This is a genomic window from Microbacterium sp. NPDC056234, from assembly GCF_042267585.1.
In the GTDB taxonomy this organism is placed as follows: Bacteria; Actinomycetota; Actinomycetes; order Actinomycetales; family Microbacteriaceae; genus Microbacterium.
Genome location: NZ_JBHJTE010000002.1, coordinates 57,345 through 168,729, shown reverse-complemented (window position 1 = coordinate 168,729; position 111,385 = coordinate 57,345). Strand labels below are relative to the sequence as shown.

115 protein-coding genes, 1 tRNA gene and 1 riboswitch (2 of these 117 only partly in view) are annotated in these 111,385 nt (G+C 68.4%); of the genes, 49 read left to right on the top strand and 67 right to left on the bottom strand.

Going from position 1 to position 111,385, the window contains the following annotated elements; translation table 11 throughout:
- On the bottom strand, window positions 1-518 hold the 5' portion of the coding sequence (locus tag ACFCYE_RS06625) for a TIGR00730 family Rossman fold protein (RefSeq protein ID WP_376177403.1). It extends 499 nt beyond the left edge of the window; 518 of the gene's 1,017 nt are visible here — the first part of the coding sequence; its start codon is at window positions 516-518; its stop codon lies off the left edge, out of view.
- 124 nt (window positions 519-642) lie between these two features.
- On the opposite strand from ACFCYE_RS06625, the gene ACFCYE_RS06620 reads away from it, so the two are divergent.
- Entirely contained in the window at window positions 643-1,599 is a 957-nt protein-coding gene (locus tag ACFCYE_RS06620; protein ID WP_376177402.1) for a potassium channel family protein, read from the top strand.
- Window positions 1,600-1,605: 6 nt separating this feature from the next.
- Here the strand turns inward: ACFCYE_RS06620 and ACFCYE_RS06615 are convergent, their stop codons facing one another.
- Together ACFCYE_RS06615 and ACFCYE_RS06610 are read right to left on the bottom strand one after the other, a co-directional pair.
- Window positions 1,606-3,360: a proline--tRNA ligase gene (locus tag ACFCYE_RS06615; RefSeq protein ID WP_376177401.1), complete on the bottom strand. Its 1,755-nt coding sequence runs from the start codon at window positions 3,358-3,360 to the stop codon at window positions 1,606-1,608.
- A gap of 39 nt (window positions 3,361-3,399) precedes the next feature.
- The gene (locus ACFCYE_RS06610) at window positions 3,400-4,170 is read right to left on the bottom strand and encodes an isocitrate lyase/phosphoenolpyruvate mutase family protein (protein WP_376177399.1); all 771 of its coding nucleotides are present in this window, start codon (window positions 4,168-4,170) and stop codon (window positions 3,400-3,402) included.
- Window positions 4,171-4,221: 51 nt separating this feature from the next.
- On the opposite strand from ACFCYE_RS06610, the gene ACFCYE_RS06605 reads away from it, so the two are divergent.
- Both ACFCYE_RS06605 and ACFCYE_RS06600 read left to right on the top strand, forming a co-directional pair.
- Complete coding sequence (locus tag ACFCYE_RS06605) at window positions 4,222-5,640, top strand: RNB domain-containing ribonuclease (RefSeq protein ID WP_376177398.1); 1,419 nt, start codon at window positions 4,222-4,224, stop codon at window positions 5,638-5,640.
- Window positions 5,637-6,485 carry a phosphotransferase family protein gene (locus tag ACFCYE_RS06600; protein ID WP_376177397.1) on the top strand — a complete coding sequence of 283 codons (849 nt, stop codon included), beginning with the start codon at window positions 5,637-5,639 and terminating at the stop codon, window positions 6,483-6,485. The genes ACFCYE_RS06605 and ACFCYE_RS06600 overlap by 4 nt, the downstream gene beginning before the upstream one ends.
- 18 nt (window positions 6,486-6,503) lie before the next feature.
- Here ACFCYE_RS06600 and ACFCYE_RS06595 read toward each other — a convergent pair whose 3' ends face one another.
- A complete protein-coding gene (locus tag ACFCYE_RS06595) occupies window positions 6,504-7,517 on the bottom strand; it encodes a hypothetical protein (protein WP_376177396.1) in 1,014 nt (337 codons plus the stop codon).
- Window positions 7,518-7,692: 175 nt separating this feature from the next.
- On the opposite strand from ACFCYE_RS06595, the gene ACFCYE_RS06590 reads away from it, so the two are divergent.
- A complete protein-coding gene (locus tag ACFCYE_RS06590; RefSeq protein ID WP_376177394.1) occupies window positions 7,693-8,655 on the top strand; it encodes an alpha/beta fold hydrolase in 963 nt (320 codons plus the stop codon).
- 44 nt (window positions 8,656-8,699) lie between these two features.
- On the opposite strand, the gene ACFCYE_RS06585 is transcribed toward ACFCYE_RS06590, so the two are convergent.
- A complete protein-coding gene (locus ACFCYE_RS06585) occupies window positions 8,700-9,614 on the bottom strand; it encodes a dihydrodipicolinate synthase family protein (RefSeq protein ID WP_376177392.1) in 915 nt (304 codons plus the stop codon).
- A gap of 28 nt (window positions 9,615-9,642) precedes the next feature.
- Window positions 9,643-10,290 carry an HAD family hydrolase gene (locus ACFCYE_RS06580; RefSeq protein ID WP_376177390.1) on the bottom strand — a complete coding sequence of 216 codons (648 nt, stop codon included), beginning with the start codon at window positions 10,288-10,290 and terminating at the stop codon, window positions 9,643-9,645.
- A 185-nt stretch (window positions 10,291-10,475) separates the two neighbouring features.
- Here ACFCYE_RS06580 and ACFCYE_RS06575 point away from each other — a divergent pair, with 185 nt between their 5' ends.
- The 4 genes from ACFCYE_RS06575 to ACFCYE_RS06560 all read left to right on the top strand — a co-directional run bounded on the left by ACFCYE_RS06575 (window position 10,476) and on the right by ACFCYE_RS06560 (window position 13,315).
- Window positions 10,476-10,787 carry a PASTA domain-containing protein gene (locus tag ACFCYE_RS06575; RefSeq protein ID WP_376177388.1) on the top strand — a complete coding sequence of 104 codons (312 nt, stop codon included), beginning with the start codon at window positions 10,476-10,478 and terminating at the stop codon, window positions 10,785-10,787.
- Between the two features lie 126 nt (window positions 10,788-10,913).
- Window positions 10,914-12,386: an HNH endonuclease signature motif containing protein gene (locus ACFCYE_RS06570; RefSeq protein ID WP_376177387.1), complete on the top strand. Its 1,473-nt coding sequence runs from the start codon at window positions 10,914-10,916 to the stop codon at window positions 12,384-12,386.
- Between the two features lie 161 nt (window positions 12,387-12,547).
- A complete protein-coding gene (locus ACFCYE_RS06565; protein WP_376177386.1) occupies window positions 12,548-12,811 on the top strand; it encodes a hypothetical protein in 264 nt (87 codons plus the stop codon).
- Between the two features lie 54 nt (window positions 12,812-12,865).
- Window positions 12,866-13,315, top strand: a complete 450-nt coding sequence (locus ACFCYE_RS06560) for an NUDIX domain-containing protein (protein WP_376177385.1) — start codon at window positions 12,866-12,868, stop codon at window positions 13,313-13,315.
- Here the strand turns inward: ACFCYE_RS06560 and ACFCYE_RS06555 are convergent.
- Genes ACFCYE_RS06555 through ispG form a run of 4 tightly spaced genes read right to left on the bottom strand, consistent with a single transcriptional unit; the run spans window position 13,312 to window position 16,288 of the window.
- Window positions 13,312-14,178, bottom strand: coding sequence for a hypothetical protein (locus ACFCYE_RS06555; RefSeq protein WP_376177384.1), 867 nt, complete (start codon window positions 14,176-14,178; stop codon window positions 13,312-13,314). The two genes, ACFCYE_RS06560 and ACFCYE_RS06555, sit on opposite strands and share 4 nt — an antisense overlap.
- Window positions 14,178-14,510, bottom strand: a complete 333-nt coding sequence (locus tag ACFCYE_RS06550; RefSeq protein WP_376177382.1) for a nuclear transport factor 2 family protein — start codon at window positions 14,508-14,510, stop codon at window positions 14,178-14,180. Before ACFCYE_RS06550 ends, ACFCYE_RS06555 begins: the two co-directional genes overlap by 1 nt.
- 45 nt (window positions 14,511-14,555) lie before the next feature.
- Window positions 14,556-15,158, bottom strand: coding sequence for an SIMPL domain-containing protein (locus ACFCYE_RS06545; RefSeq protein WP_376177380.1), 603 nt, complete (start codon window positions 15,156-15,158; stop codon window positions 14,556-14,558).
- Window positions 15,158-16,288, bottom strand: coding sequence for a flavodoxin-dependent (E)-4-hydroxy-3-methylbut-2-enyl-diphosphate synthase (ispG, locus tag ACFCYE_RS06540; protein ID WP_376177379.1), 1,131 nt, complete (start codon window positions 16,286-16,288; stop codon window positions 15,158-15,160). The genes ACFCYE_RS06545 and ispG overlap by 1 nt, the downstream gene beginning before the upstream one ends.
- Window positions 16,289-16,500: 212 nt before the next feature.
- Between ispG and ACFCYE_RS06535 the strand changes: the two genes are divergently transcribed.
- The gene (locus ACFCYE_RS06535; protein ID WP_376177377.1) at window positions 16,501-18,366 is read left to right on the top strand and encodes a chorismate-binding protein; all 1,866 of its coding nucleotides are present in this window, start codon (window positions 16,501-16,503) and stop codon (window positions 18,364-18,366) included.
- A gap of 95 nt (window positions 18,367-18,461) precedes the next feature.
- Here ACFCYE_RS06535 and ACFCYE_RS06530 read toward each other — a convergent pair whose 3' ends face one another.
- Complete coding sequence (locus ACFCYE_RS06530; RefSeq protein ID WP_376177376.1) at window positions 18,462-19,778, bottom strand: RIP metalloprotease; 1,317 nt, start codon at window positions 19,776-19,778, stop codon at window positions 18,462-18,464.
- A gap of 59 nt (window positions 19,779-19,837) precedes the next feature.
- On the opposite strand from ACFCYE_RS06530, the gene ACFCYE_RS06525 reads away from it, so the two are divergent.
- From ACFCYE_RS06525 to ACFCYE_RS06515, 3 genes are all read left to right on the top strand, one after another.
- Window positions 19,838-20,407 (top strand): hypothetical protein, encoded by a 570-nt coding sequence (locus ACFCYE_RS06525; protein ID WP_376177374.1) that lies wholly within the window; start codon window positions 19,838-19,840, stop codon window positions 20,405-20,407.
- Between the two features lie 123 nt (window positions 20,408-20,530).
- Window positions 20,531-21,202: a DUF1775 domain-containing protein gene (locus ACFCYE_RS06520; RefSeq protein ID WP_376177373.1), complete on the top strand. Its 672-nt coding sequence runs from the start codon at window positions 20,531-20,533 to the stop codon at window positions 21,200-21,202.
- A 72-nt stretch (window positions 21,203-21,274) separates the two neighbouring features.
- Entirely contained in the window at window positions 21,275-22,861 is a 1,587-nt protein-coding gene (locus ACFCYE_RS06515) for a Mur ligase family protein (RefSeq protein ID WP_376177372.1), read from the top strand.
- A 104-nt stretch (window positions 22,862-22,965) separates the two neighbouring features.
- Here the strand turns inward: ACFCYE_RS06515 and dxr are convergent, their stop codons facing one another.
- The gene (dxr, locus tag ACFCYE_RS06510) at window positions 22,966-24,045 is read right to left on the bottom strand and encodes a 1-deoxy-D-xylulose-5-phosphate reductoisomerase (RefSeq protein WP_376177370.1); all 1,080 of its coding nucleotides are present in this window, start codon (window positions 24,043-24,045) and stop codon (window positions 22,966-22,968) included.
- A gap of 24 nt (window positions 24,046-24,069) precedes the next feature.
- Complete coding sequence (locus ACFCYE_RS06505) at window positions 24,070-25,014, bottom strand: FKBP-type peptidyl-prolyl cis-trans isomerase (RefSeq protein WP_376177368.1); 945 nt, start codon at window positions 25,012-25,014, stop codon at window positions 24,070-24,072.
- A 138-nt stretch (window positions 25,015-25,152) separates the two neighbouring features.
- Between ACFCYE_RS06505 and ACFCYE_RS06500 the strand changes: the two genes are divergently transcribed.
- Window positions 25,153-25,932 (top strand): lysophospholipid acyltransferase family protein, encoded by a 780-nt coding sequence (locus ACFCYE_RS06500; RefSeq protein WP_376177367.1) that lies wholly within the window; start codon window positions 25,153-25,155, stop codon window positions 25,930-25,932.
- Here the strand turns inward: ACFCYE_RS06500 and ACFCYE_RS06495 are convergent, their stop codons facing one another.
- Window positions 25,933-26,415: an OsmC family protein gene (locus ACFCYE_RS06495; protein WP_376177366.1), complete on the bottom strand. Its 483-nt coding sequence runs from the start codon at window positions 26,413-26,415 to the stop codon at window positions 25,933-25,935.
- A gap of 34 nt (window positions 26,416-26,449) precedes the next feature.
- Between ACFCYE_RS06495 and ACFCYE_RS06490 the strand changes: the two genes are divergently transcribed.
- Both ACFCYE_RS06490 and ald read left to right on the top strand, forming a co-directional pair.
- Complete coding sequence (locus tag ACFCYE_RS06490) at window positions 26,450-27,445, top strand: asparaginase (RefSeq protein WP_376177365.1); 996 nt, start codon at window positions 26,450-26,452, stop codon at window positions 27,443-27,445.
- Window positions 27,446-27,500: 55 nt separating this feature from the next.
- Window positions 27,501-28,613 (top strand): alanine dehydrogenase, encoded by a 1,113-nt coding sequence (gene ald / locus ACFCYE_RS06485; protein ID WP_376177364.1) that lies wholly within the window; start codon window positions 27,501-27,503, stop codon window positions 28,611-28,613.
- A 22-nt stretch (window positions 28,614-28,635) separates the two neighbouring features.
- Here ald and ACFCYE_RS06480 read toward each other — a convergent pair whose 3' ends face one another.
- Window positions 28,636-31,359, bottom strand: a complete 2,724-nt coding sequence (locus ACFCYE_RS06480) for an FtsK/SpoIIIE domain-containing protein (protein WP_376177363.1) — start codon at window positions 31,357-31,359, stop codon at window positions 28,636-28,638.
- A 136-nt stretch (window positions 31,360-31,495) separates the two neighbouring features.
- Window positions 31,496-32,272 (bottom strand): PP2C family protein-serine/threonine phosphatase, encoded by a 777-nt coding sequence (locus tag ACFCYE_RS06475; RefSeq protein WP_376177362.1) that lies wholly within the window; start codon window positions 32,270-32,272, stop codon window positions 31,496-31,498.
- A gap of 230 nt (window positions 32,273-32,502) precedes the next feature.
- Here ACFCYE_RS06475 and ACFCYE_RS06470 point away from each other — a divergent pair, with 230 nt between their 5' ends.
- Window positions 32,503-33,126, top strand: coding sequence for a DUF4282 domain-containing protein (locus tag ACFCYE_RS06470; RefSeq protein WP_376177360.1), 624 nt, complete (start codon window positions 32,503-32,505; stop codon window positions 33,124-33,126).
- A 71-nt stretch (window positions 33,127-33,197) separates the two neighbouring features.
- Here the strand turns inward: ACFCYE_RS06470 and ACFCYE_RS06465 are convergent, their stop codons facing one another.
- The 14 genes from ACFCYE_RS06465 to prmC form a co-directional block, all read right to left on the bottom strand.
- Complete coding sequence (locus tag ACFCYE_RS06465; protein WP_376177359.1) at window positions 33,198-33,866, bottom strand: DUF4870 domain-containing protein; 669 nt, start codon at window positions 33,864-33,866, stop codon at window positions 33,198-33,200.
- Between the two features lie 105 nt (window positions 33,867-33,971).
- Window positions 33,972-34,727 (bottom strand): YaaA family protein, encoded by a 756-nt coding sequence (locus ACFCYE_RS06460; protein WP_376177358.1) that lies wholly within the window; start codon window positions 34,725-34,727, stop codon window positions 33,972-33,974.
- Window positions 34,728-34,807: 80 nt separating this feature from the next.
- The gene (locus tag ACFCYE_RS06455; protein ID WP_264157494.1) at window positions 34,808-35,068 is read right to left on the bottom strand and encodes a F0F1 ATP synthase subunit epsilon; all 261 of its coding nucleotides are present in this window, start codon (window positions 35,066-35,068) and stop codon (window positions 34,808-34,810) included.
- 2 nt (window positions 35,069-35,070) lie between these two features.
- Window positions 35,071-36,522, bottom strand: coding sequence for a F0F1 ATP synthase subunit beta (gene atpD / locus ACFCYE_RS06450; RefSeq protein ID WP_376177356.1), 1,452 nt, complete (start codon window positions 36,520-36,522; stop codon window positions 35,071-35,073).
- A gap of 24 nt (window positions 36,523-36,546) precedes the next feature.
- On the bottom strand, window positions 36,547-37,446 hold the full coding sequence (locus tag ACFCYE_RS06445; protein WP_376177354.1) for a F0F1 ATP synthase subunit gamma: 900 nt from the start codon (window positions 37,444-37,446) through the stop codon (window positions 36,547-36,549).
- Window positions 37,447-37,464: 18 nt separating this feature from the next.
- Entirely contained in the window at window positions 37,465-39,105 is a 1,641-nt protein-coding gene (gene atpA, locus ACFCYE_RS06440) for a F0F1 ATP synthase subunit alpha (RefSeq protein ID WP_376177352.1), read from the bottom strand.
- A gap of 48 nt (window positions 39,106-39,153) precedes the next feature.
- On the bottom strand, window positions 39,154-39,942 hold the full coding sequence (locus ACFCYE_RS06435) for a F0F1 ATP synthase subunit delta (protein ID WP_376177350.1): 789 nt from the start codon (window positions 39,940-39,942) through the stop codon (window positions 39,154-39,156).
- Window positions 39,942-40,490: a F0F1 ATP synthase subunit B gene (locus ACFCYE_RS06430; RefSeq protein WP_376177348.1), complete on the bottom strand. Its 549-nt coding sequence runs from the start codon at window positions 40,488-40,490 to the stop codon at window positions 39,942-39,944. Before ACFCYE_RS06430 ends, ACFCYE_RS06435 begins: the two co-directional genes overlap by 1 nt.
- A gap of 27 nt (window positions 40,491-40,517) precedes the next feature.
- Window positions 40,518-40,754: an ATP synthase F0 subunit C gene (gene atpE, locus ACFCYE_RS06425; RefSeq protein ID WP_067198640.1), complete on the bottom strand. Its 237-nt coding sequence runs from the start codon at window positions 40,752-40,754 to the stop codon at window positions 40,518-40,520.
- Window positions 40,755-40,797: 43 nt separating this feature from the next.
- The gene (gene atpB, locus ACFCYE_RS06420; protein ID WP_376177346.1) at window positions 40,798-41,538 is read right to left on the bottom strand and encodes a F0F1 ATP synthase subunit A; all 741 of its coding nucleotides are present in this window, start codon (window positions 41,536-41,538) and stop codon (window positions 40,798-40,800) included.
- 179 nt (window positions 41,539-41,717) lie between these two features.
- Complete coding sequence (locus ACFCYE_RS06415) at window positions 41,718-42,227, bottom strand: hypothetical protein (RefSeq protein ID WP_376177344.1); 510 nt, start codon at window positions 42,225-42,227, stop codon at window positions 41,718-41,720.
- On the bottom strand, window positions 42,224-43,435 hold the full coding sequence (locus ACFCYE_RS06410) for an MraY family glycosyltransferase (protein ID WP_376177342.1): 1,212 nt from the start codon (window positions 43,433-43,435) through the stop codon (window positions 42,224-42,226). The genes ACFCYE_RS06415 and ACFCYE_RS06410 overlap by 4 nt, the downstream gene beginning before the upstream one ends.
- Window positions 43,432-44,157 (bottom strand): L-threonylcarbamoyladenylate synthase, encoded by a 726-nt coding sequence (locus tag ACFCYE_RS06405; protein WP_376177340.1) that lies wholly within the window; start codon window positions 44,155-44,157, stop codon window positions 43,432-43,434. The genes ACFCYE_RS06410 and ACFCYE_RS06405 overlap by 4 nt, the downstream gene beginning before the upstream one ends.
- A gap of 59 nt (window positions 44,158-44,216) precedes the next feature.
- On the bottom strand, window positions 44,217-45,074 hold the full coding sequence (prmC, locus tag ACFCYE_RS06400) for a peptide chain release factor N(5)-glutamine methyltransferase (RefSeq protein ID WP_376177338.1): 858 nt from the start codon (window positions 45,072-45,074) through the stop codon (window positions 44,217-44,219).
- Window positions 45,075-45,171: 97 nt separating this feature from the next.
- Between prmC and cysK the strand changes: the two genes are divergently transcribed.
- On the top strand, window positions 45,172-46,110 hold the full coding sequence (gene cysK / locus ACFCYE_RS06395) for a cysteine synthase A (RefSeq protein ID WP_376177336.1): 939 nt from the start codon (window positions 45,172-45,174) through the stop codon (window positions 46,108-46,110).
- Window positions 46,110-46,694: a serine O-acetyltransferase EpsC gene (gene epsC, locus ACFCYE_RS06390; RefSeq protein WP_376177334.1), complete on the top strand. Its 585-nt coding sequence runs from the start codon at window positions 46,110-46,112 to the stop codon at window positions 46,692-46,694. The genes cysK and epsC overlap by 1 nt, the downstream gene beginning before the upstream one ends.
- A 5-nt stretch (window positions 46,695-46,699) precedes the next feature.
- Here the strand turns inward: epsC and ACFCYE_RS06385 are convergent, their stop codons facing one another.
- From ACFCYE_RS06385 to lysA, 6 genes are all read right to left on the bottom strand, one after another.
- Window positions 46,700-47,104 carry a hypothetical protein gene (locus ACFCYE_RS06385; protein WP_376177332.1) on the bottom strand — a complete coding sequence of 135 codons (405 nt, stop codon included), beginning with the start codon at window positions 47,102-47,104 and terminating at the stop codon, window positions 46,700-46,702.
- A gap of 49 nt (window positions 47,105-47,153) precedes the next feature.
- A complete protein-coding gene (prfA, locus tag ACFCYE_RS06380) occupies window positions 47,154-48,233 on the bottom strand; it encodes a peptide chain release factor 1 (protein WP_376177330.1) in 1,080 nt (359 codons plus the stop codon).
- An 18-nt stretch (window positions 48,234-48,251) separates the two neighbouring features.
- Window positions 48,252-50,225: a transcription termination factor Rho gene (gene rho, locus ACFCYE_RS06375; protein WP_376177328.1), complete on the bottom strand. Its 1,974-nt coding sequence runs from the start codon at window positions 50,223-50,225 to the stop codon at window positions 48,252-48,254.
- 163 nt (window positions 50,226-50,388) lie between these two features.
- Window positions 50,389-51,309, bottom strand: coding sequence for a homoserine kinase (thrB, locus tag ACFCYE_RS06370; protein WP_376177326.1), 921 nt, complete (start codon window positions 51,307-51,309; stop codon window positions 50,389-50,391).
- 1 nt (window position 51,310) lies between these two features.
- Entirely contained in the window at window positions 51,311-52,627 is a 1,317-nt protein-coding gene (locus ACFCYE_RS06365; protein WP_376177324.1) for a homoserine dehydrogenase, read from the bottom strand.
- On the bottom strand, window positions 52,624-54,063 hold the full coding sequence (gene lysA / locus ACFCYE_RS06360) for a diaminopimelate decarboxylase (RefSeq protein WP_376177322.1): 1,440 nt from the start codon (window positions 54,061-54,063) through the stop codon (window positions 52,624-52,626). Before lysA ends, ACFCYE_RS06365 begins: the two co-directional genes overlap by 4 nt.
- A 183-nt stretch (window positions 54,064-54,246) precedes the next feature.
- Here lysA and ACFCYE_RS06355 point away from each other — a divergent pair, with 183 nt between their 5' ends.
- The gene (locus tag ACFCYE_RS06355; protein ID WP_376177320.1) at window positions 54,247-55,323 is read left to right on the top strand and encodes a YihY/virulence factor BrkB family protein; all 1,077 of its coding nucleotides are present in this window, start codon (window positions 54,247-54,249) and stop codon (window positions 55,321-55,323) included.
- A gap of 3 nt (window positions 55,324-55,326) precedes the next feature.
- On the opposite strand, the gene ACFCYE_RS06350 is transcribed toward ACFCYE_RS06355, so the two are convergent.
- Window positions 55,327-56,163, bottom strand: coding sequence for a DUF2993 domain-containing protein (locus ACFCYE_RS06350; protein WP_376177318.1), 837 nt, complete (start codon window positions 56,161-56,163; stop codon window positions 55,327-55,329).
- Window positions 56,164-56,197: 34 nt separating this feature from the next.
- Entirely contained in the window at window positions 56,198-57,862 is a 1,665-nt protein-coding gene (gene argS / locus ACFCYE_RS06345; protein WP_376177316.1) for an arginine--tRNA ligase, read from the bottom strand.
- 70 nt (window positions 57,863-57,932) lie between these two features.
- Here argS and ACFCYE_RS06340 point away from each other — a divergent pair, with 70 nt between their 5' ends.
- The 5 genes from ACFCYE_RS06340 (at window position 57,933) to ACFCYE_RS06320 (ending at window position 60,808) form a co-directional block, all read left to right on the top strand.
- The gene (locus tag ACFCYE_RS06340) at window positions 57,933-58,733 is read left to right on the top strand and encodes an SGNH/GDSL hydrolase family protein (RefSeq protein ID WP_376177314.1); all 801 of its coding nucleotides are present in this window, start codon (window positions 57,933-57,935) and stop codon (window positions 58,731-58,733) included.
- 16 nt (window positions 58,734-58,749) lie between these two features.
- Window positions 58,750-58,822, top strand: a tRNA-Arg gene (locus ACFCYE_RS06335).
- Between the two features lie 121 nt (window positions 58,823-58,943).
- Window positions 58,944-59,387: a MarR family winged helix-turn-helix transcriptional regulator gene (locus ACFCYE_RS06330; protein WP_376177312.1), complete on the top strand. Its 444-nt coding sequence runs from the start codon at window positions 58,944-58,946 to the stop codon at window positions 59,385-59,387.
- Between the two features lie 21 nt (window positions 59,388-59,408).
- Entirely contained in the window at window positions 59,409-59,831 is a 423-nt protein-coding gene (locus ACFCYE_RS06325) for an organic hydroperoxide resistance protein (protein WP_376177310.1), read from the top strand.
- Window positions 59,831-60,808: a zinc-binding dehydrogenase gene (locus ACFCYE_RS06320; RefSeq protein WP_376177308.1), complete on the top strand. Its 978-nt coding sequence runs from the start codon at window positions 59,831-59,833 to the stop codon at window positions 60,806-60,808. The genes ACFCYE_RS06325 and ACFCYE_RS06320 overlap by 1 nt, the downstream gene beginning before the upstream one ends.
- A gap of 23 nt (window positions 60,809-60,831) precedes the next feature.
- Here the strand turns inward: ACFCYE_RS06320 and ACFCYE_RS06315 are convergent, their stop codons facing one another.
- The 3 genes from ACFCYE_RS06315 to ACFCYE_RS06305 all read right to left on the bottom strand — a co-directional run bounded on the left by ACFCYE_RS06315 (window position 60,832) and on the right by ACFCYE_RS06305 (window position 63,003).
- Window positions 60,832-61,320: a nucleoside deaminase gene (locus ACFCYE_RS06315; protein ID WP_376177306.1), complete on the bottom strand. Its 489-nt coding sequence runs from the start codon at window positions 61,318-61,320 to the stop codon at window positions 60,832-60,834.
- Window positions 61,321-61,362: 42 nt separating this feature from the next.
- A complete protein-coding gene (cynS, locus tag ACFCYE_RS06310) occupies window positions 61,363-61,818 on the bottom strand; it encodes a cyanase (protein WP_376177304.1) in 456 nt (151 codons plus the stop codon).
- A 108-nt stretch (window positions 61,819-61,926) separates the two neighbouring features.
- On the bottom strand, window positions 61,927-63,003 hold the full coding sequence (locus tag ACFCYE_RS06305; protein WP_376177302.1) for a DNA polymerase IV: 1,077 nt from the start codon (window positions 63,001-63,003) through the stop codon (window positions 61,927-61,929).
- Between the two features lie 98 nt (window positions 63,004-63,101).
- Here ACFCYE_RS06305 and ACFCYE_RS06300 point away from each other — a divergent pair, with 98 nt between their 5' ends.
- The 5 genes from ACFCYE_RS06300 (at window position 63,102) to ACFCYE_RS06280 (ending at window position 67,405) form a co-directional block, all read left to right on the top strand.
- Window positions 63,102-63,779, top strand: a complete 678-nt coding sequence (locus ACFCYE_RS06300) for a Pr6Pr family membrane protein (protein ID WP_376177301.1) — start codon at window positions 63,102-63,104, stop codon at window positions 63,777-63,779.
- A gap of 146 nt (window positions 63,780-63,925) precedes the next feature.
- Window positions 63,926-64,945, top strand: a complete 1,020-nt coding sequence (locus ACFCYE_RS06295; RefSeq protein ID WP_376177299.1) for a magnesium and cobalt transport protein CorA — start codon at window positions 63,926-63,928, stop codon at window positions 64,943-64,945.
- Window positions 64,936-65,640: a nucleotidyltransferase domain-containing protein gene (locus ACFCYE_RS06290; RefSeq protein ID WP_376177297.1), complete on the top strand. Its 705-nt coding sequence runs from the start codon at window positions 64,936-64,938 to the stop codon at window positions 65,638-65,640. The genes ACFCYE_RS06295 and ACFCYE_RS06290 overlap by 10 nt, the downstream gene beginning before the upstream one ends.
- Before the next feature lie 26 nt (window positions 65,641-65,666).
- A complete protein-coding gene (locus tag ACFCYE_RS06285; protein ID WP_376177295.1) occupies window positions 65,667-66,299 on the top strand; it encodes a GyrI-like domain-containing protein in 633 nt (210 codons plus the stop codon).
- On the top strand, window positions 66,296-67,405 hold the full coding sequence (locus ACFCYE_RS06280) for a serine hydrolase domain-containing protein (RefSeq protein ID WP_376177294.1): 1,110 nt from the start codon (window positions 66,296-66,298) through the stop codon (window positions 67,403-67,405). Before ACFCYE_RS06285 ends, ACFCYE_RS06280 begins: the two co-directional genes overlap by 4 nt.
- Before the next feature lie 6 nt (window positions 67,406-67,411).
- On the opposite strand, the gene ACFCYE_RS06275 is transcribed toward ACFCYE_RS06280, so the two are convergent.
- The 5 genes from ACFCYE_RS06275 to ACFCYE_RS06255 form a co-directional block, all read right to left on the bottom strand.
- Complete coding sequence (locus ACFCYE_RS06275) at window positions 67,412-67,804, bottom strand: DUF1304 domain-containing protein (protein WP_376177292.1); 393 nt, start codon at window positions 67,802-67,804, stop codon at window positions 67,412-67,414.
- Window positions 67,801-69,153, bottom strand: coding sequence for an MFS transporter (locus ACFCYE_RS06270; protein ID WP_376177290.1), 1,353 nt, complete (start codon window positions 69,151-69,153; stop codon window positions 67,801-67,803). The genes ACFCYE_RS06275 and ACFCYE_RS06270 overlap by 4 nt, the downstream gene beginning before the upstream one ends.
- Window positions 69,144-69,237: riboswitch (TPP riboswitch) on the bottom strand. (Overlaps the previous gene by 10 nt.)
- An 11-nt stretch (window positions 69,238-69,248) precedes the next feature.
- Window positions 69,249-70,076 (bottom strand): type II CAAX prenyl endopeptidase Rce1 family protein, encoded by an 828-nt coding sequence (locus tag ACFCYE_RS06265; RefSeq protein ID WP_376177289.1) that lies wholly within the window; start codon window positions 70,074-70,076, stop codon window positions 69,249-69,251.
- Window positions 70,073-70,798 (bottom strand): tRNA (guanosine(46)-N7)-methyltransferase TrmB, encoded by a 726-nt coding sequence (gene trmB / locus ACFCYE_RS06260; RefSeq protein WP_376177287.1) that lies wholly within the window; start codon window positions 70,796-70,798, stop codon window positions 70,073-70,075. Before trmB ends, ACFCYE_RS06265 begins: the two co-directional genes overlap by 4 nt.
- Window positions 70,799-70,830: 32 nt before the next feature.
- Window positions 70,831-71,664 carry a DUF3097 domain-containing protein gene (locus ACFCYE_RS06255; protein WP_376177285.1) on the bottom strand — a complete coding sequence of 278 codons (834 nt, stop codon included), beginning with the start codon at window positions 71,662-71,664 and terminating at the stop codon, window positions 70,831-70,833.
- Window positions 71,665-71,812: 148 nt separating this feature from the next.
- Between ACFCYE_RS06255 and ACFCYE_RS06250 the strand changes: the two genes are divergently transcribed.
- The 4 genes from ACFCYE_RS06250 to ACFCYE_RS06235 all read left to right on the top strand — a co-directional run bounded on the left by ACFCYE_RS06250 (window position 71,813) and on the right by ACFCYE_RS06235 (window position 75,942).
- The gene (locus ACFCYE_RS06250; protein ID WP_376177284.1) at window positions 71,813-73,834 is read left to right on the top strand and encodes a TPM domain-containing protein; all 2,022 of its coding nucleotides are present in this window, start codon (window positions 71,813-71,815) and stop codon (window positions 73,832-73,834) included.
- Between the two features lie 53 nt (window positions 73,835-73,887).
- Window positions 73,888-74,625, top strand: coding sequence for a PspA/IM30 family protein (locus tag ACFCYE_RS06245; protein ID WP_376177282.1), 738 nt, complete (start codon window positions 73,888-73,890; stop codon window positions 74,623-74,625).
- A gap of 64 nt (window positions 74,626-74,689) precedes the next feature.
- Window positions 74,690-75,493: an arginase family protein gene (locus ACFCYE_RS06240; protein ID WP_376177280.1), complete on the top strand. Its 804-nt coding sequence runs from the start codon at window positions 74,690-74,692 to the stop codon at window positions 75,491-75,493.
- Window positions 75,490-75,942, top strand: a complete 453-nt coding sequence (locus ACFCYE_RS06235) for a Fe-S oxidoreductase (protein ID WP_376177279.1) — start codon at window positions 75,490-75,492, stop codon at window positions 75,940-75,942. Before ACFCYE_RS06240 ends, ACFCYE_RS06235 begins: the two co-directional genes overlap by 4 nt.
- 2 nt (window positions 75,943-75,944) lie before the next feature.
- Here ACFCYE_RS06235 and ACFCYE_RS06230 read toward each other — a convergent pair whose 3' ends face one another.
- Genes ACFCYE_RS06230 through ACFCYE_RS06220 form a run of 3 tightly spaced genes read right to left on the bottom strand, consistent with a single transcriptional unit; the run spans window position 75,945 to window position 77,648 of the window.
- Window positions 75,945-76,418, bottom strand: coding sequence for an SIP domain-containing protein (locus tag ACFCYE_RS06230; protein ID WP_376177278.1), 474 nt, complete (start codon window positions 76,416-76,418; stop codon window positions 75,945-75,947).
- 34 nt (window positions 76,419-76,452) lie between these two features.
- Window positions 76,453-77,175 (bottom strand): tyrosine-protein phosphatase, encoded by a 723-nt coding sequence (locus ACFCYE_RS06225; RefSeq protein ID WP_376177276.1) that lies wholly within the window; start codon window positions 77,173-77,175, stop codon window positions 76,453-76,455.
- Window positions 77,172-77,648: a carboxymuconolactone decarboxylase family protein gene (locus ACFCYE_RS06220; protein ID WP_376177274.1), complete on the bottom strand. Its 477-nt coding sequence runs from the start codon at window positions 77,646-77,648 to the stop codon at window positions 77,172-77,174. Before ACFCYE_RS06220 ends, ACFCYE_RS06225 begins: the two co-directional genes overlap by 4 nt.
- 165 nt (window positions 77,649-77,813) lie before the next feature.
- Here ACFCYE_RS06220 and ACFCYE_RS06215 point away from each other — a divergent pair, with 165 nt between their 5' ends.
- The 6 genes from ACFCYE_RS06215 (at window position 77,814) to ACFCYE_RS06190 (ending at window position 83,793) form a co-directional block, all read left to right on the top strand.
- Window positions 77,814-78,731, top strand: a complete 918-nt coding sequence (locus ACFCYE_RS06215) for an alpha/beta fold hydrolase (protein WP_376177273.1) — start codon at window positions 77,814-77,816, stop codon at window positions 78,729-78,731.
- A gap of 93 nt (window positions 78,732-78,824) precedes the next feature.
- Window positions 78,825-80,342, top strand: a complete 1,518-nt coding sequence (locus tag ACFCYE_RS06210) for an ABC transporter substrate-binding protein (RefSeq protein ID WP_376177271.1) — start codon at window positions 78,825-78,827, stop codon at window positions 80,340-80,342.
- Between the two features lie 7 nt (window positions 80,343-80,349).
- Window positions 80,350-81,300 carry an ABC transporter permease gene (locus ACFCYE_RS06205; protein WP_376177269.1) on the top strand — a complete coding sequence of 317 codons (951 nt, stop codon included), beginning with the start codon at window positions 80,350-80,352 and terminating at the stop codon, window positions 81,298-81,300.
- On the top strand, window positions 81,297-82,166 hold the full coding sequence (locus ACFCYE_RS06200; protein WP_376177267.1) for an ABC transporter permease: 870 nt from the start codon (window positions 81,297-81,299) through the stop codon (window positions 82,164-82,166). Before ACFCYE_RS06205 ends, ACFCYE_RS06200 begins: the two co-directional genes overlap by 4 nt.
- Entirely contained in the window at window positions 82,163-82,978 is an 816-nt protein-coding gene (locus tag ACFCYE_RS06195; RefSeq protein ID WP_376177266.1) for an ATP-binding cassette domain-containing protein, read from the top strand. The genes ACFCYE_RS06200 and ACFCYE_RS06195 overlap by 4 nt, the downstream gene beginning before the upstream one ends.
- Window positions 82,975-83,793: an ABC transporter ATP-binding protein gene (locus tag ACFCYE_RS06190; protein ID WP_376177264.1), complete on the top strand. Its 819-nt coding sequence runs from the start codon at window positions 82,975-82,977 to the stop codon at window positions 83,791-83,793. The genes ACFCYE_RS06195 and ACFCYE_RS06190 overlap by 4 nt, the downstream gene beginning before the upstream one ends.
- On the opposite strand, the gene ACFCYE_RS06185 is transcribed toward ACFCYE_RS06190, so the two are convergent.
- Genes ACFCYE_RS06185 through ACFCYE_RS06175 form a run of 3 tightly spaced genes read right to left on the bottom strand, consistent with a single transcriptional unit; the run spans window position 83,794 to window position 85,939 of the window.
- Window positions 83,794-84,408, bottom strand: a complete 615-nt coding sequence (locus tag ACFCYE_RS06185) for a GNAT family N-acetyltransferase (RefSeq protein WP_376177263.1) — start codon at window positions 84,406-84,408, stop codon at window positions 83,794-83,796.
- 9 nt (window positions 84,409-84,417) lie between these two features.
- The gene (locus ACFCYE_RS06180) at window positions 84,418-85,149 is read right to left on the bottom strand and encodes a uracil-DNA glycosylase (protein WP_376177262.1); all 732 of its coding nucleotides are present in this window, start codon (window positions 85,147-85,149) and stop codon (window positions 84,418-84,420) included.
- 7 nt (window positions 85,150-85,156) lie between these two features.
- Window positions 85,157-85,939 carry an SDR family oxidoreductase gene (locus ACFCYE_RS06175; protein WP_376177261.1) on the bottom strand — a complete coding sequence of 261 codons (783 nt, stop codon included), beginning with the start codon at window positions 85,937-85,939 and terminating at the stop codon, window positions 85,157-85,159.
- A gap of 150 nt (window positions 85,940-86,089) precedes the next feature.
- Here ACFCYE_RS06175 and ACFCYE_RS06170 point away from each other — a divergent pair, with 150 nt between their 5' ends.
- A complete protein-coding gene (locus ACFCYE_RS06170; RefSeq protein WP_376177260.1) occupies window positions 86,090-87,412 on the top strand; it encodes a bifunctional o-acetylhomoserine/o-acetylserine sulfhydrylase in 1,323 nt (440 codons plus the stop codon).
- A 291-nt stretch (window positions 87,413-87,703) separates the two neighbouring features.
- Window positions 87,704-88,912 (top strand): homoserine O-acetyltransferase, encoded by a 1,209-nt coding sequence (locus ACFCYE_RS06165; protein ID WP_376177259.1) that lies wholly within the window; start codon window positions 87,704-87,706, stop codon window positions 88,910-88,912.
- 6 nt (window positions 88,913-88,918) lie between these two features.
- On the opposite strand, the gene ACFCYE_RS06160 is transcribed toward ACFCYE_RS06165, so the two are convergent.
- From ACFCYE_RS06160 to ACFCYE_RS06140, 5 genes are read right to left on the bottom strand one after another with little or no spacing between them, the layout of a single operon-like run.
- Entirely contained in the window at window positions 88,919-89,545 is a 627-nt protein-coding gene (locus tag ACFCYE_RS06160; RefSeq protein ID WP_376177257.1) for an NUDIX domain-containing protein, read from the bottom strand.
- 23 nt (window positions 89,546-89,568) lie between these two features.
- Window positions 89,569-90,783, bottom strand: coding sequence for an MFS transporter (locus tag ACFCYE_RS06155; protein WP_376177255.1), 1,215 nt, complete (start codon window positions 90,781-90,783; stop codon window positions 89,569-89,571).
- A gap of 9 nt (window positions 90,784-90,792) precedes the next feature.
- The gene (locus ACFCYE_RS06150) at window positions 90,793-91,107 is read right to left on the bottom strand and encodes an MTH1187 family thiamine-binding protein (RefSeq protein ID WP_376177254.1); all 315 of its coding nucleotides are present in this window, start codon (window positions 91,105-91,107) and stop codon (window positions 90,793-90,795) included.
- Between the two features lie 2 nt (window positions 91,108-91,109).
- Complete coding sequence (locus tag ACFCYE_RS06145; RefSeq protein WP_376177253.1) at window positions 91,110-92,324, bottom strand: hypothetical protein; 1,215 nt, start codon at window positions 92,322-92,324, stop codon at window positions 91,110-91,112.
- Window positions 92,321-93,151, bottom strand: a complete 831-nt coding sequence (locus tag ACFCYE_RS06140) for an NAD(P)H-hydrate dehydratase (RefSeq protein WP_376177251.1) — start codon at window positions 93,149-93,151, stop codon at window positions 92,321-92,323. Before ACFCYE_RS06140 ends, ACFCYE_RS06145 begins: the two co-directional genes overlap by 4 nt.
- Window positions 93,152-93,202: 51 nt before the next feature.
- Here ACFCYE_RS06140 and ACFCYE_RS06135 point away from each other — a divergent pair, with 51 nt between their 5' ends.
- Complete coding sequence (locus ACFCYE_RS06135) at window positions 93,203-94,270, top strand: NADH:flavin oxidoreductase/NADH oxidase (RefSeq protein WP_376177250.1); 1,068 nt, start codon at window positions 93,203-93,205, stop codon at window positions 94,268-94,270.
- 24 nt (window positions 94,271-94,294) lie between these two features.
- Here ACFCYE_RS06135 and ACFCYE_RS06130 read toward each other — a convergent pair whose 3' ends face one another.
- The 3 genes from ACFCYE_RS06130 to ACFCYE_RS06120 form a co-directional block, all read right to left on the bottom strand.
- Window positions 94,295-95,362 (bottom strand): hemolysin family protein, encoded by a 1,068-nt coding sequence (locus ACFCYE_RS06130; RefSeq protein WP_376177248.1) that lies wholly within the window; start codon window positions 95,360-95,362, stop codon window positions 94,295-94,297.
- Window positions 95,359-96,678 carry a hemolysin family protein gene (locus ACFCYE_RS06125; protein ID WP_376177246.1) on the bottom strand — a complete coding sequence of 440 codons (1,320 nt, stop codon included), beginning with the start codon at window positions 96,676-96,678 and terminating at the stop codon, window positions 95,359-95,361. Before ACFCYE_RS06125 ends, ACFCYE_RS06130 begins: the two co-directional genes overlap by 4 nt.
- Window positions 96,679-96,794: 116 nt before the next feature.
- Window positions 96,795-98,249: a GuaB1 family IMP dehydrogenase-related protein gene (locus ACFCYE_RS06120; RefSeq protein WP_376177245.1), complete on the bottom strand. Its 1,455-nt coding sequence runs from the start codon at window positions 98,247-98,249 to the stop codon at window positions 96,795-96,797.
- A gap of 159 nt (window positions 98,250-98,408) precedes the next feature.
- On the opposite strand from ACFCYE_RS06120, the gene ACFCYE_RS06115 reads away from it, so the two are divergent.
- Window positions 98,409-102,074 (top strand): multifunctional oxoglutarate decarboxylase/oxoglutarate dehydrogenase thiamine pyrophosphate-binding subunit/dihydrolipoyllysine-residue succinyltransferase subunit, encoded by a 3,666-nt coding sequence (locus tag ACFCYE_RS06115; protein ID WP_376177243.1) that lies wholly within the window; start codon window positions 98,409-98,411, stop codon window positions 102,072-102,074.
- Window positions 102,075-102,142: 68 nt separating this feature from the next.
- On the opposite strand, the gene ACFCYE_RS06110 is transcribed toward ACFCYE_RS06115, so the two are convergent.
- From ACFCYE_RS06110 to ACFCYE_RS06100, 3 genes are read right to left on the bottom strand one after another with little or no spacing between them, the layout of a single operon-like run.
- Window positions 102,143-103,441 carry a GNAT family N-acetyltransferase gene (locus ACFCYE_RS06110; RefSeq protein ID WP_376177242.1) on the bottom strand — a complete coding sequence of 433 codons (1,299 nt, stop codon included), beginning with the start codon at window positions 103,439-103,441 and terminating at the stop codon, window positions 102,143-102,145.
- A gap of 37 nt (window positions 103,442-103,478) precedes the next feature.
- The gene (locus tag ACFCYE_RS06105; RefSeq protein ID WP_376177240.1) at window positions 103,479-103,724 is read right to left on the bottom strand and encodes a zf-HC2 domain-containing protein; all 246 of its coding nucleotides are present in this window, start codon (window positions 103,722-103,724) and stop codon (window positions 103,479-103,481) included.
- Window positions 103,721-104,383, bottom strand: a complete 663-nt coding sequence (locus tag ACFCYE_RS06100) for a sigma-70 family RNA polymerase sigma factor (RefSeq protein WP_376177239.1) — start codon at window positions 104,381-104,383, stop codon at window positions 103,721-103,723. Before ACFCYE_RS06100 ends, ACFCYE_RS06105 begins: the two co-directional genes overlap by 4 nt.
- Before the next feature lie 49 nt (window positions 104,384-104,432).
- Between ACFCYE_RS06100 and aroA the strand changes: the two genes are divergently transcribed.
- The 3 genes from aroA to bcp are packed head-to-tail and all read left to right on the top strand — an operon-like array spanning window position 104,433 to window position 107,305.
- Complete coding sequence (gene aroA, locus ACFCYE_RS06095; RefSeq protein WP_376177238.1) at window positions 104,433-105,752, top strand: 3-phosphoshikimate 1-carboxyvinyltransferase; 1,320 nt, start codon at window positions 104,433-104,435, stop codon at window positions 105,750-105,752.
- Window positions 105,749-106,819 carry a ribosome small subunit-dependent GTPase A gene (gene rsgA / locus ACFCYE_RS06090; RefSeq protein WP_376177237.1) on the top strand — a complete coding sequence of 357 codons (1,071 nt, stop codon included), beginning with the start codon at window positions 105,749-105,751 and terminating at the stop codon, window positions 106,817-106,819. Before aroA ends, rsgA begins: the two co-directional genes overlap by 4 nt.
- Before the next feature lie 9 nt (window positions 106,820-106,828).
- Window positions 106,829-107,305 carry a thioredoxin-dependent thiol peroxidase gene (gene bcp, locus ACFCYE_RS06085; RefSeq protein WP_376177236.1) on the top strand — a complete coding sequence of 159 codons (477 nt, stop codon included), beginning with the start codon at window positions 106,829-106,831 and terminating at the stop codon, window positions 107,303-107,305.
- A 10-nt stretch (window positions 107,306-107,315) separates the two neighbouring features.
- Here bcp and ACFCYE_RS06080 read toward each other — a convergent pair whose 3' ends face one another.
- Window positions 107,316-107,714 (bottom strand): hypothetical protein, encoded by a 399-nt coding sequence (locus tag ACFCYE_RS06080; protein WP_376177235.1) that lies wholly within the window; start codon window positions 107,712-107,714, stop codon window positions 107,316-107,318.
- Between the two features lie 216 nt (window positions 107,715-107,930).
- On the opposite strand from ACFCYE_RS06080, the gene ACFCYE_RS06075 reads away from it, so the two are divergent.
- Entirely contained in the window at window positions 107,931-108,179 is a 249-nt protein-coding gene (locus ACFCYE_RS06075) for a WhiB family transcriptional regulator (RefSeq protein ID WP_243224897.1), read from the top strand.
- Between the two features lie 51 nt (window positions 108,180-108,230).
- On the opposite strand, the gene ACFCYE_RS06070 is transcribed toward ACFCYE_RS06075, so the two are convergent.
- Together ACFCYE_RS06070 and ACFCYE_RS06065 are read right to left on the bottom strand one after the other, a co-directional pair.
- Window positions 108,231-109,712, bottom strand: a complete 1,482-nt coding sequence (locus ACFCYE_RS06070; protein ID WP_376177233.1) for a sensor histidine kinase — start codon at window positions 109,710-109,712, stop codon at window positions 108,231-108,233.
- Window positions 109,713-109,855: 143 nt separating this feature from the next.
- Entirely contained in the window at window positions 109,856-110,242 is a 387-nt protein-coding gene (locus tag ACFCYE_RS06065) for an Rv3235 family protein (protein ID WP_376177231.1), read from the bottom strand.
- A gap of 124 nt (window positions 110,243-110,366) precedes the next feature.
- On the opposite strand from ACFCYE_RS06065, the gene ACFCYE_RS06060 reads away from it, so the two are divergent.
- Complete coding sequence (locus ACFCYE_RS06060; protein WP_376177229.1) at window positions 110,367-110,948, top strand: hypothetical protein; 582 nt, start codon at window positions 110,367-110,369, stop codon at window positions 110,946-110,948.
- 37 nt (window positions 110,949-110,985) lie between these two features.
- On the opposite strand, the gene ACFCYE_RS06055 is transcribed toward ACFCYE_RS06060, so the two are convergent.
- The gene (locus ACFCYE_RS06055) at window positions 110,986-111,261 is read right to left on the bottom strand and encodes a helix-turn-helix domain-containing protein (RefSeq protein WP_376177228.1); all 276 of its coding nucleotides are present in this window, start codon (window positions 111,259-111,261) and stop codon (window positions 110,986-110,988) included.
- Window positions 111,262-111,359: 98 nt separating this feature from the next.
- Between ACFCYE_RS06055 and ACFCYE_RS06050 the strand changes: the two genes are divergently transcribed.
- Window positions 111,360-111,385, top strand: partial view of an SAF domain-containing protein gene (locus ACFCYE_RS06050; RefSeq protein WP_376177227.1) — the 5' portion only. 586 nt of this gene lie beyond the right edge of the window; the window shows 26 of its 612 coding nt (coding positions 1-26); its start codon is at window positions 111,360-111,362; its stop codon lies beyond the right edge, outside the window.

Below are 111,385 nucleotides of genomic sequence, written 5' to 3'. Positions count from 1 at the left end.
AAGCCGCCGGGGAGGCAGATGAACCCGCTGGATTCCTTCACCAGCATGAGCTTGCGGGTGAAGAAGTACTTCATCTCGACGGAGTGCGCGTCTTCGGCGACGACGGCGTTGGGCTTCTCCTCGAACGGGAGTCGGATCGAGACGCCGAGAGCCATCTGCTTACCCGCCCCCTCGGCTGCGGCCTGCATGATGCCGGGGCCCGCGCCGGTCACGACCATCCAACCGCGTTCCGCCAGCTCGGCGGCGACGTCACGCGCCGAGCGGTACAGCGGGTCCTCCTGCCTCGTACGCGCTGACCCGAAGACGGTCACCTTGGGCACGTCGGAGTACGGCGCGAACAGTCGGAAGGCGTCGCGCATCTCGCTGAGGGCCGATGAGGCGATCTTCAGGTCGAGCCGATCCGTGCGATCCTGCCCGAGCTGGACACCGGCGAGCAGGATGCGGGTGACCAGTGTGCGGTTGCCGGTGATGCCTGCTTCGTCCAGCAGCGCCTCTACCCGGGTGCGGAGCTCATCCATGCCTCTACTCTGGCACGCCCGTGCTGCTCACCCCGGAGGGTGAGTCTGCGCACGTCGCCCTCGGTCGTGCTCCACAATGGATGCCGACCGCGGCGCGGACGCCGCATCGAGGAAGGGGCGCGCTGTGGGCGATGTCATCGACAGGATCCGTGCCAGGCGCAGGGCGCGCACGGAACTGAAGAATCCAGCCTATGAGATCTTCATCGGCATCCTGTCGCTGCTGTCGATTCTGAACCTCGTCTTCGTCTATGCCCTCCACGGCGACACAGCGATGCAGATCGTGCTCGCCGTCATGAACGGGCTGATCAGCGTGATCTTCCTGATCGACTTCGTCTATCGGATGATGACGAGCGACGCGCGCTGGCGATACTTCTTCCGCGGGTTCGGCTGGGCCGATCTGCTGGCGAGCCTGCCGTTCCCCGAGCTGAAGGTGCTGCGGGTCTTCCGACTCCTGCGCGTGTTCAGACTGATGCGCGACCTCGGCCCGAGGCAGATCTGGACGACGCTGGTGAAGGACCGAGCGAACAGCACCCTGATGACGCTGCTGCTGCTGGGCATCCTGGTGCTCCAGTTCGGGAGCCTCTCGGTGCTCGCGATCGAAGAGGATGCCGAGGGCGCGAACATCACGTCCGCCTCGGACGCGCTCTGGTACACGATCGTCACGATCTCGACGGTCGGCTACGGCGACCAGTACCCGGTCACCGAGGCCGGTCGGGTACTCGGGGTGCTCATCATCATCGTCGGCGTCGGCATCTTCGGGACCTTCACCGGCTACCTGGCGAACCTCTTCCTCGGCCCCGCGAGGGAGGAGGCTGCGGAAAAGGTTGAGAACTCGTCGCGCGCCGGCGAAACCGGCGCGGACGAAGCAGATCGCGCCGATGATCGGACGCGGGCCGCCTCGGCGGGAGTCGCCGGCGGCGCCGCATCCGGTGCAGTCACCGCCGGGATGTCCCGCACCGACGGCGAAGACACGGGTTCCGAAGCCGAACGTCTGGCGGCGCTGCTCGCGCAGTCCGAGCTGCTCACCGCCGAGATCAGGCGCCTGATCGACGGCGGTGCGACAGCCTCCGACTCGCGGTGAGACCGCTCAGGCCGTGAGTCGAGCGATCGCCTCGTCCACCGACAGCGCGTCGCGCTCGCCCGTGCGACGGTCCCACAACTCGACCTGCCCGTCGGCTGCGCCGCGGCCGACGACGAGCACGCGCGGCACACCCACCAGCTCGGCATCGCCGAACTTCACGCCGGGTGAGACCTTGGGCCGGTCGTCGTAGAGGACATCGAGGCTGGCGTCCTCGAGGCGCGCGGCGACCTGCTCCGCGACCTCGAACGCGACCTGATCACGGCCGGCCGCGACCACGTGCACGTCGAACGGCGCGACGGATGCCGGCCAGATCAGGCCCTTGTCGTCGTTGTTGAGCTCGGCGATGATCGCGAGGATGCGTGTGACGCCGATGCCGTAGGAACCCATCGTCACGGTCACGAGCTTGCCGTTCTCGTCCAGGACCTTGAGCCCGAGCGTCTCCGCGAAGAATCGACCCAGTTGGAAGATGTGGCCGATCTCCATACCGCGCGCGAGTTCGACGGGTCCGGAACCATCGGGTGCCGGGTCGCCGGCACGCACGTTCGCGATCTCGACGACGCCGTCCGCGAAGAAGTCGCGGCCGGCAATGACCGAGTGGGCGTGCTTCTGGTCCATGTTCGCACCGGTGATCCAGCTCGTGCCCTCGCTGACGCGGGGGTCGACGAGATACCGGATGCCGGTCGCCGACTCCTCGCCGAGCACGGCGCCGGTCGGTGACCACGGTCCGATGTAGCCCTTGACGAGGAGGGGGTTGTTCTCGAAGTCGTCTTCTGTGGCCGTCGACACCTCGGCGGGCGCGAACGCCACCTCGGCGCGCTTCTCGTCGATCTCGCGGTCGCCGGGGAGGCCGACGACGACGAGCTCCCGCGAACCGTCGGCGTGCGTGAGCGCAAGGACGACGTTCTTCAGCGTGTCCGCCGCGGTGTACTCACCATCGAGGTGCGCGTTGCAATGCGCCACGAGCGTCTCGATCGTCGGCGTGTTCGGGGAATCGAAGACGGTGGCCGCCTCAGCGTCCGAGAAGTCGGCCGGCTCGGGCACGGCCGTCGTGAATGCCTCGACGTTCGCGGCGTAGCCTCCGGCCGAACGCACGAAGGTGTCCTCGCCGACGGGCGTCGGGTGCAGGAACTCCTCGCTCCGCGCGCCGCCCATCAGACCGTTGTCGGCGTTGACGATGACGTACTCGAGGCCGAGTCGCTGGAAGATGCGCTCGTAGGCATCCCGTTGGTTCTGGTAGCTGACCTCCAGCCCGGCATCGGAAGAATCGAACGAGTACGCGTCCTTCATCGTGAATTCGCGGCCGCGCAGCAGGCCGGCGCGGGGGCGCGCCTCGTCGCGGTACTTGTCCTGGATCTGAAAGATCGTCAGGGGCAGATCCTTATAGGACGAGTACAGGTCCTTCACGAGCAGGGTGAACATCTCCTCGTGGGTGGGAGCGAGGAGATAGTCGCTTCCCTTGCGGTCCTGCAACCGGAAGATGTTGTCACCGTATGACTCCCATCGGCCGGAAGCCTCGTAGGGGTCTCTCGGAAGAAGCGCGGGGAAATGGACCTCGTGCGCACCGGATGCCGTCATCTCCTCACGGACGATGGCCTCGATCTTCGCCTTGACCTTCAAGCCCAGCGGCAACCAGGTGAAGATGCCAGGCGCGGCACGCCGGATGTAGCCGGCGCGGACCAGCAGCCGGTGGCTGGTGACCTCAGCATCGGAGGGGTCTTCACGGAGCGTGCGGAGGAAGAAGTTCGAGAGACGAGTGACCACGCGACAAGTCTAGGGCGCGCGGCCACTCGTCCGATCCGATCAGTTCAGTGCGCGGGTGCTCGCCGGGATCGCACCATCTGCGTACAGGCTCGACGCGAGGTCCTGCAGTGCCGTCAGGGCGACACGCTGGGTCATGGGGCCGTACGAGATGCGGGCGACGCCCAGCGCCTCGTACTCGGCGGCGAGGAGTGCACCGGGCAGGCCGATGACGCTGACGCGGTTGTCGCCGATGCCGTCGACGAGCTGGCGGGTGACGTCGGCATCCAGGATGCCGGGGACGAACACGGTGGTCGCGCCGGCGTCGAGGTAGGCGCGGCCGCGCTCGATCGCATCGGCGATGCTCTCCTGGATCGGACGGTCACCGCCGCGGACGAGCGCGTCGGTGCGGGCGTTGAGCGCGAACGACACCCCCTCCGCTTCTCCGGCCTTGATGATCGCCGTGACATCCGCGACGGACTCGGCGAGCGGCTTCAGCCGGTCCTCGATGTTCGCGCCGACGGCGCCGGCCGCGATCGCGAGACGGGTGGTCTCCCCCGCGTCGCCGTATCCGTCATCCAGATCCGCGGAGACGGGGACGTCGACGGCGGAGGCGATGCGAGACACCATGTCGAGCATGATCTCGCGCGGGATGGCGCCGTCGGCGTATCCGAAGGTGGCGGCGATCGAGTGCCCCGCGGTGGCGAGGGCCTTGGTCTCAGGGAGTGCGGCGATGGTCTGGGCGGACACGACATCCCAGACGTTCACCACGCGGAGGATCTCCGGGTTGCGATGCAGGGAGACGAGGGTCTGGGCTTTCTCAGCAACGGTCATGATCACACGCTAACGCCCCCTGGTGTCATCGGCTCTGGATAGTCTCGATGCATGCCTCAGCGCCGCGCACATGTCGCTCCGTCCGCCGCTCAGAGCGAGTTGGCCGAAGCACTGGCCGCGCTTCGCGCATCCCTGGACACGACGGTCGAGTTCTCATCCCAGGCCGAGGCGGAAGCGGCATCGGCGTCGCCGTCCGCCCCCGAGCTCGATCTTCGAGACGTGCCTTTCGCGACTCTGGACCCGCCGGGGTCGAAGGATCTCGACCAGGCGTTCCACCTGGCGCGCGCCGGGTCCGGCTTCGACGTGCGGTACGCCATCGCCGACGTCCCGTCGTTCGTCGCGCCGGGCGGCGCGCTGGATGCTGCGGCGCGCGAGCGCGGCCAGACCCTGTACGCGGCTGACGGGTCCATCCCGCTGCACCCGCGCGCGCTCAGTGAGGATCGCGCGTCGCTCCTCCCAGGCGTCGAGCGGCCCGCACTGGTGTGGACCTTCCGGCTCGCTGCGGACGGCGAGGTTGCGGATTTCCGCCTCGAAAGAGCGCTGATCCGCTCGCGCGAGCAACTCGAGTACGCGGCTGTGCAGCGATCCGTGGACGCCGGCGAGGAGACGCCCGCGACGCTGCTGCGCGAGATCGGCGAGCTTCGACTGGAGCAGGAGCGAGCACGCGGCGGCGCGAGCCTCAATCTGCCCGACGAAGAGGTCGTGCGCGCCGACGACGGCAGTTATGCGATCGTACGCCGCAGCCCGTTGCCCGTCGAGGAGTGGAACGCTCAGCTGTCGCTGATGACCGGCATGGCCGCGGCATCCCTCATGCTCGATGCCAAGGTCGGCGTCCTGCGGACGATGCCGGAGCCGGACGAGAAGTCCTTCGAAGCGTTCCGCCGGCAGACCGAGGCTCTCGGACGGCCGTGGACGACAGGAGCCTACGGCGAGTACCTGCGCGGGCTGGATCGCGCGGATCCGATGACGCTGCCCGTTCTCGAGGCGGCCGCCATGCTGTTCCGCGGGGCGGGCTATGCGGTGTTCGACGGGGACGTGCCGCCCGATGTCGACCAGGCCGCGATCGCAGCGCCGTACGCGCACGCAACCGCTCCCCTGCGCCGTCTCGTGGATCGCTGGTCGCTCGCGATCTGCCTCGCCGCCGCCTCGGGACAGGAGCCTCCGGCATGGGCACGCGAGTCGCTTGCGGAGCTGCCGGGACTCATGCAGGCGTCGTCGCAGCGCGCATCGAAGCTGAACTCCGCGACGATCAACTGCGTCGAGGCGGCATTGATGACACCGTACGTCGGCTCGCGAATCGACGCCACGGTGGTCGAACTGCGCGATGGTGGCAGGGCGACGGTTCAGATCGCCGAACCGGCGGTGACCGCGTCCGCACCCGTGCCCGTCGGAGCAGCGCCCGGCGATTCCGTGTCGCCGACCCTCGTACGCGCGGACATCATGAAGGGCGAGCTGGAGTTCGCGTTGTGACCGATTGGCACGTTCGCCTGACGCCGCAGCAGCGGCAGTGGGCGGTGGCCCGGCTGCGGAACGCCGAGCTCGTGCGCGACATGTCCTGGGGCGTCGTCGATTCGACCGTTCTGCACGTGAGCAGTTCGGACGGCGACGTCGTCGTCAAGGCCGGCGGCACGTCGAACCATCACATCGCGCGCGAGCTGTCAGCGCATCCGATGTACACCGCAGCGCTGGTGGCGAGCGGGCACGCGGCCCGCCTGCGCGATGCCGACCGCTCGCTGCGCGTGATGGTGCTCGACCACCTTCCGGGCGAACTCGTCGAAGGGACGGACGCGGAGTGGGACCGTCACACGTATCTCCAGGCCGGTGCGCTGCTTCGGCGGCTGCACGATGTCGAATCTCGCTGGGACGCCGAGATCGCGGCCGCCACGGCAGCGCGCGCTCTCGCGTGGCTCGACCAGCCTCATCGCATCGATGGTGCGCAGGAGCAGGCAGCGCGGCGGGCGCTCGAGAACGCACCGACGAGTCCGCTTCGGGTCGTTCCGACGCACGGCGACTGGCAGCCGCGGAATTGGTTGATCGATCACGGCGTCGTACGCGTCATCGACTTCGGCCGGTTCGCGTTCCGGCCGCCGTCGAGCGATCTGGCGCGGCTCGCAGCCCAGCAGTGGCGGGGAAGAGCGGACCTCGAGCACGCGCTCCTCGATGGCTACGGCGACGACCCTCGCGATGCGGAGCACTGGCGTTGGGACCAGCTCAAAGAGGCGGTCGGAACGGCCTGCTGGGCATTCCAGGTCGGCGACGCGGACTTCGAAGCGCAGGGGCATCGGATGCTCGCCGACGCTCTCACAGCCTTCTGAGGATCGAGATCCCGCACATCAGGCTGTGAGGACCTCGAGGAGCGCCGAGAGCAGATCCGCCTGCGCCGGCGAATCATCAGCGCCGGCCACTCCGACGAAGTTCGTGCCATCGCTGGCGACCAGCCAGTCTGACGCTCCGTCGAGAGGGTAGGGGTCTCGGACCGAGACGAAGACATCGCCGGCGTGCGGCACCTCCACAGAGCCTTCGAGCGCGCGCGCCTCCTGGTAGCCCGCGGCGCCACCTGGTCCGATGTGGATGTGCACGGTCGTGCGGACTGCTGCGATATCCGTCACGACCTCGCATGAGTCTGAGAATCGGATGGCGTCCACGACCTCACTCGGCCACAGTACGTCATCGGTGACGTCCGCGGGTTCTGCGGGCTCGACAGCGATCCCGACATCACCCAGACCAACGATGAGATCGTCGCAGGCCGTGGGGCCCCACCACCCCGTCTTGTCCCTCGCCGGTACAGGTGCCGGGAAGTCCGTCTGGCGCGCGATGACTGCCGTCATCAACTCTCCAGCCGAAGCGTCATCGAGTTCGATCGCGGAGGACGAGACCTGCACAGCGACCCACACGCCGTCATTCACCGCCGATGCCACGCAGACGCGCCACTCGCCGTGGCACGCGTTCAGCGCGGGGTCGGCGATGACGGCAGCGTCGATGAGATCAGCAGGGAGCGCACGTATCTGAACATCCGCGACGCCGTAATCCTGCGAGCTCCAGGCGCAATCGATCCCGCCAAGACGCTCGACCTCTCGCAACGACCAGTGATCCTGGTAGCGGAGCATGGGCGTACCAGTGATCTCCGTCGCGGCGGATTCGCCGAGCAGCGCATCGCAGTTCCCGCCGAAAGCCGGAGTGGGCGTCTCCGGCGCTGCAGGCGTCGGTGCTGTCGGCGTCTGCGGCGCTGAGGCAGTCGGTCTCGCCGTCGGATCGGATGTCATCGAATCCGTCGGCGCACAGGCGACGAGCGAAGCGGCCAGCATCGCCGTGGCCATACCCAGAACGATCCCCCGCAGTCGCGTCATGCGGATGATCGTATCCGCGCGCCGTCCGGTTACGACGTCACCCGAGATCTCGATCGTGCAACGCCCGATGGCGTTCCCGAACGCCCCGGCACAGTCGCGACGAACTCGCGTTCGGACGCGTCGAGTTGTACAAGCACGGTGTTGCGGTCGCCACCACGTGGATAGGGTCGTCCGCATGGACTCGACCCTCGCGATCAATGGGACCAGAATCTTCATCGATGACCGGGGACGGGACTTCGATCGCACGCTGCTGTTCGCTCACGGCGGCCCCGGCAATTCCTGCTGGGACTTCATGGAGGCAGTCGCGGACCGCTTCGTCGCTCGCGGGATCAGAGTGGTGGGAGTCGATCAGCGCGGCGTGCTCCGGTCCGACACGGCGAAAGGCCGGCCGCCGCTGACGATCGAACTCCTCATCGACGACTTCGAGGCGATCCGCCGCGCGCTGGGGATCGACCGGTGGAACGTCATCGGTCATTCGGCGGGTGGGGCCTACGCCCTCGATTACGCCATCGCACATCCCGATTCGGTCGAGAACCTGATACTCGACTGCCCGGCGCTCGACGCCGACAGCACCGACAGGTTCCGGCTGCCCCGAGCCGCCGCGATGCTCGACGAGCACGGCATGTCCGCGGAGGCGGAGCGGTGCCGCCAGCTCGCTTCACTCGACCGTCGGATCACGGCCGACGACCGCACCTGGGAAGCGATGCTGCCACTGGGGAACGACTATCTGGATCTGTTCCTCTTCGATGCGGCGTCACGGGCGCGATACGAGACGATGATGGCGAGAGCGCCGCAGGATGCCGACTGGTCCAGAGGGGCATCGCACCTCGCCCTCCTCACCGACATGTACATCGATCGACGACCGGCGCTGGCGCGCGTGACCGTGCCGTCGATGCTGGTGCACGGCGAGCGCGACCTCGTCGCGTCACCGGACGTGATCGATGCGTACCGCGAATCGACGGGCGGAAAAGTCCGGACGATCGCCGGGGCCGGTCACTTCGCATACGTCGAGCAGCCGGACTCCTACGTCGACGCCGTCGCGTCGTTCATGCAGGGCGCCGCGGTCCGGAGCGAAGTCTTGTCGATGCGGACGACGCGGCATGCGATCGCTGACGAGCTGGACCTCTCGGATGCGTGACGAACGCCATGGCCCACCGGGCGACGGCGCTGAGGCGCGTCGGGTCAGTCCAGCACAGCGCGCGTCGCGCGGAGCTGGTCGAACACCGCGATGGCTCGGAATCGCTGCGACCCACTGAGACTTTGGACAGGCAGCGGCAGCGACCTCTCCGGCACCAGTCCGAGATGTTCGGCGATCGCCACGATGACACGCAGGCTCCCGCCGAACTCGGTGAACAGCTCCCAGAGCGGATCCAGCCGCTCCGACTCCGCCACCGCATCCGTCGGCTGACCGGCCTGCACCGCTCGCGTGATTCGGAGCGCGGTCTCCGGGAGCGTACCGGCGATCGCGGAGTACCAGGCATCGCAGCCGGCGATCAGCCCGGCAGCTCCGAATGCATCACCGGACACTCCGATCGTCACATTCGCCGGCAACGCCGCACGGATCTCGGCCACACGATCACGCACGGTGAGTTCGTCGCCGGGAACACCAGGGATCTTGATCGAGGCGATTCCCGGAAGTTCAGCGATGCGTGCGTACAGCTCGGTCGTGAAGGCGAAGTGCGTCGTGGAGGGATTGTCGTAGACGATGACAGGCAGATCCGTGCTTTCGTTGACCGCGCGGAAAAGGTCGAAGACCTCGTCGTCCGTCAGCGGTTGATAGCTCATCGGAGCGAGCAGGAGCCCGGCCGCGCCTGCTCGCTGGGCGTGCTCGACGTTGCGAAGCACGTCCGTGGTGCGCAACGCCCCCACACCGATGTGCACCGGCGTCGAACCGGCATTCTCGACCGCGATTCGTGCGGCCAGCGCGCGCTCGTCGATGCTCAGGTAGGCGTACGAGCCGGTGGATCCGAGGGCGGTGATCGAGTCGACGCCCGCATCCGCCAGCCGACCGACGAGACGAGCGAAGGCCGGTCCGTCGATCCTGTCGTCGATCAGCGGCGTGAGCGGGAAGGCGCTGAGGCCCGTGAATGCACTCACAAGTTGTCCTTTCAAGAATCTGAGGAGATCATGCGCGGGCGTCGGTCGTGAGAATCCGAGCGACCGCGTCAGGGACGCTCGCCACGATGATCGTCGCGAGCAAGGTCTCGTCGTTGTCGATCCCGTCGCTGATCCACGCCGTGCTCAGCCCTGCGGCGGCGCCGCCGGCGATGTCGGATTCGAGGCCGTCGCCGATCATCCAGCCCTGGAGAGGAACGCCCAGACGTCGCGCCGCGAGCTCGAAGATCGCGCGGTCCGGCTTCCGCGCGCCTGCATCCGCCGAGATCACCCACCCGTCGACAGCCTCCGAGAGTCCGGTCCGGAAGATCTTGCCCTCCTGGTTGTCGACCTCACCGTTCGTGACGATCCCGATCGTCCACCCGGCGGTGCGAAGCATCGACAGCGCTGCCAGCACGCCGTCCGCGCAGATGACCAGCTCCGGCATCCGCAGGCGATAGGCCTCCCAGAGTCGGAGTGGATCCTCACGAAGGCCCAGTTCGTCGACGATCTCGTGGAAGACCGCACCCTTGGAGCGGCGCGCGGCGAGAGCGGTAGCGACGCTGGTGATCTCATCCTGCGACAGCGAGTGCTGCTCGCCGAGCTCAGCCGACCACAGGGCTGCCGCGCGTGCCTGGTCGACGAGGGTCCCGTCCAGGTCGAAGAGGGCAAGGGACATGGCGCCATCGTAGTGAGTGATCGCGTGATCGATCCCCGGCTGTATGTCTGTCGCCCCAACATCCTCATTCGGATAATTGGTAGACCGGCAGGTGGACTTGCCCGCAGGTCAGGCCCCACCTACTCGCGATGCGCACCTTCGCGCGAGACGCGCATTCGCCCTTGAGTCCGACAGGAGATACAGAGATGGTTGAACGCCCAACGGCAATCGTTCCCGACCTGGTCGGGCAACCCGTGGATATCGCCAATGAGCTCGCGGCCGCGGTCGGGTTGGTCCTGTCAGGCGCAGACCCGGACGGCCCGGGTATTCGCGCGCGCACCTGGCCCGGACTCTTCTGGGTGACGGCGCAAGACCCTCCTGCTAGCTCCGTCATCGAGCGAGGAAGCCATGTGCGGGTGACGTTCGTCGAGGACGGTCAGGCCAGGAGCGACGTGCCCGCGCAGACCGGTGGGCCGTCGCCTTCGCTCAAACGGCGTGCAGTCACCGACGACGACTGACGCCGAGGAAACCAGTCGCCCGGCGCTCGGAGCGAACGGGAGCGGGCCCGGCAGGCCGCCATCGTCGCGAGGGACCGCGTGATCGCTCCCCGGTTGAGTGTCGGTGGTCCCGAGGATCATGGTCGCATGAGTTACTTCACCGACATCGACGGGCAGGTTTCGACTCTGCGCGCGTTGCTGGGTGAGGACGCCGAGGCGACCGATCTCGTCGCGAGGCTGAGCGCGCTGTCCGACGACGAACTGGTCGAGGCGATGGGCGCGTCAGCCGCGGTGTCCCGATGCCTCGAGAAGGTCACGGTGCTCGGAGCGGGGATCGCGGCCGCCCGCTCCACACGTTCGTCCGGCCATGGCGGCCTGGCGCAATCGCGTGGCCACCGCAGCCCGGTCAGCCTCCTGCAGGAGGTGACCGGCGGCACACGCTCCGACGCGACGCAGCACATCAGGGTGGGCACGTCTCTGCTGCGAGCGGAGAACACGGGGAACACCGATTCGGACAGTGCCGAGCAGTCGAGCGACGCCCGGCCGAACGTCCCCTGGCACGCTCCGGTCGATGAGGCACTGCTGACCGGGCTGATCTCCGCCGTGCAGCACGACGTGATCCTGCGTGGTCTGGGCGAACCGCTCTGTTCCGAGACCGCCACGATTTCGACGTCGGATGCCGAACGCCGCGACGCGTGGCTCCTGGCCGCCGAGCAGCTCGTCGACGAAGCCGCACACCGTACGGTCGAAGAGCTCGGCTCCGCTGCGCGCACCCTGCGCGACGTCCTCGACCCGGAGGGCGCCGAACGCCGCTACCTCGAGCGACACAACGCCCGATCCTTTCGGACCTGGACGGACCGAGACGGCATCCACCACAGCTCGGCCGTCCACGACGACGAGGGCTTCGCTCTCGTGAAGACCATCGAGGATGCCGCGATGCGACCGCGCCGCGGCGGGCCCAGATTCGTCGACGACTCCGAGAAGGACGACGCGCAGACGCTCATCGAAGACCCGCGCAGCAACGAGCAGTTGGCGTACGACCTGCTGATCGACCTTCTCCACGCCGGCGCCCGCGCAGAGGCCCCTACGGTCTTCGGCGTCAAGCAGGCCGGCGTCCGAATCGTCCAGACGGTCCACTCAGGCGCTGGCGGGGGCACCGCACTGACCGAGGACGGTCTCATCGCGCTCCCCCGTGTCGTGGCCGAACAGCACATCTGCGACACGGGGACAGTCGACATTCACGTGGACGTGCGCGGGAATCCCCTGGCGGTGGGCCGCGAGCATCGACTCTTCACTCCGACGCAGCGCGTCGCCCTCGCCGTCAGGGACGGCGGATGTCGGTGGCGCAACTGCGACCGCCCCTCCTCGTACTGCGAAGCGCACCACATCGATACTTGGTCAGGCGGCGGCCGGACCGACATCGAACGGGGAATCCTGCTCTGCAGATTTCACCATATGCAGCTTCATCACGGCGGATGGAGCATCACCCGCGACGGCGCCGAAGACTTCGTGCTGAACCATTCCAGTGGCACGGCCTTCGCTCTGCCACGCCGACTTTCGCTGCGTTACGTCTTCGCCGACGGCGACCCGCCGCCCAGACGCTTCAGACCGGTGGCCTGACGGTTCGGCGAGACGGCCTGACGGATCTTGTTCATAGGCATCCGGAACGGCCGGCCAGGTTCGGCCCCGTGCCTGCAACGGGCAAGGGCCCCTGCGCGACCGTCGTTGTAGGGTGACTCGCGTACGGACGTGGACGGCGGATGGCCGAGGAAGGCGTGCGGATGACCGCGACACACGAAGCATGGGTGACGGACGGCGTGCTCTTGGTGTTCGATGGCACCGTTCTCGAGATTTTCGGGTACAGCGAAGCCGTCCGGCTCCACATCGCCTACCGCCCGGAACTGGTCTTCGAAGACGGACGGCATCTGCGATTGACGATCCGGTACGACAACCGGCGATATCACGCGATGGACTACGAGCCCTCGCGACGGCATGAGCTCGAGGCGCTGGCCGAGCGCGTTCGCGCCGCCCACCGGCCGCTCTGAACGACGCTCACCTCTGCCCCGTCAGAACCTCCCGATGGGACCTAAGCTCGATCCGTGCCCGAAGCCCGCAGCGTCGTCATCGAAAAAGCCGTCTGCTACGTGATCGCCGATCAGCATCTGCTCGTCTTCACGCACGACGACGTCCCGCTGGATATCACCGGCGTGCAGGTGCCCGCAGGAAGCATCCGACCCGGCGAGGCCGCGGCCGATGCCGCCGTCCGCGAGCTGCAGGAGGAGACCGGTCTGCACGGTCGCGTGCTGCGAGAGGTCGGCATCGTCGACTACGACCTCGCACCGATGCGCGACGAGATCGCCCGCAGGCACTTCTTCGTGCTGGCAGTCGATCACGTCGATATCGAATCCGTCTGGTCGTCCGGCGAAAGCGACCCGTCCACCGGAGGCGCGGCGCAGGCGTGGACCTGCCGCTGGATCCCACTCACGCAGGCGCACGTCCTGGCCGGCGGACTGGGCGCGAAGCTGGGCGAGGCGGCGCGTTCCGTCTAACCCGCGGGGGTCGCGACCGTCCGCATCACGAGAAGCTGAGGATCCGACAGCTCCAAGGACACCGTGATCGATGCGAACTCCGACAGGGCCCTCACGTGCGTCCCGCCGCACGGGATCGACGCTGTTCCCTCGGGGAGTTCGCACTCCCACCGGCGCATGTCGACGATCGTCGGACCATCCGTCGCGATCCTGCTCGGCGCCGCCGACTCGACCCACGCCGCCAACTGCGCGTTGATCCGCTCCTCGCGCTCGAGCAGCGTCGACGAGAAAGCCTCCGTGTCGAAGCCGGCGCGTCTCAGGCTCTTGCCCAACCGGTACTCGTCCACCGCGCCGTCCTCGTGGATCCGGCTCGTCTGATTCGCCCGTCCCTCGAAATCCGCGTTGCCGAGCGCGTCGGTCCCGGGGTCCTTGCGCCACAGATCCGCGACCGCTAGGTCGAGTGCGAGCGATGCCAGATGGCAGGCGGTGTGACCACGGCTGAGCCCCGCACGGCGCTCGGCATCCGCTTCCAGCGTCACGCGAGCCCCCGGGACCAACCACGCCGGCGCATCTCCCGCGAGGCGGTGACCGACGAGCCAGGTCCAGCCGTCGGCACCGCGCTTGACGGGGATCTCGTCCCCGACGTGCAGTGCGCCATCATCGCTCGCGGCGACCATCACGGCGTCGACGATGTCTGCGGACTCATCGCCTGAAGAGATCTTCCCGGCATCCCCCGGCTGATCCGGCCAAGTGTGATCGACCGGGTGGAACGGCGTCGCATCCACGATGACGATCGCCCCCGCGGCGTGCGCCACGACCGTGCGTACGACGCTGTCTCCCTTCGTGTCACCCGAGGCGAACAAGACATCCGTTGACTGCGCCATCAGTGATTCGGCAGGATCGCGAAGCTGGCGAGACGGTCGCCGTCCACCACGAAGACACCGTCCGACTCGCCGGTGAACACACGACTCGACCACGCGAAGCGCACGCGTGTCTCGTCGCCGTCGGTCGACGCGGTCAGCAGCGTCATCTTCGCCCCGGCACCGATCGCGTCGCTGCCGGCCCAGCGATGCACGCCGTCGCGGCCCCGCATCACCCGGCCCCAGTCGTCGATGAAACCGTCCGGCGTGAACGCCGCCACGAACGCCTCGGTATCGGCGGCGTTGATCGCATCGACCATCGCCTGCACAGGCGCGGGCACACTCAGTTCAGACATCCTCGTCCTCCTCCATCGGTCACGACCGTCACGCGGTCACGGACGTCACTCGGTTTCGAAATCGCCCTTCACCGCAACGCGCACGGTGATCTCGGGGATGGTGAGTTCTGCTCCGCCGCCTGCTCCCCGTCCACCCTGAGGCGCATGGCCGTCCTCCTCACGGATGGCGACGACGCGCTGGACCGCCTGCCCGAGCGCGGCCGCGAAATCATCGGCCTTGGCGCGTGCGTCCTTGACAGCGACCGCGCGCAGGTGCCGAGTCACCGCGTCGCGTGTGGCCTCGGTCAGCGCCCACGACGTCGAAACGGTTGCGCCCAGGGCGCTCAGCGCTGCAACGACATCGGCCACCTCGGCCAGGCGAGACAGCTTGATGCGGACCGTCCCGCGGGTGAGGTGGTCGCGGTGCTTCACACCGTCCTTGTCCGTCCACACCCGGGCGCCTGTGCTGAGCACGTCGACGGAATGCCATGTGGCCGAACCGGATGCGCGCAGGCGCACCGCCTCTTCCGCGAGCTGCGCGTGCACACCGGAGCCCTGCCGAATCGAGATGGTGCGATCCGCGTGCGCGACCGCGACCTCCGCGACCAGCGTGGCACGCTCGGCCATGACGTGCTGCTCGCCGAGCCCTCCGACCGTGATCACGCTCATCAGACGGTCGTCACCTGAGCGGTGCCGAGCGGCGCATCCGGCCCCATCTCGGCGGCAATCCGGTTCGCCTCCTCGATGAGAGTCGCCACGATGTCCGCCTCGGGGACGGTCTTGATGACCTCGCCCTTGACGAAGATCTGGCCCTTGCCGTTTCCGGAGGCGACACCGAGATCCGCCTCACGCGCCTCACCGGGTCCGTTGACGACGCAGCCCATGACGGCCACGCGCAGCGGCACCGTCATGTCCTTGAGCCCCTCCGTGACGTCCTCGGCGAGCGTGTAGACGTCGACCTGCGCACGTCCGCAGGACGGGCAGGACACGATCTCGAGCTTGCGCTCGCGCAGGTTCAGCGACTGCAGGATCTGATGGCCGACCTTGACCTCCTCGGCCGGCGGCGCGGAGAGGGACACGCGGATCGTGTCGCCGATTCCTTCGCCGAGCAGGATGCCGAAGGCGGTCGCGCTCTTGATGGTGCCCTGGAAGGCCGGACCGGCCTCGGTCACTCCCAGGTGCAACGGCCAGTCCCCCATCTGTGCGAGCTGCCGATACGCCTGGACCATGATGACGGGGTCGTTGTGCTTGACGGAGATCTTGAAGTCGTGGAAGTCGTGCTCCTCGAACAGCGATGCCTCCCACCGCGCGCTCTCGGCGAGCGCTTCCGGTGTGGCCTTGCCGTACTTCTGCAGCAGACGGGGATCCAGCGAACCGGCGTTCACACCGATGCGCAGCGATACGCCGGCGTCCTTCGCCGCCTTCGCGATCGCGCCGACCTGATCGTCGAACTTGCGGATGTTGCCCGGGTTCACCCGCACGGCCGCGCAACCGGCGTCGATCGCCTGGAAGACGTACTTCGGCTGGAAGTGGATGTCGGCGATGACCGGGATCTGACTCTTCTTCGCGATGATGTGCAGCACATCGGCGTCGTCCTGGGAGGGCACCGCGACGCGCACGATCTCGCAGCCGGAGGCCGTGAGTTCGGCGATCTGCTGGAGCGTGCCGTTGATGTCCGTCGTCTTCGTCGTCGTCATGGACTGCACACTGACGGGAGCATCGCCACCGACCAGCACCTTTCCGACCTTGATCTGACGGGACTTGCGGCGCGGGCTCAGGACTTCGGGGACGCGAGGCATCCCAAGATTGACTGCTGGCACCCCTCCAGATTACGCGCCCGAAACGTGGCCAGGCTGGATGCACGCAGTGTGATAGTTTCGCCCCATGCTCGCGAACCGCACCTGGTGGCCCGTCTCCTAGGCGGTGTGTTCGCGTTCCCACGAATCCAGACCGCCCCCGGGGCGGTCTTTTCGTTGAGTCGCGCCGGATGCCCGATCCTCAGGAGACCCCGATGATTCAGCTGCCCGACCAGAGCGCCTCGTTCGTGCTCATCGCACGCGAGGGCTCCGACAGCGTCGAGCTGCTCACCGGCGACGTCGTCGACGTGGATCTGCTGGCCGATATCCCGCTGACGGCGGGCGGAGCGTCTGACGGCGCCCCGCAGGAGGTGTTCGCCCTCGTCCCGTACCGCCAGGTCCGCGAGCGCGGCTTCGAGGCGCAGGACGACGCGACCCCGCTGCGCTGCATCATCGTGGACCGGCACGAGCATCTGCCCTTCGATGAGCTGGTGGCGTCGCTCCCCCACGCGCCGATCGCGCTGCAGGATGCCGGATTCGACATCTCCGACGAGGACTACGCCGCCGTGGTCGAGCGCGTCATCGCCGAGGAGATCGGCCGCGGAGAGGGCGCGAACTTCGTCATCCGTCGCGACTACACCGCTCGCTTCGACGGCGACGACCGCACTGCGGCCCTCACCTGGTTCCGTGCGCTGCTCGAACACGAGCGGGGCGCCTATTGGACGTTCGCCGTCATCACTCCGGGTCAGATCCTCGTCGGCGCGAGCCCGGAGGCGCACGTGGTGGCACAGGACGGCATCGTCACCATGAATCCGATCTCCGGCACCTTCCGGCATCCCGCGGGTGGAGCGACCAAGGAGTCGCTCGTCGAATTCCTCTCCTCCACCAAAGAGACCGAGGAGCTCTTCATGGTCGTGGATGAGGAGCTCAAGATGATGAGCGCGGTGTGTTCCGATGGCGGCCGCATCACCGGTCCCCATCTCAAGCAGATGTCGCGACTGACCCATACCGAGTACATGCTGCGGGGGTCCAGCCGGCTGGACCCCCGCGACATCCTCCGCGAGACGATGTTCGCGCCGACGGTGACGGGTTCCCCGATGCAGAACGCCTGCACGGTGATCCGCCGCCACGAGACCAAGCCGCGCGGCTACTACTCCGGCGTCGCCGCGCTGTTCACGCCGAATGAGCACGGCGGCCACGATCTCGACGCCCCCATCCTCATCCGCACGGTCTATGCGAACGACGGCGCGCTGCGTGTGCCGGTCGGTGCGACGCTCGTGCGCCACTCCGACCCCCAGGGCGAAGTCAGCGAGACGCACGGCAAGGCCGCCGGCGTCCTCGGCGCGATCGGCGCCATCGACCGCGACGACGCAGTGGACGCCGACGCCCCGGCCGCCCCGGTCGATCTCGCCGCGGATGCCGAGGTGAAAGCCCTTCTGAACGCACGCAACGCCCGCCTCGCCGAGTTCTGGCTGAATCCGCAGGGCGACGACTCGGCCGGGCCCTTCGCCGGTCGTTCGGCGCTCGTCGTGGACGCGGAGGACCGCTTCACCACGATGCTCGCGCACCAGTTGCGCCATCTCGGGCTCGACGTCCGCATCATGCCGTGGAGCGAAGCCACCCAAACGGATGCCGATGCGGCCGACATCGTCGTCGCCGGCCCTGGTCCCGGCGACCCGCGCGATGGATCCAGCCCCCGCATCTCTCGGATGCGAGCCCTCGTCGCGCGCCGACGGGAACAGCAGCGCCCCCTGCTGGCGGTCTGCCTGAGCCATCAGATCCTCGCCGACGGCTTCGGGATCGACCTCGCTCCGCTCGACAGCCCTCATCAGGGACTGCAGAAGGTCGTGCCGGTGTTCGGCGAAGACGCCTCGATCGGCTTCTACAACACTTTCACGGCGCGCGTCGCGCCGGGCACGACCCGTGTCGACGACGTCGAGGTGTCCGCCGATGCCGTGACCGGCGACGTGTACGCACTGCGCGCGCCGCACGCCGCCGGTGTGCAGGGACACCTGGAGTCGATCCTGTCGCGCGACGGCATCCGCACCCTGGAGCGCCTGGTCGCGCACGCCATGGCCTGACGGCCGTCCGGAAGCCGTCAGCGGCCACCCGTCGAGGTTCTCCCCCGTGGAGCGTCGATCGGCGTCACGCGGACGCGCGGGGACGAGCGCGGAAGTCAGCCGCCCAGGAGATCGACGGGATTGAACACGTCGGCGATCAGCAGCAGAGCGCCCATCGCGATCAGCAGCACGGCCACGACGACGGTCAGCGGCACCAGGCGCGTCGCATCCACCGGCGCCGGCAGCGGCCGGCGGAACAGCCTGGCCCAGGCGCGACGTATGCCGTCCCAGAGCGCGACCGCGATGTGCCCGCCGTCCAGCGGCAGCAGCGGGATCATGTTGAACACGAACAGGGCGATGTTCAGCGCACCGAGGAGATTGAGCAGCACTGCGAACCTGTTCAGCGCAGGTGCGTCCGTGGCCGCCACCTCTCCCGCGAGGCGCCCGACGCCCACGACGCTGAGCGGACCGTTCGGATCCCGCTCGCCCCCGGTGAAGGTCGACACGGCGATATCCCACAGCCGCACCGGGAGGGTCGCGATCATGTGCGTCACGCGGCCCGCGGCATCCATCGTCATCGCGAAGCCGGCCGTCAGCGGCTGCTGCACGAAGCCCATCTGCGACCCCATGCCGACATAGCCGACCTCGGCGACGATCGGCTCGCCGTTCTCGTCGAGCAGCGGCTGTCCTGAGGCATCGGTCAGTGTCCGCTCGACCTCGATCGGCGTGACCTCCAGGGCGACCATCTCACCGTCTCGGTCCACGACGACACCGAGTGTCTCCCCCGGGGAGGCCTGCACGATCTCGGTCGCCTCGGCGAAGGTCGCCACGTCGGTGCCGTCGATCGAGACGATCACGTCGCCCGGCTGAACGCCCGCCTCGGCGGCCGGAGTCGCCGGATCTTCCGGAGCGCACTCGGTCTGCGTCGTACCGGCCGGCAGCACGCATTCCGACACCGATGCGATCGTGGTCGTGCCCTGCTGCAGCCCGATGCCGGAGGCCAGCACCGTGAAGATGACGATCGCGAGCAGCAGGTTCATCACCGGACCGCCGAGCATCACGACCACGCGCTTGTAGACGGGCAGCCTGTAGAACACGCGGTCCTCGGCGCCCGCGGCGATCGTCTCGTCGTTGGCCGAGCGGGCATCCTGGATCAGGGTGCGGAACATCCCGCCGGCCGGCTTGTCGCTCGATGAGGCCGGGTACATTCCCGACATCGAGATGAAGCCGCCGAGCGGCAGCGCCTTGAAGCCGTACTCGGTCTCACCGATCCTCTTCGACCAGAGCTTCGGACCGAACCCGATCATGTACTGCCCGACGCGCACGCCGAACAGCTTCGCGGGGACGAGATGGCCGACCTCGTGCAACCCGATCGAGACGCCGAGGCCGACGAGCATGAAGAGGATGCCGACCACGTAGAGCAGGATTTCCACCTCATCACCGTACTGGTCCGTCACGAGGAATCCGCTGAGTCTCCACATAGACTTCACCCGTGACCTCTCGGCAGCTGCGACTCCTGCGCGCGGCTGCGGCGACCTCGACCGCGACGACGCTCGCGGCTGTCTCGCACACGGTCGGTGGGGGGATGCCACCGCATCCTCTCCTTGTCCTGGCGTTGTCGATTCTGCTCGTCCCCCTCGCCGCGACGCTGATCGGGCGACGACCCTCGGCGACGCGCACCGCGCTGACCGTCCTCGTGTCTCAACTCGTCTTCCATGTCCTGTTCCAGGTGCTCGCCGGCAGCCTGACCGATGCGACAGCCCCGCTGGGCTCTCATGCGCACCACGTCGTGACGCTCGGCCCGGTCGTGTCCGCCGTCGCTCCCGACGCGCCGATGCTGATCTCGCACGTCGTGGCGGCGTTCGCGACGACGATCCTGCTCTGGCACGGCGAGCGGATGCTGCGCGGCATCGCCGGATGGGCACGCGCTCGTCTTCTGCCAGTGCTGCCCGCGCTTGCGGTGCAACCACGCCTTCGGCTCATGCCCGCGAGCGTCGGCGTCACGACGACGCTGACCCCGCTGCGCTGCGTCGTCACTCGACGCGGCCCGCCCTCGGTCTGATCCGCACGTCCCGCGTCGCATCCTCCGGGATGCTCGCCTCGACGTGCGCTCCCGCCGACCACTCCGGCGGTTCCTCGGCACCGCGCGACGCGATGCCGCCCATCAGACTCAGGAGAATCACCCATGTCCCGTTCCTTTCTGCACCGCGCCACTCTCGCCGTCGCCGTCGGCGCCGGCCTCGCGATCGCCGCGCCGGCCGTCGCATCCGCACATGTCGGCGTCACGCCAGACACCCTCACCGCGGATGAGGCGACGGTGCTGACCTTCTCGTTCACGCACGGGTGTGAGAGCTCGCCCACCACCGCACTGCGGATCGCGATGCCGGACGGCCTCGCCTCGGTGTCGCCCACGGCCGATGCTGCCTGGGACATCACCGTCGAACGCGGTGACGACGGCCTCGTCGATGTCGTCACGTATGCGGCCGCCGCGCCGGTTCCGACCGACCTGCGGGGAGCCGTGAGCATGCAGGTGCGTCCTGGTGAGGACGCCGCCGGCTCGCTCGCCTTCCCCGTCGAGCAGATCTGCGAGACCGGTTCCACCGCGTGGGTCGAGCTCGCCGAGGCCGGCGAAGACCCGCACGACCTCGACGCGCCGGCCCCGGTGGTGAATCTGAGGGCCGCGGCAGAGGAGACGGCTGCCGGGCACGGTGCGGATGCCGAGCACGCCGAGCCCGCGGCATCCGACGGATCCGCCGCCGGCGACCCTCTGGCACTGGTCCTCGGATCCGGAGGTCTTGTCGCTGGCCTGGCCGCACTGGTGGTGGCGATCCTGGCCTACCGACGCCGCTCCGCCTGACGCAGCGGGTGGGGGCGCCCCGGCGTCCCCGCCCGTCGGCATCCGCACGCCGCGTGAGAAACTGGACACGACATGGTCACTGAACCCGCATCCGCTCCCCTGCCTCCCGTCCTTCGTCCCGAGGACCCGCCCCGGAGATCGCTGGCGGAGCTCGCCGAGCGATTCGGTCTGAGAGTTCGCGGCACGGTCGAAGGCATCTTCGCCCGCGGGATCACGTTGGCGACATCCGATCTGCGCACCGGGGAAGTCTTCGTCGGCATCCACGGAGCGCGCAGGCACGGCGCCGAGTTCGCGCAGACCGCGGCCGACCAGGGCGCAGTGGCGATCCTGACCGACGGCACCGGCGCGGAGCTCGCGGCCGCGAGCGGGCTTCCCGTTCTCATCACCGATGACCCGCGTGCCGCGCTCGGCGACATCAGTGCATGGCTGTACGGCACCGATCAGGACATGCCGACGCTCTTCGCCGTCACAGGAACGAACGGCAAGACCAGCACGTCGCACCTGCTGGAAGGCATCCTGAACCAGCTCCACGTCATCAGCGGTCTGAGCTCGACGGCCGAGCGGCACATCGCCGGGCGCAGCATCGTGTCTCGTCTGACGACACCGGAGTCCTCGGAGATGCACGCTCTGCTCGCTCTCATGCGCGAGCGCGAGGTCGAAGCGGTCGCGGTCGAGGTGAGCGCCCAGGCACTCTCCCGGCATCGCGTTGACGGCATCGTGTTCGATGTGGCGGGCTTCACCAACCTCACACACGATCACCTCGACGACTACGGCGATCTCGCGACGTACTTCGAAGCCAAGCTGGCGCTGTTCCGTGCCGATCGCGCGCGGCGGGGTGTCGTTTGCGTGGACACTCCATCGGGATGGGACGTCGTCCGGCGCTCCGAGATCCCGGTGGTCACCGTCGGGGCACCGCAGCTCGCGACGGATCCGGATGCCGCGGCCGATGCCGACTGGATCGTGCACATCCTCGATGAGGATCAGCGCGGCACGACGTTCACCGTCCGAGCGCCCGACGGCGCCGAAGTGACCACGATGGTTCCGGTGATCGGCGCGCATATGGCCGCCAATGCCGGTATGGCGATCGCCATGCTCGTCGAGGGCGGATACTCATTCGACCGCATCGCCGCCGCCGTCACGCGCGATGGTCGCATCGCCGCCGCGCTGCCAGGGCGCACCGAGCTCGTGTCCGGCGCGCGCGGCCCCGCCGTCTACGTGGATTTCTCGCACACGCCTGATGCGTTCGAGAAGACGCTCGCGGCCGTGAGGAAAGTCACCCCTGGACGCGTCGTGATGATGTTCGGCGCATCGGGGAACCGCGACACGCTCAAACGACCGATCATGGGGAGGGTCGCCGCCGAGGGCGCGGATGTCGTCATCGTGACGGACCACCACCCGCGCTACGAGGAGCCGGCGCCGATCCGCGCCGCGCTCCTCGAGGGGGCACGCAGTGCGCCATCCGGCGCGGAGATCCTCGAGGTCGCAGCTCCCGAGGAGGCGATCCGAACGGCCGTCGGCATGGTCGGCGACGGCGACGCGATCCTCTGGGCCGGTCCTGGGCACCAGGACTACCGCGAGATCGATGGGGTTCGGACGCCGTTCTCCGCCCGCGGTCTCGCTCGCGCGGCCCTGCAGGATGCCGGCTGGCCTGTCCCGTAGCTCGGCGCCGTCCCGCTCAGCCCGACGCGGCCCGCGAGACGTGGTCTGCGGGATGAGGCGTACCTGCACTGGCCAGGTATCACCCCGCGGCGTACGTTTCGCGATCAGGACGCGATGAGTCGATCAGCGCGCTCGCGAGCCCAGCGCTCGGCCTCGTTCAGCGACTCGACAGTGAGCTGATCCGGCGGCTCGTGCGCATCGACGACTGCGGAGATCGTGTCGACGATTCCGAGGAAGGGCAGCCGGCCGTCGTGGAACGCATCCACCGCCTGCTCATTGGCCGCGTTGTAGACCGCCGGGAACGTCGATCCCGCCCGCCCGACCGCCTTCGCCAGCGCGACGGAGGGAAACGCTTCGTCGTCCAGCGGCTCGAACGTCCACTGCGTCGGCCTGGTCCAATCCATCGGGCGACCGACGCCGCCGACCCGGTGCGGCCAGTCCAGCCCGAGCGAGATGGCGAGCCGCATGTCCGGCGGCGATGCCTGGGCGATCGTGGAGCCGTCGACGAACTCGACCATCGAGTGCACGATCGACTGCGGGTGCACGACGACCTCGATGTCGTCGTAGTCGACGTCGAACAACAGGTGCGCCTCGATCACCTCGAGTCCCTTGTTCACGAGGGTGGCCGAGTTCGTCGTCACCACTCGGCCCATGTTCCAGGTCGGGTGGGCGAGAGCCTCAGCCGGTGTGACGTCAGCGAGTTCGGCGCGCGTGCGTCCGCGGAAAGGCCCGCCGGACGCCGTGACGACCAGGCGGCGCACTTCGTCCTTGGCGCCGGAGCGGAGGGCCTGTGCGAGCGCGGAATGCTCGGAGTCGACGGGGACGATCTGGCCGTCGGATGCCACAGCCAGCACGAGTTCCCCACCGACGATCAACGACTCCTTGTTCGCGAGAGCCAGGGTGCGGCCGGCCTTCAGCGCCTCGAGGGTCGAGGAGAGTCCGATCGACCCGGTGATGGCGTTGAGGACGACGTCGGCCTCGACATCGCGCACCAGCGCCTGTGCCTCGTCGGCACCGAGTGCGGTGTCGTCGACACGGAACTCCTGCGCCTGCTGCGCGAGCATCTCGGTGTTCGAGCCTGCCGCGAGTCCGACCAGCTCGAAACGCCGCGGGTTGGCGCGGATCACCTCCAGCGCCTGGGTGCCGATGGAACCGGTGGAGCCGAGGACGATGATGCGACGCATGCCGCCAGCCTATCGGCGCAGTGGCTACTGAATGGCGGCGGTCTGGTTCGCGAGGATGTCGATCACGAAGACCAGGGTCTGTCCGGCCAGCTCGTGCTCGCTCGAGCCTGCTTCGCCGTAGCCGAGCGCCGGCGGGATGACCACGAGCACCTGGGATCCGACCTTCTGGCCTTCGAGTGCCTGGACGAAGCCCTCGACGTAGGTGTTGCCGTCGATCTTGATCGGCGCACCGTTCTTCCACGACGAGTCGAAGACCTCGCCGGTGTCCCAGTTGACGCCGGTGTACTGCAGCAGCGTCGTGTCGCCGGCGCTGACGGGCATGCCGTCACCCTCCTTGAGCACGGACATCTGCAGCTCGGCGGGTGCGTCGGCGTCCGGGATCTCCACACTCGGCTCACCGTCGTCGGCCAGCTCGACGGTCGGCATGCCGTCGACAGGCTTTTGGTCGGCTCCCCAGGCAGCGGTGGGGGTCACACCGAGAACATCGATGATGTAGAACTGGGCAGCGGCCTGCTCGCTGGTCGGGAACGCGACCGAGAGGCGGCTGCCGACGGTGGCGCAGCCCATGACCTGTGCGAGCGACGCGTCTGCGGTGATCTGCGCCGGGAGCAGTTCGCCGTCGGTGTAACCGGCGTCGCCGAGCCGCTCGCCCGTGTCCGCCGCGAATGCGCTCAGCGCGTACTCGACGTAGTCGCCATCCGCGATCTCATCGCCGTCGCCCTCGCTGACGACGGTGCGCTCCAGCTCCTCCACGGTCTGCCCCGTCTCGAAGGTCGCGGTCGAGACCTCACCGAACGTGCCGTCGATCGTCACGCCGTCCGACGCATCGCCGGACGCCGCCGCCACGGAGCAGAGGTCCTTCGAGGCATCGGGGGTCTCCGTGGCCTCTGGTGTGCTCGAGCCGCACCCCGCGAGAAGCAGGGTCGCCGCGGCGACGGTGGAAAGGAGGGCGATCGGACGCGTGCGCACAGTAGGACCTCGAGTCAGGGAAGGGGACGCCAACCATCCTGGCGCATCCGCCTTTGCCCGGGCTGGGAGACACAGCGGATCACGAGTCGCGGCGGTTGCATTCCGGTAACGGAATGGTCCCGGGCGTAGGCTGACCGAATGACCTCTGAGCCTTCCGACGCGCCCGAAACGTCGGTGGAAGAGTCCGACACGCCCCGTCACGCAGGCTTCACGTACGCGCTCGGCCGTGCCGTCATCAGCCCGCTGGCACGCATGGTGTACCGACCGCGTGTGGAAGGCAAGGAGAATGTGCCTCGCACCGGCCCGGTCATCTTCGCGAGCAACCATCTGTCGTTCATCGACTCCATCGCGATCCCGGTCGCGGCCCCTCGACCGGTGCATTTCCTCGCGAAGTCCAGCTACTTCGAGGGCACCGGCCTCAGCGGCGCGCTCAGCCGCACATTCTTCGAGTCCATCGGCGCGATCCCGGTCAGACGAGGCGCAGGGCAGGCGGCGCTGGACGCGCTCGACCAGCAGCGCAGGCTCCTCGAGGAGGGACTCGCGGTCGCGCTGTACCCCGAGGGCACGCGTTCCACCGACGGACGGCTGTACAAGGGCCGCACCGGAGTCGCATTCCTCGCCCTCCAGACCGGCGCACCGGTCGTCCCTGTCGGCCTCATCGGCACCGACCGCGTCATGCCGAAGGGTGCCAAGATGCCGTCGATGCGCGAGCGGATCACCGTGAAGTTCGGGGAGCCGATCGACGTGTCCGCGCACGGGCAGGCTTCCAGCGGCAGGGCGCGACGTCTCGCGACGGACGAAATCATGGCCGCGATCCATGCGCTCTCCGGCCAAGAGCTCGCCGAGGCGTACAACGAGGCGCCCGCCCAGGGAACGATCGAGAAGATCAAGCAGGCGCTGCCGCACGAGCGGCGCTGATCAGGCCTCGGGTGCCGCCGTCACCGTCGCCTCGTGGCGCACGGGGAAGTTCACCGAGTTCGCGATGAAGCACCAGGCGTTGGCCTGTGCGTGCGCCTGCTCGGCCGCCGCGATCATCGAGGCATCCGCCACGACGACCTCGGGATGCAGGACGACCTCGGCGAAGGCACCTCCGCCCTTGCCGTCCTCGCGCATCACGCCGGTCGCACGATCGCGGTAGGAGATCACGACGACTCCGGCCGTGACGCACGCGTGCAGATACGAGAGCAGATGGCACTCCGACAAGGACGCGAGCAGCAGGTCCTCGGGGTTCCAGCGCTCCGGGTCGCCGCGGAACGGCTTATCGGACGACGCGAGCAGCTCCGGCTTCCCGTCGACCGCGATCGTCACGTCGCGGGCGTACTCGCGGTACCCGCTGGTACCCGTGCCACGATTGCCGGTCCAGGTCGAGGTCAGTTCGTAGTGGTGTTCACCCAGGCTCATGTCCCCAGTCTGGCACCCGCGTTAGGCTGGTGAGGTGCTGGAGACTCTCACCGTTGCGGATGCCGTCGAACTCGCTGTCGTCGAACGGAGTGGTTTCGTCGAATCCCGACACGTCGGGGCGGCCGTCGTCCTCTCCCCCGACGGCGACATCGTCGCCCGCCACGGCAACGCGGACGCGCTGATCCTTCCTCGTTCCAGTCTCAAGCCCCTGCAGGCAGTCGCGTGCATCACTGCGGGTGCTCCGCTCGAGGGCGAGCAGTTGGCGCTCTCCACCGCGAGTCATGTCGGAACGGATCGCCATGTCGAGACCGTGCGCGAGATGCTCGTCGCCGGAGGGCTGAACGAAGACGACCTGGCCTGTCCCCCCGCGTGGCCCAGCGACAGCGGCGCGCGCGACGACCTCGTCCGCGACCACGGATCCGCAAGCCGCATCCGGATGAACTGCTCAGGCAAGCATGCCGCGATGCTGCGCGCCTGCGTGGCGACGGGCTGGCCGACCGAGGGCTATCTGAACCCGACCCACCCGTTGCAGGCCCACATCCGCGAGGTCGTCGAGCGCCTGACCGGTGAGAAGGTCGGGCACACAGCGATCGACGGCTGCGGCGCCCCCGTCTACGCGATGACGCTGACCGGTCTCGCTCGGGCGATCCATCGCATCGGCTCGGCATCCGAGCGCTCCCCGTTCGCGCTGCACCGGGTGGCGGGAACACTCGTGCGCGCGGTCCGCGAGAACCCCTGGACCATCGAGGGTCCCGGCCGGCCTGACACGATCGCCATCGAGAAACTCGGCGTCTTCGCGAAGGGCGGCGCGGAGGGCGTGATGGTCATGGTGGCGCCCGATGGCACCACCGTCGCACTGAAGATGCTCGACGGCTCGGCCCGCGCCTCCACGATCGTCGCGGCGACCCTGCTCGCCCGCGCCGGTGCTCTCGCCGACGCGGACGTGTATGCACTGGCCGAAGCACTTCCCCTCGCCATCACCGGCGGCGGGAGCGATGTCGGAGTGATCCGCCCCGGCAACGCCATCTGAGCCCCCACCAGGGGCGGTGAACCCCCTCGACGAGGAGGGGAGGAAAGGAGCCACGATGAGGATCAGCGTCCCCACCGAGGTGAAGAACAACGAGTACCGCGTCGCACTGACGCCGTCCGGCGTGCACGACCTCGTGCTGTCCGGACACGAAGTGATCGTGCAGTCCGGCGCCGGTGCCGGATCGTCCATGCCGGATGCCGAATACGCCGCTGCGGGAGCCGTCCTCGTCGAGGACCCCGCCGAGGTCTGGGTACGCGCGGAGCTGGTGATGAAGGTCAAGGAGCCCGTCGCGAGTGAGTACGCGCACTTCCGGGACGACCTGACGCTCTTCACGTACCTGCACCTCGCCGCGGACCGCCCTCTGACGGACCGGCTCGTCGCGTCGGGCATGACCGCCATCGCGTACGAGACCGTGCAGCTCGCCGGAGGGGGCCTTCCGCTCCTCGCCCCGATGAGCGAGGTCGCCGGACGGCTCGCGCCGCTCGTGGGCGCCCACACCCTGATGCGTTCACAGGGTGGCCTCGGCCTTCTGATGTCCGGTGTCCCCGGCACACGACCTGCCAGGGTGACCGTGATCGGCGGGGGCGTCGCCGGCGCGAACGCGGCAGTGATCGCGAGCGGCATGGGCGCCGATGTCACGATCTTCGACACCAACATCCCGCGGCTGCGGATGCTGGACGATCACTTCGCAGGTCGCGTCAAGACGGCGGCCTCGAACCCCATGGATCTCGGCCGCGCGGTCGTCGAATCCGACCTCGTGATCGGGTCCGTCCTCATCCCCGGCGCGCGAGCTCCCAAACTCGTGACGAACGCGATGGTCGAGCAGATGCGACCAGGAAGCGTGCTCGTGGACATCGCCGTCGATCAGGGCGGATGCTTCGAGAACACGCATCCGACCACCCACGACGACCCCACGTTCGCCGTGCACGACACGGTGTTCTACTGTGTCGCGAACATGCCGGGCGCAGTCCCGAACACCTCCACCTCTGCACTGACGAACGCCACGTTGCCGTACGCGCGTGCGATCGCGGCCGGAGGGTGGCGCACCGCGACGACGAAGGATGCCTCGTTGGCGTCCGGTCTGAACGTCACCGGCGGAGCGGTCGTCAATCCCGGCGTCGCCGCTGCACACGACCTGCCGCTGACGCCGCTGGCCGAGGTGCTCTGACCGGCACCACCCCACGGCCCCTTCAGCCGGCCTCCAGCTCGCGAGGAAGCAGCACGCGAGTCGGCGGCCGGCTGTCCAGCACACGCCACGCACGAGCTCGGTGCGGTCGCGCGTAAGGGGGCAGCTCGCGCATGCCGACCATGGTGCGCAGCTGTGCCGCGCATTCCGCGAGCACGAGAACCTCGCCCTCCGCACGGACGCTCTGCCAGCGCGACCAGTCGCGTTGCCAGGCCTCGCCGTCTCCGACGATGATGCGGGCGGGCGAGAGCGCACCGGGCGCGTCGACGGCGAGAGCACGTCCGACCGGCTCGGGTCCCGCACCCGCCGCGCCGGCCGCGCTCGGGCCAGCCGGCACGACCTCCCGGTCGGGGAACGCTGCGCGAAATCCGGCCAGTAGGCGCGTCGAGCCATTGCCGATCACCCCAACCAGGCCGCGCTGCGGTTGCCAGTACTCGCCGTCGTCCCATCGATCGGCACCGTCGGCGTCCTCTTCGGGCGGTACCCATGCGACCTGCACCTCATGCGATGCGAGGTGCCCGCGCCCCGGCGTGCGGTCGCGAAGGAACGACGCCGTCTCGCCACCGGCAGCCAGGTGCTCGCTCCTGCTCGGCAATCGCAGCAGCATCCGTTCGGGGAGGGCTTCGAGCGCGCGGGATGCGGCACCTGTCGCTCGGCCGGCTGTGAGGACGATGCATCGGTTCTCCGCGGAGCGCACGAATTGTTCCAGGCGGTCCGCGAACGCGAGGGAGTAGTCCGTCGGGTACGCCGCAAGCAGCCGATCCACGTCGTCGCACAGGATGAGATCCGCTGCGACGCGACCGCTCTCCAGCATCGCCAGGGCATCCCAGGCGCCTTCCGGATCGGAGGGGATCGTGAACGAGTCTTCGTCCTGAAAGCGCAACGTGCGCAGCAGCGTGGTCTTGCCGGACCCAGGACCGCCGATCACTCCGAGCCCGCGTTCGCGACCCACCCGCAGCGTGATCGCCGGCTGCCGTTGACGCTGCGGTTCGTCTGCGATTCCGATGAGGACCTCGCCGTCGGATGCGGGGGCGAGCTCCGCGAGCGCGAGTTCGGTCGGCAGGGCGGGAAGCCACGGCCCGACCGGCCGTTCTGCCTGCGCCCAGCGTGAACCGATCGTCCTCAGCTCATCCGCTCGGGTCAGAGCCACGCGCATGGCATCGGCGGCGGCGTCCTGAGGCCGCCGAACGAAGGCGATACCGCGCGACAGCGACCCTCCTTCGAGCTCTGCCGCGGCATCCGACCCGATGACCATCCGACTGTCAGCCGGGTCTGAGACGCGCAGACTGATGCGCAGCGGGCAATTCGCGGCCAGCGCGTCCCTGATCACCCCTGACGCGCGTTGCGTCCCGAGAATCAGATGCATTCCGAGGGCTCTCCCCCGTGCAGCGATGTCGGTGAAGACGGCTCCGAGATCGGGATGCTCCTGCAGAAGGGCCGCGAACTCGTCGACGACGATCACCAATCGCGGCATCTGCACAGCCGGGTCCGCGATGTCCCTCGCTCCGGCGCCGGCCAGCACGCGCTCACGCCGCCGAAGCTCTGCGGTGAGGCTCTCGACCCCGCGGCGCGCGCCGTCCTCGTCCAGGTCGGTCAGTACTGTCGTCACGTGCGGCAGCCCGGCAAGCGGATCGAAGGCCGTGCCGCCTTTGAAGTCGGCCAGTACGAACACGACTTCGTCCGGTCCATGCGCCGCCGCCATCGAAGCGACCCACGTCACCAGCAGTTCACTCTTGCCGACACCGGTCATCCCTGTGACCATCGCGTGCGGGCCATCCGCGACCAGGTCGACGACCACGTCGCCGTGGATCCGCCGTCCGATGGCTGCGGAGAGCCCGCCCCCGCCGGCGGTGGATGCGAGCTCGGCCAACTGCACGCGGCGTGGCAGTTCCGCGTCTTCGCCTGCTCGATCCGAGCTGGCGTTCGCGAGCGCCGCGAACTGCGCGGCCGACACGCACTCCGCCGAGATCTGCTGCGTACCGTCGGCTGTGCGCAGGGTCGCCTCGTTCGGTTGCACGCAGTCGATCACAGTCGTGATTCCATCCGGCACCGGGTCCTCAGCCGCGCGCACCCAGATCAGGGCGTCTGCCGCCGGGATGCTTCCCTCCATCGCGACCCCGATCGTCCAGACACCCCGCGATGCCGAGCGCGCGTGCGCGAACACCCGCCCCTCCGGCAATGGCCCCGCCAGCGCCAACCGTGTCGGCAGGTGCCGCAGGCACAGCTGTGCGATCAGCGCACGAGCGATCGCCAGACCGACGGACCGGGGCGCCCTGATGCAGATGCCGCGGCCCAGCGGGACGACCACAGGAGCATCGTCGAGCATCGCGGCACTGCGCCGCATCTCTCGCCCTCGATCATCGTCGCCGCCGCTCAATCGGATCTCACTCGGCCGCTCACCGCAGCCGAGGACCAGAGCCGTACCGGCCTCCGCCGGACGGTCCTCGTGCAACGACTCTTCGGTCAGGCAGTGCGCGACATCGGGATGTCGGCGCCACAGCCGCGCTCTCTCCTGGCTCCGCTGCTCGGTCAACTCGGCGTCGACGCGCTCCCACGCCGTCTCCGCCTCAGCCTTCAGCCGCTTCGTCTCTTTTCGACGCTGTCGGATGCCATCGAGCAGCGATCCGAAGATCATGAGGGGGCCGAGCAGCGCGAAGCACAGCGAGAGGATCGACCCGGTGACCGTCCACAGGACGAGACCGGCGGCTACGGGGACCAGAGCTGCCACGAACGGAATCGGTGGACGCCGAGGCGATTGCACAGCCGCGGGGAGCGAGATGGGTTCGGACGACATGCATCCCAGCGAACCGCATCACGACAGCGCAGACGGCGCTGTCCACAGACTCAGCGCCCGGACCGACGGATCAGTGTTCTGTGGAGGTCGAGTGAGCGGTGACCTGCACGACGATCAGCGTCACGTTGTCCCGACCGCCGTTCTCCAGCGCGGCATCCAGCATCGCGTCGACCGCACCGGAGGGATCCGGGTGCTCGCGCAGGAAATGATGGATGCCGTAATCCGTGAGCTCTTTGGTCAGGCCGTCCGAGCAGATGACGAATCGATCGCCGTCGTGCACCTCGATACCGAGGTAATCGGGCGCGAAGAGCTCGCTGGCGCCGACCGCGCGCGTGATCACGTTGCTGTACGGATGCCCCTCCGCCTCTTCGGGGCTGAGACGGCCGGACGCGATGAGTTCCTGGACGACCGAATGGTCCGTCGTGATCTGCACCAGCTGCTCGTCGCGCAGCAGATACACCCGCGAGTCTCCGATGTTCAGCGACACCCAGCGGGGCGGGTCGGCGGAGACGTCGATGAAGACGCCCGTCAACGTCGTGCCGGTTCCCTCGTCGGTCGTGTCCGGGTGCGAGGCGATATCCTTCACGGCCAGAGCGAGCGCGCTCTCGATCGCCTCCGCGTCGACCGCCCCGCTCGCGACCACCGTTCGCAGGCGGTCGATCGTGCTCGTGCTCGCGATCTCCCCGCCGGCGTGGCCGCCCATGCCGTCTGCCACGACGAACAGCGGATACTCCGCCAGGAACGCATCCTGATTCGTGTCGCGACGGCGACCGCGATCGGTCGCGCCCGCCCAGGTCAGCGAGAAGCGATCATCCACATCGAACGTCTGCGCTGTTCTGTCAGCCACGAGCTTCCTCCGGTGCTCCGACGGCGTTCCGGGTGGCCGCAGGACTCCCACACATCGTAGTGGACACGGAACAGTGCGAGAACGCCATGCATCAACGCTATCCGGTGTCAGCGGTCGCGGCTGCCGGATACGCCGAAACCCGGCAGGGTCCACCACCTCGTTCGGTGCGTTCGCTAGGGTGGGCGCGAAAAGGTCCCCCAGAGACCTCATTCCCCGAGGAGGATGATCGCATGAGCGACAACACGCCGTCCAACCCCGCTGGTGACCAGACCCCACCGCCGATGCCCCCAGCGCACCAGCCCTCGGCCGCACCACGGCAGCCCGCCGCGCAGCCGCCGGCCCACGGTGGGCCGGCAGCCACGGGCGGGCCGGGCGCGGGTGCCCCCGGCGCAGGAGGACCGGGCGCGTACCCCGGCCAGGCGGGCCCCGGTGCGGGAGCACCAGGCGCGTACCCCGGCCCCGGCGGACCCGCAGGAACAGGATCGCACGGACCGGGTGTTCACGCGCCGACCCAGGGCCCGGCAAGCACCGGATCGTTCTTCCGATCGCTGTTCGACTTCTCGTTCCAGCGGTTCATCTCCCGCAAGCTCGCCGGCATCTTCTATGCCGTCGGGCTCATCGTGATCGCGCTGGCGTTCCTCATCTACTTCTTCGGCGGCATCGCCAGCGGCATCGGCATCATGCAGTTCAACGCCGGCGGTGGATTCATGGTCCTCCTGCTCGCGATCGTCGCAGCCCCGATCGGCGCATTCGTCGCCGTCATCGTGCTGAGGTTCTGGATCGAGGCGGTCGTCGCCCTGATCGTGGTGGCCGAGAACACGAAGCGCACGGCCGACAACACCGAGAAGCGCTGAAACGACCCCGCTACGAAGGAAGGGAGCTCCCGAGTGTCGGGAGCTCCCTTCCTCGCGTCAAGCCGACGCGATTACTTCACCCAGTTGGGCGACAGGTAGAACTTGCCCTCCTGGCCGGACTGCAACTGAGTCGGAACGTTGATCGCGTGGATGATGCCGATGATCAGCTGAGCGATCGGCAGCAGCGCGTACAGGATCGCACCGATACCGAAGGTCACGATCGTGATGAGGCCGGCGGCCGCGTACGCGATCGCCACGATGATCTGGTAGTTGAGGTTTGCGGCGTTGGCGCGCTGGTAGTTCGGCGCCACCTTGTCCTTCTCCACGAGGAAGAAGATCAGCGCGGGAACCCAGCTGAAGAACACCGAGAGCCAGAGGTTCGCGGTGATGTTGCTCTGCTGGATGGGAGCGGCTGCGCCGTAGTATCCGGGAGCGGCACCGTACCCGGGCTGCTGGCCGTACTGAGCCTGCCCTGCGGGCGGGTATCCCGGCTGTCCGGGCTGCGAGTACCCCGGCGCCGGCTGCCCGGGCTGACCGTACACCGGCGCGCCAGGCTGCCCCTGCGACGGTCCCTGCGGCTGAGGAGCTGCCGGGGGCGCGGTCGGCGGCTGAGGTGCGGCAGGCGGCTGAGCGGGCGGTGTGACCGGAGGCTCCGGCGCGGCGGGCGGAGTCGGCGGCATGCCTGCTCCGGTCTGATCTCCGCTGTTCGGATCCGTGGATCCGGTTGCATCGTTCGACATGGAAGTCCTTCCTAGAGTGGCTTCATCCGAAGCCGAAGCAGGACTACTCTCCCATACCGCCCAACTGCAAGCAACGAAGCGCGCGGCGCGGGATCGCGCTGTCGTTCACACGGATGCGACGAGTTCCCAGATACCCGGATCCCCGGTCTCACGAAGTCGGATTCCGCGGGATTCGGCCCAGTCGATGAGGGCGCGTGCCGAGGTGGGGGTGACACGATCCTCAGCGAACGCACGCACGAAGGCCCCCTTGGCCTTCTTGTTGAAGTGGTTGAGCGCGCGGGCGGCTCCGTCTGCCTCCGTCACCACCCGGACGTACGCCGACGGCACGGATGCCGGGATCGGCCCCAACGCGACATACGCCTCGCTGCGCAGATCGAGCACGAACGGCGCATTCTCCTCCGCCAACGCGCGCGTCGCGGCATCCGCCCAGTGGCGCCGGAGCGGAGCGACGCCGGGAAGCGACGCCCCCGCGGCAAGCCGGTACATGGGGATCGGATCCAGGGCGGCGATCGGGCCGAAGGGAGCCGAATGAATCAGTACGTGCTCGTGCAGATGCGCTCTGGATGCGGCATCCAGACCGGGCGCATCCAACGCGTCGTAGAGGACGCCGGTATAGCGGTCCACCGCTGCCATGGTCGGTGCCGTCCGCAGTTCGCGATTGTGGAGGACATCCCCGACCTGACGCGCGCTCAGCTTCAGCACACGCCGGGACGCGTCCTCGTCACCGGCCAGGTCGACGAGAGCGTCGATGACCGCCTCGCGTCGGGCCTCCAGAGAGGGCAGCGACAGCGAGCCGAGCCGGAGCGCGGGGAGATCGCCACCCGGGCGCTTGGTCTCGGACGGCGGGAGCAGGATCTTCATAGGTCTTCCAGAACGGAAACATCGAAGCGCCCGTCCCGGAGAACCGGAGACGGGCGCCTCGATGAGGTGTATCGGTCGGATCAGGCGATGAGCGCGGCGTTGCCCGCCACGATCGTCAGGGTGTCGCCCTCCATCGAGAGGAAACCGTCCTGCGCGTTGGCGAGCACCTTGGACCCGTCCTCACGGGTGATGCGCACCTCGCCCTGCGCGAGGATGGCGAGCACGGGCTCGTGACCGGTCATGATGCCGATCTCCCCCTCGACGGTCTTCGCGACGACGAGGCTCGCCTCGCCCGACCAGACCTCCGCGTCCGCGGAGACAAGGCTGACGTTCAGGGCCATGATCAGGCGTTCTCCTTCTGGATCTTCGCCCACTGCTCTTCGACGTCGGAGATGCCGCCGACGTTGAAGAAGGCCTGCTCGGCGACGTGGTCGAACTCGCCCTTGGCGATCGCGTCGAAGGACTCGATCGTGTCCTTGAGCGGGACCGTGGAGCCCTCGACACCGGTGAACTTCTTGGCCATGTAGGTGTTCTGCGAGAGGAACTGCTGGATGCGACGTGCACGCGACACGACGATCTTGTCCTCCTCGGAGAGCTCGTCGACACCGAGGATCGCGATGATCTCCTGCAGCTCCTTGTTCTTCTGAAGGATCTGCTTGACCGTGGTCGCGACGCGGTAGTGGTCGTCACCCAGGTAACGGGGATCCATGATGCGCGACGTCGAGGTCAGCGGGTCGATGGCCGGGTACAGACCCTTCGACGCGATCTCACGGCTGAGCTCGGTGGTGGCGTCGAGGTGCGCGAACGTGGTCGCCGGAGCCGGGTCGGTGTAGTCATCGGCCGGCACGTAGATCGCCTGCAGGGAGGTGATCGAGTGACCGCGCGTCGATGTGATGCGCTCCTGGAGCACACCCATCTCGTCGGCGAGGTTCGGCTGGTAACCCACGGCCGAGGGCATGCGGCCCAGCAGCGTGGAGACCTCGGAACCGGCCTGCGTGAAGCGGAAGATGTTGTCGATGAACAGCAGCACGTCCTGCTTCTGGACATCGCGGAAGTACTCCGCCATCGTCAGAGCGGACAGTGCCACGCGCAGACGCGTTCCCGGCGGCTCGTCCATCTGGCCGAAGACGAGGGCGGTCTTGTCGAAGACACCCGCCTCTTCCATCTCGGCGATGAGGTCGTTGCCCTCACGCGTGCGCTCGCCGACACCGGCGAACACCGAGACACCACCGTGGTCCTGGGCCACACGCTGGATCATCTCCTGGATGAGGACGGTCTTGCCGACACCGGCGCCGCCGAACAGGCCGATCTTTCCACCCAGCACGTACGGCGTGAGGAGGTCGATCGACTTGATGCCGGTCTCGAACATCTGGGTCTTCGACTCGAGCTGGTCGAAGTTCGGCGCCTTGCGGTGGATCGGCCAGCGCTCGGTGATCTCGATCTGCTCACCCGGCTCGGCGTTGAGGACCTCGCCGATCACGTTGAAGACCTTGCCCTTGGTGACGTCGCCGACGGGGACCGAGATGGCCTCGCCGGTGTCGCGCACTTCCTGGCCGCGGACGATGCCGTCCGTCGGCTTCAGGGCGATGGCACGGATGAGGTCGTCGCCGAGGTGCTGAGCGACCTCGAGCGTGATCTCGGTCGACTCGTCGCCGATCGTGATCGTGGTCTTCAGAGCGTTGTAGATCTCGGGGATCGAGTCGTGCGGGAACTCGATGTCGACGACCGGGCCCGTGACGCGTGCGACGCGCCCGACGACCGCGGTCGCAGCATCAGCTGTGGCGGTGGGGGTCATATCTTCGTCTCTTTCTTGAGGTTCTTATTTGCTCGACGAGAGCGCGTCGGCGCCGCCGACGATCTCTGCGATCTGCTGCGTGATCTCCGCCTGACGCGCGTTGTTGCGCAGACGGGTGTAGTCGGTGATGAGCTTGTCGGCGTTGTCGCTGGCCGACTTCATCGCCTTCTGCGTCGCGGCCTGCTTGGCGGCCGACGACTGCAGCAGGGCGTTGAAGACCCGGCTCTGGATGTACACCGGCAGGATCGCGTCGAGCACGGTCTCAGCATCCGGTTCGAACTCGTACAGCGGGTACACCGCGCTGCCGGCGTCCGACTCGTCCGACTCCGTGATCTCGAGCGGAAGCAGACGCACCGTCTCCGGGCTCTGCGTCATCATGCTCACGAAACGGTTGTAGACGAGGTGGATCTCGTCCACTCCCCCGTCGACGCCGCCGCGGGAGAACGCCTCCAGCAGTGTCGCCGAGATCTCCTCCGCGGTGGAGAAGTGCGGAGTGTCGGTGTCGCCGGTCCACTCCGCGGCCGAAGCGATGCCACGGAACTGGAAGTAGCCGACAGCCTTGCGACCGATGAGGTAGAAGACCGGCTCGCTGCCCTCGGAGCGGATGAGCTCCGACAACTCCAGCGCCTCTCGCAGGATCTGCGAGTTGAAGGCACCGGCGAGGCCGCGGTCCGACGAGAAGATCACGACCGCGGAGCGGTGGACCGTCTCGGGCTCACGGGTGAGCGGGTGGTCGACATTCGAGTACGTCGCGACGGCGGAGACGGCTCGGGTCACGGCTCGCGCGAAGGGAGACGACGCGCGAACGCGCGCCATCGCCTTCTGAATGCGCGAAGCCGCGATGAGCTCCATCGCCTTCGTGATCTTCTTGGTCGTCTGAGCAGAAGAGATCTTCTGCTTGTAGACCCTGAGTTGAGCGCCCATAAGTGCGTACCCCGCGCGTTACGCGCGACGACCCTTGACGATCTTCTCCTGGTTGACGTCCTCGGCAGCGGCCGCGGCGTGCTCCTCGTGACCCGGGGCGCCGATGGCCTGCCCCTTGCCGCCCTGGAACTCCAGGATGAACGCATCGGTGGCCTTGCCCAGCTCGGCGGCCGTGTCGTCGTCCAGCACGTTCGTCTCGCGGAGCGTGTCGAGCACCTTGGTGTTGCGACGCAGGTGGTCGAGCAGTTCGCGCTCGAAGCGGAGAACGTCGGAGACCTCGATGGTGTCCAGCTTGCCGTTGGTGCCGGCCCAGATCGAGACGACCTGGTCCTCCACCGGGTACGGCGAGTACTGCGGCTGCTTCAGCAGCTCGGTCAGGCGCGCGCCACGGGACAGCTGGCGGCGCGATGCCTGGTCGAGGTCGGAGGCGAACATCGCGAAAGCCTCGAGCGAGCGATACTGAGCCAGCTCGAGCTTCAACGTACCCGAGACCTTCTTGATCGACTTCACCTGGGCGTCACCGCCGACTCGCGAAACCGAGATACCCACGTCGACCGCCGGACGCTGGTTGGCGTTGAACAGGTCGGACTGGAGGAAGATCTGGCCGTCGGTGATGGAGATCACGTTGGTCGGGATGTACGCCGAGACGTCGTTCGCCTTGGTCTCGATGATCGGAAGACCCGTCATGGAACCGGCGCCGAGCTCGTCCGACAGCTTCGCGCAGCGCTCGAGCAGACGCGAGTGCAGGTAGAACACGTCACCCGGGTAGGCCTCGCGGCCCGGCGGGCGGCGCAGGAGGAGGGAGACGGCGCGGTAGGCCTCAGCCTGCTTCGACAGGTCGTCGAAGATGATGAGGACGTGCTTGCCGCCGTACATCCAGTGCTGACCGATCGCGGAACCCGTGTAGGGAGCGATGTACTTGAAGCCGGCCGGGTCGGAGGCCGGAGCGGCGACGATGGTGGTGTACTCCATCGCACCGGCGTCCTCGAGCGCACCCTTCACGGATGCGATCGTGGAGCCCTTCTGCCCGATGGCGACGTAGATGCAGCGCACCTGCTTCGTCGGGTCGCCGGACTCCCAGTTCGCCTTCTGGTTGATGATCGTGTCGATCGCGATCGCCGTCTTGCCGGTCTGGCGGTCGCCGATGATCAGCTGGCGCTGACCACGGCCGACGGGGATCATCGCGTCGATGGCCTTGATGCCGGTCTGCAGCGGCTCGTGGACGCTCTTGCGCTGCATGACGCCGGGCGCCTGCAGCTCGAGCTCGCGGCGACCTTCGGCGGCGATCGCGCCGAGGCCGTCGATCGGGGTGCCGAGCGGGTCGACCACGCGGCCGAGGAAGCCGTCGCCGACGGGGACCGAGAGGACCTCACCCGTGCGGGTGACTTCCTGGCCGGCCTCGATGCCGGTGAATTCGCCGAGAACGACCACACCGATCTCGTGCTCGTCGAGGTTCAGGGCCAGGCCCTTGGTGCCGTCGCCGAAGGTGACGAGCTCGTTCGCCATGACGCCGGGCAGGCCCTCGACGTGCGCGATGCCGTCGGCGGCGTCGATGACGGTGCCGACCTCGGTCGCCGCAGCGCCGCTCGGCTCGTATGCGGCGGCGAAGTCCTTCAGCGCGTCACGGATGACGTCGGGGCTGATCGATAGTTCTGCCATTGTCTTCCCTTTGTATCTGGGTGCGCGGTTCCCCGCGCGAAGTCGTGTTTAGCCCGCGAGCTTCTGTCGAAGATCGGCGAGCCGCGCGGAGATGCTGCCGTCGATGACGTCATCGGCGACCTGCACGCGCAGGCCTCCGACCACGTGGGGGTCGATGATCTCGGTGAGGGTGATCTGGCCGTCGTAGCGACGGGACAGGCTGTCGATCAGGCGGGTCCGCTGAGCGTCGCTCAGCGTCTTCGCCGTGTGCACGGTCGCGACGATGAGGCCGCGCTGCGCGGCGACGATGCGGATGGCGCGGTTGAGCAGCTGACGCACCCGTCGCTCGCGCGGCTGACGCACCAGCGACGAGATGATCAGCGTGGCCGGAGCACCGGTCGCACCGCTGATGACCTTCTCGACCAGCGCGCCCTTCGCCTCGGAGTCGCCCAGGCGGCTGCCCAACGCGAGCTCGAGCTCGGGGTTGCCCGAGACGACCCGGAGGAAGCCGAACAGCTCCCCCTCGATGTCGTCCTTCGGCTTCGCGATCGCCACCGCGCGGATGGCGAGCTCCTCGATGCCGTCGACGAGGTCGGACGCGTCCGACCAGCGCTGCACGGAGAGCGAGACGAGCGCGTCCTGCGCACTCGCCGACAGCCCCGCGAACACCGTCCGGATGACCTTCTCGCGTGATTCGGCCGTGGCAGACGGGTCTGCGAGCGCGCCGCTCAGCTGGGACGAACCGCCCACCAGCCGTGCGGCGGCGAACAGCTCTTCCGCCGTACCCAGGGTCACGCCCTTGGCCTGCGAGAGAGCCGCCGTCGTCGCCGACAGAGCCTGAGTGGTCGCGCTGCCCATTACTTGGCCGCCTCGGATGCCTCGAGGTCGGCAAGGAAGCGGTCGACCACGGCCGTGGCACGTGCGTCGTCGGAGAGCGTCTCGCCGACCACGCCGCCGGCGAGGTCGAGTGCGAGCGTGCCGACCTCGGAACGCAGCGAGACGAGAGCGGTCTGACGCTCGGCCTCGATCTGCGTGTGCGCGGCTGCGGTCACACGCGCGGCTTCGCTCGTCGCTGCATCCTTGGCCTCGGCGATGATCTTCTTGCCGTCCTCACGGGCGGCCTCACGGATCTCACCGGCCTCGGTGCGTGCTTCGGCGAGCTGGCGGGTGTACTCCTCCAGCGCGGCCTCGGCCTGCTTCTGAGCCTCATCCGCCTTCGCGATGTTTCCCTCGATGGCTGCGGAGCGCTCGTCGAGCATCTTCGTGAAGCGCGGAAGGGCGACCTTCCACACCACGACGAGGATGACGACGAACCACAGGGCCGACCAGATGATGTCGTACCACGCGGGGATCAGCGGGTTAGGCGTTTCCTCGGCCGCGAGGTTCGTGACAAGAGCGTTCAGCATCCTGTCTCCTTCAGAAGTCGGTGTGGATTACGGGAAGGGGATGAATCCGACGGCGATGCCGACGAATGCAAGCGCCTCGGTGAAGGCGATACCGATCCACATGAGAACCTGCAGGCGGCCGGCCAGCTCGGGCTGACGAGCGACGCCCTCGATCGTCTTGCCGACGACGATGCCCACACCGATGGCCGGACCGATCGCTGCGAGGCCGTAGCCGACTGCCGCGAGGTGACCGTTGATGTCAGCGAGAACCGTAGTTGCGTCCACGGGTTTTTCCTTTCGTTGGGTGGGAAGGCAGTTGCCGACCCGCTCAGTGCTCTTCTGCCACCGCGAGCTGGATGTAGATCGCGGTGAGGACGGTGAAGACGTAGGCCTGCAGGACGACGACCAGGATCTCGAAGATCGTGAACGCGCCGCCGAAGGCGAGGGTTCCGATGCCGAGCAGCGACCATGCGCCGCCGGCAGTGAAGAAGAAGAACCAGGTGGCCGAGAAGCACAGCACCAGGATCATGTGTCCGACGACGAGGTTCATCATCAGTCGGAGCGTGAGCGTCACGGGCCGGATGATGAAGGTCGAGATGAACTCGAGCGGCGTGACGATGATGTAGACCGGCCACGGGACACCGGAAGGGAACAGCGAGTTCTTCCAGAAGCCGAGCGGACTCTTCTTCATACCGGCGTAGATGAACGTCACGTAGCTGATGATGGCCAGCGTGAGCGGCACGGCGATGATCGCGGTACCCGGCATGTTGAGGAACGGGATGATCCCGGTGATGTTCATGAACAGGATCATGAAGAACATCGTCGTGAGGATCGGCAGGAACCGGTCGCCGTCCTTGCGGCCGAGCAGGTCGTGCGCGATGCCGCTGCGGACGAAACCGAGACCCATCTCGACGACGCTCTGGAAGCGACCGGGGACGACGCGCATGCGTCGTGTGCCGAGCCACAGGAGCAGAACCACTGCCAGCACCGAGAGGAGCTGGACCAGGTGGATTCTGTGCACGGGGACGCCGAGCACTTCGAACAAGATCTCCGGGAAGAAATCGTCCATCGACGGGCCGTGGAACTCGCCATCGGCGGCCAGGCGGGGAATCAGGGTCGCAGCAAGATTAGACAGCGCGGGCTCCAGCTTCGGGGCACCGGTTCAGAACCGGGGCGACGATGGTCGGTGATGCGTGACGGCACAAGCGCTCGAGGGAACGAGCGGGGCACTCCTCAACACTATCAGAATCAGGACTTGGCCAAGTTCGGCCCGGCCCCGTCCTCGCCCTTCGTCGGCTCTTCGTCCTCGGGGTTGACGGTCGGCAGCGAGATGTCGCTGACGTTGGGCAGGCGCATCCGCGTGAGCACGACCACGTCGATGATCAGCGACATCGCCACCCCTGCCACGATCGACAGGAAGAACACCATCGGCGCGATCCACGGCTGTCCGGCGAGGACGATCATGATGACGATGAACAGGCCCAGCTTGAGCAGCCAGCCGCCGAGCACGATCGCGAAGAAGAACTGCACATACAGGGGGTCGCCGTACCAGCGGTTGGCGATCAGGATGCTCAAGCCGGTGATCCCCAGGAACACCACGGCGAGCAGTACGCCGAGCAGGCCGCTCGCGAGCCCCTCGCCCCCGGCGACGGCGTAGCCGATCCCCCCGGCGAGGACGGCCAGGATGCCGGCTGCGACGGCGGACCAGATCAGAGTCCGACGCAGGATCGGGGTGCTGGACACGGGACTCGGGCTCATCGGGGCTCCAGGGTTTCGCGGTCGGGTGCTTCGGTGGGCGCAGACGCTGACGTCGGCGACTCGATGGAGGGCGCGTCCGCCGCGGCGGCGCGGCGCGAGGGCATCAACGTGACCACGAGGCAAGCGGCGACGCCGATCGCCCCGAAGATCGCGCCGATCCAGTACTGCCCTGGCCAGTCTTCTCTGGTGCCGATGTACATCAGCAGCAGCGCGAGCGAGATCACCGCTGTCCAGGCGTAGAAGATGAGCACGGCGTCGCGATCACGGTGGCCGAGATCGAGCATGCGGTGATGCAGGTGCTTGCGATCCGGCGAGAACGGCGACTTCCCCGCACGCATTCGCCGGAACACCGCAAGGCCGAAGTCCAGCAGCGGCAGCATCACGACGACGATCGGCAGCAGGATCGGGATGAACGCGCCGAGAAGCTGGGAGCGGCCGAACTCCTCAGGGTCGAGCGCGGACGCCGGCCACTGGCCGGTGAGCACCACCGTCGAAGTCGCCATCAGCAATCCCATGACGAGAGCGCCGGAATCCCCCATGAACAGCCTCGCCGGGCTCCAGTTCCACGGCAGGAAGCCGATGCAGGCGCCGATGAGCGCAGCGGCGAGGAACGTCGACAGGTTGAAGTAAGTGGTCGCGCCGATGTCCCGCGAGACGATGTAGGAGTACGCGAAGAACACGCTGTTTGCGATCAGGCAGACACCCGCGACGAGGCCGTCGAGTCCGTCGATGAAGTTCACCGCGTTCATCACGATGACGATCGCGAACATCGTCACGGCGATGCTGACCCAACTGGAGAAGAGGATCATCTCGCCGAACGGCAGCGACAGGATCTGCATCCCGCCCCAGACGGTGATGATCCCCGCGGCGAGGAACTGGGCCCCGAGCTTGATCATCCAGTCCAGATCGATCAGGTCGTCGATGACCCCGATGACCGCGATCAGCAGAGCGGCGCAGAGCACGGACCACATGGTCTGCGGCGGGATCCACAGGGTCTCGAAGAACGGATTCGCCGCTGAGACGCCGATGGCGGTGGCGATGCCGAGGAAGATCGCGACGCCGCCGAGCCGCGGGGTCGGCGTGGTGTGCACGTCGCGTTCGCGGATACCGGGGTACAGCTTGAACCGCAGGCTCAACTGCCAGACCACCCACGACAGCGCGAACGTGATGGTCGCGGTCAGGATGATCGTGAACAGATACTGCTTCACGCCGTGCCGTCCGGGGCGTCGTCGGGATCGACGTCGCCGGGCTGCTCCGCAGGCTCGAGCAGGTCGCCGAGGACGTCCTCGAGCTGCTCCCGTGTGATCGCGCCCTCACGCAGGATGCGGACCGCGGGCTTCGGGGAGTCCTCCCCGCGCGAGACGAGCGAGGTGGCGTCGACGATCGTCGATGCGATGCCGTCGCGGCTCAGGCCGGTGTCGAGGTAGACCGCGACCTTGTCGCCGAGCATGTCCAACGCGTCCGATGCCGCGATCGCCGCATCCTTACCGGTGAGGTTCGCGCTGGAGACCGCCAGCGGACCCGTCTCCTCCAGAAGTTCGAGAGCGACCCTGCTGTCCGGCATCCGCACGGCGACCGTGCCCTGCGTCTCGCCCAGGTCCCAGGTCAGCGACCGCTGCGCGGGAAGGACGATGGTGAGGCCACCGGGCCAGAAGGCTTCGACGAGACGCTCCACCGGCTCCGGCACGCTCTCGGCAAGCGCACTGAGGGTCGCCGGCCCTGACACCAGCACGGGGGGCGGCTGGTTGCGACCGCGCCCCTTCGCATCGAGCAGCCGCTGCACGGCGGCGGGCGAGAAGGCGTCGGCGGCGACACCGTAGACGGTGTCGGTGGGGATGACGATGAGTTCGCCGCGACCGATGGCCTGGCGGGCGCGGCGCATACCGGCGAGCAGCTGCTCCTCATCGCGGCAGTCGAAGATGGGGGACATGACGGATCGATTCTACGCGGACGCGTCTGGGAGAAGGGGATTGGACCGGTGGTCGCACCTCACGGCCGGACGGCCGTGGTCGCACGGTCCCGGTGCGTGAGGTCGGGATGGGTCGCACAGGCGCGCCACCCGTCGGCCGAGAGCAGCGCGCGGATGTCCGCCCCCTGCTGCTCACCGTGCTCGATGACGAGCAGACCGCCCTCGCGCAGCAGTTCGAGCGCGCGGGTGCTCAGGACACGGACGACGTCCAGCCCGTCAGGACCGCCGTACAGCGCGAGCGCCGGATCGAACAGCCGCACCTCGGGATCGCGCGGGATCGCGTCATCCGGGACATATGGCGGGTTGGAGATGACGACCGCCGCCTCGCCGTCGAGCTCGCGGAACGCATCGGCCAGATCGGCGTGGACGAGTGTGAGGTTGGACGCGCGCGCCGTGTTCCTGGCTGCCCATGCGTGCGCATCCAGCGACACCTCGGCGGCATAGATCCGCGCGTGCGGCACCTCGGTCGCCATCGCGAGTGCGATCGCGCCGGAGCCGGTGCCGAGGTCGATCCCGATGGGCGCGGCGTCCGGAGCGTTCAGCAGTGCGTCGATCGCGAACTGGACGACCTGTTCCGTCTCCGGTCGAGGGACGAAGACTCCCGGCCCGACGGCGAGCTCCAGGTGCCGGAAGGGCGCAGTGCCGGTGATGTGCTGCAACGGTTCGCGGGCGGCGCGACGATCGACCAGCAGCGCCAGCGCCTCGGCATCCGCCTCGTCCAGAGCATCCCCACGGACGACCGCCGCCTGTACGGAGCCGCGGCCGAGACCCGTGACGTGGCCGATGAGCAGCTCGGCGTCCACGAGCGGATCGGGAACACCGGCTTCCGCGAGCTGCTGGGCGACGGAGCGCAGGAGCGCGGCGATCGAGACGGGCATCCCACCAGCGTACGGCGCAACGAAGAGTCACATATGCGATTTCCGGTACGTGCTCCCCTAGGCTGACGACAGTCACCCGCTCAGGAAAGGCGTCTTCATGCCCGGAATCCACTCCGACATCACCACGGCGTTCGGCAACACGCCGCTGGTCAAGCTGAATCACGTGACCGAAGGCCTCGGCGCCGAGGTGCTCGCGAAGCTCGAGTACTTCAACCCCGGATCAAGCGTCAAGGACCGTCTCGGCATCGCGATCATCAACGCCGCGGAGAAGGACGGATCGCTCACGCCTGGTGGAACCATCGTCGAGGCCACCAGCGGCAACACCGGCATCGCCCTCTCGCTCGTCGGCGCCGCCCGCGGCTACAAGGTCATCCTGACGATGCCCGCCTCGATGTCGAAGGAGCGCCGCGTGCTCCTGAAGGCCTTCGGGGCCGAACTCGTCCTCACCGACCCGACCGTCGGCATGAAGGGCGCCGTCGCCGAGGCCGAGCGCATCGCTGCGGACACGCCCGGAGCGATCCTCGCCCACCAGTTCGAGAACGCGGCCAATGCGCAGATCCACCGTGAGACGACCGCCGAGGAGATCTGGCGGGACACCGACGGCGAGGTCGACATCTTCGTCGCGGGCATCGGCACGGGTGGCACCATCACCGGCGTCGGACAGGTCCTGAAGGAGCGCAAGCCAGGCGTCCAGGTCATCGCGGTCGAGCCGACCGCCTCGCCGCTGCTGTCGCAGGGCACCCCCGGCCCTGCCAAGATCCAGGGCATCGGGCCGAACTTCGTTCCGCCGATCCTGGACACCGACGTGTTCGACGAGGTCGTCACCGTCGAGTTCGAGGACGCGATCTCCACCTCTCGCGCTCTGGCCGCCAACGAGGGGCTGCTCGTCGGCATCTCCAGCGGCGCGGCCGCCTGGGCTGCGCTCCAGGTCGCAGCCCGCCCTGAGAACGCCGGCAAGAAGATCGTCGTGATCATCCCCGACACCGGTGAGCGCTACCTGTCGACGGCGCTGTTCGAGGACCTTCGCGAGGACTGATGCCGACATCCGGCATGCACTGGGCCGGGCGGATGCGCGAGGACGTCGCATCCGCCCGGCTTCGTGACCCCGCCGCGCGCAGCGGTCTGGAGGTCGCGATCCTCTACCCCGGGCTGCACGCCATCTGGGCGCACCGGATCAATCATGCGCTGTGGAACCGAGGGCTGCGCTTCCCCGCCCGCCTCGGTTCGCAGTTCGCCCGCTGGCTGACGGGCATCGAGATCCACCCCGCCGCGACGATCGGCAGGCGCTTCTTCATCGATCACGGCATGGGTGTCGTGATCGGCGAAACGGCCGAGATCGGCGACGACGTGATGCTGTATCACAGTGTCACGCTCGGCGGCCGGACCAGGGACTCCGGCAAGCGGCACCCGACCCTCGAGGACGGGGTCGTGGTCGGTGCCGGCGCCAAGATCCTGGGGCCCGTCGTGATCGGTGCGGGCAGCGCGATCGGCGCCAACGCCGTGGTCACGAAGGACGCGCCGGCGGACTCCGTGCTCACCGGTGTGCCGGCCAAGGTGCGCTCGCGCACGCCGGGCGAAGACCTCTCGCACCTGCTTTCCGCGCCCGACTACGTGATCTGACCGGCTCACGCCTTCGAGCGAGCCTGCTTGCGCTTGTCGTCGAGCAGGAGCTTGGTGAGCACGACGGTGACGATGGCCGTCACCAGCCAGACGATCACACCTCCGGCGATCCACCCGGCGAAGCCGTCCAGACGCAGACCGCCGATCGGCAGCAGCACGACGATCAGCAGGGCGATGATCGTCGACAGGATCCCCACCCCGCCGACCAGGATCGGCAGCACGCGGTGCAGGATCTTCTCGGCGATCCACGCGAGCACCGTCTGCACGAGCGCGAAGATGACAATGCACAGCAGGAATCCCCACCACTCGCTCCAGACGATGCTGAAGTCCTCGAGGATGAGGTCGGCGACGATGAGGCCGAGCGCAGCCGAGGCGAGATAGATGCCCAGGCGCAGCAGATGCGTGATCACGCCCCGAGCCTAGCGCTCAGGGCCGTGGCCCACGAGGAAGGACGCGCGGTCAGGAGTCCTGGCCGACAGCGGCCAGACGCGCCTCTTCGTCGGCCTGGATCGCGCTCTCGATGATCGGTTCGAGCGCTCCGTCCATCACCTGATCGAGGTTGTAGGCCTTGAAGCCGGTGCGATGGTCCGCGATGCGGTTCTCCGGGAAGTTGTACGTGCGGATGCGCTCGGATCGGTCCATCGTGCGGATCTGCGATTTCCGGGCATCGGATGCCACGGCATCCAGCTCTTCCTGCTGCTTGGCGAGGAGACGCGCGCGCAGCACACGCATCGCGGCCTCGCGGTTCTGCAGCTGCGACTTCTCGTTCTGCATGGACACGACGATGCCGGTGGGCATGTGCGTGATCCGCACGGCGGAGTCGGTCGTGTTGACCGACTGACCACCGGGTCCCGAGGAGCGGAACACGTCGATCTTCAGATCGTTCTGGTTGATCTCGATCTCGTCGGGCTCGTCGACCTCGGGGAAGACGAGGACTCCGGTGGTCGAGGTGTGGATGCGCCCCTGCGACTCGGTGGCGGGCACGCGCTGCACGCGGTGCACCCCGCCCTCGTACTTGAGGTGGGCCCAGACGCCCTGCGCGGGGTCCGTGGAGGAGCCCTTGATCGCGACCTGGACGTCCTTGTAGCCGCCGAGGTCGGACTCGTTGCGCTCCAGCAGCTCGGTCTTCCACCCCTTGGATGCCGCGTACTGCACGTACATGCGCAGCAGGTCGGCGGCGAACAGCGCGCTCTCCGCGCCGCCCTCCCCCGCCTTGATCTCCATGATCACGTCACGGGCATCATCCGGGTCACGCGGAATCAGCAGGCGCCGGAGCTTCTCCTGCGCCTGCGCGACAGCGGTCTCGAGTTCGGGGACCTCTGCCGCGAAGGCCTCGTCCTCGCGGGCGAGTTCTCGCGCGGCGTCCAGATCCTCGGATGCCGCGATCCACGTCTCGTGGGCTGCGACGATCTTCGACAGCTCGGCGTAGCGCCGGTTCACGCGCTTGGCACGGGCGGCGTCGGCGTGCACCGCCGGGTCGGAGAGTTCCTCCTGGACCCGGCGGTGTTCGTCGATGAGCGCCTGGACGGACTCGAACACTTCGTCAGCTCGACGGACTCAGCGGATGTTGTTCTCGTGCCCGTGGCTGGAGCCCGTGGCAGGAGCAGGGATCGACTTCTGCATCTGGACGAGGAATTCCACGTTGGAGTTGGTCTCCTTGAGCTTGCCGAGCACGACCTCCAGGGCCTGCTGGGTGTCGAGCCCTGCCAGCGCGCGACGCAGCTTCCACGTGATCTTGACCTCGTCGGCGCTCAGCAGCATCTCCTCGCGGCGCGTGCTGGACGCGTTGACGTCCACGGCGGGGAAGATGCGCTTGTCGGCCAGCTGACGCGACAGGCGCAGCTCGCTGTTGCCGGTGCCCTTGAACTCCTCGAAGATGACCTCGTCCATCTTGGATCCGGTCTCGACGAGCGCTGTGGCGAGGATCGTGAGCGATCCGCCGTTCTCGATGTTGCGGGCAGCGCCGAAGAAGCGCTTGGGCGGGTACAGCGCCGAAGCGTCCACGCCACCGGTGAGGACGCGGCCGGAAGCCGGAGCCGAGATGTTGTACGCACGGCCGAGTCGCGTGATCGAGTCGAGCAGCACGACGACGTCGCGGCCGAGCTCGACCAGACGCTTGGCACGCTCGATCGCCAGCTCGGCGACGGTGGTGTGGTCCTCTGCAGGGCGGTCGAAGGTCGAGGCGATGACCTCGCCCTTCACCGAGCGCTGCATGTCGGTGACCTCTTCCGGACGCTCGTCGACGAGGACGACCATGAGGTGGACCTCGGGGTTGTTCTGCGAGATCGCGTTCGCGATCTGCTGCAGGACGATCGTCTTGCCTGCCTTCGGGGGCGCGACGATCAGGCCGCGCTGGCCCTTGCCGATCGGCGCCACCAGGTCGATGATGCGCTGGGTCAGCTTCTCGGGAGCCGTCTCCAGACGCAGACGCTCCTGCGGGTACAGCGGGGTGAGCTTTCCGAACTCGACGCGCGTGGCCGCGTCGTCGACGGACAGGCCGTTGATCGAGTCGACCTTCACCAAAGCGTTGTACTTCTGACGCCCCTGCTGCTCGCCCTCACGCGGCTGCTTGATCGCGCCGACGACCGCGTCGCCCTTGCGCAGGTTGTACTTCTTGACCTGACCGAGCGAGACGTAGACATCACTCGCGCCGGCGAGGTAGCCGGAGGTGCGCACGAAGGCGTAGTTGTCCAGGACGTCGAGGATGCCGGCGATCGGGATCAGCACGTCGTCCTCGCCGATCTCGGTGTCGAATTCGTCCGAGGTGGTGTTCGCGGCACCGCGGCGCTTGTTGCGCTGGCGGTTGCGGCCGGAGGACTGCTCGTCGTCCGACGGCGCCTGCTGCTCCTGGGCGTTGCCGTTCTGGGCGTTGCCGCCGCGCGGGTTGCCGTCCTGCGCGTTGCTGCCACGCCCACGGCTGCGGCTGCGGCTGCGGCTGCGGCTGCGGCCGGAGCCCTCCTCGCCGTTGTCGCCGGCAGAGTCCGCCTCGGAGCCGTTCTGCTTCGGCGCGTCGCCGGACGAGTCGTCCTTCGCGCCATCGTTCGCCTCGCGCTGGGGAGCCTCGGATGCCGCCGCGGCGGTGTTCGCCTCGGACGTGGCGTCGGACGCCGCTTCGGCAGGAGCCTCGGCCTGTGCGGCGGCCTTCTTCGTAGGACGCTTGCGCCCCTTCGGCGCGGCTGCGGGTGCCTCGGCCTCTGCGGCAGGGGCCTCGGAAGCCGGGGCGCTCGCGGCAGGTGCGTCGGCGGCCGGTGCGTCGGATGCCGGGGCATCCGCCTTCTTGGCCCGGCTGCGACGCGGGGTCTTGGGCGCGGGCTCTGCCGGTGCGTCCGCCGCAGGAGCCGCCTCGGCGGGGGCAGCTGCGGAGGCTTCGGCGGCCGCCGCCTTCGCTGCCGCCGTCGCGGTCGTCGCACGGCGCGGTGCGCGCTTGCGTGCCGGCGCCTTGATCTCGGCCGATGCGTCAGCCGCACGTGCCTCGGAGGGCGCGGACGCCGCAGCGGGCTGGTCGTTCTGGGTCTCGGAGAAATTCTCCACGAGTACTCCCTTATATGTCGTGGGATGTGAGCGTCAGCCGCGCACGACGGGTGCCGTGCACGTTCGTACGCACGGGCGCTTGGCGCTCGTAGGCCAGAGCGATGAAGGCTCTGGATGTGACGTACGGAATTCGCAGATTGCGATGGGGGCCAGATTCACGAAACTACGCGGACCCCTCCGCTCGTACCTTTACTGTACCACCCCGCACATCGACGGCCGGCATGATGGCGTCCCACGGGGTGTCGGTCACGGCAGCGGCCAGATCCGCCGCCTCCAGGCGTCGTCCGGGGCCGTCGCAGAGCACGAGGACGCTGGGTCCGGCGCCGGACACCACAGCGGCGAAGCCCGCCTGACGCAGCGCCTGCACGAGCGCATAGGTCTCCGGCATCGCCTGCGCGCGATAGTCCTGGTGCAGCCGATCGGCGGTGGCATCCAGCAGCAGCTCGGGGCTCTGGGTCAACGCGGCGATCAGCAGGGCCGACCGTGAGACGTTGAACACGGCGTCCTCGCGCGGCACCTGCATCGGCTGGAGCGAGCGCGCCAGCGTCGTCGACACGGTGTGCTCGGGAACCAGCACGAGCGGCGCGACGCCGCGGTGCACCTGCAGCTTCTTGTGCCGCGGCCCGTCCTCGCCCGTCCACGCGATCGTGAGCCCGCCGAACAGTGCAGGGGCGACGTTGTCCGGATGTCCCTCAAGCTCGGTCGCCAGGCGCAGCAGGGCGTCGTCGTCGAAGAAGACGTCGCCCTCGAGCAGACCCTGCGCCGCGAGGATGCCCGCGGCGACAGCAGCACCGGAGGACCCGAGTCCGCGGCCGTGCGGCACACCGTTTCGCGCGGCGATGCGCAGCCCGGGCACCTCGCGCCCCGCATCCGCGTATACGTGCACGATCGAGCGGTAGACGAGGTTCGACTCGTCCCTGGCGATCTCCGCCGCTCCGGTACCGGAGACCTCGATCTCGAGACGGTCATCGGGCACCGGGGTGACGACGAGTTCGTCGTAGACGCTCAGTGCGAGGCCGAGAGTGTCGAAGCCGGGACCGAGGTTGGCGCTCGTCGCTGGAACGCGGACGACGATCGACGTCATCTCACTCCCCCTCGACCCGCAGCACGGCGATGACGCGGTCGACGACCTCGCTCGCGTCCAGCCGCTCGACCGTGCTGCTGAGCGCCTGCTCCGTGGCGCGATGCGTTCCGATCACGAGGCGTGCTGTTCCTTCGCCCTCCGCGGTCTGGACCACGGTCGCGACCGAAACGTCTCCTTCGCTGAGGATGCCGGCCACGTGCGCCAGGACGCCGGGCTGGTCCTCGACCTCGAGCGTGATCTGGTAGCGGGTGGTGACGTGCGCGATCGGGACGATCGGCAGGTTCGCCCTTGTCGATTCGCCGACCCCGACCCCTCCCGCGATGTGACGGCGGGCCGCGGACACGACATCGCCGAGCACGGCGGATGCGGTCTGCACGCCACCGGCACCTGCGCCGTAGAACATCAGCGAGCCGGCCGCCTCCGCCTCGACGAACACGGCGTTGTTCGCGCCGTGCACAGAGGCGAGCGGGTGGCTGCGGGCGACGAGCGCCGGGTAGACGCGCACCGAGATGGACTCGACGCCGTCGACCGTGATGCGTTCGCACACCGCGAGCAGCTTGATGACGTAGCCGGCCTCTCGTGCCTGCTGGATCATCCCGGCGGTGACACCGGTGATGCCCTCGCGATGCACCGTGTCCAGCGGGACGGTCGTGTGGAAGGCGAGGCTCGCGAGAATCGCCGCCTTCTGCGCGGCGTCGTATCCTTCGACATCCGCCGTCGGATCCGCCTCGGCATAGCCCAGTCGCTGCGCGTCGGCGAGCACGCCATCGAAGTCAGCGCCCTCGGTGTCCATCCGGTCGAGGATGTAGTTCGTGGTGCCGTTGACGATGCCCATGATCCGCACGACGCGATCGCCGGCGAGCGAGTCGCGCAGCGGCCGGATGATCGGGATGGCACCCGCAGCGGCGGCCTCGTAGTAGACCGACGCGCCGACCCGGTCTGCGGCGTCGAACAGCTCGGGGCCGTGCGACGCCAGCAGAGCCTTGTTGGCGGTGACGACGTCGGCGCCGGAGTTCAACGCCGCCAGCAGCTGGGTGCGGGCGGGCTCGATGCCGCCCATCAGCTCGATGACGATGTCGCTGCCGAGGATCAGGTTCTCGGCATCCGTCGTGATCAGCTCACGCGGGAGTTCGACGTCGCGGGCGGCATCCGGGTTGCGCACGGCGATCCCTGACAGTTCCAGACGCGCACCGGCCCTGTCGGCGAGTTCATCGCCGTGGCGCAACAGCAGGGAGGCGACCTGCGACCCCACAGCTCCGGCGCCGAGCAGCGCCACTCGAAGCGTTCGATACTGTGCCGGATCGTTCCCGCGGGTCATCGTTCTCCTTCTGCGAGGCCGGAGGCCCCGCCGTCAACGGTGCGGATACCGGTGACACCGGCATCCCGCGCAAGCAGGTCATCGATCGTCTCCGCGCGCACGATCACCGTGGACGCGCCGCCGGACACGGCGACGACGGCGGGGCGCGGGACGTGGTTGTAGTTGCTCGACAAAGACGCGCAGTACGCGCCCGTCGCGGGGACGGCGAGCAGGTCGCCCGGCGTCAGATCGTCGGGCAGATACTCGTGGTCGACCACGATGTCACCGGACTCGCAGTGCTTGCCGACCACGCGGACCAGCACGGGTTCTCCGGCACCCGCTCGCGATGCGAGTCGCGCCGAGAACTGCGCGCCGTACAGAGCGGGACGGGCGTTGTCGCTCATTCCGCCGTCCACGCTGACGTAGCGGCGCACGCCGGCGTCGAGCGCGACGTCCTTGGTCGTGCCGATCTCGTACAGGGTGACACCGGCGGTGCCGACGATCGCGCGCCCCGGCTCGAACGCGAGTTCCGGAAGCGGGATGCCGCGGACGGCGCACCCGCTCGCGACGGCGTCGACGATCTCGGCGGCGAGCGTCGAGATCGGCGTCGGGTCGTCGAGCCGGGTGTAGGCGATGCCGAAGCCGCCGCCGAGGTTCAGCAACGGCAGCTCTCCTCCGGCGCGCAGCCGCTCGTGCAGCTCCAGCAGGCGAGACGCCGATTCGCGGAATCCCGCGACGCCGAAGATCTGCGAGCCGATGTGGCAGTGCAGGCCGAGCAGACGCAGGCCCTCGATCTCGCGGATACGGCCGACGGCCGCTTCGGCATCCGGGAAGGCGAAGCCGAACTTCTGATCCTCGTGAGCCGTGGCGAGGAAGTCATGCGTCTCGGCATGCACGCCGCTGTTGACCCGGATGAGGATGTTCTGACGTGCGCCGGTGCGCGCCGTGATGGCGCCGAGCCGTTCGATCTCGATGACGCTGTCGACGATGATCGTGCCGACGCCGACCGCCACGGCCCTTTCGAGCTCGGAGACCGACTTGTTGTTGCCGTGGAAGCCGATGCGCGAGGGCTCGACCCCTGCGGCGAGAGCGACCTCGAGCTCGCCTCGCGTGCAGACGTCGACGTTGAGTCCCTCCTCGGTGACCCACCGCGCGACGGCGGTCGAGAGGAACGCCTTGCCCGCGTAGTAGACGCGGGCCGACGTGCCGTGCTCGGCCGTCGCCGCGGCGAACGCGTCATGGAACGCGCGCGCGCGGGAGCGCACCTCGTCCTCGTCGAGCACGAGCAGCGGCGAACCGTGCGTGCGCACGAGTTCGGAGGCACCGAGGCCGGCGATCCTGAGCTGGCCGTCGTCGTCTCTGACCGCGGATGCCGGCCAGACACCGGGGGCGAGATCATTGGCGTCCTCGGGCACGTGGAGCCATTCCGGGGCGAGTGAATCGGCAGGGGGAAGCACAGCGGACCAATCGTGGGTTCGGGTTCTCGGGCGACGAGACGCACGGCGAGGTTGACCCCGATTCTAGGGCAACGGGTCGTCCGGCCCTGCCACGGTGACGCTGTGTTCCACCGGCCTAGACGATCCGGGCGGATGCTGGCAAGCCCCCTGGGTCCGCGGCCATGCGTGGCCTAGGTTGGCCGCATGGAGTCAGCACACGACGCGCCCTCTCCCTCATCGCCGAAGAAGGGCGGTCTGCCGCGGATGCTCGAGCGCATCATCGCCTGGGCGCTGCAGCGCAAGCTCGTGAGGGCGGTGCTGCTGTACGGAGAGCGGCGCGGCGCGATGCTGGCCGACAGCGTCACCTACCGTGCCCTGTTCAGCGTGTTCGCGGGCGTGCTGCTGGGCTTCTCGCTCGCCACGGTGTGGCTCGCCGACAACCCGCAGGCGTGGGACGCGCTCGTCGCCGCGGTGGATGCCGCGATCCCGGGTCTCTTCGGTGAGAACGGGGTCATCTCCGACCTCGACGACATCGCTGCGCCTGCAGGACTGTCGATCGCGAGCATCATCTCGATCGTCGCGCTGGTCGGTGCGGCGCTCGGCGCTGTGGGGTCGCTGCGCACCGCGGTGCGGACGATCGCCGACACGATTCAGGCGGATGTGTTCATCGTCTGGGTCGTGCTGCGCAACCTGCTGCTGGCCGCCGGCATCGCCGCCGCTTTCCTCGCGGCAGCCGTGCTGACCGCGCTCGGCCGACTGGGAATCACGTGGGTGACCGGGCTGCTCGGCATCCCGACCGGTTCCGTCGGGGCGGAATGGGGAATTCGGGCAGTCTCGCTCCTCGTCGTGTTCGCGCTCGACGCCGCTCTGGTCGCCGGTGTCTTCGCGCTGCTGTCCGGGCGCCGTGCGCCGGCGCGAGCGCTCTGGTCCGGCGCGCTTCTCGGAGCCGTCGGACTCATCGTGCTGCAGGAGCTGTCGAGCCTGTTCGTCGGCGGCGCGGCATCCAATCCCCTGCTCGCGACATTCGCCTCTCTGCTGGCGCTGCTGATCTGGATGAACTTCTCCACCCAGGTGATCCTGATCTCCTGCGCGTACATCGTCACGGGGATCGAGGAGTCCGAGGACCGGGTCAGCGCGCGATTCGGCGCGAGTACGTTCGCGCAGAGACGAGTCCAGCGGGCCGAGCGCGATGTCGCCGTCGCTGTCACCGCGCTGAAGGCCGCCAGGGATGCGGCCCCGGCCGGATCGCCGTCGGAACAGGCTCCGGCGTCCTCCGCCTGAGCCTTACTCGCAGACGCCGTTCTCCTGCAGCGTGGGATCCGAGACGATGCCTCCGGCGACGGCCAGGTCGGCGACAGCCTCAGTGCCCTCGATCGTCAGCCCCGTGAGGGTGAGCCCCGCGGGGAGGCGATCCGCGATGCAGATGTGCTGGGTCTGGGTCAGACGCTCGCCGAGGTCGCCGAAGCGATCCGAGACCTGGTCGGCGTTGAGCTCCACGCCCCCGACGAGCAGTTTGACCGGCGTGAGGGTGAGCTCGCCGCCTTCTGCGCCGGGCGTCGCGGTGAGGGCGAGCGGCAGGGCGAAGCCGAGGACATCGACCGAACCGGCGGCTGTGACGTCCGGCGCATCGAACGTGAGCGAATCGATCGGAAGATCCGTCTCTCCGATCAGCGACTGGAACTGGTCCTGATCGATCCGGACCGTTCCGCTGGCCGAGTCCAGGTCGCCACCACGCAACGGAACGCCGAGCGCTGTCACGTCGACGGCACCGGTGAGGTCTCCGATGGTCACGGATTCGGTGGAGAGCCTCAGGTCGGTGAGACTCCCTGCGATCAGCTGAGGGAGCAGGATTCCTTCAGCGTGCACGTCGAGCTGCTGGTCGTCCGGCAACTCGAGCTGCTCGATCACGATGCCGCGCACGATCCCAGGGAGGATCGCGCGTGCGATCAGTTCTGCGGCCACGACGAGAACGATGAGCAGCACGACGATGATGCCCACGACCCAGCGCCAGCGCGTGCGCTTCGGCGCGGGTGCGGCGACGCCCGCCGACCCCGGAATCACGAGAGTCGGGTGCTCGATCGAGACGTCCGGGTACGGTTCGGTGCGGTTGTCGTCGCTCATGTTCCCCCTCCTTGGCCGGTAGGCCGGTGTCGGACTACATCCGCTCCGGAGCGGAGACGCCGAGCAGATCGAGCCCGTTGCGGAAGACCTGGCCGGCGGCGTCATTGAGCCACAGACGAGTGCGGTGCACGCTCTCGATCGGGTCGTCTCCCTGCGGGATGACGCGGCAGTTGTCGTACCAGCGGTGGTACAGGCCCGCGAGTTCCTCGAGGTAGCGCGCGATGCGGTGCGGCTCGCGCACCTGCGCGGCGAAGGCGACGATGCGCGGGAACTCCTGCAGGGCGCCCAGCAGCGCGGATTCCGTCTCATGCGTGAGGGTCTCGGGAACGAACTCGCTGCGGTCGACACCCGAGTCGCCGGCGTTGCGGGCGACATTGTGCGTGCGAGCGTGCGCGTACTGCACGTAGAACACCGGGTTGTCGTTGGTGCGCTTCTGGAGCAGCTCCGGGTCGAGGTCGAGCGGTGAGTCCGCCGGAGACCGCTCCAGCGAATAGCGCAGCGCGTCGGTTCCGAGCCAGTTCAGCAGGTCGTCCATCTCGATGATGTTTCCGGCGCGCTTGCTGAGCCGTGCGCCGTTGATCGACACCATCTGACCGATCAGCACCTGGATGTTCTTCTCGGGATCCTCCCCCGCAGCGCCGGCGATCGCCTTCAGGCGGTGCACGTAGCCATGGTGGTCGGCGCCGAGCAGGTAGATCTTGTTCTCGAAGCCGCGGTCGCCCTTGCTCAGGTAGTAGGCGGCGTCTGCGGCGAAGTACGTGTACTCCCCGTTCGAACGGCGGATCACGCGGTCCTTGTCGTCGCCGAAATCGGTGGTGCGCACCCAGACGGCGCCGTCCTCGTCGAAGACGTGGCCCTGCTCGCGCAGGCGCTCGACGGCCTGGTCGATGAGGCTGGAGCCCGCGGCATCCTTCGCGTGCAGGGCGCGCTCGGAGAACCACTCGTCGAACGGCACGTTGAACCGCTCGAGCGAATTCTTGATCTCGGCGAGCTGGTATTCGTAGGCGAGGTCGAGGGCGACGACGAGCTGCTCGCCTTCCGGAAGGCCGAGCAGATCGGGACGCGCCTCAAGCACGCGGCCGGCGAGAGTGGTGATGTACTCGCCCGGGTAGCCGCCCTCCGGCGTCGGCTCGCCCTTGGCCGCCGCGAGCACGGAGGTCGCGAAACGATCCATCTGCGCGCCGGCATCGTTGATGTAGTACTCGCGGACCGCGTTGGCCCCGCTGGCGAGCAGCAGACGCACGATCGAGTCGCCGAGCGCGGCCCAGCGGGTGTGCGCGATGTGCAGCGGTCCGGTGGGATTCGCCGAGACGAACTCGACGTTCACGCTCACGCCGCGCTGCGAATCGTTGGTTCCGTACGCAGGCCCCGCGTCGACGATCGTCTTCGCCAGGACACCGGCCGCGCCCGCCTCGAGGCGGATGTTGATGAACCCCGGGCCGGCGACCTCGGTGCTCGCGACGCCATCGATGTCGGCGAGAGCCGTTGCGATCTGCTCGGCGAGGGCACGCGGGTTCGTGCCGAGCGGCTTCGCCAGGCGCATGGCCAGGTTCGACGCCCAGTCGCCGTGGTCGCGGTTGCGCGGGCGCTCCAGCACGATGTCGGATGCGGTGAGGTCGAGCTCCTCGTCCGGTCGCAGGGATGCCGCGATCGGAGTGACGACGGCAAGGAGGGCTTCGGCGAGGGAATCAGGGTTCATAGCGACCCCAGTTTACGGCTCCGACCGGGTCGGAATTTGCGCTGAGCGGATCGTGATCTACTCTCATGCCATGAACCTGGCTTCCCGCGCGCATCGAGGGCGCGTTCTCGCCTTCTGCGCACTGGGCCTGGTGGCCGTCTCCGCGGTGCTTCTCGGCCTGTGGCGGCCGTGGGCACCGTTGCCCGAAGCGGCCCCCGTCGGTGCCGGAGATGCCGCCATGGTCGCCGAGCCCGCGCCCCTCGCACTGCCGGAGCATCCGGTGGTGCTCGTGTTCGGCGATTCGTGGACCTACGGCTCCGCCGCCGCCCCGTTCACGCACGGGTACGCGTATCTGCTCGGCGGCCTGCTGAACGGCGAATCCGTCGTCAAGGGAGTCCGAGGCAGCGGCTATCTCAAGCCAGGGCTCGACGGTCCCGCCTTCGGCGAGCGCATCGCCGCGCTGAACCCCGGGCTCGATCCGGATCTCGTGATCATCCAGGGATCGATCAACGATCGATTGCAGGGCGAGGCCGGCTATCGCGAAGCCGTCAACGCCGCGTGGGATGCTCTCGCGAGCCTGTATCCGGATGCCGCGATCGTGGTGCTGGGCCCCGCCCCGCACGAGCTGCCCGTAGGCGAAGGCACAGCGCGTATCGATGTCGACCTCGCCGAACTCGCTGCCGGACGCGGCTGGTGGTACATCTCGCCCATCGGGGCCGAATGGATCACGCCGGAGAACTATCTCGACGTCATCGACGTCGACCTGGGACGCAAGCATCCGTCGACCGCAGGTCACCAGTACCTCGCGGGAAAGGTCGTCGAGGCGCTCGCAGAATTTGGCGGCGACCTGGCGCCTGTGCCGGTCGGGTCGGAGACCGTGCCCCAGCAGTGATATCGTCGTTCGGTACGCCTCCGTAGCTCAGTGGATAGAGCGCCGGTTTCCGGTACCGTAGGTCGCAGGTTCGACTCCTGTCGGGGGCACATTCACGACGAAGAGGGCCGTCCATCCGGACGGCCCTCTTCGCGTATCCGAGACACGTGCGACGCGCGTCTTCGTCCTCAATGAATTGTGCACAACTTAATTGCGTGCAATCATTACATCATGAGCATCACGGACGAGATGGTGTGCTTCTCCCTCTACTCGGCGGCGCGCGCGACGACGACGGCCTATCGCACTCTGCTCGCGCCGTGGAAGCTCACGTACCCGCAATACCTCGTCCTCGCCGTCCTCTGGAGCGAAGGCGAGCAGACGATCGGCTCCCTGGGCGATGCGATGCAGCTCGACTCCGGCACCCTCTCCCCTCTCGTTCGTCGCCTCGAGCAGGCCGGCCTCGTCACGAAAGCCCGCAGTGCGGCCGACGAACGCGTCGTCACCATCCAGCTCACCGAAGAAGGCCGCGCGCTGCGCACCGAGCTCGCCCCCGTACGCGCGCAGGTCGCCGAGCTCGCGGGCATCCATGACGATGCCCACCGTCGCCGCCTGATCGCCGAGCTGCAGGAGCTGACCGCTCTGCTGCAGGCCGTCGCACCCGCCAGCACCAACTGACAATCGGAAGGAATCCACACGATGGAAGCCCTGTACACCGCCGAAGCCCTCGCCACCGGCGCCGGCCGCAACGGCCGCGTCGCCACCAGCGATGCACGACTCGAGCTGAGCCTCGCCGTCCCTGCGGAGATGGGCGGCTCCGGCGACGGCGCCAACCCCGAGCAGCTGTTCGCCGCCGGCTATGCCGCCTGCTTCCACTCCGCACTGCAGAGCGTCGCCCGCGCGCAGAAGGTGTCGATCACCGACTCCTCGGTGGGTGCGCGCGTGCAGATCGGCTCGAACGGCGCCGGCGGATACGGGCTCGCCGTGCAGCTCGAGGTCGTCATCCCCGACCTTCCGCACGATCAGGCTCAGGCGCTGGCGGATGCCACGCACCAGGTCTGCCCCTACTCGAACGCGACGCGAGGAAACATCGACGTCGTCATCACGGTTTCGGAGGACTGATGCGCGCTCTCATCCACCACACGTTCGGCCCGGCGGAGGACGTCCTCGTCCTCGAGGATCGCCCGCTCCCCGAACCAGGACCCGGCCAGGTGCGGCTGCGGATCCTGCTGTCCCCCATCCACAACCACGACCTGTGGACCATCCGCGGCACGTACGGCTTCACGCCCGAGCTGCCCGCGGCATCCGGAACCGAGGCCGTCGGCATCGTCGACGCCCTCGGCGAAGGCGTCGAGAACCTGTCCGTCGGCCAACGCGTCGCCAGCGGCGGAACCTTCGGCGCCTGGGCCGAGTACATCGTCACGAGCGCAGCGGGGTTGATCCCCGTGCCGGAGTCCCTCCCGGATGAGGCCGCCGCTCAGCTGATCTCGATGCCGTTCAGCACGATCAGCCTGCTGCAGTTCCTCGAGGTCGACGAGGGCGACTGGATCGTCCAGAATGCCGCGAACGGTGCCGTCGGCCGGATGCTCGCGCAGCTCGGGAAGGCTCGCGGCGTCAACGTCCTCGGACTGGTCCGCCGCACCGAAGGCGTCGAGGAACTGCGCTCGCAGGGCATCGAGAACGTCATCTCCACCGACCAGGACGACTGGCGCGAGCAGGCGGCGAAGCTCACCGGCGGCGCCCCGATCGTCGCCGGTGTCGACTCGGTCGGCGGCGCGGCATCCGGTCACGTGCTGTCGCTGCTCGCCGAGAACGCCACCCTCGTCGCCTTCGGAGCGATGAGCTCCCCCGTCATGGAGATCTCCTCGGGTGACGTGATCTTCAAGCAGGCCACGGTCAAGGGTTTCTGGGGCAGCAAGGTCAGCCAGACGATGGAAGCCGCGACCCGCGGCGCTCTGTTCGGAGAGCTGATCCAGCGCGTCTCCGACGGAACGCTCACGCTGCCGGTCGCCGGAACCTTCGACGCCGCGGATGCCGCGGACGCCGTACGCGCGAGCAACACCGCGGGCCGCATCGGCAAGGTGCTGCTGAAGTTCTGACCGCCCCGGTGGGAGCGTGACCGCTACACGCCGTCGCGCTCCCACCGCCGCTCGTGCAGTCCCCTCAGTTCGTCCGCGAAGTCGAGCGCCGGGCCGTCGACCACGGCATCCGGCACGACCTGTTGGATCGCCAGCGGGGCGACCGGCCCCGCCAGGACACCGCGCTCGGCCGCCCAGGCCAGCAACTGCGCGGTCGAGCCGGCGTAGACGATCCGGCCCAACCCGACCCAGCCGTGGCCGGCCGAACACATCGGGCAGTGCTCGCCGGACGTGTAGACGACGGCATCCGCACGTGCCGCCGGAGTCAGGTGCGCCGCGGCCCAGCGGCTGATCTCGAACTCCGGATGCCGCGTGGCATCGCCGTCCTTCACGCGATTGCGATCCTCGAACAGCACCTCTCCGTCGGCGGACACGAGGACAGACCCGAACGGCTCGTCGCCGTCCTCGAGCGCCTCACGCGCGAGATCCACGCATCGCCGCAGATGGACAAGGTCGGTCTCCGAGATCGTCATCGCCCCAGCGTCTCGCCAAAGAGGCGAAACGCGCAAGGGTCCTCAGTCGGTCCCCGACACCCACGCATAGGGCAGGAACTTGCCGTCGATCGTGATCACGACGCGGTCGCCGTCTGCATGCGGCACGCGATCGAATGACACGCTGCAGTTGATCGCGCTCATGATCCCATCGCCGAACTCGTCATGGATCAGCGACTTCAGCCCGGGACCGTAGACCTGCACCAGTTCGTGGAATCGGTAGATCGTCGGATCGCTGGACACCTCGGATGCCGGGGCGCGATTGGGCTGTCGGATCAGCGCCGCGACCAGCTCGTCCTCGAGTTCCAGTGCCTCGCCCAGTGCTTCGGCCTGCGCACGAGGGACCGGGTGCATTCCCAGTACAGCTGCCGCGAGCCACACGTGCGGGACGCCCAGTCGTTCGGCGAGTACCCGCCAGCTCAGTCCGGCTCGGCCGCGCCGTTCATCGATCAGCTCACCGGCATCCTGCTTCGAGATCATCTCGTCTTCACTCCTCCTGGCGCGCGGCGCCTCGCGTTGCGTGCTCAGAACGTTAGGCAGGAGATGTTGCGGGGGCGCATCCTCCGCGTCACGGGCGGGTTACGGCGATCAGATCCTGCCTCGGACGGGCGTCCGCTCGACAGCATCCCCGCCGGACGGCATCGCCATCTCCGCCCGAACGCCCAGCAGCCGGACCTCTCGCTCCTGATCGAGGGTCGCGGCGAGCGCGACGGCAGCCGCCACGACATCATCGCGGTCCATCGTCGGCGCCGTGAGCTTGCGTCCGAACGTCTTCGTCTCGAACGGCGCGTACCGCACCTTCAGATGCACGCGGATCACCGGCCGATCCTCGGCCGCGCAGTCCTCGAACGCCTCACCGGCCAGCTCGCGCACGGCCTGCTCGACCTCGGCTGGTGTGGTGAGGTTCTGCTGGAACGTGGTCTCACGGCTGTGACTGCGAGCGACCCACGGCGTGTCGTCGACGACCTCAGGGCCCATTCCCGACCCGAGCCCGTGATACCAGACGCCCATCTTCGGACCGAACTCGGCGACGAGCTCGCTCTCGTCCGCGTCCGCCAGCTCCCGCACGCTGGTGATCCCATGCTCGGCGAGGCGCTTGTGCACCTTGGGGCCGACGCCCCACAAGTCGCGCGTGGACTTCTCCCCCATCACCTCGAACCAGTTCTCCCGAGTCAGTCGGAACACCCCGTGAGGCTTGCCGAACTCGGTCGCGATCTTGGCCCTGATCTTGTTGTCGCCGATGCCGACGGAGCAGTGCAGGCCCGTCGCCTCGTGCACGGCTTCCTGTGCGCGGCGTGCGACAGCGTCCGGATCGTCCGTCTCGACCCCGAGGAAGCACTCGTCCCAGCCGATGACCTCCAGCACGACACCGGGCAGAGAGCGCAGAGTCGTCATCACCTCGCGGGATGCCTGTTCGTATGCTTCATGGTCGACCGCCAGGAAGACCGCGTCCGGCGGCGCCTTGCGCGCAGCGATCTTCAACGGCATCCCCGAGCCGATACCGAAGGCGCGCGCCTCATAGGATGCCGTGGACACGACCGCCCGCTCGGACGGATCACCCCGCCCGCCGACGATCACAGGAAGCCCCGCGAGCTCGGGACGACGCAGCACCTCGACCGCGGCGATGAACTGATCCATATCGACGTGCAGCACCCAGGCAGCCATGCGACGAGTCTGGCGCGCATCGGCGCGGATGTCACCTGCGGGTGCGGAAGTCCGCATCGGGACGGGGCAGGACCGGCCTCACCGCCTATGCTGACGCCGTGTCCTCTTCGATCGCGCCGCCTGCCATCGGAGTCGCGCGAGTGATCGTCGGCACCGTCACCATCGGAATCCTGCTGTACGCGTACGCACTGCGCATCGCGGTCGGGGACACCAATCCGTTCGACTACTTCGGCTACTTCACCAACCAGACCACCCTGGGAACGGCTGTCGTGCTGATCGTCGCCGGAGTCTCGATGCTCCGCGGCCGGTCGATGAGCAACGGGCTTGTGGGCATCCGTGCCGTCGCGACGACCTATCTGATCATCGTCGGCGTGGTCTACAACGTCCTCGTGCCCGGAACGGGATCCGCACCGCCCTGGGTGAGCGCCGCCCTTCACATCGCGCTGCCGATCATCGTCCTGGCCGATTGGATCTTCTCCCCGGATCGCAGGCCTCTTCCCTGGCGGATGATCTGGATCGTGCTGCCCTATCCCCTGGTGTGGCTGATCGTGGTGCTCGTGCGAGGGGTAACGGACGGCTGGGTCCCGTACGGCTTCCTGCTGCCCGAACGCGGTGTCGTCTCGCTGTGGCTGCACATCATCGGATTGCTCATCGCGGTACTGGCCGCCGCCGCAGTGGTCTGGGCGTTCAGCCGCACCAGGACCGTGGTGTACCCTTCAGAAGGCCGAACCGGCCCTCGACCGACCCGAAAGCAGGTGATGCGCGATGTCCAGTGATAGTCGCCGCGCCACCGTTCATGCTTCGCTGGTCGGCATCTCGATGCGCTGATCCTCGCACGCAGGCGGTGGCGTGAACGCGCGTATGCGCGCCCCACCGCGACGTCGTTCGGCGTCGCGTCGAACGCCCCTGATCGAGGTGAATCATGACCGCACTCATCGACAACGCCGTATACGTCGACGGACGCCGCACCGGCGCCCCTGGCAACCTGACCGACACGTACGAGACCATGCGCGAGAACGCCGGGATGGCGTGGATCGGGCTGTATCGTCCGAGCGCTGAAGAGGTGCACTCCATCGCGGAGGAGTTCTCGCTCCACCCGCTCGCGGTCGAAGACGCGCTGTCCGGCCACCAGCGCGCGAAGCTGGAGCGCTACGGCGAGACGCTCTTCGTGGTGCTGCGCCCTGCACGCTATCTGGACGCCACCGAGGTGGTCGAGTTCGGTGAGCTGCACATCTTCGTCGGCAAGGACTTCGTCGTGACGATCCGGCACGCCGAGTCGCCGAGCCTCGCGATCGTGCGGCGACGGTTGGAAGCGACGCCCGAGCTGCTGGCGATGGGCCCTGAGGCCGTGCTGTACGCGATCCTCGACGAAGTGGTCGACGAGTACGGCCCCGTGATCGCCGGTCTCGAGAACGACATCGATGAGATCGAGGATCAGATCTTCGCCGGCGACGAGGCCGTGTCCCGACGCATCTACGAGCTCTCCCGCGAGGTCATCAACTTCCAGCGCGCGACGCGTCCTCTCATCGAGATGGTCGAGGCTCTGCGCCGCGGCTCCGACAAGTACGAGGTCGACATCGAGCTGCAGCGGAGCCTTCGCGACGTGCTCGACCACACGCTGCGCATCGTCGAGCGCGCCGACTCGTTCCGCGCGATTCTCGAGAACGCGCTGAGCCTGAATGCCACCCTGGTCGCGCAGCGGCAGAACGACGAGGTGCGCCGCATGACCGAACTCGGTCTCATCCAGAACGACGAGGTCAAGAAGATCTCGGCGTGGGCCGCCATCCTCTTCGCCCCGACGCTGATCGGCAGCGTCTACGGCATGAACTTCGACGTGATGCCGGAATTGCACTGGGCATGGGGCTATCCGTTCGCGATTCTGCTCATGCTGGGCGTCGGTGTCGGCCTCTACGCCGCATTCAAGTGGAAGAAATGGCTGTGACTCCCGACGACTACGCGGTCGTCGCCGAGAGCTTCGTCGCCGAGCACTTCCCGGATGCCGAGGTCGCCGTCATCGGCGGCAGCTCGTCACGCGGCGAGCGCACCGGCACGAGCGACATCGACCTGCTGCTGATCGGCGACGCGCTCTTCGACGATTCGCGCACGGCGATGGCGGCGACGTACGCGCACCGGGGCGAGATCTTCGAGGTGTTCGCCTACACGCCGGAGGGGTTCGACGATTGGGCACGTCGCGGCGTGGCGCAGCACCGTCCGGTCATCGTGCACATGCTCGTGGAAGGAACCGCGATCCGCTCCGGTTCGGCACTGGACCAGCTCCTCGCACGATGGACCCCGGTTCTGGCCGCAGGCCCGTCTCCGACGGACGAGGATCTCACCACGCGGCGGTACGTCATCACCGACGTACTCGATGATCTGCGCGATGCCGAAGATCCGCTCGAGCGCCAGGTGCTGGCGGCGACGCTGTTCGAGCGGACATCCGAACTCATGCTCCTGACCCACCGTCAGTGGATCGGAACGGGCAAATACCTGCCACGGCGGCTGCGGGATTGGGACCGCGCGCGCACCGATGCCCTGGCCGAACCGCTGCTCCGCGGGGATCACGTCGGTCTTGCGGATGCTGTCGCCGTCGAACTGGAACGCGCCGGCGGTCGCGTCCAAGCCGGTTTCGTGCGCTGACGCACCGGACTCGGCATGATGGCCGTATGAGCGAGAAGATCGACTTCAAGAAGTCTCTCGACGTCTACCGGGCTCGCAAGGGCGCGTTCCGCGTCGTCGAGGTTCCGCCGCTGCAGTACCTCCTCATCGACGGCCAAGGGGATCCGAACACCGCACCCGAGTTCGCGACCGCCGTCGAGGCGCTGTACCCGGTGGCGTACACGCTCAAGTTCACCAGCAGACGCGAACTCGGCCGCGACTTCGTCGTCATGCCGCTGGAGGGGCTGTGGTGGGCCGAAGACCACGCATCGTTCACGAGCGCCCGGGACAAGTCGCAGTGGTCGTGGACTCTCCTGCTCATGCAGCCGGACTGGATCGACGACGCCATGTTCGCGGATGCCGTGGCGACGGCATCCGCGAAGAACCCGGCCGCGCGGATCAGCGAGGTGCGCCTGGAGACGCTCGAGGAAGGCCTGTGCGTGCAGACGCTGCACGTGGGGGCCTACGATGACGAGGCCGCCTTGCTCGAGCGCATGCACGACGAGTTCATTCCGCAGCATGCTCTGTCGATGACCGGGCGGCACCACGAGATCTATCTCAGTGACCCTCGGCGGGGCGACCCGGCCAAGCGCCGCACGATCCTCCGCCAACCCGTCACCCGTCGAAGCGAGAACTCATGACCGAGCTGACCCGCCTGCTGGACGACCATATCGCTCGCGGCACCGCGCCGGGAATCATCGTGGCGGACGGCACCGCAGACGGACGACTGGACATCACCACAGCCGGCGACCTCGCCGACGACGCGATCGTCCGCATCCAGTCGATGACCAAAGCGATCACTGCGGTCGCCACCCTGCGCCTTGTCCAGAACGGCCACCTGAACCTGGACGACCCGATCGAGCGGTGGCTTCCCGAGTTGGCGGATCGGCGCGTGCTCCGGACACCGACCTCGCCCCTCACGGACACCGAACCGGCGAACCGCCCGATCACCGTGCGCCATCTGCTGACCAACACGTCCGGCTACGGCATGCTCGCGATGCCGTCACCGCTCAAGGACGCCATGATCGCCAACCGGACCGAGGCGTCCCAGGACGCGGTCGAGTTGGGAGCCCAGGACTGGCTGAATGCACTCGCCGAACTCCCGCTGGCGTTCCAGCCGGGCAACGGGTGGCGCTATCACCACTCGTTCGGTCTCCTCGGCATCCTGCTGTCTCGGCTGACGGGCGGACCGCTCGACGAGCACCTGACCACCGACCTGTTCGAACCGCTCGGAATGGTGGACACGTCGTCCACCGTGCCACCGCACAAGGCCGACCGGCTGCCCGCTGCGCACGGACGCGACGCGCAGGGAGTGCTCTTCGAGATCGAACCGCGCGCCGGTGGTTTCTACGTCGGCCCCGCCCCGTTCGACGTCAGTCATGCCGAACTCGTCTCGACCGCCCGTGACTATGCGGCGTTCGCACGGATGCTCGCCTCAGGCGGAACCGTCGACGGCGAACGCTTCGTCGACCCGGCGCTGCTCGCTCTGCTGCGCACGGATCAGGTGCCCGAGGCGCTCAAGACGCCGGACAGTTTCTTCCCCGGGTTCTGGGACGGTCTCGGATGGGGCTTCGGCGTCGCCGTCGTCACTGCGGGCGAGCACGCCGGACGCTACGGCTGGTCCGGCGGGTTGGGCACGGACTTCTTCATCGACCAGGACGGATCCTTCCGGATCGTACTGACCCAGATGGAGATGGGCCCCGCCGTCATGGCGCTGTTCGACGACCTGCAGCAGGCCGCGCGCTGACGGTGCTCAGGCGATCCCGACGCCGATCGCCGTCGCGACGATCGCGAGCAGCGGCAGTGCACCCTGCATCGTCGCGGCGCGCGCCTTGGACCGATCGGACAGGATCAGCACGAGCGCGGCTGCCAGCATCATCCCTGTGCCGGCGAACACCAGGGTGAGTCCGACGACCGTCGACCCGACGATGTACAGCCCGACGCCGAGGAAGGCCGTCAACGCCAGGAACAGATTGTAGAAGCCCTGATTGAACGCCAACGGCTTCATCGTCCGGGCATCCGCCTCGCTGGCCACCCCGAACACCTTTCGAGTCGCCGGCTCCATCCACCGCAGTGACTCGAGCGCGAAGATGAAGACGTGGAATGCGGCCGCGGCCGCCGCGAGGATGAGGCCTGCGATGATCATGCTCTGATTCTGTCGTCTTTCGCCCGTTCCGTGTGCCCCGAGCCCGCAATCGGCTCATCGATCGGACGGGCGATCGCTGCGCCGACGACGCCGAGTGCGGCGGCGAGCATCATGATCGCGGCCACCGGCCACCAATGCCCTGTCGACGCGACCAGGGCTGTGGCCGCGAGTGGCGTCAGACCACCGCCGATGACACCCGCGATCTCGCGGCCGACCGAGATCCCCGTGTAGCGGCGACGCGGCGGGAAGAGGCCGGAGAACCACAGCGGCTGCACACCGTCGGCCGCCGCGTTCACGATGCCGATCGTCACGGCCACGACCCCGACGATGGCCACAGCGTTCCCGCTGTCCAGGACGAGGAACAGCGGCACGGCCAGCGCGCCGAGGCCGCCGAGGCTCCATGCGGTGAGCCGCGCCATGCCGAGCCGCTCCCCCAGCGCACCCCAGACGGGGCACATCACGGCGGCGAGCGCTGCTGCGATCAGCAGTGCGGTCAGCGCTGCGTGCGCCGAGAACCCCAGCATCGCCGTCGCGTACCCGAGACAGAACACCGTGATGGTGTAGAAACAGGCGTTCTGACCGGTCCGCACGAGCACGGCGGCGATCACGTTCCGGGGAGCGCCGAGAGATTCGCGCAGCGGACGCCGCGGCTGCTCTTTCGCGTCTCGGGCGAGGAACTCCGGGGATTCCCCCACCCGATGCCGCAGTACCAGGCCGACCGCGACGAGCACGACGCTCGCCAGGAACGGCACCCGCCACCCCCAGGCGAGCAGCGCCTGCTCATCCAGCAGCGCGACGACCACGACGAAGGCGAGATTGCCGAGGATGAGACCGCAGTACAGCGACGCAGCGACGATCCCGCCGCGCAGCCCGCGGTGACGCGACGAATGCTCCAGCGCGATCAGCACGGCGCCCGGCCACTCCCCGCCGGCCGCCAAGCCCTGCACGAATCGCAGGGCGACAAGTGCCAACGGGGCGAACACACCGATCTGCGCGTACCCGGGCAATACGCCGATGCATGCGGTGGCGAGTCCCATCATCAACAGCGTCGCCGTGAGCACCGGGCGCCGTCCGAAGCGATCGCCCAGCGATCCCGCCAGCAGTCCGCCGACCGGGCGGGCGATGAAACCCGTCGCGAACGTGGCGAACGACAGCAGAATGCCGATCATCGGCTCCTGCGCAGGGAAGAACACTGCGGGGAACACCAGAGCGGCCGCCGTGCCGTAGAGGAAGAAGTCGTACCACTCGAAGGCTGTGCCGGTCGCCGCGGCGGCCAGGGCGAGCCCTCCGCGCTCGGTGCGCAGCTGCGCGGACGGATGGACGGGTTCGGTGAGTGCGTGCGTGTGCATCGCGACATCCCTTCGCTAGTACGAGCTAGATCAGGTTCGACGGGTGTGATCTCAGCCGCGCAGGCGGCACCCCGTGTCACTGCAGACGAGCTTATCTATACGAGGAAGATGGGCAGCGATCCCGGATTGTGGGCATGCACGAGCACGGCGAACACGACGGCGTCGAAGAGCAGATGCACGGTGACCACATACGCCAGCGAGTGGGTGCGCAGGAAGATGAACCCCTGCAGCAGGGCGAACGGGATCGTCAGCAGCGGGCCCCACTCGCGATAGCCCAGCTCCCACAGGAACGATACGAACACCACGGCCTGCAGCATGTTCGCCACAGCATCCGGGAAGTGGCGGCGCAGCAGAGCGAATACGGTGCAGATGAAGAACAGCTCGTCCCAGATGCCCACGGCGCCGACGCCGACGAACAGGCGGACGATGAGCTCCGGCGTGTCGACGACCGGCCAGTTCTGGTAGACGCCGCTGGTGATGAAGTAGAACGGCAGGATCAGCCAGCCCAGCGCCAGGACGGCGATGAGCCAGCCCCACTGCAGGCGTCCCCAGCGCTTGCCCGTGCGCCACGGGAACGAGATCGCGCGGTCGCGGTAGACGTACCGCGAGATGACGTACGGCACGAGGACGGCGCCGCCCAGTGCCAGCGTGAAGCGCAGCATGGCGAGGTTGTCGAGCTCCGCCGCGAGGGGGATGACGCTGACGATCAGCATCCCGATCGCGATGAGCGACAGATCGCGTGCGAGCGAGGGCGCGGATGCCGTCACGGCACGTCGTTCGATCGCCCACGCCGCCCCGACACCGGCGGCCAGCAGCACCCAGCCGAGCCAGGCCCACTGCACGACGAAGAAAGCCGGAGCCGCCAGGCATACCAGCGCGGCAGGCGCGATCGCCCACCGAAACGCGACGCCGGCAGCGCTCACGCGCGCGGCCTGCGCCGATACGTGAGATCGCGGATCTCGCGTCCCTTGGTGATGCCCTTGCGCTCGAAGGCGGTCATGACACGACCCTCGAAGCGATCCGCCCACTCCCCCTCGAAGGCGCGCTCGAACAGCGGTTCGGCATCGAGGACCTCGCGCATCTGCCGCGCGTAGTCCTCCCAGTCGGTGGCCAGACGCAGCACACCGTCATCGGCGAGGGCCCTGGCCGCCGTCGCGCCGAATCCATCGCGGATCAGCCGGCGCTTCGTGTGCCGCTTCTTGTGCCACGGGTCGGAGAAGAACACCCAGACCTCCGACGCGCTGCCCTCCGGAAGGTAGGTCGCCAGCACCTCCGGCGCGTTCGCCTCGACCAGGCGCAGGTTGCGGACGCCTGCCTTGTCGGCATCCAGCATGGTGCGGGCGAGCCCTGCACGGAACACCTCGACCGCGAGGAAGTCGTCGCCGGGACGGGATGCCGCGGCCGAGACGATCGCGTGGCCCTGACCCGATCCGATCTCGACGATCAGTGCCGCGTCGCGGGCGTACTCGGCTGCCACATCGAGCCGCGCGTCCGGGTGAACACTCGTCGAAGCGACATCTCGCGGCACCTCGAGCAGATAGTGCCCGGCGAGCTCCTCGAACGCCCGCTCCTGCGCCTCCGACATGCGTCCGCTGCGACGGACGAAGGAGACGGGTTCATCGCGGAAAGTGCGGGGCTCTGGCATATGTCAAGGGTAACCGGGGCCCGCGCCGCGCCTCACGGCGCGGTGACGAAGTCGATCAGCTCCTCGACCCGGCCGAGGAGTGTCGGCTCGAGGTCGCGGTAGGTCGTGACCTTGCTCAGAATGGCCTGCCAGGCACGAGCGATGTCCGCCTGGTCCTCGTGCGGCCACCCGAACGCCTTGCAGATGCCGACCTTCCACTCGATACCGCGCGGGATCTCCGGCCAGCGCGGGATGCCCAGCGACTCCGGCTTCACGCACTGCCACACGTCGACATACGGGTGGCCGACGATGCGGACGTGCGCGCCGTGGGGTCCTCGGGCCACGGCATTCGCGATGCGCGACTCCTTGGATCCGGGGACGAGATGGTCGACGAGCACACCGTAACGGCGCTTCGCACTGGGTGGCTCGGCCGCGAGCAGATCGTCCAGCAGGTCGACGCCCTGCAGGTATTCGACGACGACGCCCTCGACGCGCAGGTCGGCTCCCCACACCTTCTCGACGAGCTCGGCATCGTGGCGGCCTTCGACGAGGATGCGGCTCGGCAGCGCCACACGGGCGCGCTGGTCCGCTGCGACGAAGGATCCGGATGCCGTCCGCCGAGGCCCCCTCTCCTTCGGCGCAAGCGGGACGAGTCTGACGGGCTGGCCGTCGATGAGGAACCCGCCCCCGAGGGGGAACAGCCGCTTGCGGCCCTTCCAATCCTCCAATTCGACCGTGCCGGACTGCACTTTCGTCACCGCGCCGCAGAACCCGTCGTCGGCGACCTCCACGACGAGGTCCGCCTCCGCCGGAACCTGAGGGATCTGCTTCGCCGCACGCTCGCGCCACCCCTTGGCGAGCACATCGGCACCGTACCTGTCGTCCATGCCTTCCAGCGTATGTGTGGGCGAACAGCTTCCCTGCGACGACACAGACTGTTTCCGTACAGTCGGTACCCTCGGTTCACGTCAGTGAATAGACTCGTGCTCAGCGGGGGCCCAGGGTCCCACCGGAGGGAGCAGAATGCGGTCACGGATGACGATCATCCTGGGGATGATCGTGGCGGTGCTCGCCTCCGGCTTCCTCGCGTCGAGCGCCGTGGCGACGCCGCCCGTGACGCTGGATGCCGGATTCGTCACCGACGCAGCCGGCGCCCTCAGCTCCTCAGAACTCAACGCGGCGAACGCCCGGCTGGACACGCTGAGCGAAGCGGCCGCCGGCGACCTCTACGTCGTGATCGTCGATGAGTTCACGAATCCGTCCGACAGCGTCGAATGGGCGGATCAGACGGCGATCGACAACGGACTGGGCGCGGATCAGTATCTGCTCGCGATCGCGGTCGACTCCCGCCAGTACGCGCTCTCCGCCGACGGCGAGGGGCCGCTGAGCGAGAGCCAGCTGGACAGCGTCTCCCAGGCGGTCGAGGATCGTCTGGGCGACGGCGACTGGGACGGAGCGATCATCTCGGCCGCCGACGCCTTCCCCGGACCGTCGAACGCCGGATGGATCCTGCTGTTCGTTCTGATCGCCGCCGCTGTGGTCGCGCTGATCATCTGGCTGGTCGCCCGCGCGAAGAAGAAGTCCCGCGGCGCGCAACCGGCCATTCCAGATCCGAACGATCCGTTCTCGGGCATGAGCGACACCGATCTGGAACGTCAGGCCGGCCGCGCACTGGTCGAAGCCGACGACGCGATCACGTCGAGTCGGGAAGAGCTGGGCTTCGCGGTTGCCCAGTTCGGGGAGGAGTCGACTGCGCAGTTCACCCAGGTGGTGGACCAGGCGAAGACCAGGATCGCCGAGGCGTTCGCGCTCAAGCAGCAGCTCGACGATGAGAACGAGGACTCCGCCGAGCAGCGCCGCGCTTGGCACATCCAGATCATCCAGCTGTGCGCAGCAGCCGACGAACTGCTCGATGACAACATCGAGACGTTCGAGGAGCTGCGCAAGGTCGAGGCCGAGGCGCCTGCCGCCCTGCAGCGCGTGCAGGTGCGTCGCAACGAAGCGCAGTCCGTCGTCTCGGCGCTGCCCGGCGCCGTGGCGGAGCTGGCCGCGACCTACGATGCCGCCGCTCTCCGCACCGTCTCCGAGAACCCCGTTCAGGCCGCAGAGCGACTGGCTCTCGCCGACACCGAGATCTCCGAGGCGACGACCCTCATCGCCGACAGCCGGCGAGGCGAAGCCGCCTTCTCCATCCGCACCGCGGAGCAGGCCGTCGTGCAGGCCGAACAGCTCGCCGCCGCTGTGACGACGCTCGGCACGAGTCTCGCCGCGATCGAGGACCAGGCGAAGGCGCTGATCGCCGACCTAGAAGCCGACCTGGCCGCCGCCGCACAGGCGCCGGATGCGACGGGGGTGATCGCCCCGCTCATCGCCGGTACGCGCACCCGCGTCGATGAGGCGAACGCAGCGCTGAGCAGGACCGGCCGCGACCCGCAGCGCATCGTCGACACCCTGGCCGATGCGAACACGCAGATCGACGCGGCGCTGGCGCAGATGCGCGATGCCGCCGAGCAGGCTCAGCGCGCCGCACGGACGCTGCAGCAGCGGCTGATGCAGGCGCAGGCGCAGATCTCGGCCGCGAGCGATTACATCATGACCCGCCGGGGTGCGATCGGCGCGACCGCTCGCACACGCCTCGCCGAGGCCGACGCCGCGTATCGTGAGGCGGTCGCGGCGCAGGCCACCGATCCGGCCTTCGCCATCGAGCGCGCGACCCGCGCCTACAATCTCGCCTCCGAAGCGATCGCCACCGCCGAGAGCGAAGTGCAGTCCTGGGCGCCGGGCAACCCCTTCGACACGGGCTACGGCACCGGGTACGGCGGAAATTACAGCCGCGACAGCGGCATCGGCGGCGACATTCTCGGAGGCATCCTCGGAGGCCTGTTCGCGGGCGGCGGCGGAGGAGGCGGAGGCGGCTCCTGGAGCGGCGGCAGCAGCTGGCGCTCCAGCGGAGGCAGCAGCAGCCGCGGCCACCGGCCGTCGAGCTTCGGCGGCGGCTCGCGCGGGAGTTCGCGCGGCGGCTCGCGTGGCGGACGATCCCGAGGCGGTCGCTTCTGACCCGGCATCCGCAGACCTGAACGACGTCAACGACCAACCGAAAGGAATCACCCATGGTAAAGCAGTCCATCTTCGGGCGAATCTCGACCCTCGTCCGCGCGAACATCAACTCGCTTCTCGACTCCGCCGAGGACCCGCAGAAGATGATCGACCAGCTCGTGCGCGACTACACGAACAGCATCGCGGACGCCGAGGCGGCGATCGCCGAGACCATCGGCAACCTGCGTCTGCTCGAGCGCGACCACGAGGAAGACGTCCAGGCCGCGAAGGACTGGGGCAACAAGGCGCTCGCTGCGAGCCGCAAGGCCGACGAGCTGCGCACCGCGGGCAACACCCCGGATGCCGACAAGTTCGACAGCCTCGCCAAGATCGCGCTCCAGCGTCAGATCAGCGAGGAGCGCGACGCGAAGACGGCCGAGCCGACCATCGCGGCTCAGACCGAGATCGTCGACAAGCTCAAGAGCGGCCTGAACGGCATGAAGGAGAAGCTCGGCGAGCTCAAGGCGAAGCGCAGCGAGCTGCTCGCGCGCGCGAAGGTCGCCGAGGCCCAGACCAAGGTGCAGGACGCCGTCTCCTCGATCAACGTGCTCGACCCCACGAGCGAACTCGGCCGGTTCGAGGACAAGGTCCGCCGTCAGGAGGCCATCGCGCAGGGCAAGGTCGAGCTGGCCGCGTCCAGCCTCGACGCCCAGTTCGAGAGCCTCGACGACCTCGGCGAGCTCACCGAGGTCGAGGCGCGTCTGGCCGAGCTCAAGGCCGGCGGCACCTCGCAGGGCCAGCTCGGGTCCTGATTCCAGGCGGATGCTCCGGACCGGCGGTCCGGAGCATCCGCGTTTTTCCCATCCGGAGGTCGATATGGCCCACTTCCTCGTCGTGCCGCAGTGGCAGGGCTCCCCTGCCGCCCGCGCGATGCTGCTCACCGACGGAGCCGCGGCCATCGCCGGTGACCTCCCCCGCGCCGCCACCACGGTCCTCGACGTCCCGCTCGAAGCGGGCGAGTCGCTCGGAACCGGTGTGCATCGCCTCAGCGCCCTTCAGCGCGTGCGCGAACTCGTCCGAGACAATCTCGAACCCGGCGCCGTCCTCATCGGCGGCGACTGCAGCATCACCGTCGCCGCGCTCGACGCACTCGACGGCGGCACCGAAGACCTCGCCGTCGTCTGGTGCGACGCACACCCCGACCTGCACACCCCGGAGACCTCGCCATCCGGAGCGTTCTCCGGAATGGCGCTGCGCGCCGTGCTCGGCGAAGGAGAGCCGCAGCTCGTGCTTTCCCCCGGCATCCCTCCCGAGCGGATCGTCGTCGTCGGCGCCCGTGCTGTGGATGCCGCGGAAGAGCCCCCTCTGGGGCGTCTCACCCAGATCTCCTCCTCCTCGTTGTCCGACCCGGAGTCGCTCGCCGCCGCCATCGCGAAGACCGGCGCGACACGGGTCTGGGTGCACATCGACGTCGATGTGCTGGACCCCTCCGAGATCGTCGGCGTCTCGAGCCCCGCGCCCTTCGGCGTGAGCGCCGCCGAGCTCAGCACGGCGCTGCGCCGCCTGCGCGAACGCGTCCCGCTCGCCGGCGCGACGATCTCCGGCTTCGCACCGCGCTCGCCCGTGGACGCCGTGGAGGATCTGGGAACGCTGCTGCGGCTCGTCGGAGCCGTCGCATGAATCGGACCCCGCCCGCCGGCTGGCAGGCACGCGCTCAGGCCGAACTCGAGAGCGGTCGAAGGTTCGACCGCCGCATCCCCTCGGTGCTGCTGCGCTCTCCGATCAGCCGCCTCGGGTACCTCTGGGGCACGGCCGTCGGCTGGACGTGGGGCACACTGTGGAGTACCGGTCGCGTCGAACGCCGGCACGGGCTGTGGGTCTTCCGCGGGATGCCGTCGTGGACGTTCAATCGCGGCGGCGTGTGCGTCGGCGGATGCTTCCTCACCGGCGAAAGGGAGCCGAGCGATGCCATCCTGCGACACGAGGCTGTGCACAAGGCTCAATGGCTGCGCTACGGATTCCTGATGCCGGTTCTGTACCTGTTCGCCGGACGTGACCCGCTGCGCAACCGTTTCGAGATCGAAGCGGGACTGGAAGACGGCAACTACGTGCGCCGCCCGAAGCGCTGAGCTCAGCGGTCGATGGGGAGCAGTCCGAACTGCTCGGGCGCGTGGATCGACGATGCCGGGACGCTCAGGCCGATCGTCAGGTGTTCGACGATGTCCGCTGTGCCGAGGTAGCCGCCGAGCAGCGTGATGTTCGTCGCCGTGCCTTCGTCGCAGAGCATCTCGTCCGCCCAGGCGCAGGTCGCTCGCGACAGCGCCTGGCCGGGTGCGCATCCGCGCCCGGTGCCAGGAGCACCCGAACGGGTCGAGCGCGCGAGCCACGTCACTGTCATGCGCGGCGGGGCCTGCAGCATGCCGATGTCGGCCTGATCGGCGACCTCGACGAAAATCCTGCCGGTCGCGCACAGCGGCAGCGTGGCGAGGAAAACCTCGAGATCCGCGAGCGAGTTCTCATCGGCCGTCACCAGGTGGTGCGAGCGCTGGCGAGCCGCACGGCGCTCGGCGCGTGCGGATCGGTACTCGACGGAGGTGCTGCTCATGATGTCTCCATCGTATCACTCGATGAAGGGTTGCCTAACCTTGCCCACCATCCACGTCGACGAGTGCCGAACGCAAAGCGGCGAGCTCGGCATCCGTCATCCCCTGCGCGCGCAGGTAGTCGGGTGTCGAACCCCACTGGTCGTCGATCGAGGACAGCAGGGCGCGCATGACCGCCGCGGGCGATTGGGTCGCCAGCGCCACCACGTGCTGGGCATCCGGATGCTGTGATCGCAGGTAGTCGGTGATGCGACGGTTCCGTTCCGCCGGCAGCTGGGACTCGGTCAACGCGTAGTCGGCGATGATCGCCTCACGGTCCGCACCGACGGCATCCAGCGCCAAGGCGATCGTCACCCCTGTGCGGTCCTTGCCCACCGTGCAGTGCACCAGCGTCCGTCCGCCGCGCGCGATGATGCGCAGCGCCTCGACCAGGCGCGCGCCACTCTGCTCGAGCAGGTGGGTGTACAGATCGTCGAGGCTGGTGTCCTCTTCGAAGAACGAGGCGACCGAACCCAGGAACAGCGGCAGGTGCGTGGTCTCCACGCCCTGCACCGCCGACGGCTCCATGGCGACCTCGTCATCGGCACGAAGGTCGACGATGTGATCGACGTGCGCGCTCAGCTCGCGCGCGCCCTCGCTCGTGATCCCTGCCAGGTTCGCCGATCGCATCAGCCGCCCGGCTGCGACGCGACCGCCTGCGGTCGGGATGCCGCCGACGTCGCGCGCATTCCATACGCCGTCGATGGCGAGCACGATCACGCCTGCCCCTGACCGCCGCGCGGCGGGACCGGGTAGCGGCCTGCCACCACGATGCGGTTGAAGGCGTTGATGGATACGCAGGCCCAGCTCAGCGCCGCGTACTCCTTCTCCGTGAAGACGCTGCCGACCGTGTCGTACACGTCATCCGGGATGCCGTCCTCGTGAATGAAGGTGAAAGCTTCGGCGAGTTCCAGCGCAGCCCGCTCCCGATCACTGAACACGCCGCTCTCCCGCCAGGTCGGGATCTGAGTGAGCACGTCGGCGTCCAGCCCGGCGGCGAGCGCGCGGTCGACATGGATGCGCGTGCAGTAGGCACAGCCGTTGAGCTGCGAGCAGTGGATCATGACGATCTCCTTCAGACGATCGTCGATGCCGTTCGCGGCACAGATCTCGCCGACGGTCTTGGAGAAGGCATCCAGCGCCTGGTAGGCGGCAGGCTCGGTCCTGGACAGGTGCACGCGCGTCTCGGTCATGGTTCCAGCTTAAGACTTTTCCGGTCCGTCACTCCGATCGAGTGAAACGCAAAGTGACATCAAATCACCACGCCAGAAGAGCACATCAACAATCACCGCCACCAATTACTTGCCATATCGCTCCGGAATTTCGCCGGCCTTGCCGCACAGAGGAGAATATGGAACGTGCCGACCGACACCAGCGAGTTCCGCTACCTTCCCGCACAGGCCCTGAGCGTCGCCGTTCCCGTCCCCGCGGCCGACCGCGTGGAGTTCGCACTCGCAGATGGCAGAGTCCTCAGCGCACTGCGCTTCGGGGAAACCGAGCCGCAGGTTGTGCTCCTCCACGGCGCGGGGCTGAACGCCCACACCTGGGACACCACGATCCTGCACCTGCAGAGGCCTGCGCTCGCAGTCGACCTCGCCGGGCACGGCGACTCGTCGTGGCGCGACGATCTCGACTATTCGCCGAGGAACCTCGCCGCCGATATCGCCGAAGCGCTGCCGCATTGGACCAGTACGCCGGTGGTGGTCGTCGGACAGTCGCTGGGGGGACTCACGGCGGCAGCACTCGCCAGCACGCACCCCGAGCTCGTCAGCGACGTGATCATCGTCGACATCACACCGGGCATCGATGCGTCGGGCGGGCCCGCCGAGCTGCGCGAATTCTTCCGCGTCGCGGAATTCGCGAGCCGTGACGAACTCGTCGAACGCGCGATGGCCTTCGGCCTGGGCGGGTCCCGCGAGGACACCGAACGCGGAGTGTTCTTCAACTCCCGCATCCGAGACGACGGCCGCGTGGAGTGGAAGCATCATTTCGCACACCTCGCCGCGCAGGTCTTCGCGGCGCCTGATCAGGCGGCACAGCCCGCACCCGGGGCCGTTCTGAATGCGACCGGCTGGGATGACCTTTCCGGAGTGACCGCACCGCTCACCCTGGTGCGCGCCGAACGCGGTTATGTCACCGCACAGGACGCCGACGACTTCCGGTCCCGGCTCCCCCACGCCGAGATCGTCGAGATCGACGCGACCCACAACGTTCAGGAGACCGCACCCGGCCGCCTGGCGGCTCAGATCCGCGCCCATCTGCCGGACGGAATGTGACAGTGCATTCCGACGTTCCCCTCCCGGTACCCACAGCACCATAGGCTCGACCCGCCCGGCACACAGCACCGCCGGCTGAGAGGACCCGCACTCATGTTCACCCGCACCCGACGCCGCCTCGGCGCCGTCTCCGCTCTGGCCGCCGCCGCGATCGTGCTGACCGCGTGCACCGGTTCGCCCGAACCGGTCGAGACCTCGGTCGGCGAACCCGACCCCGAAGCCACGCTCACGGTGGGACTCGTACTCGAACCGACCAACCTCGACATCCGCCACACCTCGGGGGCGGCGCTCGAACAGATCCTCATCGACAACATCTACGAGGGCCTGGTCACGCGCACCCAGACCAACGAGATCGAACCGCGTCTGGCTTCGGAGTACGACGTGTCCGAAGACGGTCTGACGTACACGTTCACCCTCAACGAGGGCATCCTGTTCCACACCGGTGAAGCATTGACTTCCGCCGATGTCGTGGCCTCCTACGAGGCTGTGCGCACGGACGCCACCCTGCAGGGGCACGACGACTTCGCCCAGGTCGCCTCGATCACCGCGCCGGATGCCGCAACGGTCGTGATCACGCTGACCGAACCGAACCAGAACTTCCTGTTCGCCCTGACCGGTCCTGGCGGACTGGTGTTCCGCTCCGGCGACGCCACCGACCTGCAGACCGCTGAGAACGGCACTGGCCCGTTCACGCTGACACGCTGGAGCAAGGGATCCTCGATCACCTTCGCGCGCAACGACACGTACTGGGGCGAGGCAGCCGGCGTGGCCGAGGTCGTGTTCGAGTACATCCCGGACTTCACTTCCGGCGTCAACGCCGCCCTGGACGGCAGCCTCGACGTGCTGACCGCCGTCGACCCCAACCTCGCGCCGCAGCTCGAGGAGTCCGGCGAGTTCTCGCTGACGACCGGCAGCACCACCGACAAGGCGACTCTCGCGTTCAACAACGCCGCAGCGCCGCTCGATGACGTGCGGGTGCGCGAGGCGCTGCGCCTGGCCATCGACCACGACGCGCTCGTCGAGGCCGTCGGCGCTGGCCAGACGCTGTACGGTCCGATCCCCGAACTGGACCCGGGCTTCGAGGACCTCTCGGACATCGCTCCCTACGACCCGGAGCGCGCCAAGGAACTGCTCGCCGAGGCCGGCCAGGAAGACCTGGAGCTGACGCTGACGATCCCGAACTTCTACGGCACCACGGTGTCCCAGGTCTTGATCTCGGACTTCGCCGATGTCGGAGTGACGCTGGACGTCGAGCCCGTCGAGTTCGCGACCTGGCTCGAAGACGTCTACACGAACAAGGACTACGACCTCAGCTTCGTGCTGCACGTCGAGCCGCGCGACTTCGGCAACTTCGCCAACCCGGACTACTACTTCGGATACGACAACGCCGAAGTGCAGGCGCTGTACACCGAGGCTCTCGCCGAGGTCGACGCCGACGCGTCGGCCGAGCTGCTGGCCGAGGCCGCCCGCATCGTGTCAGAGGAGCATGCGGCAGACTGGCTGTACAACGGCGAGACGATCACGGCCCTGCGCCCGATCGTGTCGGGATTCCCGCAGGATTCGATCAACTCGCGCATCAACCTGTCCGGCGTGACGGTCGCCGCCGACTGATCATCGCATGCTGCGATACGCGCTCACCCGAGGAGCCCTGCTGATCGCGGGGCTCCTCGTGTCGAGCGTGCTGATCTTCCTGACGCTGCGCGTCTTTCCGGGTGATGTCGCGCAGCTCATCGCCGGAACGCAGGCGAGCCCTGAGCAGGTCGATCAGCTCCGTGAGTCGCTGGGGCTGAACCGCCCGCTCGCGACCCAGTACCTCGACTGGATCGGCGGCATCCTGAGTGGCGACCTCGGCACGTCGCTGCTGTCGGGGGCATCCGTCGGCGAGGAACTGGCGCTGAAGGCTCAGGTCACCGTGCCGCTGGGCATCCTCTCGCTCGTGATCGCCCTGCTGATCGCCGTGCCCTTCGGCATCCTGTCGGCCGTGCTGCGCGGGCGCGCCACGGGCACCGGTCTCAGCGTCGCGGCGCAGGCGCTCGCCGCCGTCCCCGTCGTGTGGGCCGGCATGATGCTGATCGTCGTCTTCGCGATCTGGCTCGGCTGGCTGCCCGCACAGGGATTCCCCCGAGACGGGTGGGCGGAGCCGTGGCAGGCGCTGCGTGCACTCATCCTCCCCGCTCTGACGATCGGCATCGTCGAGGGGGCCATGCTGCTGCGGTTCGTCCGCAGCGCGACGCTCCAGGCGGCCGGTCAGGACTTCGTCCGCACCGCCGCCGCCAAGGGCCTCAGCCGCAACCGTGCGCTCGTGCAGCACGGCATCCCCGCGGTCGGACTGTCGATCATCACCGTGCTCGGACTGCAGGTCGCCGGGATCATCGTCGGCTCCGTGGTCATCGAACAGCTGTTCACGCTGCCCGGTATCGGGCGCATGCTCGTCGCCGACGTCGGCACACGGGACCTGATCAAGGTGCAGAGCGAACTGCTCGTCCTCACCGGCTTCGTGCTGGTCGTCGGCTTCCTCGTCGATCTCGTCCACCACATCGTCGACCCTCGACAGCGGGAGGCCGCATGACGCCGCAGTGGCTGCGCGCGCTGTGGCGGTCGGCAACCGGCCGCTTCGGCATCGTCGTCGTCCTCGTGATCGCGCTCACCGCCCTGATCTCGCTGTTCTGGACGCCCTTCAACCCGCTGTCCACCGATCTGACCGACCGCTGGGCGACGCCGAGCTGGCCGCACCTGCTCGGCACGGACGGCACAGGACGCGACATCCTCAGCCTGATCATGACCGGCGCCCGCACCACTGCGTTCGTCAGTGTCGGGGCCGCGATCGTCGCGACGCTGGTGGGCGTCTCGCTCGCCGCGCTTGGGGCGCTCACCGCTCGCTGGATGCGGGAGACGATCGCGGTGCTCGTCGACATCCTCATCGCCTTCCCCGTGCTCATCATCGCGATGATGATCTCCTCGGTCTGGGGCGGATCGCTCTGGGTCGTGATCTGGGCGGTCGGCATCGGGTTCGGCGTGAACATCGCCCGCGTCACGCGACCCGAGCTGCGTCGCGTCCAGCAGAGCGACTTCGTACTCGCCGGCCGCGCGTCCGGTCTCACCGCGACCCAGAACCTCACGCGTCATCTGCTGCCGAACGTCGCCCCGGTGTTCATCGTGCAGCTCTCCTGGTCCATGGCGGTCGCCGTGCTCGCCGAGGCGGGTCTGAGCTATCTCGGGTTCGGCGCCAGTGTCGTCGAACCTTCCTGGGGCATCCTGCTGGCGGATCTTCAGCGCTACATCAGCATCCATCCGCTGTCGGTGATCTGGCCGGGGCTGGCCATCACCCTCACGGTGCTCGGTCTGAACCTCCTCGGCGACAGTCTGCGCGAGGCGACCGATCCGACTCTGGCGCATCGCGCCGCCGAGGTGCATGTTCCGGAGGTCGTCGCGTGAGTGCTCCATCCCGTGCCGCCGCGCGGCTGACCGTGACCGACCTCATCGTCGAGATCGACGGACGACGCGTGATCGACGGCATCTCGTTCGACGTGCCGCCCGGGGGTCGACTCGGCCTGATCGGAGAGTCCGGATCCGGCAAGTCGCTCACCGCCCTCGCGATTCTCGGCCTGCTCCCGGCGGGCGCCATCGCGAGCGGGAGCATCCGCTGGGGCGACACCGAACTGCTGGGGATGCCGGACCGAGAGCTGGCGCACTTCCGCGGCGACGACATCGGCATCGTGTTCCAGGAGCCGCGCACCGCACTCAACCCGATCCGTACCGTCGGGCGCCAGATCGCCGAGTCGCTCCGCATCCATACCGGTGCATCGCGTCGGGAAGCCGCGGCCAGGGCGGTCGATGAGGCACGGCGGGTTCGGCTCCCTGAGCCGGAGTCGATCGTCAAACGATACCCGCACCAGCTCTCCGGCGGGCAGCGCCAGCGCGTGGCGATCGCGATGGCGCTCGCCTGCCGTCCTCGGCTGCTGATCGCCGACGAGCCGACCACCGCGCTCGACGTCACCATCCAGGCGGAGATCCTCGAGCTGATGCTCTCGCTCGTCCAGGACGAGGGGATGTCTCTCGTGTTCATCACCCACGATCTCGCCGTGCTCGCCCGGGTCGCCACGCACGGCGTCGTCCTCGAGCACGGCAGGGTCGTCGAGTCCGCTCCCGTATCGACGCTGCTGAGCACACCGACCTCCCCCATCACGCAGGGATTGCTGCGCGATGCCACGACAACGCTGTGGCGACCGGGCGGAGGCACGCGATGAGCCGTCATGCCGACCGGTCCGACGCCCTGATCCGCGCGCGTGGGCTGAGCCGCGAATTCGCGGTGCCGAAGCGGACCGTGTTCGAGCGCGCCCGCACAGCCACGGCGCTGCACCCGACGGATCTGGACATCGCGGCCGGATCCTCGGTCGGCATCATCGGAGAGTCGGGGTCGGGCAAGTCCACCCTCGTCCGGTTGCTGCTCGGGCTCGACAATCCGACTTCCGGCACCATCGACATCGACGGCCGGAGAGTGGATGCCGCGGCATCCGCCCGTTCGCTGCACTGGCTTCGTCGGATCACGGGGCTGGTGTTCCAGGACCCCTACGCGTCGCTCGACCCGCGGATGAGCGCCGGTCGGATCATCGGCGAGCCGCTCTGGGCGCTCGGGATCGAGGGCGATCGCCGCGCGCGCGTGCGCGAGGTCCTCGGCCAGGTGGGACTCGACGCCGAGATGGCGGACCGCTACCCGCACGAGTTCTCGGGCGGGCAGCGTCAGCGGATCGCGCTGGCGCGGGCCATCGTGCACCGGCCGCGCATCCTCGTCGGCGACGAGCCCATGTCAGCGCTCGACGTCACCGTGCGTGCGCAGATCCTGCAGCTGATCGCCGAACTCACGCGGACCGAGGATCTCACTCTGCTGCTGGTGTCGCACGACATCGGCGTCGTGCAGAACCTCTGCGACGCCGTCATCGTCATGAGGGACGGTCACGTGGTCGAGCAGGGAACGACCGATGACGTGCTGCTGCGTCCCCGCGAGGCGTACACCCAGGCGCTTCTCGCCGCGATCCCTGTGATCGCGCAGCGCGAGAACTGATCAGCGGGCCGGTCGCATGCCCCAGCGCCGCCCCTTCGGTGTGAGCCTGCGCTGCAGGTACACCGATCCGATGGGTCGACCGAACTTGTAGTCGACCTTCCCCAGGCGCCCGACCTCGACGAATCCGAGACGCTGGTGCAGCCGGATGGATGCCTCCGCGTTGCTGTCGCTGATGACGGCCATGATCTCGCGCAGCCCGACGGCCTCGCAGGCGTCGATCAGCGCCTGCAGCAGCGCGGTTCCCAGTCCCTTGCCGCCGGCACCCGGCCCCAGGTAGATCGAGTCCTCGGCGGTGTACCGATACGAGTTCTTGCCCTGCCAGGGCGAGACGAGCGCATAGCCGAGCACGTTCCCCGATGGCGAGGCTGCGACGAGGAACGGCAGTCCGAGCTTCGTGAGCGTCGCGAGCTTGTCGCGCCAGTAGCGGTGCGTACTGGGCTTGCCGTCGAACGTGACGGCGGAGTTCGCGACGTAGTGGTTGTAGATCTCCCGGATGTCGGGCAGATCGCGCGCCGTGGCCGGTCGGATCGCATACGTGAAGACCTCAGGCGCCGGATCAGTCTGACGCAGATGCCGCGGCAGACGGCGACGCCGATCTCCGGGTTCGAACTGCATGCGATCAGCTTAGAACCCGAGCCCCGGCAGTTCCGCGCCCTGGTCGTCGTCCGACACGCGCCAGTCGACAGCATCGGCTCCCTGCTGCTCCAGCAGCGCGTTCACGCGCGAGAACGGTCGCGAACCGAAGAACCCGCGGCTCGCGGACAGCGGAGACGGGTGGGCGGACGCAATCACTGGTGTGGAGCCGATCAGGGGCTGCAGCTTCTCGGCATCCCTCCCCCACAGCACGGCGACGAGCGGGCGATCCCGCGCCGCCAGCGTGCGGATGGCGAGATCGGTGACCTGCTCCCACCCCCACCCCCGGTGGGATCCCGCCGCACCGGGGCGCACGGTGAGGACCCTGTTCAGCAGCAGGACGCCCTGGTCGCTCCACTCGGTCAGGTCGCCGTGCGGTGCGGGCGGGATGCCGAGATCCGCCGCGCGCTCCTTGTAGATGTTGACGAGGCTGCGCGGCAACGGCCTGACGTGCCGCTCCACCGCGAACGACAGCCCGATCGGATGTCCGGGCGTCGGATAGGGGTCCTGGCCGCTGACGAGCACGCGCACGTCGTCCAGCGGACGGCGAAACGCGCGAAACACGTTCTCCCCGGTTGGCAGGTAGCCGCGTCCTGCGGCCTGCTCGGCGCGCAGCCGGTCACCGAGCCCCGCGATGACGTCCGCGACCGGGGCGAGCGCGTCGGCCCAGCCGGGGTCGATCATCCCCTCATCGGCGAGCTGTGTCAGGGTGCGAGGCAGCATCCGTCGTTCAGTCCTCGAGACGAGGGCTCAGCGGACCGCGCGCCAGCAGGTGCTGCGCGGACTGCGCCACCGGGCGCATCGTGATGAGGTCGAGGTTGACGCGACCTGGAGCGTTGAGGGCGTAGGCGATGACATCCGCGACGTCCGAGGCCTGCAGGGGTTCCTCGACACCGGCGTAGACCGCTTCTGCCGCGACCCGGTCACCGCCGAGCCGGTTGAGCGTGAACTCCTCGGTGTGCACCATTCCGGGGGCCACCTCGACGACACGGATGGGTTCTCCGTTGAGCTCCTGGCGCAGCGCGCGAACGAGCATCGCCTCCGCGGCCTTCGCCGCGTTGTACCCACCGCCACCCGGGTAGGCGACCTGGGCGGCCGTCGACGTCACGAAGACCGTGTCAGCGTGCCCGTCGGCCTCGGCCGCGCGACGCAGCAGCGGCATGAGACCCGCGACGAGACGCTGAGTCGCCAGCACGTTGACCTCGTACATCCACTGCCAGTCGTCGATCGAGCCGTCTTCGATGCGATCAGTGCCGCGCGCACCGCCGGCGACCTGCACGATGGCGTGGACGGGCCCCGTCGACTCGAGTTCGGACACCAGCGCCTCCACCCCCGCGGAATCCGTGAGGTCGCACACGATCGCCGATGCCCCGGTCTCGGCGACGAGTGCGGCGAGGCGATCCTCGCGCCGCGCCACGCCGACGACATCCCACCCGCTCGCTCGAAGCGCGCGAACCGTCGCCGCTCCGATTCCCGTGCTCGCACCGGTCACCACTGCACGCCTTGTCACCATGTCATCCACCGTACGACGTTCTGCGCGGTTTCCCGCGTAGACGCGTGTTACGTCACATTTCCCGACTGTTGTTGACACGCACCGCCGTTCCGTACTCTCGCTGGAACGGCACCCGCCATACCCGCATCCGAGAGTTCCAGGGGGAACCCAATGTCCGCACCCGAGTCCTGGCGTTTCGAGACCAAGCAGATCCACTCGGGCGCAGCGCCCGACCCGGTCACCAAGGCACGCGCCACGCCGATCTACCAGACCACGTCGTACGTGTTCGACAATGCGGACCACGCGGCGAACCTCTTCGCTCTGGCGGAGTTCGGGAACATCTACACCCGCATCCAGAACCCGACCCAGGACGTCGTCGAGCAGCGGGTCGCGGCGCTCGAGGGCGGTACCGGCGCGCTGCTGCTGGCCAGCGGCCAGGCGGCCTCGACCTTCGCGGTGCTCAACATCGCCGAGGCAGGCGACCACATCGTCTCGTCGAGCTCGATCTACGGCGGCACCTACAACCTCTTCAAGTACACGCTGGCCAAGCTCGGCATCGAGACCACGTTCGTGGAGAACCAGGACGACGCCGAGGAGTGGCGCCGCGCCGTCCGGCCGAACACGAAGCTGTTCTTCGGCGAGACCGTCGGCAACCCGAAGATCAACGTGCTCGACATCCGCGCCGTGAGCGACGTCGCACACGAAGCGGGCATCCCGCTCATCGTGGACAACACGATCGCCACCCCGTACCTGCTCCGCCCGTTCGAGCACGGCGCCGACATCGTCATCCACTCGGCGACGAAGTTCCTCGGCGGCCACGGCACCACGATCGGCGGCGTGATCGTCGACGGCGGTTCGTTCGAGTGGTCCAAGAACGTCGAGCGCTTCCCCGGGCTGACCGAGCCCGACCCGTCCTACCACGGCGCCAGTTACACCACCGCGGTCGGCGACGCACTCGCGTACATCATCAAGGCCCGCGTGCAGCTGCTGCGCGACCTCGGCGCCGCCATCTCACCGCAGAGCGCCTGGCAGCTCATCCAGGGCATCGAGACCCTGTCGCTGCGTGTCGAGCGCCACGTCCAGAATGCTCAGGAGATCGCGGAGTGGCTCGACAACCACGCCGACGTCGCCAGCGTCAACTACTCGGGTCTTCCGTCGTCTCCGTGGTACGCCAAGGCGAACGAATACCTGCCCAAGGGCGTCGGCGCCGTGCTGTCGTTCGAGCTCAAGGGCGGCGTTCAGGCCGGACGTGAGTTCGTGAACAGCCTGTCGCTGTTCAGCCACCTCGCCAACATCGGCGACGTCCGATCCCTCGTGATCCACCCGGCATCCACGACCCACTCGCAGCTGACGCCCGAGCAGCAGCTCACCGCGGGCGTCACCCCCGGCCTCGTGCGCCTGTCGCTCGGCCTCGAGAACGTGGAAGACCTCAAGGCGGACCTCGAGCAGGCGCTCACCGCCGCGCGTCGCATCTCGGACGCCGCCCGCGCGTAAGCCCCTCCTCCTCAAGGGACAGGATGCCCGGGCCGTGTGGTCCGGGCATCCGCGCGTTCACGGGGGCAGGACGGACGATGGACGGATGCGGTGACGATTCACGGACCTTTTCGACAGATCGATCCGTCATTCGTCACCGAATCCGCGTTTCGTCGCGGGCATGGGTGAACGTGGTCGGTCCCCCGGCGCGGCAGCAGCCGGCGTACTCGGACACGCGATCGCACCGCCCGCGGAGCACACGCCATCCGTAACCTTCCGCCGCGCCGACCGGAACCGGGCGAGAATGGAGGAATGGACTGGCAGACGACCTCGGAGGAGACGGTGCCCTCGCGGCGCGTGACCGAGGCGCAGGCCAGCATGATGCGGGCGCGTCCCCCCGCCACAGGAGCCTGGCGCGACGGCGACCCGATCGGCGAGCGGCGGTTCGCGGCCTTCGGCGCGTTCCGCACCGAGAGCGGGCAGGAGCTCCCCGGCATCCGGATCGCCTATGAGACGTGGGGCGAGCTGAACGAGAAGCGCGACAACGCGATCCTCATCAACCACGCGCTCACCGGTGACAGCCACGTACGCGGTGAGGCGGGCCCTGGTCATGCGACCGCCGGCTGGTGGGGCGACGTCGTCGGTCCAGGCGCGGCGATCGACACCGATCGCTGGTTCGTGATCGCACCGAACATCCTGGGCGGATGCCAGGGCTCGACCGGCCCGGCCAGCGTCGCCCCCGACGGCTACGAGTGGGCATCGCGCTTCCCTTACCTCACCGTGCGCGACCAGGTCGCCGCCCAGGTACGGCTGGCCGATGCTCTCGGAATCGACCGCTGGGCAGCCGTGGTCGGCGGATCCATGGGCGGCATGCATGCGCTCGAGTGGGCCGTGACGCATCCGGACCGCCTGCAGCGCCTCGCGATCCTCGCGTCACCACCCGCCAGCACCGCGGACCAGATCGCCTCGAACATGCTCCAGCTGGAGACCATCCGGATGGACCCGCGTTTCGAGGGAGGCGAGTACTACGACGCCGCCACCGGCGAGGGCCCGCATCGCGGTCTGGCGCTGGCACGACGCATGGCGATGCTGAACTACCGGTCCCCGATCGAGCTGAACAGCCGCTTCCAGCGCTCGTGGCAGTCCGACCTGTCGCCGCTCGGCCACGGCGGACGTTTCGCCGTGGAGAGCTACCTCGACTTCCACGGCAACAAGTTCACCCGTCGTTTCGACGCGAACAGCTACATCACCCTGGTCGAGGCGATGAACTCGCACGACGTCGGCCGGGACAGGGGTGGCATCGAGGATGCCCTGCGCACGGTGACGGCGACGACGCTCGTGCTCGGCATCGACACCGACAGGCTCTTCCCGTTGGAGGGCCAGCATCGCATCGCCCGCAGCATCCCCGACACGCTCGACGGAGACGAGGCGGTCGTCATCACGAGCGACTTCGGACATGACGGGTTCCTCATCGAGACCGACGTCGTCAGCGACCACCTGCGGCGGCTGCTCACGAGCTGACGCGACTCACTCGCGTCGATAGCGCCATGGCCGCTCCGCCGTCTCCAACCGATGCACTCCGGCGCCGCCATCGGGATGCTGCGCGTCACCGACCCAGCAGAACACATCGCCGGGGAGCAACCGGGTCGCATACGTCGGAGCATCGGATGCCGCGGTCACCGCCGCGTCCGCCGAGTCGAATCGGGACAGCCCGTGCAGCGTCACCCAGGTCGGCGGGAACAGCTCGATCTCGCCGACCGCGTGGCGTGCGAGCGCATCGACCGGCGAGATCCAGCACCATTCGACCACCTCATCGGGCGACGGCACGATATCGCCTCCGGGGTCCAGGGCGAGGAAGAACCAGGTGCCGACGCGTTTGGGCGCCTGCGTCGGCGGAATCCAGCGGGACAGCGTCACGAGGCCGACGGGGCGGAGCCCGACCTCTTCGCAGCACTCCCGGGCCGCAGCGCTCCTGGCTGCGTCCTGTCCCGATATCGATGATGCGCGATCGACGTCTTCGACGAGACCACCGGGGAAGACCCAGGCGCCGGCGAAAGAACCACGGACGGGACGCCTCAGGATGAGCACCTCGAGCGACGCGGCGCGGTCGCGCAGCAGCACCACCGTCCCGGCGAGAGGCAGTTGATCCACCATGCCGCCACTCTACGAGGATCCGGTCAGACGAGCACGGGGCGTCGCTGCAGTCGCAGGGCCAGCAGCGTGATCCCCAATCCGGTGAACGCGAGCAGTGCTCCGATCCAGGCAGGTGCGGTGTAGCCCCAGCCGACCGCGATGACGGCCCCTCCGAGGAACGCACCGAGGCTGTTGCCGATGTTCAGCGCGGAGTGGTTCAGCGCCGCAGCGATCGACTGGTTGTCACCGGCGACATCCATCAGACGGGTCTGGATAGCCGGGCTCAGCATGGCAGAGACGGCGCCGACCGCCATCGCGAGCAGACCGAGCAGGATGATGTGCGAGGCCAGCAGCGCGAGCAGGACGAGGATGCCGGCGAGCAGCGTCATCCCCACCACGAGCGTGCGCTGCAGGTCGCGATCGGCGAGGTACCCGCCGAGCAGGTTGCCGACCGTCATGCCGATGCCCACCAGCACGAGCACGATCGGCACCGCCCACTCCGGCGATCCGGCGATCTCGGTCACGAGCGGTGAGACGTAGCTGTACACGGCGAAGAAGCCGCCGAACCCGATCGCTCCGATGCCCAGCGTCAGCCATACCTGACCGATGCGGAACACGCCGAACTCGCTGAGAACGCCACGACCGGGATCGCCCTCGTGCTCGGGCACGAAGAGCGCGATGCAGAGCGTCGCGATGGCGAACACGGCTGTGACGACCAGGAACGCCGTCCGCCACCCGTAGTTCTGCCCCAGATACGTGCCCAACGGCACACCGACCACGTTCGCGATCGTGAGTCCGGTCATGATGAACGCCGCGCCCTGGCCGCGCCGGCCCGGACCGAGGACGTCCGCGGCCACGAGTGCGCCGATTCCGAAATACGCGCCGTGCGGCAGCCCGGCCAGCAGCCGCGACGCCCCGACGAGTCCGAAGCTGGGAAGCACGACGGTGAGTGCGTTGAACAGGGTGAGCGCGAGCGCGAGCCCGATCATCACGCGATGCCGAGGGAAACGCGCGACGAGCCCCGCGATGGTCGGCGCGCCGAGCACGACGCCGAGCGCGTACAGCGAGATCAGGAGGCCGGCGCGCCCGATCGCCTCCTCCGGCGATGCCGCCCAGAGGTCGGGAAGCAGGTCCTGGGCGATGTCGGGCAGCAGGCCCATGGCGACGAACTCGGTCATGCCGATTCCGAAAGAGCCGATGGCGAGAGAGAGGAGCGCCGTCGTCGCCGCACCCCTCGAGAGTGTCGAGGAGTGGTTCACCCGTCAATGCTACGCGGAATCGGCGTCCCGGATCGCCGTCTCGAGCCGGTCGATCTTGGCATCGAGCTCTCCGGTGTACCCCGGGCGGATGTCCGCCTTGAGCACGAGGGACACCCGCGAGCCGTACGGCATGACGGCCTCGGTGGCACGCTTGACGACATCCATGACCTCGTCCCACTCCCCCTCGACCTCGGTGAACATGCTGGTGGTGCGGTGCGCCAGACCGGACTCGCGGACCACCGTGACGGCGGCGGCGACGGCATCGTGCACGGATCCATCCGCGCTGCCGTTGCCGGAAGGGGCGACCGAGAATGCGATGAGCATGTTTACCTCCGTGTGGGGATGGGGACTCGGACGATCGAGCGGATGCCGACCACGAGCAGGACGATCAGAAGCACGTTGCGCGCCGTGAGCAGCAGCACGGGCACGAACTCGGTGCGCAGCAGCGCATCGTAGGTGAGCGGGTAGATGAGGCAGGTCAGGCCGCACAGCACCGCCACGAGCGCCGCGGGGCCGCGCGCCCTGGTCCTGTCGTACACGAACCACAGGACCATCGGGGCGATCAGCCAGGTCTGGAACTGCGGGGACCCGACCTTGTTCGTGACGATCAGCGCCGCGACCAGTGACAGCGCCAACGGCGGGAACAACCGTCCGAACGATCCGCCGCGCGCTGCCTTGACGGCTGCGAGCGCGGTGATGACGGCGACCGTGAGCAGCATGATCGGGGTCAAGACGTCGGACACGAAGGGCACGCCGTACCCTTCGACCTGGAACGTGAGGATCTCGAAGCTGTATCCGACGGACGCGGCACCCGCACGCGCCGCCCACAGGTACGGTGTCGCGGCCACTGCCTCGACCTGAAGTCCGCGGCCGGTCTGCTGGGTGAGGAAAGCGAAGAGATGCTGGTCGGCACCCAGCAGGAACAACACGACGATGATCCCCGCGGTCCCCGCGGCGGCTGCGCACAGGATCTTCAGTCGGTTGCGCGCTGCGACGACCGCGGCCAGCACCAGCGCGCCGGGCCAGATCTTGATCCACGCGCCGATGGTCAGCAGCACCGTTCCGACCAGCGGATGCCGCAGCAGCAGAAGCCCGCCCACGATCGCGAGCGGGACCGTGATGGCATCGATCCGGTAGAGCGCGATCGGTCCGAGCAGCAGCAGCGCCGCCGTCCAGAACCACGCCGCGGCCCGTCGCGGTGCCGATGGTCGCCGTCCGATGAGGAAACCGAAGGCGACGGCATCCAACACAGTGACGAGCACGGCCCAGGCCACGAGGTACGCGCTCAGCGCGCCCACCGCGGCCACGAACGGCAGCGACAGGGCCTTGGCGAGCAGCATCGGCAGCAGTGCGAGCTGCGGGTACACCCACGGCTCGGTGATGCCCATGACGGTGCCACCGGTGAGCGCCGACGCCGACCACGGTTCGTAGACGAGCACCACGTCGCCCATCGGCTGGCTGGGATACACCCAGCCCAGCCACGCCGTCAGGGCGTGGGCGAGCAGGAAGGCCGTCCACAGCGGCGCGGTGCGGCGTGTCACGAGAGCAGGCCCGCGATCGCATGCGGAAGCGCCTCGGCGACATCCAGGGCGACGATCGGGTGCCCCGGACCGCCATCGGCCATTCCTGCGGCGAGACGAGCGGCGTGGCCGTGCAGCCACGCGCCCGCCGCAGCCGTCTCAGCGATGAACGCTCCGGGATTCGCCGCCAGCAGTGCGCCGAGGACGCCCGCCAGCACGTCACCGCTGCCCGCAGTCGCGAGCCATCCGGGAGCCGGCGGCAAGATGATCACGGTGCCGTCCGACGAGGCGATGAGCGTGCGCGATCCCTTCAGGAGCACGGTTCGCCCGAGCGCGCCAGCGGTCTGCGCTGCGTCCAGCACGCGGTCGCCGCTGCCCTCCGGCGCGAGGCGCAGCCGTTCACGCAGACGATGGAACTCGCCGGCATGCGGGGTGACGAGCAGCGGCGCGGCCGCGCCCGGTGCGAGATCGAGCGCACCCGCGTCGACGACGACGGGCACTGCGCCTGCCAGGATCTCCCGCAGGGCATCCGTCTCTTCGACGGTGCGCTGCGCGGCATCCGTTCCGGATCCGATGACCCACGCGCCGGGCCTGGTCCGGCCGATGTCCTGCGCGGCGACCGTCTCCGGTCGACGCGCGAGCACGGCGTCAGGGGCCGACCCGAGGTAGCGCACGTACCCTGCACCGGCCCGCCAGGCGGCCTCGACGGACAGCACGGCCGCCCCGGGGTAATCGGCCGAGCCCGTGCGCACCGCCACGACGCCACGGGAGTACTTGTCGTCCACCGGTCCTGGCGTCCGCACGAACCGGACGGTGTCGTCCCTGCCCCACTCACGCGCCTCGACCATGCCCCCCATGCTATGCGGCCGGTGACGTCCGGCTGGCAGTACCGTCGAAGGGTGAGCCTGCTCTTCTCCCCGCTGCGTCTGCGTTCCGTGACCTTCCCGAATCGACTGTGGGTGTCGCCGATGTGCATGTACAGCGCGGTCGACGGCATCGTGCAGGACTGGCACCGCACCCATCTGACCCAGTTCGCATCGGGTGGCGCCGGACTCATCGTGGCCGAAGCCACGGCCGTCGTCGCGGAGGGGCGCATCAGCCCCCGAGACGCCGGCATCTGGACCGACGAGCAGCGGGATGCCTGGGCACCGATCGTCGCCGGGATCCACGCGCGGGGAGCCCTGGCCGGGATCCAGCTCGCGCATGCCGGGCGCAAGGCGTCGGCCTGGTGGCCGTGGGCCGCGCAGCGCGGATCGGTCCCGGCAGCAGAGGGCGGCTGGGTCACGTCGGCGCCGTCGGCCGTCGCCTTCCACGGGTTCGACGTCCCGAGGGCCCTGGATGGAGCAGACATCGACGATCTCGTCGACGCCTTCGCCGCCGCCGCGCTGCGGGCATTGGATGCCGGATTCGACGTCCTCGAGCTGCACGCCGCGCACGGCTACCTGATCCACCAGTTCCTCTCGCCGCTGTCCAACCGGCGCGCGGACGACTACGGCGGCCCGCTCGAGAACCGCGCCCGCCTGCTGCTGCGCATCCTGGACGCCGTGCGCGTGGTCGCAGGCGACGATGTCCCGGTCTTCGTCCGGATCTCCGCGACCGACCACGCCGACGGCGGCTTCTCGCCCGACGAGGCGACGATCGTCGGCGAATGGGCGCGCGAGCACGGCGCGGATCTCATCGACGTCTCCAGCGGCGGGCTGGTCGCGCATCAGCGCATCGACATCTTCCCCGGGTACCAGGTGGGGCTGGCGGGTACGGTCCGACGCGGCGGGCGGATCCCGACCTCGGCCGTGGGGCTCATCACCGCGGCGGAGCAGGCCGAGCGCGTGCTCGAGGACGGCGAAGCCGACGCGATCTTCGCAGGCAGGGAGTGGCTGCGCGACCCGCACTTCGCCCTGCGTGCGGCCCACGAACTGGGCGTGGAGATCCCGTGGCCGTCGCAGTACGAGCGTGCGCGGTGGCGGTGAGTCTGCTCACCGCCACCGCGTGAATCACTCTCCGCGGTGGACGACGCGTCTGGTGGCGTCCTGCACCTCTCCCACGAGTTCCTCGAGGATGTCCTCCAGGAACAGGACGGCCGTGGTGTCGCCCTGCGCGTTGCGGACCTTCGCGAGATGACGACCGGCGCGGCGCATGACCGCGAGCGCGTCCTCCAGGTCGGTGTCCTCCTGGACGGGGACCATGTGGTGGATCCGTTTGGACGGGATCGGCGCCGCCACCTTCGCCGCGGCATCCGCCCCCTCGGACGCACGCAGGATGTCCTTGAGGTGGACGTACCCGATCGGCGCCTGCTCCTCGTCCACGATCACGTAGCGCGAGAACCCGTATCGGGCGACGGCCCGCTCGATGTCGTCCGGCGTCGTCGATGCCGGCAGCGTCACCAGCTCCGGCAGCGGCACGGCGACATCCCGTGCCTTCTTGTCCGTGAACTCGACCGCCGCGGCCACGGTTCCCGCCGTGTCGGTCAGCAGACCCTCACGACGCGACTGACTGACGATCGTCGCGACCTCATCGATCGTGAACGTCGACGCCGCTTCGTTCTTCGGCTCGACGCCGAACAGTCGGAGCACGCCGTTGGCCGCCGCGTTCAGCACCCAGATCACGGGGTGGAACACCTTCGACACCCACACGAGGGGGCTCGCGAGGATCAGCACGGCACGATCCGGAACCGAGAACGCCAGGTTCTTGGGGACCATCTCGCCGAAGACCACGTGCAGGAACGACACGATCACGAGCGCGATCACGAACGCCGTGACGTCGACCACGGCATCCGACCAGCCGATCGCGTGCATGGGCACGGCGAGGAGGTGATGGATCGCAGGTTCGGACACGTTCAGGATCAGCAGCGAGCAGATCGTGATGCCCAGCTGCGACGTCGCCAGCATCAGCGTGGCGTGCTCCATCGCGTAGAGCGCCGTCTTGGCCGCACGCGAACCCTGCTCAGCGCGAGGCTCGATCTGCGAGCGGCGTGCCGAGATGACGGCGAACTCGGCGCCGACGAAGAAGGCGTTGCCGGCCAGAAGGACGACGAGCCAGACCAATCCTGCCCAATCGTTCATCGGGACACCTCCTCTGCGGCGACATCGACCGGCGTCGGGGTGTAGCGGAGGCGGTCGACACGTCGACCGTCCATGCGCACCACCTCCAGCACGCCGCTGTCGAGCGTGACCTCGTCCCCGGCGGCGGGAACGCGTTCCAGCACGCTCATCACGTATCCGGCGACCGTGTCGTAGACCTCTCCCTCAGGAACGTGCACGCCGGTGCGGCTCTGCAGCTCGTCGGGACGGAGCTCGCCGGGGAACGTGATCGTCCCGCGGCCACGGACGATGCCGGCCCTGGTGCGATCGTGTTCGTCCGAGACCTCGCCGACGATCTCCTCCACGAGATCCTCGAGCGTCACCACGCCGGCCGTTCCGCCGTATTCGTCGACGACGATGGCGAGCTGGTACCCCTTGGCGCGCAGCTCGGAGATGAGGTTGTCGAGGTGGACCGTCTCCGGAACGCGCAGCGGCTCTGTGGCCAGTGCGCCGACCGGCACCTCCGCCCGCCGCTCGCGGGGAACCGAGACGGCGGCCTTGAGGTGCACCACACCGGTGATGTCGTCGAGGTCGTCGTCGTACACCGGAAACCGGCTGTGCCCCGTCCGGCGGGCGAGCTGGATCACGTCTTCAGCCGAATCTCCGGCCGCGATGGAGTGCATGCTCGGCCGAGCCGTCATCACGTCCGCCGCCGTGAGACGGGCGAACGTGAGGCTGCGATCGAGCAGGGAGGCCGTGTCGGCCTCGAGCACGCCGGCCATCGCGGAGCGCCGAACGAGCGAGGAGAGCTCTTCGGCGCTGCGCGCACCGGACAGCTCCTCCTTCGGTTCGACGCCCATGCTGCGCAGCACGGCGTTCGCGCTGCCGTTGAGCAGCCGGATGACGGGCTTGAAGACCGTGGTGAACGCGACCTGGAACGGGACGACGACCTTCGCCGTCTGCCGCGGAAGCGCGAGCGCGAAGTTCTTCGGCACGAGCTCGCCGAGGATCATCGACAGCACGGTCGCCACCAGCATCCCGACGACCGTCGAGATCGGGGCGACGACGGCCTCGCTGAGTCCCCATGAGAGCAGTCCGGGGCCGATCAGGCGCGAGATCGCCGGCTCCATCGTGTACCCCGTGAGCAGCGTGGTGAGCGTGATGCCCAGCTGTGCAGAGGACAGATGCGTCGAGGTGTGCTTGAGGGCACCGATCGTCATGGCGAGGCGGGACTCGCCGCGCGCCTGGCGCGCTTCGAGTTCCGCACGATCGAGATTCACGAGGGCGAACTCGCTGGCCACGAACAGGCCGGTGCCGACTGTGAGCAGGAGCCCCACGCCCAGCAGGACGAAGTCCATCAACTGTCCCCTTCCTCAGATCGGAAGGTCGGGCGGTGGGGCGATGTACTGCAACTGGGAGGGTCGTCCATAGTGCGACGATTCTAGCGTTTCTTCCCCGAACCCGTGCCGAGAACTCACCAGCTGACCGGCAGAGCCTTGCCCTCCTCGTAGCCGGCGGCGGACTGCAGACCCACCAGGGCGCGGTCGTGGAACTCGGGCACGCTCGCCGCGCCGGCATAGGTGAACGACGAGCGAACACCGGAGGTGATCATGTCCAGCAGGTCTTCGACACCGGGACGCAGCGGGTCAAGGTAGATCTTCGACGAGGAGATGCCCTCGGCGAACAGCTCCTTGCGCGCACGCTCGTAGGCATCCAGTCGTCCGAAGCGCGCCTGGACGGCCTTGGTCGACGCCATCCCCCAGGACTCCTTGTAGATCCGCCCCTGCGCATCGGTCTGCAGCTGCCCCGGCGCCTCGATCGTGCCGGCGAACCACGAACCGATCATGACCGACGCCGCACCGGCGGCCAGCGCCAGCGCCACATCTCGCGGGTAGCGCACTCCCCCGTCCGCCCACACGTGCGCACCGGCGGCGCGGGCGGCCTCTGCCGTCTCGAGCACCGCCGAGAACTGCGGCCGCCCCACGGCGGTCATCATGCGCGTGGTGCACATGGCGCCCGGCCCCACGCCCACTTTGAGGATCGACGCACCGGCGGCCACGAGATCCGCCACGCCGTCCGCCGTGACGATGTTGCCCGCCACGACTGGGATGCCCAGGTTCAACGCCGCCACGGCAGACAGCGCTGCGAGCATGCCCTCCTGGTGACCGTGAGCGGTGTCGACGACGAGCACGTCGACACCGGCCGCGGCGAGCGCCTTGGCCTTGCCGGCCACATCGCCGTTGATCCCGACGGCTGCGGCCACCGCGAGACGTCCGTCGGAGTCGACGGCGGGGCGGTACAGCGTCGAGCGCAGCGCGCTGCGCGCGCTGAGGGTGCCGACCAGGTGACCGTGGTGGACGACGCTCACCGTCTCCACGCCGGCCTGGGTGATGAGGTCGAACGCCTGCCTGCCGTCGGTGACGTCCTCGGCATCCAGCGCCGGCGTGCCGGCGTGCACCAGATCGCCGAGCTGCGCATCGGGCAGCGCCGTCGCCAGCCGCGTCGCCGGAAGGATGCCGCGGATGGCTGCGACGTCGATGCGCCCCTCCCCGTCGGCGACGACGATGCCGTGGCCTTCGGTGGCGGGCAGCAGGCCGAGCGCGTCGGCGACGGAGGCGCTCGGCGGCAGGACCAGTGGGGTGTCCCACGCGACCGGCTGCGCCTTGACGTCGCGGATCGCGGCGTCCAGCTCCTGCAGCGGCATGTCCTGCGGGAGGACGCCGAGACCGCCGCGCCTGGCGAGGACCGCGGCGAGGCGCGGACCGGTCACCGAGTTCATGTTCGAGGCCACGAGCGGCAGCGTCGCCGGCGTCCCGTCCTGCGGCGCGAGATCCACCTGCAGGCGACTGGTGATCCCGGATCGGCGCGGCACCAGGAACACGTCCGAGTAGGTGAGATCGACTGTGGGTTGCGCGCCGAGGAAGTCCATACATCCACGGTAGCTTTCCGCGCACCCGCCGGTCATGCCGTGTCGACTATTCGGGGGACAAAACACGTTAGGCTTGATCTTCGAGAATGCATGGGCGCAGGGGACATCCTGCCGCCGTGCATGGCACAGTGCTTCAGCGATGAAAGAGGGCGATCGAGCGTGTCGAGCCAAGGTACCGGCGTCGGATCGGGCGACGGGGGGTTCGGAGCCAATTCATGGCTCGTCGACGAGCTCTACGAGCAGTTCACAGCGGATCGGAACTCCGTCGACAAGGAGTGGTGGCCGATCCTCGAGAACTACCAGCCGGATGCCGCGGCGAAGGCCGCACCGGCAGAGGCGTCCACGACGCACCCGGTGACCGCCCCCATCCCGGTGATCGGCTCCCAGCCGGTCGCCCGCACCACGGCGAAACCCGCAGCTCCCGCTCCCATTCCCGCTCAGGCGCCGAAGCCGGAGTCCAAGGCGAGCGAGGAGCCCTCCTCCGAGCAGGACAAGGTCACGACGCTGCGCGGCATGACCAAGACCCTCGCGGCGAACATGGACGAGTCGCTCACGGTCCCCACGGCGACCAGCGTGCGCACGATCCCGGCCAAGCTGATGATCGACAACCGCATCGTCATCAACAACCACATGTCCCGCACCCGCGGCGGAAAGATCAGCTTCACGCACCTCATCGGCTGGGCGCTGATCCAGACGCTGAAGGAATTCCCGAGCCAGAACGTCTTCTACGCCGAGATCGATGGCAAGCCGTCGGTGGTCGCACCGGCGCACGTCAATCTCGGCATCGCGATCGACCTCCCCAAGCCGGACGGCACACGCGCGCTGATGGTGCCCAGCATCAAGCGCGCCGACACGCTGACGTTCAGCGAGTACCTGTCGGCCTACGAGGACCTCGTGACCCGCGCCCGCGGCAACAAGCTCACCGCCGGTGACTTCCAGGGCACGACCGTCTCGCTGACGAACCCCGGCGGCATCGGCACCGTGCACTCCGTGCCGCGTCTGATGAAAGGCCAGGGCTGCATCATCGGCGCCGGCGCCCTCGACTATCCGGCCGAGTTCCAGGGCGCGAGCACCAAGACGCTGAACGAGTTCGCGATCGGCAAGACGATCACACTCACCAGCACGTACGACCACCGCGTCATCCAGGGCGCCGGGTCGGGAGAGTTCCTCAAGAAGGTGCACGAGCTGCTGCTCGGCCAGCGCGGCTTCTACGACGATATCTTCGCCGCGCTGCGCATCCCCTACGCGCCGATCCGCTGGAACCCGGACATCGCGGTCGACCTCGCCGAGCGCGTCGACAAGCAGTCCCGCGTGCAGGAGCTGATCAACTCCTACCGCGTGCGCGGCCACCTGATGGCCGACATCGACCCGCTGGAGTACGTCCAGCGCTCGCACCCCGACCTCGAGATCGAGAGCCACGGCCTGACCTTCTGGGATCTGGACCGCGAGTTCGTGACCGGCGGCTTCGGCGGCAAGCGCGTCATGAAGCTCCGCGACATCCTCGGCGTGCTGCGTGACTCGTACTGCCGCACGCTGGGCATCGAGTACATGCACATCCAGGATCCTGAGCAGCGCCGCTGGTTCCAGGAGAAGGTCGAGGTCAAGTACCAGAAGCCCGGCCACGACGAGCAGCTGCGCGTGCTGCGCAAGCTCAACGAGGCCGAGGCGTTCGAGACCTTCCTGCAGACGAAGTTCGTCGGGCAGAAGCGCTTCTCGCTCGAGGGCGGCGAATCCCTCATCCCGCTGCTGGATGAGATCCTGCAGGGTGCGGCGACCGCCGGGCTCGACGGCGCCGCGATCGGCATGGCGCACCGCGGCCGCCTCAACGTGCTCACCAACATCGCAGGCAAGACCTACGGACAGGTCTTCCGCGAATTCGAGGGGACGCAGACCACCGGCAACCAGCGCGGCTCCGGCGACGTGAAGTATCACCTCGGCACGCAGGGCACGTTCGTCGCCGACGACCGCTCAGAGCTTCCGGTGTACCTCGCCGCGAACCCCTCGCACCTGGAGACCGTCGACGGCGTTCTCGAGGGCATCGTCCGCGCCAAGCAGGACCGCAAGCCCATCGGGACGTTCTCGTGGCTGCCGATCCTCGTCCACGGCGATGCGGCGTTCGCCGGCCAGGGCGTGGTCGTCGAGACCCTGCAGATGTCGCAGCTGCGCGGCTACCGCACCGGCGGAACCGTGCACGTCGTCGTCAACAACCAGGTCGGATTCACCACGACCCCGACCGATGCCCGCACGTCGGTCTACGCCACGGATGTCGCCAAGACGATCCAGGCGCCCATCTTCCACGTGAACGGCGACGACCCCGAGGCCGTCATCCACGTCGCGCAGCTCGCGTTCGAGTACCGCGAGCGGTTCCACCGCGACGTCGTGATCGACCTGATCTGCTACCGCCGACGCGGACACAACGAGGGCGACGACCCCTCGATGACGCAGCCGCTCATGACGGATCTGATCCAGGCGAAGCGCTCGGTGCGCAAGCTGTACACCGAATCCCTCGTCGGCCGCGGCGACATCACCGAGGAGGAGTACGAGCAGGCCAAGGACGACTTCCAGCGTCGCCTCGAGGTCGCGTTCGCCGAGACGCACGCGGCGGAGACCGGCGCCACGCCGATCGCCCCCGTGCTCTCCCCGGTCGAGGAGACCATCGGCGCGCCGGAGGTCACCGGCGTCGCCTCCGAGGTCATCCACCTGATCGGCGACGCGTTCAACAACAAGCCGGAGGGCTTCACCGTCCACCCGAAGATCCAGCAGCTGCTGGACAAGCGCGTCGACATGAGCCGCCACGGCGGCATCGACTGGGGCTTCGGCGAACTGCTCGCGTTCGGGTCGCTGCTGGTGGAGGGCACGCCGGTCCGACTGGCAGGGCAGGATTCGCGTCGAGGCACCTTCGTGCAGCGCCACGCCGTCATGCACGACCGCTCGAACGGCCAGGAGTGGCTGCCGCTGGCCAACCTCTCCGACAACCAGGGCCGCGTGTGGGTGTACGACTCGCTGCTCAGCGAGTACGCGGCGATGGCGTTCGAGTACGGCTACTCGGTCGAGAACCCCGAGGCGCTCGTGCTCTGGGAGGCGCAGTTCGGCGACTTCGCCAACGGCGCCCAGTCAGTCATCGACGAGTACATCTCCGCCGCCGATCAGAAGTGGGGGCAGCAGTCCAGCGTCACGCTCCTGCTGCCGCACGGCTACGAGGGTCAGGGGCCCGATCATTCGTCCGCCCGCATCGAGCGCTTCCTGCAGCTGTGCGCGCAGGAGAACATGATCGTCGCCCGGCCGTCGACTCCGGCATCCTATTTCCACCTGCTGCGTCGTCAGGCGTATGCCCGCCCTCGCAAGCCTCTGATCGTCTTCACCCCGAAGGCGATGCTGCGTCTGCGCGGTGCGACCAGCCCGGTCGAGGACTTCACGCAGGGGCGCTTCGAGCCGGTCGTCGACGACGGCCGCGGGATCGACCGTTCAGCGGTCAAGCGCGTACTCGTGCACTCCGGCAAGATCCACTGGGATCTGCGGGCCGAGCTCGACAAGAAGCCGAACCCGGAGATCGCTCTGGTCCGGCTGGAGCAGCTCTACCCGACGCCGATCGACGGGCTCAAGGCCATCACGGATTCGTACCCGAACGCCGAACTCGTCTGGGTCCAGGACGAGCCGGAGAACCAGGGCGCCTGGCCGTTCCTGGCGCTCGCGTTCGCCGAGGTCCCCGGCCCTCGTCAGTTCCGCACGGTGGCCAGGACCGCATCCGCGTCGCCGGCCACCGGCTCGTCGAAGGTCCACGCGCAGGAGCAGGCCGAACTGCTCAAGCGCGCCCTCACGATCTGACCGCATGACGAAAGCCCACCCGCACGGGAGACCGCGCGGGTGGGCTTCGTCGTGGTGAGACGCGCTGATCAGTACCAGATCGCCAGCAGAGGCGCCTCAGCGGCGCGGAAGGCGTCATCGATGGATGCCGCCGTGTCGGCCTGCGTCTCCAATCGACCTGCCGCGCGCAACTGGACGGCGCTCACTCCCCCGGCGTAGAGCGCGGAGAGCGTGACCGCATCCAGCGTCACGTCGGCAGACGTGGCGCTGTCGACGGGTGTCACCGAGGCGCCGCCGTCGTCGCCGACGGTCAGCCGCCACGAACCGGCGGCGAAACCGAGCGGGTCGTCGACGCGCAGAACGAGATCCAGCGGTGCTGGATAGCTCCGCGCGCTCAGGGCCGCCGGCACGTCGAGCACGCGCAACCAGCCGTGATCATGCACGTTGACATGCACGGCACGCTGATCCGCCACCAGCCAGGTGATCGGATCGTCGAGCGGGCGCAGCGAAGCGGACACCGAGTTCACGAGATCGTGCTGCACTGCGAATCGCCACAGCGCGACGAGCGCGTCAGCCGTCACGGCCGAGAGGTGCTGGATCTCGAGGTCGAACCGGAAGGACCCGGAGATCTCGGTGAGCTTGTACGCCATCGCACCGCGGACGGCGCCGTCGGCATCCCGGTAGCGGACACCGCGGAGCGCGGTGGCGTTCGGGTGTCCGGCGGACAGACCTGCCATGCGCTGCCAGCGCCCCGGCCACCCGGCGATCTGTCCGGAGCGCTGGGTTCTGGCGACCTCGTGCAGGGTGCCGAGATTCTCCTGCAGCGTCTCGCGGTCGATGTACTCCACCCGCCCTGCGACATCGGGGCCGGCCCAGCCCGCGCGACGCGTGTCGATGTTGACCCTGGCAGCCGGAATGGCGGGAGCGAAGCCGTACCGGCTGTAGATCGTGGCCTCTGACGCGGTGAGACCCGCGATCGGCACCCCGGCGGATGCCGCAGCTCGCAGCTCGCCCTCGAGGAGCGCGCGGGCGATCCCTCGCCGCCGGTGGGTACCCGACACCGTGACCGAGCTGATCGCCCACATGTCGACCTCGCCCCCGGGCACCGTCAGCGGGGTGACCCAGGAGTTCACCGTCGCGATCGGCCAGGTGCCGAGCGGGACGTCGGCCTCGAAGACGCCGATGTTGCGCCGGTCTGCGAGGCTCGAGCGGTCACCCGTCACCTGTTCGGCCGTCGGATCGGAATCGAGGAACCCGCGGGCGTCCGCCCGGAGGAACGCCTCGGTATCGGCATCCGATGCGGTGTCGATGAAACGGTAGGTCAGGCCCTGGGCCGCGAGGCGCTCGGCGGACGCGGGATCGACGGGAACACTGCGTGCGTCAGTCATGGCACCAGCCTATGGGCACCGTCCGACGTCGACGCGGTCAGTGGGCGCTGGCCTGCACGGCGCGGAGCTTGGCGAAGACCTGGTCGCGCAGCTCCTCGGGAGCGGACTCCTTGCAGGCGCGAGCGATCACGTCGGTCAGCGTCGTCGCCACGAGCGCCTCGTCTCGGCATCCCGGGCAGTTCTCCAGATGCTCGCGGATCTCGGCGTGCTCCGTCTTGCAGACCTCGTTGCGGAGGTATTCCTCCAGATCCTGACGCGCCTTCTCGCAGCCGCAGTCGCTCATTTCCTGCTCCTCGTCGTGGCCGTGGCGATCCCTCGCTCAGCGGCGTAATCTGCCAGCAGCTCCCGCAGCATCCGTCTGCCACGATGCAGACGACTCATCACGGTGCCGATGGGGGTCTTCATGATGTCGGCGATCTCCTGATACGCGAAGCCTTCGACATCGGCGAAGTAGACGGCCAGCCGGAAGTCCTCCGGCAACTCCTGCAGAGCGTCCTTGACGACGGAGGCAGGCATGCGGTCGATCGCTTCGGCCTCGGCCGAGCGACCGTGCGACGCCGTGGTCGACTCAGCGCCGCCGAGCTGCCAGTCCTCGAGCTCGTCGATCGTGCCCTGGAACGGCTCGCGCTGCTTCTTGCGATAGATGTTGATGTACGTGTTCGTCAGAATCCGGTACAGCCACGCCTTCAGGTTCGTCCCCTGCGAGAACGACGACCACGAACCGAAGGCCTTCACGAAGGTCTCCTGCACGAGATCCGCGGCGTCCGCGGGGTTGCGAGTCATGCGCATGGCGGCGGCATAGAGCTGATCCATGAACGGGATCGCCTGTTCCTCGAACTCTCGTCGAGCGTCGCCGACCGTGTCGGCAGGTGCGGTGTCATCCATCACCGGCCAGTCTAGGCCGACGATGTCCGCGAATTCCTGATCGACAGTCGCGATCATCACCACTCCTTCTCGGTGTAAGCACCACCGTTCACTACAGTGGGAACCGATGAGTGACACACGGTATTCCCCCGCCCCAGCCCGCGGCGCCTACGCCGCTCCCACCGCCGACGGTTCGGTGCACGCCGGCGTGACCATCCCAGGGTCGAAGTCGCTGACCAACCGCGAACTCATCATCGCGGCCATTGCAGACGGCCCTGGGCGGCTCGTCGCGCCACTGCACTCCGATGACTCGCGTCGCATGATCGAAGCGCTGCGCGCGCTCGGAACCGGCATCGAGGAGGTCGAGGCCGGCAACGAGTTCGGTCCGGATCTCGTCGTCACCCCCGCGCCCCTCGCCGGCGGGATGACGATCGACTGCGGACAGGCCGGAACCGTGATGCGCTTCATCGCGCCGCTGGCCGGTCTCGCGCGTGAGGATGTGCACCTCACGGCGCACGAGACCGCCCTGCACCGCCCGATGGGGGCGATGATCACCGCGCTGCGCGATCTCGGCGTCGACATCGACGACGAGGGCACATGGTCGCTGCCGTTCACGATCCGCGGTCACGGTCGCATCCGCGGCGGACGCATCGAGATCGACGCCTCCGCGTCGAGCCAGTTCGTCTCCGGACTGCTGCTCGCGGCTCCCCGATTCGATGTCGGACTGCACCTCGTCCACACCGGCGAGCACCTGCCGAGCCTGCCGCACATCGACATGACGATCGAATCTCTCAGCCGCCGCGGCATCCGCATCGAACGCCCCGCCACCGGGGAATGGCTCGTCGAGGCCGGGGTGCCCCGCGCCAAGGAGATCGCGATCGAACCCGATCTGTCCAATGCGGCGCCGTTCCTCGGGGCGGCACTGGTCACCGGCGGAGACGTCACGGTAAAGAACTGGCCGTTGCACTCGACGCAACCAGGCGCCCTCCTGCCGGATATCCTCCAGGCGATGGGCGCCCACGCCAGCCGTCAGCACGGTGATCTGACCGTGCGCGCAGGTTCCGGCATCCGCGGGGTCGATCTGGATCTGTCGGCGGCGAGCGAACTCACGCCGACCATCGTCGGTCTCGCGCTCTTCGCGGACGCGCCCTCCACGTTCCGCGGGATCGGTCACATCCGCCTGCACGAGACCGACCGCATCGCCGCCCTCGTGCGCAACATCCGCGCGCTCGGCGGCGAGGCGGAAGAACTTCCCGACGGGCTGCGCATCGTGCCGCGGGGGCTCACCGGCGGCACGTGGGCCGCCCACCACGACCACCGCATGGCGACGACCGGCGCGCTGGTCGGATTGCGCGTGCCGGGCGTCGAGATCGACGACATCGGAACGACCGCCAAGACGCTGCCCGAGTTCACGCTGCTGTGGGAGCGGATGCTGGGGGCGCTGTGAGCTGGCTCGATCCGGACGACGACCTGGACGACGAGTTCGAGGACTTCGACGAGTCGAACATCAGGGTTCGCCCGAATCCCAAGGCCAACCGCCCGCGGACCAAACGTCGGCCAGCGCACGAGGACGCCGTGATCGGACGCGTGCTGGGCGTCGACCGCGGCCGCTACGCCGCCATGATCGACGAGGGCACCGATGACGAGCGCACCATCACGACCACCAGAGCACGCGAGCTGCGCCGCACCCCCATCGTCACGGGCGACCTGGCCAGAGTGGTCGGCGACACCAGTGGCGACGAGGGCACGCTCGCGCGCATCGTCGGCATCGTCGAGCGCACGTCGCTTCTGCGCCGCAGCGCGGACGATACCGATCTGATCGAGCGCGTCGTGGTCGCGAACGCCGACCAGATGCTCATCGTCGTGGCCGCCGCCGATCCGGAGCCGCGTCCCCGTCTGGTGGACCGGTACCTCGTCGCGGCGCTGGATGCCGGCATCCGACCGCTCCTCGTGGTGACCAAGACCGATCTGCAGGACCCGACCGCCTTCCTCGCGCACTTCGAAGGTCTGGACCTGCGGGTGTTCACCAGCGCCAAGGACGTGATGCCGGTCGATGAGATCGGTGCGGCGCTCGTCGGGCATTCGACGGTCTTCGTCGGGCATTCCGGAGTCGGGAAGTCGACCCTCGTGAACGCCCTGGTCCCATCCGCCTACCGGGCCACCGGGCATGTGAATCAGGTCACCGGGCGCGGAAGGCACACGTCGTCGTCCACGGTGTCGCTGCGCTACGAGGGCGCGACCGGCACGGGTTGGGTCATCGACACCCCTGGTGTGCGCTCCTTCGGTCTCGGCCACGTGGACCCGGCGAACATCCTCGCTGCGTTCACCGAGCTCGCCGCCATCGCCGAGAACTGCCCCCGCGGCTGCACCCACCTCACGGACGCACCGGACTGCGCACTCATCGAGGCTGCCGACCGCGGCGAGCTGAGCCCCGCGGAACTGTCGCGTCTCGACTCGCTGCAGCGGCTGCTCCAGACCTTCGCGGACAAGGCCGAGCAGACGCCGGGACGTTAGTGTTGAACCGTGACTGAACTGCGCCTCGCTCCCGGATCCACCGCCCCCGACTTCACGCTGCTCGACCAGGACGGCTCATCCGTGAGCCTGGCCGACCTGCGCGGCGAGAAGGTCGTGCTGTACTTCTATCCGGCCGCCATGACCCCGGGGTGCACGACTCAGGCGTGCGACTTCCGCGACAGCATCGCCTCGCTGCAGGGAGCCGGCTACCGGGTCGTCGGCATCTCGCGCGACGAACCTGCCAAGCTCGCCGAGTTCCGCGACCGCGACGCTCTCACGTTCACGCTGCTGAGCGACCCCGACCATGCCGTGCACACCGCCTACGGGGTGTGGGGCGAGAAGATGAACTACGGCAAGGTCGTCGAGGGCGTCATCCGCTCGACGTTCGTGCTCGACGAGCAGGGCGTCATCACCCACGCGCTGTACAACGTCAAGGCGACAGGCCACGTCGCTCGCCTGCGCAAGGTTCTCGGCGTCGACGCCTGATCGGTCGGGCTCAGCCCCGGCCGGCAGTCGGTCCGTCCGATTCGATTTCGCGACGCGCGCTCGAGATCAGCAGCACGAAGCCGAGGATGCCGGGAACACCGACCCCGAGCACGAACAGCCAGGTCACGGGCTGCAGCGTGAGTGCTGCGAGCGCGAGCGCCACCGCAAGCACCTGGAGCACCACTCCCCCCGAGCGCGCCCAGGATCGCCCGCGCAGAGTTCCGAGGGCGAAGGCGATGAGTGCCGCGGCGCCGACCAGCGTCAACACGATCAGCGCGAGCGCCGTCGCGAGGTTCGCCGCGTCGCCGGAACCGAGGCCGAAGGTCTCGATGAGAGCGACGACGACGAGAGCGATGCCCTCAAGAGCGAGGACGGCGGCCGCCGCACGGGCGAGGCCGGGAGCGTTCACTGGGGTCCCCTGAGAATTGAATATGAATGCATAAAACCCTTGATTTCATGCGGATGCTGTAACACAATGTTAACAGTCATGTGCTCCCACAGCGGCGTGGGGCGAGCAATCGCTCGCATCACTTCACCAGGGTAGCGGAACCCGAAATCTCCGCCGCCCGAATCAGAGCCATCGAAAATCCGTTGGTTCATCAAGAATCCACACCGAGGAGCCCCCATGGACTGGCGCGATAAGGCCGCCTGCTTGACCGTCGACCCCGAGTTGTTCTTCCCCGTGGGGAACACCGGACCGGCCGTCGATCAGATCGAGAAGGCAAAGGCCGTCTGCGCCACCTGCACCGTCACCGAGATCTGCCTGCAGTACGCCCTGGAGACCAGCCAGGACTCGGGCGTGTGGGGCGGCCTCAGCGAAGACGAGCGCCGCGCGCTCAAGCGCCGCGCAGCGCGCGCCCGCCGCGCCAGCTGAACACTGCGATACGAGAAAGGCCCCTCCGCGGAGGGGCCTTTCTCGTATCTGCTACTTCTTGATCCACCGCAGGGGTATGTCGATCGTCACCTCGGTGCCCTTGCCGTCCGTGCCCTCCCACGCGATCGTTCCGCCGAGCTCGCCCTGGATGAGCGTGCGGATGATCTGAGTGCCCAGGCCCTGACCGATCCGCCCCTCCGGCAGGCCATGACCGTTGTCGGCGACCGTGACACGCAGGTTCTCGTCCGTGCGCGTGGCATCGATCGTGACGAATCCCTCCTGGCCCGCCAGGCCGTGCTCGACCGCGTTCGTGACGACCTCGGTCAGCGCGAGCGCGAGCGGCGTCGCGTAATCGCTCGGAAGAACGCCGAAATGTCCGGTGGATCTGGTGCGCGCGCGGGTATTGGGAGCGGCCGCGACTTCGGCGACCAGCTTGAGAACGCGGTCGAAGACCTCATCGAAGTCGACCTGCTGCGTGAGCCCCTGAGCGAGGGTGTCGTGGACGACGGCGATCGAGTCCACGCGCCGCATCGCCTGCGTGAGCGCCTCGCGCGCCTCTTCGGAGTGCGTCCGACGCGCCTGTATGCGCAGCAGCGAGGCGACCGTCTGCAGGTTGTTCTTGACGCGGTGGTGGATCTCGCGGATCGTCGCGTCCTTCGTGATGAGCTCCTGCTCCTGGTGACGCAGCTCGGTCACGTCGCGGCACAGGACGATGGCGCCGATGCGGGTGCCGTGATCGCGCAGCGGAATCGCCCGCAGCGACACCGTCACACCTCGGGCCTCGATGTCGGTGCGCCACGGAGCGCGCCCTGTGACCACGACCGGCAGCGATTCGTCCACCTGCCGGGTCACCGGGAGGATGCGGGTGGTGACCTCGGCGAGCGACTCGCCCTCGAGCTCATCGTCGAAGCCCATCCGGTTGAACGCCGACAGCGCGTTCGGGCTGGCGAAGGTGGTGACGCCGTCGACATCGATCCGGATGAGGCCGTCGGATGCGCGCGGCGCACCGCGCCGCGGCGAGGTGGGTGCAGCGAGATCGGGGAACTCGCCGGAGGCGATCATGCGGAACAGGTCGTTCGCGCAGTCGTCGAAGGTGATCTGCTGACGCGATGGCGTCCTGGCCTCGCCGAGGTTCGTGTGCCGGGTCACGACGCCGATCACTCGCAAAGGGTCGTCCTTCGAACGGTTCGCGAGGATCGGGACGGCGCGCACCCTCGTCGGTGTCTCTTCGAACCAGTCCGGGGAGGACGAATCCACGATCTCCCCCGATTCGAACGCGCCGTGCACCTGGGTGCGCCACTGCGGCCTCACCCGTTCCCCGACGATGTCGCGGTAGAAGAGCGTCGCCGCACCGCTGGGCCGGGTATGCGCGACGGCGATGAACGATCCGTCTTCCGTGCGCACCCATACGACGATGTCGGCGGATGCGAGGTCGGCGAGGAGCTGGCCGTCTCCCGCGAGGCGGTGCAGCCATTCGACATCGCTGTCGGTCAGGCACCCCTGCGCGTGGACGAGATCACTGAGCGTTGACACCCCTCAAGCCTAGGGCTCGACGGCGTGACAGCTGTGCAGTCAGACCACCTCGACCGCGGAGTTCTCGAACTCGAGCGTGATCTCCTCGGAGACCAGCGCTCCGCCGGAGCCCGGTCGCACGTGGTTCGGATGCTGTCCGCCGCTCACAGCACGGCGAGCGAGGTCGCACGCCACCGATGATCCAGTCCCTCCAGTCGGATGGCCACAGCCCGTGTACGCCCTGGCCCCGCCACCACGACCACCGCCTCGACGACGCCGTCCGCCGGAGCGGACCTGTGCACGGACAGGATCTCGAACACCGGCCGGCTCGGCGACACGTCCCTCGCGCTGCGGGCGCGCGCCGCGAGGTTCGCACGCGTGACGAGCTTGCTGTAGGCCTCCTCACTGAACCAGCGAGCCAGCTGGTCGACTTCCCTGACGCCGGCGAACACCTCCAGCGCACCCTGCGTGAGGCTGCGCAGCAGCGGTTCGGGGTCGGGCAGTTCCGCCGCCGGCGTCGGCTGGTATGAGAAGTATTCGTGCAATGTCATGTCGTGCCGTTCTCGTGCGTGAGGTGCCGAAAGTAGAACACGTCCGCGCGCACTCGTGCGGATCTCGGTCACCCATTGTGGATAACTCGTACGTCGGCGACGCGGGTCCTCTACGCTCGATGCCGTGCACTGGGACGGGCTGTTCGAGGACCTCGAGGGTCAGCTGGCATCGGAGTGGGAGGCGGAGCGCGCGGCTCTGGATGCCGAGTCCGAGCGGCTACGGATCTCACGCATCGACGTGCGCACCCGTCTGCGCACGCTCGCCGCCGCCGAGGCATCCGTCACCGTGGAGCTGCCCGCCGGGCGGTTGATCGCCGGCCGCGTCGTCGAGATCGGCGCGGACTGGCTGGCGATGTCACCGAGCCACAGTCGCGGCACCTCCCTGATCCCGCTCACGGCCGTGCGCGGCATCAGGATGGACCACGGGATGCTGCTGGCCAGTCTCGATCCTGCCGTGCCGTCCTCCGAACTGCGTGAGCGGATGACGCTCGGCTTCGTACTCCGCGATCTCGCGCGTCGGCGGGTGCCGGTGACGATCGAGGACCTCGACGGATCCCGTCGACACGGCACGATCGATCGCGCCGGCACCGACCACTTCGACCTGGCCGCGCACGACGCCGGTTCTTCTCGGCGCGCGCAGGACGTCCGTGCCTACGGCATCATCGCGTTCGCCGCCGTCGCACGCATCGATCTGGAGCCTCGCTGACGCGACCGTGCCGCGAGCGCTGCGACGGACTCATCCTTCAGGGTCGGTGCGGAGTGGTGCCCCACACCTCGGGGAAGCTCGCCTCGTTCGCCTGGCGCCACAGTGCCATGCGCCTGGCCTGCTCGGACTGCTCTGCGAGATACTCGGCCAGGCTGCTCTCTTCGACGCGCCAGCGCGGAGGCGACCCGAGCTGGGACCCTCGAAGCCGTCCTTCGTGAACGAGGGCGATGACCTCATCGACCTCGATGCTCAGCAGCTCGGCGACCTCGGACGGGGCGAGGAACCGCGGAGCGCGGGACGACGGTTCGGACATGCTCCCATTGTCCACTCCGAGCGGCATCCGCACCTGGGACCGACACCCCTGTGGATAACTTTCTCAGCGCGGGGCCGTTTTCTGTGACGATGTCGATCATGACCACGAACACGCGCGTCCGCCG

Coding starts and splice junctions, on each gene's coding strand:
- ACFCYE_RS06250 (WP_376177284.1), top strand. CDS start 71,813: ATGACGATCATCCTGGGGATGATCGTGGCGGTGCTCGCCTCCGGCTTC.
- cynS (WP_376177304.1), bottom strand. CDS start 61,818: ATGATCTCGAAGCAGGATGCCGGTGAGCTGATCGATGAACGGCGCGGC.
- ACFCYE_RS06270 (WP_376177290.1), bottom strand. CDS start 69,153: ATGCACACGCACGCACTCACCGAACCCGTCCATCCGTCCGCGCAGCTG.
- ACFCYE_RS06555 (WP_376177384.1), bottom strand. CDS start 14,178: ATGGCGCAGTCAACGGATGTCTTGTTCGCCTCGGGTGACACGAAGGGA.
- ACFCYE_RS06200 (WP_376177267.1), top strand. CDS start 81,297: ATGACGCCGCAGTGGCTGCGCGCGCTGTGGCGGTCGGCAACCGGCCGC.
- ACFCYE_RS06140 (WP_376177251.1), bottom strand. CDS start 93,151: ATGGTCGAGGCGCGTGAGTGGGGCAGGGACGACACCGTCCGGTTCGTG.
- ACFCYE_RS06550 (WP_376177382.1), bottom strand. CDS start 14,510: ATGTCTGAACTGAGTGTGCCCGCGCCTGTGCAGGCGATGGTCGATGCG.
- dxr (WP_376177370.1), bottom strand. CDS start 24,045: ATGCGTCGCATCATCGTCCTCGGCTCCACCGGTTCCATCGGCACCCAG.
- ACFCYE_RS06535 (WP_376177377.1), top strand. CDS start 16,501: ATGATTCAGCTGCCCGACCAGAGCGCCTCGTTCGTGCTCATCGCACGC.
- trmB (WP_376177287.1), bottom strand. CDS start 70,798: ATGCCAGAGCCCCGCACTTTCCGCGATGAACCCGTCTCCTTCGTCCGT.
- ACFCYE_RS06580 (WP_376177390.1), bottom strand. CDS start 10,290: ATGTCCCTTGCCCTCTTCGACCTGGACGGGACCCTCGTCGACCAGGCA.
- ACFCYE_RS06180 (WP_376177262.1), bottom strand. CDS start 85,149: ATGCTGCCTCGCACCCTGACACAGCTCGCCGATGAGGGGATGATCGAC.
- ACFCYE_RS06075 (WP_243224897.1), top strand. CDS start 107,931: ATGGACTGGCGCGATAAGGCCGCCTGCTTGACCGTCGACCCCGAGTTG.
- ACFCYE_RS06435 (WP_376177350.1), bottom strand. CDS start 39,942: ATGGGCAGCGCGACCACTCAGGCTCTGTCGGCGACGACGGCGGCTCTC.
- atpA (WP_376177352.1), bottom strand. CDS start 39,105: ATGGCAGAACTATCGATCAGCCCCGACGTCATCCGTGACGCGCTGAAG.
- ACFCYE_RS06120 (WP_376177245.1), bottom strand. CDS start 98,249: ATGGACTTCCTCGGCGCGCAACCCACAGTCGATCTCACCTACTCGGAC.
- epsC (WP_376177334.1), top strand. CDS start 46,110: ATGCCGACATCCGGCATGCACTGGGCCGGGCGGATGCGCGAGGACGTC.
- ACFCYE_RS06130 (WP_376177248.1), bottom strand. CDS start 95,362: ATGAACGATTGGGCAGGATTGGTCTGGCTCGTCGTCCTTCTGGCCGGC.
- ACFCYE_RS06350 (WP_376177318.1), bottom strand. CDS start 56,163: ATGAGCGACGACAACCGCACCGAACCGTACCCGGACGTCTCGATCGAG.
- ACFCYE_RS06495 (WP_376177366.1), bottom strand. CDS start 26,415: ATGAGCCTGGGTGAACACCACTACGAACTGACCTCGACCTGGACCGGC.
- ACFCYE_RS06285 (WP_376177295.1), top strand. CDS start 65,667: ATGAGCGAGAAGATCGACTTCAAGAAGTCTCTCGACGTCTACCGGGCT.
- ACFCYE_RS06220 (WP_376177274.1), bottom strand. CDS start 77,648: ATGACCGAGACGCGCGTGCACCTGTCCAGGACCGAGCCTGCCGCCTAC.
- ACFCYE_RS06445 (WP_376177354.1), bottom strand. CDS start 37,446: ATGGGCGCTCAACTCAGGGTCTACAAGCAGAAGATCTCTTCTGCTCAG.
- ACFCYE_RS06565 (WP_376177386.1), top strand. CDS start 12,548: ATGACCGCGACACACGAAGCATGGGTGACGGACGGCGTGCTCTTGGTG.
- ACFCYE_RS06125 (WP_376177246.1), bottom strand. CDS start 96,678: ATGGACTTCGTCCTGCTGGGCGTGGGGCTCCTGCTCACAGTCGGCACC.
- ACFCYE_RS06240 (WP_376177280.1), top strand. CDS start 74,690: ATGGCCCACTTCCTCGTCGTGCCGCAGTGGCAGGGCTCCCCTGCCGCC.
- ACFCYE_RS06415 (WP_376177344.1), bottom strand. CDS start 42,227: ATGAGCCCGAGTCCCGTGTCCAGCACCCCGATCCTGCGTCGGACTCTG.
- prmC (WP_376177338.1), bottom strand. CDS start 45,074: ATGCCCGTCTCGATCGCCGCGCTCCTGCGCTCCGTCGCCCAGCAGCTC.
- ACFCYE_RS06105 (WP_376177240.1), bottom strand. CDS start 103,724: ATGAGCGACTGCGGCTGCGAGAAGGCGCGTCAGGATCTGGAGGAATAC.
- ACFCYE_RS06340 (WP_376177314.1), top strand. CDS start 57,933: ATGAACCTGGCTTCCCGCGCGCATCGAGGGCGCGTTCTCGCCTTCTGC.
- aroA (WP_376177238.1), top strand. CDS start 104,433: ATGAGTGACACACGGTATTCCCCCGCCCCAGCCCGCGGCGCCTACGCC.
- ACFCYE_RS06170 (WP_376177260.1), top strand. CDS start 86,090: ATGTCCGCACCCGAGTCCTGGCGTTTCGAGACCAAGCAGATCCACTCG.
- cysK (WP_376177336.1), top strand. CDS start 45,172: ATGCCCGGAATCCACTCCGACATCACCACGGCGTTCGGCAACACGCCG.
- ACFCYE_RS06590 (WP_376177394.1), top strand. CDS start 7,693: ATGGACTCGACCCTCGCGATCAATGGGACCAGAATCTTCATCGATGAC.
- ACFCYE_RS06545 (WP_376177380.1), bottom strand. CDS start 15,158: ATGAGCGTGATCACGGTCGGAGGGCTCGGCGAGCAGCACGTCATGGCC.
- ACFCYE_RS06355 (WP_376177320.1), top strand. CDS start 54,247: ATGGAGTCAGCACACGACGCGCCCTCTCCCTCATCGCCGAAGAAGGGC.
- ACFCYE_RS06110 (WP_376177242.1), bottom strand. CDS start 103,441: ATGACTGACGCACGCAGTGTTCCCGTCGATCCCGCGTCCGCCGAGCGC.
- ACFCYE_RS06190 (WP_376177264.1), top strand. CDS start 82,975: ATGAGCCGTCATGCCGACCGGTCCGACGCCCTGATCCGCGCGCGTGGG.
- ispG (WP_376177379.1), bottom strand. CDS start 16,288: ATGCCTCGCGTCCCCGAAGTCCTGAGCCCGCGCCGCAAGTCCCGTCAG.
- ACFCYE_RS06280 (WP_376177294.1), top strand. CDS start 66,296: ATGACCGAGCTGACCCGCCTGCTGGACGACCATATCGCTCGCGGCACC.
- ACFCYE_RS06430 (WP_376177348.1), bottom strand. CDS start 40,490: ATGCTGAACGCTCTTGTCACGAACCTCGCGGCCGAGGAAACGCCTAAC.
- ACFCYE_RS06500 (WP_376177367.1), top strand. CDS start 25,153: ATGACCTCTGAGCCTTCCGACGCGCCCGAAACGTCGGTGGAAGAGTCC.
- ACFCYE_RS06570 (WP_376177387.1), top strand. CDS start 10,914: ATGAGTTACTTCACCGACATCGACGGGCAGGTTTCGACTCTGCGCGCG.
- ACFCYE_RS06185 (WP_376177263.1), bottom strand. CDS start 84,408: ATGCAGTTCGAACCCGGAGATCGGCGTCGCCGTCTGCCGCGGCATCTG.
- ACFCYE_RS06455 (WP_264157494.1), bottom strand. CDS start 35,068: ATGGCCCTGAACGTCAGCCTTGTCTCCGCGGACGCGGAGGTCTGGTCG.
- ACFCYE_RS06160 (WP_376177257.1), bottom strand. CDS start 89,545: ATGGTGGATCAACTGCCTCTCGCCGGGACGGTGGTGCTGCTGCGCGAC.
- ACFCYE_RS06245 (WP_376177282.1), top strand. CDS start 73,888: ATGGTAAAGCAGTCCATCTTCGGGCGAATCTCGACCCTCGTCCGCGCG.
- ACFCYE_RS06305 (WP_376177302.1), bottom strand. CDS start 63,003: ATGGCTGCCTGGGTGCTGCACGTCGATATGGATCAGTTCATCGCCGCG.
- ACFCYE_RS06520 (WP_376177373.1), top strand. CDS start 20,531: ATGTCCCGTTCCTTTCTGCACCGCGCCACTCTCGCCGTCGCCGTCGGC.
- ACFCYE_RS06320 (WP_376177308.1), top strand. CDS start 59,831: ATGCGCGCTCTCATCCACCACACGTTCGGCCCGGCGGAGGACGTCCTC.
- ACFCYE_RS06235 (WP_376177279.1), top strand. CDS start 75,490: ATGAATCGGACCCCGCCCGCCGGCTGGCAGGCACGCGCTCAGGCCGAA.
- ACFCYE_RS06255 (WP_376177285.1), bottom strand. CDS start 71,664: ATGGACGACAGGTACGGTGCCGATGTGCTCGCCAAGGGGTGGCGCGAG.
- ACFCYE_RS06575 (WP_376177388.1), top strand. CDS start 10,476: ATGGTTGAACGCCCAACGGCAATCGTTCCCGACCTGGTCGGGCAACCC.
- ACFCYE_RS06150 (WP_376177254.1), bottom strand. CDS start 91,107: ATGCTCATCGCATTCTCGGTCGCCCCTTCCGGCAACGGCAGCGCGGAT.
- ACFCYE_RS06290 (WP_376177297.1), top strand. CDS start 64,936: ATGGCTGTGACTCCCGACGACTACGCGGTCGTCGCCGAGAGCTTCGTC.
- ACFCYE_RS06515 (WP_376177372.1), top strand. CDS start 21,275: ATGGTCACTGAACCCGCATCCGCTCCCCTGCCTCCCGTCCTTCGTCCC.
- ACFCYE_RS06175 (WP_376177261.1), bottom strand. CDS start 85,939: ATGGTGACAAGGCGTGCAGTGGTGACCGGTGCGAGCACGGGAATCGGA.
- ACFCYE_RS06205 (WP_376177269.1), top strand. CDS start 80,350: ATGCTGCGATACGCGCTCACCCGAGGAGCCCTGCTGATCGCGGGGCTC.
- argS (WP_376177316.1), bottom strand. CDS start 57,862: ATGAACCCTGATTCCCTCGCCGAAGCCCTCCTTGCCGTCGTCACTCCG.
- ACFCYE_RS06405 (WP_376177340.1), bottom strand. CDS start 44,157: ATGTCCCCCATCTTCGACTGCCGCGATGAGGAGCAGCTGCTCGCCGGT.
- atpB (WP_376177346.1), bottom strand. CDS start 41,538: ATGGACGATTTCTTCCCGGAGATCTTGTTCGAAGTGCTCGGCGTCCCC.
- ACFCYE_RS06470 (WP_376177360.1), top strand. CDS start 32,503: ATGAGCGACAACACGCCGTCCAACCCCGCTGGTGACCAGACCCCACCG.
- ACFCYE_RS06610 (WP_376177399.1), bottom strand. CDS start 4,170: ATGACCGTTGCTGAGAAAGCCCAGACCCTCGTCTCCCTGCATCGCAAC.
- ACFCYE_RS06055 (WP_376177228.1), bottom strand. CDS start 111,261: ATGTCCGAACCGTCGTCCCGCGCTCCGCGGTTCCTCGCCCCGTCCGAG.
- ACFCYE_RS06460 (WP_376177358.1), bottom strand. CDS start 34,727: ATGAAGATCCTGCTCCCGCCGTCCGAGACCAAGCGCCCGGGTGGCGAT.
- ACFCYE_RS06230 (WP_376177278.1), bottom strand. CDS start 76,418: ATGAGCAGCACCTCCGTCGAGTACCGATCCGCACGCGCCGAGCGCCGT.
- ACFCYE_RS06165 (WP_376177259.1), top strand. CDS start 87,704: ATGGACTGGCAGACGACCTCGGAGGAGACGGTGCCCTCGCGGCGCGTG.
- ACFCYE_RS06210 (WP_376177271.1), top strand. CDS start 78,825: ATGTTCACCCGCACCCGACGCCGCCTCGGCGCCGTCTCCGCTCTGGCC.
- ACFCYE_RS06595 (WP_376177396.1), bottom strand. CDS start 7,517: ATGACGCGACTGCGGGGGATCGTTCTGGGTATGGCCACGGCGATGCTG.
- atpD (WP_376177356.1), bottom strand. CDS start 36,522: ATGACCCCCACCGCCACAGCTGATGCTGCGACCGCGGTCGTCGGGCGC.
- ACFCYE_RS06295 (WP_376177299.1), top strand. CDS start 63,926: ATGACCGCACTCATCGACAACGCCGTATACGTCGACGGACGCCGCACC.
- ACFCYE_RS06315 (WP_376177306.1), bottom strand. CDS start 61,320: ATGACGATCTCGGAGACCGACCTTGTCCATCTGCGGCGATGCGTGGAT.
- ACFCYE_RS06065 (WP_376177231.1), bottom strand. CDS start 110,242: ATGACATTGCACGAATACTTCTCATACCAGCCGACGCCGGCGGCGGAA.
- ald (WP_376177364.1), top strand. CDS start 27,501: ATGAGGATCAGCGTCCCCACCGAGGTGAAGAACAACGAGTACCGCGTC.
- ACFCYE_RS06275 (WP_376177292.1), bottom strand. CDS start 67,804: ATGATCATCGCAGGCCTCATCCTCGCGGCGGCCGCGGCCGCATTCCAC.
- ACFCYE_RS06330 (WP_376177312.1), top strand. CDS start 58,944: ATGAGCATCACGGACGAGATGGTGTGCTTCTCCCTCTACTCGGCGGCG.
- thrB (WP_376177326.1), bottom strand. CDS start 51,309: ATGACGTCGATCGTCGTCCGCGTTCCAGCGACGAGCGCCAACCTCGGT.
- ACFCYE_RS06605 (WP_376177398.1), top strand. CDS start 4,222: ATGCCTCAGCGCCGCGCACATGTCGCTCCGTCCGCCGCTCAGAGCGAG.
- ACFCYE_RS06465 (WP_376177359.1), bottom strand. CDS start 33,866: ATGTCGAACGATGCAACCGGATCCACGGATCCGAACAGCGGAGATCAG.
- ACFCYE_RS06100 (WP_376177239.1), bottom strand. CDS start 104,383: ATGATCGCGACTGTCGATCAGGAATTCGCGGACATCGTCGGCCTAGAC.
- ACFCYE_RS06365 (WP_376177324.1), bottom strand. CDS start 52,627: ATGACCCGCGGGAACGATCCGGCACAGTATCGAACGCTTCGAGTGGCG.
- ACFCYE_RS06325 (WP_376177310.1), top strand. CDS start 59,409: ATGGAAGCCCTGTACACCGCCGAAGCCCTCGCCACCGGCGCCGGCCGC.